This is a genomic window from Azospirillum sp. TSH20 (assembly GCF_003115935.1).
In the GTDB taxonomy this organism is placed as follows: Bacteria; Pseudomonadota; Alphaproteobacteria; order Azospirillales; family Azospirillaceae; genus Azospirillum.
Map to the genome: position 1 here is coordinate 166,420 of NZ_LGQU01000022.1, position 112,478 is coordinate 278,897.

Here is a 112,478-nt window from a genome sequence, read left to right on the forward strand (position 1 = left end):
GCTGAAGGCGTCCGAGGAGGCGTCGCGCACCAACGCCGCGGTGGAAGCCCTGGTCACTTCGGCGGAGCGCATCGGCGCCATCACCAAGCTGATCAACAGCATCGCGTCGCAGACCAACCTGCTGGCGCTCAACGCGACCATCGAGGCCGCCCGCGCCGGAGAGGCCGGCCGCGGCTTCGCCGTCGTGGCGAATGAGGTGAAGTCGCTGGCCCAGCAGAGCGGCAGTGCCGCCGACGACATCGCCGCGCAGATCGCCTCGGTCCAGCAGGAAGCGCTGCACGCCGTCGACGCCATCCGCCGCATCGGCGCCATCGTCACCGATGTCCAGCAGATCTCCACCACCATCGCCGCCGCCGTATCGCAGCAGGAATCGGCGACCAAGGAGATCGCCCATAGCGTCACCCGCGTGGTCCGCGACATCGAGGTGGTGTCGCAGAACATCGCAACCGCGTCGGAACGGCTGCGGGCGTGATGCTGACATGAAAAGGGGGCGCAGCGATGCGCCCCCCTATTCCATGGAAAATACGCGCCGGGGGATTTTTCAGGAGGCGGCGGTCAGCAGAGAGCGGACGTCACCGAGGAAATGTTCGGCGTTGGCGAGATGCTTGGCCGCACGCTCGCGCGTCACGTCCGCCGCGGGTTCCTCGTAATCGGTCAGCAGGCGGTCGCGCAATGCCGCCGCAAGCGCCTGGGCATGCTCCATCGGCATCAGACCGGGCTTCGCGACATGGTCGAAGAAAAGAGCCTGTACGCCCCGATGCGACTTCGAGCCGAATCCGTAACGGGTCAGGATCGCCAATGCCGCCAAGTCCATCGCCAGATGCGCACGATTGACGCAGTCACGCGGAAATCCACCCGAATAAAGGAGCTTTGCGGCGTTCAGAGCTTCTTCGGCCCGGCCCAACCGTGCCAGAGGATCAATGGTTCCGGTCACACCGGCACTCCCTGCTCCCGAACCGTCTTGATCAGCGGATGTTGGGACGTGCGCAACGTCCGTACCGACCAGACGAAAGGCTGGACGATCCGGCCCGCGTCCATGGTCGGCACGAAAGCAATGTCCATGACCCGATCCGCCTCCTCCAACGGATCGGCCGGCTCATCCTTCAGGATCACGGCCAGATCGAGATCGGACTCGTCGGTATAGTCGTCGCGCGACCGTGAGCCGAACAACAGGATCGAATCCAGACGGGAGCCGAAGACGGCTTCGGCCCCCTGGCGGAATGCGGCGATGGCCGCGCGGGTCTGGGGAGCGGTGTCCATACCGGGGCAAACGGCTTCAGTTGGGACCAAGTTCAAAATAGTCCCTTCGGGACTGTTTTTGTAGGTTCTTCCCTTACCCTTACCGCCCCACCGCCCGCCAGCCGATGTCGCGGCGGCAGAAGCCGTCCGGCCAGTCCAGCGCGTCCACCGCCTTGTAGGCAGCCGCCTGCGCCTCCGCCACCGTCGGGGCCAGCGCGGTGACGCCCAGCACCCGGCCGCCGACCGACAACACCCGGCCGTCCTCGGCCCGCTTGGTGCCGGCGTGGAAGACGGTCACATTCTCCACCGCGCCGGCCTTGTCCAGCCCGCGAATCTCGGTGTTCTTGGCATAGTCCCCCGGATAGCCGTTGGCCGCCATCACCACGCAAAGCGCGGTCTGGTCGTGCCAGCGCAGGTCGATGCTGTCCAGCACCCCGTCGGCCGCCGCCACCAGCGCCGCCAGCGCGTCGGACTTCAGCCGCATCATCAGCGTCTGGCATTCCGGGTCGCCGAAGCGGACGTTGAACTCCAGCGTCTTCGGCACCGGGCCGTCCGGCGTCTGCATGATCATCAGGCCGGCGAACAGCACGCCCTTGAACGGCTTGCCTTCCGCCGCCATGCCCTTGACCGTCGGCAGGATGATCTCGCGCATCACGCGATCCTGCAGGTCGGGGGTCAGCACCGGCGCGGGGGAATAGGCGCCCATGCCGCCGGTGTTGGGACCGGTGTCGCCGTCGCCGACCGCCTTGTGGTCCTGGGCGGATGCCAGCGGCAGCGCGTTCTCACCGTCGCACAGCGCGAAGAAGCTGACCTCCTCGCCGTCCAGGAACTCCTCCACCACCACTTCGGCACCGGCGGCGCCAAAACGGCCGCCGACCAGCGCGTCGTCGATCGCCTCGAAGGCTTCCTGCTCGGTTCGGGCGACGGTGACGCCCTTGCCGGCGGCGAGCCCGTCGGCCTTCACCACGATGGGCGCGCCATGCTTGCGGACATAGGCCTTGGCGGCCTCCGGGTCCTTGAAGCGCTCATAGAAGGCGGTGGGCACCCCGTATTTCGCCAGGATGTCCTTCATGAAGCCCTTGGAGCCTTCAAGCTCCGCCGCCGCGGCGCTGGGGCCGAAGGCCTTGACGCCCAGCGCGGTCAGCTTGTCCACCAGCCCCAGCACCAGCGGGCCTTCCGGACCGACGACGACGAAGTCGATGGCATTGTCCTGGACGAAGCGCACCAACCCATCAACGTCTTCCGACCCGATGGGAACCAGCGTGGCGACATCGGCGATGCCGGCGTTGCCCGGCGCGCAATAGAGCGCGTCGCACAGCGGCGAGTTGGCAATGGCCCAGCAGAGCGCGTGCTCACGACCGCCCGATCCGACGACGAGGACTTTCATGGGGTGGCGCTCCTTCCGCCTTGTTGCGATCTGCGCGCCTTGTATCATGGCGGCGCCCCAACTCAAGAGCGCCATGACGTCCGAAAACGCACCCCTCATCGCCCCCGAACCGCGCCCCGGCTCCAACCTGCCGGAATTCACCGTCGGCGACCTCGCACGCCGGCTGAAGCGCAGCATCGAAGAGGAATTCGGCTTCGTCCGCGTCCGCGGCGAGATCAGCCAACCGAAGAAGCACAGCTCCGGCCACTGCTATATGCGTCTCAAGGACGACACCGCGGTGATCGAGGCGGTGTGCTGGCGCGGCACCATGGCGAAGCTGGCGGTCCGGCCGGAGGAAGGGCTGGAGGTCATCGTCACCGGCCGCATGACCACCTACCCCGGCCGCTCGCAATACCAGCTGATCGTCGAGTCGATGGAGCTGGCCGGCGAAGGCGCGCTTCTGAAAATGCTGGAGGAGCGCAAGCGCCGGCTGGCGGCGGAGGGGCTGTTCGACCCCACCCGCAAGAAGCGCATCCCCTTCCTGCCCGACGTGATCGGCGTCGTCACCTCCCCCACCGGCGCGGTCATCCGCGACATCCTGCACCGGCTGAACGACCGTTTCCCCCGCCATGTCCTGCTGTGGCCGGTCGCCGTCCAGGGCGAGCGCGCGGCGGCCGAGGTGACGGCGGCCATCGAGGGCTTCAACCGCATCCAGCCCGGTGGACGCATTCCCCGCCCAGACCTGATCATCGTGGCGCGCGGCGGCGGCTCGTTGGAAGACCTGATGGCCTTCAACGAGGAGAACGTCGTCCGCGCCGCGGCGGCCAGCGCCATCCCGCTGATCTCCGCCGTCGGGCACGAGACCGACACCACCCTGATCGACTTCGCGTCCGACCTGCGCGCCCCCACCCCGACCGCCGCCGCCGAGATGGCGGTGCCGGTGCGCGGCGAGCTGCTCGCCCAGATCCTGGACGATGAGCGCCGCCTGCTCGCCAGCGCATCGCGCGCGGTGGAGGACCGCCGCAACCGGGTGGAGGGGCTGGCCCGTGGCCTCGGCGATCCCCGCGCTCTGCTGGAGGGCCATGCCCAGCGGCTGGACGACCGCGCCGAACGGTTGAACCTTGCCGCCTCCGCGCTGCTGGAGCGGCGGCGCACCCGCGTCGGCGAGCTGGCCGCCAAGCTGCGCCACCCGCGCGAGAAGCTGGCCCAGGCCGAACAGAGATTGTTGTCGGAGAGCCGGGCGCTCGACTCGGCCCTGCGCCATGCAGTGACCACCGCCGGCGGACGCTTCGACCGCGTGGCCGGGCGGCTGTCGCTGACCCCGGCGCGGGTGAAGCTGGCGGATGGCGAGCGCCGCGTCGCCGACCTGACGCCGCGCCTCGACCGCAGCTATGCCAAAGGGGTCGCCGACATGGCGGCGAAGCTGGCGTCGCTTGGCCAATTGCTGGAAAGTTACAGCTACAAGGGCGTACTGGCCCGCGGCTTCGCCCTGGTCGAAGACCGCGACGGCCGCCCGGTGACCCGCGCCGATCAGGCGACACCCGGTCTGGCCGTCAATATCGTCTTCGCCGACGACGCCAAAGTTGCAGCAACCATCGACGGCGGCGCCCCAAAGGCGGAGGTCAAGACCGAGGCGCCGGCGGAGGCCAAGCCGGAGAAGAAGGCGGCTCCGCGCAAGCCGCGGGTGGTGCCGGTGCAGGGGACACTTTTCTGAGGTCGGATGCCGCGCCCGCATCGGAGGGGCGCGGCATCCGAAGCGGTCACACCGTGCCGGCGAAGCTCCAGCGCAGGGTCTCGCCGCTGCGGAAGGGCAGGACGGCGTCGCCCTCGCTGACCAGGATCAGGTCGGGGGCGACCGACGGACGGCGTTCCAGCGCCACGTGCTCCTCGCTGACCGGCAGGTTGTAGAAACGCGGGCCGTTCAGGCTGGCGAAGGCTTCCAGCTTGTCGAGCGCACCGGCCTCGTCGAAGGCCTCGGCGTAGAGTTCCAGCGCGTTGGCGGCGGTGAAGCAGCCGGCGCAGCCGCAGGCCGACTCCTTGGCCGTGACCGTGTGCGGAGCGGTGTCGGTGCCCAGGAAGAACGGCCCGTCGCCGGAGATCGCCGCCTCGACCAGAGCCACCCGGTGGATTTCGCGCTTGGCGATCGGCAGGCAGTAGAGGTGCGGGCGGATGCCGCCCTGGAAAATGTGGCTGCGGTTGATCAGCAGGTGATGCGCGGTGATGGTGGCGCCGATCCGGCCGCTGGCGGCATGCGCCCGCACGAACTGCACGGCATCGGCCGTGGTCACATGCTCCAGCACCACGCGCAGGGTCTGGTGACGCTCCAACAGCGGGGCCAGGATGGTGTCGATGAACACCGCCTCGCGGTCGAAGATATCGACCGACTGGTCGGTCACCTCGCCATGGATCAGCAGCGGCATGCCGATCTCCGCCATGCGCTCCAGCACCGGAGCGATGCGGGCGATGTCGGTGACGCCATGGGCGCTGTTGGTGGTGGCATTGGCGGGATAGAGCTTGGCGGCGGCGAACACCCCGTCCTTGAAGCCCTGGGCCAGATCGTCGGCATCGGTGCCGTCGGTCAGATAGGCGGTCATCAACGGGGTGAAGTCCACGCCGTCCGGCAGGGCCGCCAGGATGCGCTCGCGATAGGCTACGGCATCAGCGGCCGTCGCCACCGGAGGCTTCAGGTTCGGCATGACGATGGCGCGGCCGAACTGGCGGGCGGTGAAGGGCAGAACCGCCTTCAGCATGGCGCCGTCGCGCAGATGGACATGCCAGTCGTCGGGACGGCGGATGACAAGACGGTCGTTCGGCATGGATCGGGTCCCGGCGCTGGTGTCGAGGAAGGTGGCGAGCTTGGACGACGTTCTATCGCCATCGCCGCCGCATCTCAACAGAACCGGGACGCCGCATCCTCGTGCCGGAGCGCCTCCCCACCCGCCGGCCGGCGTTGGCGGGTGGGCAGGCGCAGCCGGAATGCAGCTTTACTGAATGGTGGTCGAGGTCTTCACCCCCAGTATGTTGTCGATCTTCGCGGCCTGCTCCGCCGTCACCGGCTTGCCGCCAATGGTGGCGAGCTGCTGCCGGGCCTCAGCCATGGCCTTGTCGCGGGCTGCGCTGTCCTTCAGCGCATGCGCGGCCAGCATCTGCTCGTGATACTTGCCGAGCTGGACCGTCAGCTGCTCGGTCGGCTTGGCGCCCAGTTCCTTGGCGACGGCATCGGCCTGGGTCTTGGTCACCTCGGCCTTCGGCGTGGCCGCGACCTGCTCATGCTTGGTCTTGCCGGCATCGGCCTTGGTCGCGTCGGCCTTCGGCGCCTCGTGCTTCGTGGCTTCGGTCTTGGTGGTCTCGCTCTTGGTGACGGCCTTATGGTCGGTCTTCTGCTCGACCTTCGGCGCAGTCGTGGTGGAGTCGGTCGTCGCGGCGGGGGCGGACGCGGCCGGCGCGGCCGGAACGACCGTTGCGGCACCCGCGCTCAGCACGGGGGCTGCCGCCATCAGGGCGGCAAACGCAAGGGTCGAAACGGACGAGCGGATACGCGACCCAAAGATGGTGCCGGACATTTGGTTTCTCCATTTCGGTGAACGATCCGCGCTGCGGGATCGTGCTTAGATGAACGCCGCCCCGCCGCCGTTCATTCCACGCCCTTCCAAAAAATTTTCGCGGCCACTGAAAAATTTTCCGGCGCAGGTGACGGGGCCGGCGAAAGGGGCTAGAAAACGCACGCTTTTCCTATCCAAGCGCGGACCCTCTCCGATGAGCCTGATCACGCCCCGCACCCCGCCCGGAACGATGGAGCTGCTGCCGCGCCAGCAGGTGGCCTTCCAGCGCATGCTGGACACCATCCGCCGCGGCTACGAGCGGTTCGGCTTCGTCCCCGTCGAAACCCCGGTGTTCGAGACGGTGGACACGCTGCTGACCAAGTCGGGCGGCGAGACGGAGAAGCAGGTCTATTTCGTCCAGTCCACCGGAGCGATCCAGCAGGGCAACAAGCCGGAACTGGCGCTGCGCTTCGACCTGACCGTGCCGCTCGCCCGCTATGTGGCGGAGCATGAGCGCGATCTCGCCTTTCCCTTCCGCCGCTATCAGATCCAGCGGGTCTACCGCGGCGAGCGGGCGCAGCGCGGGCGCTTCCGCGAATTCTACCAGTGCGACATCGACGTGATCGGCAAGGACAGCCTGTCCGCCCATTACGACGCCGAGATCCCGGCGGTGATCCACCATGTCTTCACCGAGCTGAACTTCGGCGGCTTCACCATCAACGTGAACAACCGCAAGATCCTGCTGGGCCTGCTCGACGGTCTGGGCGTTGCCGACGCCGACACCCGCGTCCTGGTTCTGCGCGAGATCGACAAGCTGGACAAGATCGGCCGCGACAAGGTGCGCGCGAGCCTCCTGGGCCTGGGCGTGACCGAGCATGCCGCCGACACCATCCTGTCGCTGATCGACATGAAGGGCACGAACGCCGAAACGCTGGCCGCACTCGGCGCGCTCGACATCGAGAACGCCATCTTCCGCGAAGGCGTCGGCGAACTGACCACCGTCATCGAGGGGCTGAAGGCCTTCCAGGTGCCGGAGGGGACGGTGCGCATCAACCTCGCCATCGCGCGCGGCCTCGATTACTACACCGGCACCGTCTACGAGACCTTCCTGAACGACCATCCCGGCATCGGTTCGGTCTGCTCAGGCGGGCGCTACGAGAATCTCGCCAGCCACTACACCAAGTCGAAGCTGCCCGGCGTCGGCATCTCCATCGGCGCCACCCGCCTGTTCTACCAGCTGATGGAGGCCGGCATCATCAAGGACGCCGCCCCCACCGCGCAGGTGCTGGTGACCCAGATGGACCCGGCTCTGTCCGCCGACTATTTCCGCATGGCAAGCGAGCTGCGCGCCGCCGGCATCAACACGGAAATCCAGCTGGACGGCGGCAAGATCGCCAAGCAGATGAAGTATGCCGACCGCGCCGGCATCCCCGTCGTCCTGCTGATGGGCTCCGACGAGAAGGCCCGCGGCACCGCGACCCTGAAGCATCTGGTCAAGGGCGAGCAGGTCGAGGTTCCGCTGGGTGAACTGGCGGTGCGGACGAAGGCATTGCTGGAGGGGTGAGGGGTACCGCCTTAAACTCCCCGTTAACCATAAATCCCCTATCGTTCCGGCCTACACCGACCGTGTGAGTCGGGCGGCAGGGGGTTCGCTTCCGATATGGCCAAGGGGTGGATGCAGGTTGGGCGTTGGGCTCGGCGGGCGGCGATCGGCGTGACGCTGGCGACCACCATGGCCGCCGCCGGCTATGCCGGCTGGCGGGAGATGGAGACCTCGCGTCTCCAGGCCCGGCTGCTCTCCGGCGTCGCCCAGTCGATGACCGTGTCCTTGCGCGAAGGCCCCAACCCGCAGGCACGCTATCCCAAGCATGGGCCCTACAACGAGCGGCTCGGCTACACCGCCCTGCCCGGCTATCTCGACGCGCTGACCCATGACCTCTATGCGGTCGAACGGCAGGCGGTGCTGTCGCCGGTGCTCGATCGCTTCATGGCAGGCGGCGGCTTTCCGATCTATCGCGAGAAGACGCAGGCCGGGCTGACCCTGCTCGACCGCAACGGCGCCGTCATGTATTCGGCGCGCTATCCCGAACGGGTGTTCGACGGCTTCGATGATGTGCCGAAGCTGGTCGCCGACACGCTGCTGTTCATCGAGAATCGCGAGCTGCTGGACGCCGACCAGCCGCGCCGCAATCCGGCGGTGGAATGGGACCGCTTCGGTGCGGCGGTGGCGATGCTGCCCTTGCAGATGGTCCGGCCGGGTCAGCGTTCCCCCGGCGGCTCGACGCTCGCCACCCAGATCGAGAAGTACCGCCATTCGCCCGACGGACAGACCACCGGCAGTGTGGAGAAGCTGCGCCAGATGGCGTCGGCCAGCGTCCGCGCCTACAGCGACGGCGAGGACACCACGCAGGCCCGCCGCCGCATCCTGGTCGATTACCTGAATTCCACCCCGCTGACCGCGCGGGCCGGCTTCGGCGAGGTGAACGGGCTGGGCGACGGGCTGTGGGCCTGGTTCGGCACCGACCTGTCGATCGCCAAGCGCGTGCTGGTCGAGCCGGCACCGGACCTTCGCACCCTGAAGCTGAAGGCGCTGGCCTACAAGCAGGTGCTCGGCCTGCTGCTGGCGCAGCGGCGGCCCTCCCATTACCTGATCCAAGACCGCGCCGCGCTCGACCGGCTGGCCGATGCCCACCTGCGGGCGCTGGCGCAGGCCGGGGTGATCGATCCGGCGCTGCGCGACGCGGCGCTGGCCACGCCGCTGGCCTTCCGCGAGGAGGCGCCGACCGCCCCCGCCACCTCCTTCGTCGAGCAGAAGGCGACCAACGCCATCCGCGCCCGGTTGCTGGGCATGCTCGGCGTTTCCAACCTCTATGCGCTCGACCGGATCGACCTAACCGCGCAATCCACCCTGGATGCGGAGACGCAGGCCCGCGTGGTGGAGGTGCTGGGCAAGCTGAACGAACCCGATTATGCCCGCTCGCTGGGGCTGACCGGCGAACGGCTGCTCGACGCCCGCAACAACGACCTGTCCAAGCTGGTCTACTCGATCACGCTGTACGAGCGCGGACCCGAGGCCAATTACCTGCGCGTCCAGGCCGACAACCTCGACCAGCCGCTGGACATCAACGACGGCGCGAAGCTGGACCTGGGATCCACCGCAAAGCTGCGCACGCTGGCAACCTATCTGGAGATCATCGCCGAACTGCACAGCCGCTACGCTCATCTGGCGAAGGATTTGCTGGCCGATGTGGAGGACGAGGCGTCGGACAACCTGACGCGCTGGGCGACCTCATGGCTGGCGTCGGCCCCCGACCGCCGGTTGCCGGCCATGCTGGACGCGGCGATGCAGCGGCGCTATTCCGCCAGCCCCGGCGAGGTGTTCTTCACCGGCGGCGGCCAGCACAGCTTCGTGAACTTCAACAAGGACGACAACGGCCGCATCCTGACCGTGCAGGAGGCGTTGCGGAACAGCGTCAACCTGCCCTTCATCCGGCTGATGCGCGACGTCGTCCAGTTCTATATGGATGAGGGGGCCGACGACGGCGCCGACATCCTGCGCTCGCCCGACCACCCGGCCCGGCAGGCCTATCTCGCCCGCTTCGCCGACCGCGAGGGCTCGGACTTCCTCAACCGCTTCTACAACGACTACCGCAAGCGTACACCGGACGAGGCGCTGGCCCGGCTGGCGACCCGCTCGCGCCCGGTGCCGCACCGGCTGGCGGTGATCTTCCGCACCGTGCGGCCCAAGGCCGGGCTGGCCGAGTTCTCCGCCTTCCTGCGCGCCCAGCTGCCGAAGTTGGCGTTGTCCGACGGGCAGCTTTCGGCGCTCTACGCCAAATACGGGCCGGACCGCTTCCCGCTGAACGATTTGGGCTATCTCGCCCGCGTCCATCCGCTGGAACTGTGGCTCGTCGCCTATCTCCAGCAGCTTCCCGGCGCCACGCGATCCGAGGTGCTGGCCGCCAGCGCCGACGAACGCCAGGAAAGCTACCGCTGGCTGTTCAAGAAGGGCATGGCCGCCCAGAACACCCGCATCCGCATCGGGCTGGAGGAGGAGGCGTTCCAGCGCATCACCGCCCAGTGGCGCAGCGTCGGCTACCCGTTCGAAACGCTGGTGCCGTCGCTGGCGACCGCCATCGGCAGCTCGGCCGACCGCCCGGCGGCGCTGGCGGAGCTGATGGGGCTGATCCTGAACGACGGGGTGCGCCAGCCGACGGTGAAGATCCGCTCGCTGCATTTCGCCGCCGGCACGCCTTATGAGGCGAAGCTGGGGCTGGGACCACTGAAGGGCGAGCGCGTGCTGCGGCCGGAGGTCTGCGCCACCCTGCGCCGCGCGCTGATGGATGTGGCGCAGAACGGCACCGCCAAGCGCGTCTGGGGCTCCTTCAAGGACCCGTCCGGCGCGCCGATCCCGACGGGCGGCAAGACCGGCACCGGCGACCATCGGCTGGACCGCTGGGGGCCGGGCGGCGTGCTGATCGAATCGAAGGCGGTCAACCGCACCGCGACCTTTGTCTTCTACATCGGCGACCGCTTCTTCGGGACGATGACCGCCTTCGTCCATGGGCCGGAGGCCGACAACTACCGCTTCACCAGCGCCCTGCCCGCCCAGCTTCTGAAAAGCCTCGCCCCGGCGCTGCAGCCGCTGATCGACCAGGGTGCCACCCGCACCGCCGACACGCGCGCGACACCCACCGGCCTGTAAGGCGGAATGACCGGCTTCTTGCAGCCGGGCCTATTGCAACCTGGTGGCGGCGATCTTGGCGGTGTCGACCGGGGTGGCTGTGCAGCCGCCCAGCGTCGGGCCGACCGGAAGCTCGCCGAAGGCGGCAAGCGCGCCTTCCGCCTTCAGCCGGCCGACGAAACCGGGCTCCACCCCGCGGGCGACCCAGGCGAACCCCAGCCAGGTGGAGCGGACCGGCTCGCCGCCCGCCCGCACCATCGCCGTCATCGCCTCGGCATCGCTGGTGCCGGGGGAAAAGACCGCCAGCATCATTCCGTCGGTTGCATCCGGCAGCGCGGCGCGCTGCAGCGACAGCCCCATCAGCCCGGCCCAGACCAGCAGGATGCCGCCCAGCAGCGCCGCGGCGAGGCCGTGGCCGATGGGAAGTCCGGAAGAGGGTTGGGCGGGGCTGTCGCTCATGGTGGTCTACCTTACGCCTTCGCCTCGGCCGCCGCCAGCGACGGAGCCGGCTTCTCGGCGATCGGCCAGTGGACGATGGTCGCGAACATGGCCAGCGCCACGCCCAGCCACCAGACGACGTCGTAGGATCCCGTGCGCTCGTACAGCACGCCGCCGAGCCAGACGCCCAGGAAGCCGCCGACCTGATGGCTGAAGAAGGCGAAACCGTAGAGCGTGCCCATGTAGCGGGTGCCGAACATCAGCGCGACGAGCCCGGAGGTCGGCGGCACGGTGGACAGCCACAGCAGGCCCATCACCGCGGCATAGGCGATGACGGTGACCGGCGAGATCGGCACAAGGATGAAGATGGCCGTCGCGATGCCGCGCGAGAAATAGTTGGCGCACAGCAGGTAGCGCTTGCTGACCTTGCCCGCCAGCACGCCGGACGCGTAGGAGCCGATGACGTTGAACAGGCCGATCAGCGCCAGCGCCCAGGCGGCGAGCGACGCGCTGATGCCGGCCTCGGTCAGGTAGGGCGGCAGATGGGTGGTGATGAAGGCCAGCTGGAAGCCGCAGACGAAGAAGCCGGCGACCAGCAGCACATAGCTGCGGTGCTGGAAGGCCTGCCGCACCGCGGCGATGTAGCCGATGTTGGCGCCGGTCACCGCCGGGGTGCCGCTCGCCGTCATGCCCTTCGGTCCGGGGAAGACGCCGGCCAGCAACGGCACCGCGATCATCGAGGCCGCCAGCAGCAGCAGGGCGGTCTGCCAGCCGAAGCCGGCGATGAAGGCCTGCCCCATCGGGGCGAACAGGAACTGGCCCATCGATCCGGCGGCGGTGGCGATGCCAACCGACCAGCTGCGCTGTTCCGGCGGCAACAGCCGGGTGAAGCCGGCGATGATGATGCCGAAGGACGCGCCGGACAGGCCGAGCCCGATCAGCACACCGGCGGTCAGGTACAACTCCACACTGGTGGTGGCGTAGGGCATCAGCGCCAGACCGGCCGAATAGAGAATGCCGCCGCCGGCCAGCACCGGGGCCGGGCCGTAGCGGTCGGTCAGCGCCCCGGCGAAGGGGCCGCCGGCGCCCCACAGGATGTTCTGGATCGCCATCGCCAGTGCGAAGACGTCGCGGCCCCAGCCGCGGGTTTCCGAAAGCGGGCCGATGAACAGGCCCATGCTGGACCGCGGTCCGAAGGCCAGCATCGAGATCAGGCAACCGCAAACGACGACGAGTGCGGGCGTCCTCCAGGAGGGCGCCGGTGCGGGGGTGGCGGTGGTCAAGGCGTCCTCCCGGAAGGGTCCGGCATTGCGCGCCGGTGTTGTGGAACTGCTATGCCCCGACGATAGGCGGGCACCAACAGTTCGGCAAATTCATAATCGGCAACCGGGTCATTCCGCGGCGGAATGCAGGATGGGAGGTGGCGCGGTCCGGCGATCGGGCCGATGCGAGGCTGACAACTCATGCCGCAGCGACTGCTCCAGCCTGTCGAACACCGGGGCGATGCGACCGGTCGTCCGCGACTGGATCAGCCAGATCGTCACCGCCATCCGGAAATCGGGCAATTCGAGTGGCCGGACGGCGACCGCACCGGGAATCGGCGCGATCAGCCCCATCGGCGCCAGACCGAAGCCGACTCCGCGTGCCACCAGCGACACCAGCAGGCTCTGGTCATAGGCCTCCACCGTCACGTTCGGCTGCAGGCCGAGCGGCGCCAGCGCCTGATGAAGCGCCTCCCGATACCGGCAGCCGTTCGGCTGCAACACCCAGCCGCGCCGGTTCATGGCGGCCAGATCGGCGGAGCCGTCGCCGGGAGAAGCGATGATGCTGACCGGTTCGGTCCCGATCCGGCGGACCGGCAAATCGTCGGGCGGCGCCTGATCGTCGCACATCAGGATCAGCGCGCCGTCCAGGCTGCCGGCGCGAACCTGCTCGATCAGCGGGTTGCTCCAGTCCGCATGCAGCCGCAGGGTCAGGCCGGGGAAGCCGGCGCGCAACTCGTCCAGAGGCCGGCCGGCGGCCAGCGTGGTCAGCACATGCGCCGTGCCCAGCCGCAGCAGCCCGCGCGGCTCGGCCGACCCGGCGAACGCATCGGCGAAGTCGCTGGTCGCCGCCAGGATGCGCCTTGCATGGGCCAGCGCCAGTTCGCCGTCGCGGGTCAGGGCCAACGGCTTGGTCTGCCGGTCGAACAGCACGACGCCCAATTCCGCCTCCAGCCGCTGGATCAGCCGAGACACGGCCGACTGCGTCAGCCCCAGCCGGTTGCCGGCCTCCTGCACCGACTGCGCATCGGCCACGGCGATGAAGGTGCGGATCTCGTTGAGCTTCATGGGGCCTCGAACGGGTTCAGCAAAGGAATCCCAAAGGCTTGGAAGTCACGGACATTGCGAGTGGCGATCGTCAGCCCGTGGGCCTGTGCCGTGGCCGCGATCAGTGCGTCCACTGGATCGCAGTTGCGGTGAGCATTGCGAAGATGTCCCCAGACCGTCGCTACCATCAGCGAGACGGGCAGTATGCGTTCAGTCCAGGTCTCCACGCCTTTTATCCAGAGGTCGAGTTGCTCCGCCTTCGCAGCATTGGTTGGGCGGACATTGGCAATTCCGCGGTGGATTTCCCCGATGCTGATGACGCTGATGAAGGCTTCCGATGGCGGAACATGCTCCAGCCAGGCAATTGCCCGTGGATCCGGTCTCGGCCGCCTTGGCTCGGACAAGATATTGGTGTCCAGGAGGAAGCCCTTCATAAGGCGTCTTTGGCGAAGTCGACCGGCTTGCGGGTATTCGGCCCGTGGCGCTCGCCAATTGCCTCGTTCAGATCGATGTCTGCCGCATCGACGGGACGCAGAAGCGCTTCGATCACATTCGTAGGCATAGGCTTGGGAACGGCCGCGGTCCCTCCGCGCAGCCGCTCATAATCGGTGGCGGACAGCATGACCATCGACGGCTTGCCAGGCCGGACGATGGTCAAAGGCCCCTCGGCCAATGCGCGCTCGATGGCGGCATCAAGGCCGGGGTCGTCGGCTTTGGAATACAACACACCCATGGCCGCCCTCCATCATCAACCACCACATTGGTGACTCTCGGCACGGGGTGACAGGCTGTCAAGCGGTGCGCTAGGCTGCGGGTCATGACCATCGACTCCAATCATCCCGCCACCCCGCCTGACCGTTCCAGCCGCGAATATCCCGACCGCCCCTGGGTCGGTGTGGGGGCCGTCGTCTGGCGCGGCGACAAGGTTCTGCTGATCCGCCGGGGCAAGGCGCCGCGGATGGGCCAGTGGAGCCTGCCCGGCGGAGCGCAGTCGGTCGGCGAAACGGTGTTCGAGACCGCCGTGCGCGAGGTACGCGAGGAGACCGGGTTGGAGGTGGTGCCGACCGGGATCGTCACCGTGGTCGACGCCATCACCCCCGATGCCGAGGGCCGCGTCCATTACCACTATACGCTGGTCGAAGTGGCGGCGGAGAGCGCCGAGGGCGACGCGATCTGCGCCGACGATGCGCTGGAGGCCTGTTGGGCCACCGCCGAGGAGGCCGGCGAACTGACGGAATGGGACGAGACCCGGCGGGTCATCCTGATGTCTGCGGCCCAGCGGCGGCCCCCGACCCCATAGGCCGCAGGGTGCCGATGACGCTCCGCTCGGCCAGGAACTCGCTCACCCCATCGGCGCTCAGCGGGCGCGACAGCCAATAGCCCTGCAGAACGTCACAGCGATAGGCCTGCAGGTAGAGCCGCTGTTCCGGCGTCTCCACCCCTTCCGCCACCACGCCCAAATCCAGCGCATGGGCCAGCGCCACCACCGCCTGGACGATGGCGGCGGCGTCACGGTCCTCCACCATCGCCTGGACGAACTGCTTGTCGATCTTCAGCGCTTCCACCGGCACCCGTCGCAGGGTGGCCAGCGACGACCAGCCGGTGCCGAAATCGTCCAGCACCAGCCGGATTCCGGCACCGCGCAACTGCAGCAAGGCCTCGCGGGCATCGGCGCCTTGGCTGAACATGCTGGTTTCGGTCAGTTCCAGCTTCAGGTTGGCGGCCGGCAGGCCGGTCTCCGCCAGGATCGCCAGCACCTTCAGCACCAGCCCCGGATCGTCGAGCTGCCGCGCCGACAGGTTCACCGATACCGGAATGTCGGGATAGCCGGCACGCAGCCAGCCGGCGGCCACCCTGCAGGCGGTCCGCAGGGTCCATTCGCCCAGCAGATGGATCGCTTCCCCCTGCTCCGCCATCGGCACGAAGACGTCGGGCGGCAGCATGGTGCCGTCGGACAGGCGCCAACGCGACAGCGCCTCGAACCCGGTCAGGCGGTTGGTGACGACGTCCGCCTGCGGCTGGAAGACCAGGGAGAGTTCCTGACGGTCGATGGCGTCGCGCACCCGCTCGGCGAATCCGGCGTCGGATATCCCATGCGCTTCGGGTCCGTTCGACGTCGCGTGCGTGTTCGCCACCGTCCGCTCCCTCTCGACAACCATTCCCGGGTTCGACACCGGCCCGCTGGGCCTCATTGCCATAACAACCACAGGAACGATTTGTTAACCATGTCGCGAAAGAGCTTGACGAATTTTATATGGTTACGAAAGTGTTAACGTGGCTGGGCTGGTGACAAGAAAAGGTCGAAGCGGAAGCCATGCCGCACCCCCATTGGGAGCGGACGGTCACGCCCGTGCTTCCCCTCGTTTGAGACGGCTGGGCAGAAGCTCCCCCGATTGATCGAGCACCGGATAGGCGGCGGCAACCAGATGGGCATTGATCCGGCGCAGGTCGCGCAGAATGTCCAGATGGAGGGCGCTGGTCTCCACGCTTTCCTTGCGGCCGGCGCGCAGGCGGGCAAAATGCGCCTCGGTGGCGCTGGTCTCCAGATCGCGGATTACCTCCTTCTCGTGGATCAGCGCGCGGGCGGACCGGACATCGCCGGACACGAAGACGGCGGCGGCCAGACGCTGGGTTTCGCTCAGCCGTTCCAGCATGCCGGCGATCTCGGCCGCCCCCTCGGTGGAAAAGCGCAGCCTGCGCCGGATCTTCTTGGAGGCCGCCTCCATCAGATTGCGGTCGACGATGTCGCCGACATGCTCCAGATTTATGGTGAAGGTCAGCACGTCGGACACCCGGCGGGCGTCGCGTTCGTCCAGATCCTCGACATTGATCTGGGTGAGATAGCGCTTGATGGCGTCGTGCAGCCGGTCCAGTACATCGTCCATTCGCCGGATCTCCTGCACCCGCTTGCGGTCGTCGGTCTGGATCACGTCGAGCGCGCCGCGCAGCATGCTGTCCACCGTGTCCGCCATGCGCAACGCCTCGCGCGACGCGTTGGCGATGGCGAGATGGGGGACGCGGAGCGCACTGCGGTCGAGGTAGAGCGGCATCGCCGGGTCGGCGACCGCAACCCGTTCCGGGAACATCCGGGTCAGCATCCGCGCGAACCAGGGGAGCGGCCCGATGAACAGCCCGGCCATCGCCAGATTGAAGGCGAGATGGAAGTTGGCCGCCAGCCGCGCGGGATCCGGCGACACCGCCTGCAAGCCGGCGGTGATCGGCCCCAGCAGCGGCACGACGATGAGGCAGCCGACGAGCCGGTTGATGAGATTGCCCACCGGCAGCCGCCTTGCCGCCGGGTTGCGGCCGTCGCCGCCCGGTCCCTCCACCACCGGATTGACGGCGCTGCCCAGATTGGCGCCGGCGACCATGGCGACCGCCGCCTCCGGCCCGATCACCCCGCCGCCGGCCAGCGAGGCGATCAGCAGGATGGCGGCGACGCTGGAATGGGCGGCCCAGGACAGCAGCGCCGCCAGCATCACAGCCACCACCGGATCGGCGGTCAGCATCGCCAGCATCCGTCGCAGCATCGGCGCGTTCTCCGCCGGGGCGATGGTGGCCAGCAGCAGGTGCAGCGACAGCAGCATCAGGCCCAGCCCGATGGCGACCCGGCCCAGGTCGCGGCTGCGCGTCCGTGCGCCGCGACGAAAGGCGATGAAGCCGCCCAGCAGAAGGACCGGCGCCACATGCGCAACGTCGAAGGCGAGAATCTGGACGATCAGGGTGGAGCCGACATTGGCCCCCAGCATCACCGCCAGCGCCGGCATCAGCGACACCAGCCCGGTGGCGGTGAAGCCGGTCGCCATCAGACCGGTGGCGGTGCTGCTCTGCAGCAGCATGGTGATGCCCATGCCGGACAGGAAGGCGGTCCAGCGGTTGCGCAGCCCGGCCCCCAGGATGCGGCGCAGGTCGCCGCCAAGCGCGCGGGTCAGCCCGCTTTGCACCATGTGCAGCCCCCACAGGAGCAGCACGACATTCCCGGCCAGTTCCAGCAGCACCCGCGTCGCCTGCATCGCACCCCCTCTGTCGGGTCGGGGATGCGATCAAGCGGCACCCCTAACTGAAGTGTGGGGTGCGCCGATTGTTACGACAATATGACAGTTGGGTGACGGCGGAGGTGGAAAGGGAGACGATGATGCCGCCGCCTCCCCGATCCCCGCTTACTCAGACGTTGAAGCGGAAGTGGAAGATATCGCCGTCCTGGACGACATATTCCTTGCCTTCCTGGCGCATCTTGCCGGCGTCCTTCGCCCCCTGCTCGCCACCCAGCGTGACGAAACTGGTGTAGTCGATGGTCTCGGCGCGGATGAAGCCGCGTTCGAAGTCGGTGTGGATGACGCCGGCCGCCTCGGGAGCCTTGGCGTTGCGGCGCACGGTCCAGGCCCGCGTCTCCTTCGGGCCGACGGTGAAGAAGGTGATCAGGTCCAGCAGCTTGAAGCCGGCGCGGATCAGCTTGTTCAGCCCGGTTTCCTCCAGCCCCATCGACTCCAGGAATTCGGCCTTCTCGGCCGGGTCGGAGAGCTGGGCGACTTCGGATTCGATGGCGGCGGAGATGACGACGACCTCGGCATTCTCGGCCTTGGCCTTCTCGGCGACCTTGGCGGAGAAGGCGTTGCCGGTCGCGGCCGACGCCTCTTCGACGTTGCAGACGTAGAGCACCGGCTTGTCGGTCAGCAGCATGAACTGCTTGAACACCGGCTTTTCTTCGTCGGACAGCTCGACCACGCGGGCGGGCTTGCCGTCCTGCAGCACCTTCAGGGCGCGCTCCATCAGGTCGGCCTTGATCTTGCTGTCCTTGTCGCCGCCCTTGGCCTTCTTCTGAAGGCTGGTCAGCTGGCGCTCCAGGCTTTCCATGTCGGCGAGCATCAGCTCGGTCTCGACCACCTCGGCGTCGCGCAGCGGATCGACATTGCCCTCGACATGGGTGATGTCGTCGTCTTCGAAGCAGCGCAGCACATGGACGATGGCGTCCACCTCGCGGATGTTGGCGAGGAACTGGTTGCCCAGCCCTTCACCCTTCGACGCGCCGCGGATCAGGCCGGCGATGTCCACGAACTCCAGCTGGGTCGGGACGACCTTCTGCGACTTGGCGATTTCCGCCAGCTTGTCCTGCCGCGGGTCGGGCACGCCGACGCGTCCGACGTTCGGCTCCTTGGTGCAGAAGGGGAAATTCGCCGCCTCCGCCGCCTGGGTGGCGGTCAGCGCGTTGAAAAGGGTCGACTTGCCGACGTTCGGCAGGCCGACGATGCCGCAATTGAAGCCCATGGGTGGGTGCTCGCCGTCGGAAATTCTGGAATTGAGGCGCTTTATCCTACGATGGGGGACAAAGCGCAAACGCGAAGTGGGGGAAGGTCCGGCAGGCCGCGGCTTATCGCGCCTGCGTCGCCACCGTCACCTTGTTCATGAACAGCTCCGGCTGGCCTTCCACGATCAGCGGCAGATTGTCGGAGACGGCGTCGAGCAGCGGGTCGATCCAGCTCTGGTCGGCCTTGGCGAAATCGTGCAGGACGTAGCCGCTGACCAGATCCTTGTTGCCGGGATGGCCGATGCCCAGACGGATGCGCCAGTATTCCTTGCCGATATGCGCGTCGATGGAGCGCAGGCCGTTGTGCCCGCCATGGCCGCCGCCCTTCTTCACCCGGATCTTGCCGGGGGGCAGGTCCAGCTCGTCATGGATGACGACGACGTTCTCGGGCTTCAGCTTGTAGAACTGCAGGGCCGCCACCACCGACTGGCCGGACAGGTTCATGAAGGTGGCGGGCTCAAGCGCCAGAACCTTGTCGCCGACGACGGTGCCCTCGGCGGTCTGGCCCTGGAAACGCTTCTTCCACGGGGTGAAGCGATGGCGCTGGGCGATGGTCTCCACCGCCATGAATCCGATGTTGTGGCGGTTGCGGGCATACTCGTTGCCGGGGTTGCCCAGTCCGACCAGAAGCAGCATGTCCCTCACCCTTTGGAAACCACTCTCCACAAACGAAGCGGGGGGCCGAAGCCCCCCACCGTAACCATCTTCAAAGGTCGAACGCTCCTTATCAGGAAGCGGCGCCCTCTTCCGACTTCAGGCCCGACGGCGCAACGATGGTCGCGATGGTGAAATCGCGGTCGGTGATCGTCGAGGTCACACCCTCCGGCAGCTTGACCGAGGAGATGTGGATCGAATCGCCGACGTCGAAGCCTTCGCACGAGATGGTGATGTGCTCGGGGATGCTGTCGGCCGGGCAGCTCAGCTCCAGCTCGTGACGGACGATGTTCAGCACGCCGCCGCGCTTCAGGCCGGCCGACTTGTCCTGGTCGACGAACTCGACCGGAACCTGCACGTTGGTGCGGGTGTCGCCGGACACGCGCAGGAAGTCGACATGCAGCGGGAAATCAGTCACCGGGTGGAACTGCACGTCGCGCGGCAGGACGCGGTGGGCGGTGCCGTCGACGGTCACTTCGAACAGGTGCGTGAAGAAGCCCGGCTGATGCAGGACGCGGGTGAACTCGAACTTCTCGAGCGAAATGGTCAGGGGAGCCTGCTTGCCACCATAGATGACGGCCGGAATACGGCCATCACGGCGGGTCTGGCGGGCGGTCCCCTTGCCGGCCCGTTCGCGCGTCTCAGCGCCGAGCGGAATGATCTTGGTCATGACGATGCTCCAAAAACGAAAGGGCGCCGGCCTCCAGGGGTGCCGGCGCATGCGCGGGGTGCATACGGCAATCGGCCGGGCGCGTCAAGGAAAACGGGGCGTTCTCGCGGAGCGACCGCCGCCGGGGCGCTTCCGCTCCCAAAGGAGCCGAAAGCCGGCAAATTGGGCCTCACCAACGGTGGACGCGCGGCACTTGCGGTGTCATAGTGCGGCCCGCATTCGACCAGCCCCGTGTCCACGGGGCCAGACTCCGGAATTCGTGAGCGACGATGAGCGAGCCGATCTCCCTGTTCACCAAACTGGCGAACATCCACATCCGTTACGTCACGTGGCGTCGGGGCGCCAAGGTCGGCAGCGACCGCTTCGGCAACGTCTATTACCGCAACAAGGATGCCCAGCCCGGCACGCGCGAGCGCCGCTGGGTCCTGTATGCCGGTGAGCCCGATGCCTCCAAGATCCCGCCGGAATGGCATGGGTGGCTGCACCACACCACCAAGGAGCCGCTGCCCGAGGGGTCGAGCGCCTTCCACAAGCCGTGGCAGAAGGAACATCTGCCCAACATGTCGGGCTCGGTCCAGGCCTACCGTCCGCCCGGCCATGTGCTGGCCGGCGGGCAGCGCGTGCCGGCCACCGGCGATTACGAGCCCTGGACGCCGAGCTGATCCCTGCCGGGACTGACCATCACGTCGGAACGGAAAGCCCGGCCCCTTTCGGGCCGGGTTTCGATTCGGGAACTCGCAGCAGGATAGCTCTATGCGCCGGAATGTGATCGAAACCGTGCTGGGCGGCGTCGTGCTCGCCGTGGCCGCCGTGTTCCTTGCCTTCGCCTACAAAAGCGCCGACCTGCGCAAGGTGCAGGGCTATGACGTCACCGCCAACTTCAACAGCATCACCGGCCTGCAGAGCGGCGCCGATGTGCGCATCAGCGGCGTGAAGGTCGGCACGGTCACCGGACTGACGCTCGACCCCACCAGCTATCAGGCGGTCGTCCATCTTTCGGTCGACAATTCGGTGAAGCTGCCCAAGGACACCGCGGCGGTCATCGCATCGGAAAGCCTGCTGGGCGGCAAGTTCCTGTCGCTGGAGCCGGGCGGCGATCCCGACATGATCAAGCCGAACGGCAAGATCGAGTTCACGCAGAGCACCCCGGGCCTGGAACAGCTGCTGGGTCAGGTCATCTTCTCGCTGCAGAGCATGAGCAAGTCCGGCGATCAGGCCAATGGCCAGTCTTCCGGTGGCCAGCAGGGTCAGGCTCCCGGCCAGGCGCCGGCCCAGCCGCCCAAGCTGTAATTCCTTCAACCCTGGGCGTGGCCGGAACCGACGGACACGCTCAAGCGTTCCTCCTGCCATCCGGACGGCAATGCTCCCGGATCACGAGGCAGGAGGAAATGCGATGCGTCTGTCCCATTTGGCCGTGCTCGGCCTTGCCCTGGCGACCGCCGCCTGCGGCGCCGACATGGAAGAGAAATCGGCCACCGGCGGGCTTGGCGGCGCCGCGGCCGGCGCGGTGGTCGGCGGACCGGTGGGTGCCGTGGTCGGAGCCGCCGCTGGCGCCGGCGCCGGTGCGGCGACCCAGAAGATCGAAGACCGGAACGAGACTCAGAGCGGGTCCGGCGCCACCTACAGCGCCCCCGCCTCGCGCAGCACCGTCACGCGCTGAAACACCCGATCCGCACAACACACCCCAGCGCCCCCGCCACTGGACGCTGACCCCGCTTCCGGGATAGAAGGCGGAGCGCGCTCCGGCAGAGATCCCCTGATCGGCTGGATCCTGCCGCGGAGCGCCGTCCGCAATTACGGAAGCGATCCGACGTGACGAGACTTCTCCGACTTCTCCCGCTGGCGGCCGCCCTGCTGGCAACCGCGTCCGTTCAGGCCGCTCCGGTCCCGAGCCAGATGATCGAACGGCCGGCGGCCAAGCTGCAATGGCTGGACAAGGTGACCGCCCGCACCTCCACCTTCACCATGAAGGTCGGAGAGACCAAGGCGATGAGCAGCCTGCGCATCACACTGCGCGCCTGCCGCGAGAACCCGCCGATCGAAACGCCAGAATCGGCCGCTTTTCTGGAAGTGACGGAAATCAAGCCCGGCGAACAGGCGGAATCGGTCTTCAGCGGCTGGATGTTCGCCTCCAGCCCCGCCCTGTCGGCGATGGAGAACCCGATCTACGACGTGTGGGTTCTGGGCTGCGAGCAACAATAGGCACGGCGAGCCCCCATCCAACCGCCCACGCTCTCGTGGGGACGGTTGGATGGGGATGGATTTACTTACTCCGCCACCGCCGCGATGGGATTGCCCAGCGCCTTGTCCAGATAATCGTCCACCTGGATCGCCAGATCGTCAGTGCGGTTGACGAAGAAGTGACTGGCGCCGGGGACGACGCGGTGGTCGATGCGGATGTCCTTCTGGTGCGACAGCTTGGTCACCAGCTTGGTCACCGCGGCCTGGGGCACCACCTCGTCCTTGTCGCCATGGATGATCAGGCCCGAGGACGGGCACGGCGCCAGGAAGGAGAAGTCGAACAGGTTGGCCGGCGGCGAGACCGAGACGAAGCCGTCGATCTCCGGACGGCGCATCAGCAACTGCATGCCGATCCAGGCGCCGAAGGACACGCCGCCGATCCAGCAGAGCGGCGCGTTGGGGTTGTAGGTCTGCAGCCAGTCGAGCGCCGCCGCCGCATCGGCCAGTTCGCCCTCCCCCTTGTCGTAGGTGCCCTGGCTGCGCCCGACGCCGCGGAAGTTGAAGCGGAGAGCCGAATAGCCGCGCTTGGTGAAGGACTGGAACAGGGTGAAGACCACCTTGTTGTTCATCGTCCCATTGTGCTGCGGGTGCGGGTGCAACAGCAGCGCAACCGGGGCGTTCGGCTGCTTGCCGTGGGTGTAACGGCCTTCCAGGCGACCGGCGGGACCGTTGAAGAGCACTTCAGGCATGGGAACGACGTTCCTGACGCGGACAAAGGGTTGTTGGGACCGCCATGGCGACCGACCGGACCTTCATCCGGCCAACCGCCCCGGCGCACGGGCCTTTCGGGCCCGTCACGGATTTTCCCGTCTTGGAGTGGGGTTTTCCGCACACAATTCTTGACCGTTTTGCTTGGTCATCATATATGCGTCGTAACGTCCTCCGGGACAACCCGCCTGACCCGCCCGATCGGCCCCAGCGCTTGCGGGACCGATCGATAAGTCCGGGTCCCTGCCGGCCGGAACCCGAATGGGTCCGAACCGGAAAGGTCCTGAACCGCGAGGGTCCGACAGGCCGAAGCCGGGCGCGGGCGGCCGATGAGAGCGGCGGACTATACCACGGCGGGTGATGGCGTGTTCAAGCATCTTCGCGAAGAGATCGATGGGATCATGGCGCGGGACCCCGCCGCCCGCTCCCGGCTGGAGGTGGCGCTCTGCTACCCCGGCTTGCATGCCATCGTGCTCCACCGCATCGCCCGGCGCGCCCGCGACGCCGGCTGGCACACCGCTGCCCGGCTGATCTCCCAGATCGCCCGCTCGCTGACCGGCATCGAAATCCATCCCGGCGCCACCATTGGTCGCCGCTTCTTCATCGACCATGGCATGGGCGTGGTGATCGGCGAGACGGCGGAGATCGGCGACGACGTCATGCTCTATCATGGGGTGACGCTGGGCGGCACCTCGCTGAACCCCGGCAAGCGCCACCCGACGCTGGGTGACGGCGTGATCGTCGGGGCCGGCGCCAAGATCCTGGGCGCCATCACCATCGGCCGCGGCGCGCGCATCGGCGCCAACGCGGTGGTGGTGGCGGACGTGCCCGCCGACACCGCGGTGGTCGGCATCCCGGCCAAGCCGGTCATTCCGCGCGACCGCGCGGAAACCCGAAAATTCATGCCCTACGGCACCCCCTGCGGCGAGATCCCCGACCCGGTCGCCCGCGCGCTGACCGGCCTGCTCGATCAGGTGACGGCGCTGCAGGCCCGTGTCGGAGAGCTGGAAGCGGACCGCCCGTCCGCCGCTCTCCCCCGATCAACACCCACACCGCTAGAGACGGTGGCGTCCCACAATGGCGGGATGCACGAAGCGCAAGGAGAATCGCGATGAGACTCAGCACCAAGGGACGCTATGCCGTGATGGCGATGGTCGATCTGGCCGCCACCAGCCAGGGCAGCCCGGTCGCGCTGGCGGACATCGCGGAGCGGCAGGAAATCTCGCTGTCCTATCTGGAACAGCTGTTCGCCAAGCTGCGCAAGGGCGGTCTGGTCAAGAGCGTGCGCGGCCCCGGCGGCGGCTATCTGCTCGCCCATCCGGCCGACGCCACCCGTGTCTCCGACATCATCCTGGCGGTGGACGAGCCGATCCGCACCACCCGCTGCGCCAACGGCACGCCGCAGGGCTGCCGCACCAACCGCTCGCGCTGCCTGACCCACGATCTGTGGGAGGAACTGGGCAACCAGATCCATATGTACCTCAGCTCGGTCACCGTCGCCGACGTGGTGGAGCGCCGGATCATCGGCACCAGCGGCCTGAACCTGCTGCGCCCGGCCCCGGCCGCCGACAGCACCGCCGTCGCCGCCGCAGAGTGACGCCGCCGGATGAGATTGGCCTTCGCAGCTGAACGTGCCTGAAAAGTGACCACCCCGTTCGTCGCCCCCTTCCGTCGGACCGGTGTCTATCTCGACCACAACGCCACCGCTCCGCTGAAACCGGAGGTCAAGGCGGCGATGGGTCAGGCGATGGATCTGGTCGGCAACCCGTCCTCCGTTCACGCCTTCGGCCGCAGCGCCCGCCGGGCGGTGGAGGAGGCGCGCGCCGCCGTCGCGGCACTGGCCGGCGTGAAGCCGGCGCAGGTGCTGTTCACCGGCAGCGGGACGGAGGCGAACAACTTCGCGCTGCGCGGCTTCCCCGGCCGACGGCTGCTGACCTCCGCCATTGAGCATGAGTCGGTGCTGGCCGCTTGGCCCGATGCGGAGCGCTTCGGCGTAACCCGCGACGGCGTCGCCGACCTCAAGGACCTGGAACGCCGGCTGGCCGCTGCGGACGGTCCGGCGCTGGTCTCGCTGATGCTGGTCAACAACGAGACCGGGGTGATCCAGCCGGTGGCCGAGGCCGCCCGGATCGCCCATGCCCATGGCGCGCTGGTCCATTGCGACGCGGTGCAGGCCGCCGGGCGGCTGCCGCTGTCGCTGCCCGACCTCGGCGTCGACCTGATGACGCTGTCGGCCCACAAGCTGGGCGGTCCGACCGGCGTCGGCGCGCTGGTCCTGGCGGAAGGGCTGGAACCCGACGCGCTGATCCGCGGCGGCGGGCAGGAACGGCGCAAGCGGGCCGGCACTGAGAACCTGCTGGGCATCGTCGGCTTCGGCGCCGCCGCAAGGCTGGCGCGGGAGGGGCTGGCGGAGGCCGCTGACCTCGCGGCCCTGCGCGACCGGCTGGAGCGCGAGGCGCTGGCCGCCATTCCGCGCGCCCGGGTGATGGGGGCCGGTGCGGCGCGGGTCGCCAACACCAGCTGCCTGATGCTGCCCGGCCTGCCCGGCGAGACCCAGGTGATGACGCTCGATCTTGCCGGCGTGGCGGTGAGCGCCGGATCGGCCTGTTCCAGCGGCAAGGTGAAGCCGTCCCATGTGTTGGCGGCGATGGGCGAGGACGACCGGTCCGCCGCCAGCGCCATCCGTGTCAGCCTGGGCTGGACCAGCGACGACGAGGCGGTCGACCGTTTTCTGACGGCCTGGACCGCGATGGCGCGGCGAAGCGCGTCCGCGGATGGCTGAGTTCCGCTGTCGCCCGCCTGCCGCCCGCCATGCCTGCGCGACCATCTGTCCCCCGCCCGGAAAGTCCGCATTCGCGCATTGCGCCGGCTGCGGCTTATGGGTATGACCCCGCGGAAGGCCCGCCGGCTTGCAGTGGCGGCCTGATGTCGGGGTATCGATCCTATCGGCCGATCCTTTCGGCGTTTTGACGGACTGTGCGCATGACCCGTTCCAAATCCGGCCCGCCCGGCAACAGCAGCGGCGGAATTTCCGGCGCCATCGCCGGCGATCTGGAGCCCTGCGGCACCTGCGGCCGCTCGGTGGCGCCGCGCGCCCTGTTCTGCCACGCCTGCGGTGCGGCCCAACCGCCGCGGCCGCTCGACCCCTTCACCCGGTTGGGGCTGGAACGCCGCTTCGACATCGATCTGGAGCAACTGTCGAAGCAGCATGCCGGCTTCACCCGCGCCATGGACCCGGAGCGCTTCGCGGCACGCGGCCCGCGCCAGCAGGCCAACGCCAAGGCCCAGATCAACGCCCTGCGCGACGCCTATGACGTGCTGCGCGATCCAATCCGCCGCGCCCATGCGCTGCTGGCCCTGATGGGCTGCTCGCCGGCCGTCGGCGACGAGGACGGCAATGGGGACGAAGAGATCGCCGACCTCGCCACGCGGCTGTCCCGCGCCGACGATGCGCTGGAACTGGACCGCATAGGGCTGGACCTCAGCCAGCGGGTCGAGGCCTGCATCAAGTATCTCACCCCGGCCTTCCGCAAGGCGCAGACGGCCGCCGGCCCCGACAGCCCGCCGGCCTCCGACGGCGCCGCCCGCATCCTGGCCCGGCTGGAACGGCTGGAGGCGCTGGCCGCCGAGGTCCGCGACCGCCGCGCCGCCCTGACACCGCCGCGGCCCTGATCCGCTTTTACCCTACAATCACCCCCTAAATCGCCCCCCTAAACCGCTAGGCAACCTTAAAGGAACGAGGACCCCATGCCCAAGATGACCTTCATCGAGCCCGATGGCACCCGCCGCGAGGTGGACGCCCCGCTCGGCCTGTCCGTGCTGGAGATCGCGCACAAGAACAGCCTGGACCTGGAAGGCGCCTGCGAGGGCTCGCTGGCCTGCTCCACCTGCCATGTCGTGATCGAGCCGGAATGGTTCGACGTCCTGCCGGAAGCGCAGGAGGACGAGGAGGACATGCTGGACCTCGCCTTCGGCCTGACCAAGACCTCGCGCCTGGGCTGCCAGATCATCATGACGGAAGAGCTGGACGGTCTGATCGTCCGCCTGCCGGGCGGCAGCAACAACGCGATGAAGTGACGGTCCAGGGGAACCCTGTTCCGGCCGCCGGGGCCCGTGTCGCGCGATGCGGCGCCCGGCGGCCTTCTTTCCCTGCCGTTCCCCTGTCCCCGCCCTGCTTTCCTACCTTTTCCGGGCGCCTGCCCGCCCCATATAGGGCGCCATGAACTCCCTCGGTCTTTCCAAGCGCCCCCAGGACACCCGCGTCGTCGTCGCGATGTCCGGCGGGGTGGATTCCTCCGTCACCGCCGCCGTGCTGCGGGAGGAGGGCTATGATGTCGTCGGCATCACGCTGCAGCTTTACGACCACGGCCTCGCGTTGCAGAAGCCGGGCGCCTGCTGCGCCGGCCAGGACATCTACGACGCCCGTCAGGTCGCCGACCGCATCGGCATCCCGCATTACGTCCTGGATTACGAGGGCCGCTTCAGCCAGGACGTGATGGATGATTTCGCCGACAGCTATCTGCGCGGCGAGACGCCGATCCCCTGCGTGCGCTGCAACCAGCGCGTCAAGTTCCGCGATCTGCTGAACACCGCCCGCGATTTGGGCGCCGACGCGCTTGCCACCGGCCACTACGTCCGCCGCATCGCCGGCCCGCAGGGTGCCGAGTTGCACCGCGCCGTCGACCCCGCCAAGGACCAGAGCTATTTCCTGTTCGCCACCACGCGCGAGCAGTTGGAGTTCCTGCGTTTCCCGCTCGGCGGCCTGACCAAGCCGGAGACCCGCGCGCTGGCCGAGCGCCACGGGCTGGAGGTGGCGGCCAAGCCCGACAGCCAGGACATTTGCTTCGTCCCCAACGGCAACTATGCCGAGGTGGTGGCGAAGCTGCGCCCCGGCTCCGTCGAGCCCGGCGACATCGTCCATGTCGATGGCCGTGTGCTGGGTCGCCACAAGGGCGTCGTCCACTACACGGTCGGCCAGCGCAAGGGGCTGGGCATCGGCGGCATCCGCGGCCAGGAGGAGGAGGCGCTCTACGTCGTCCGCCTGGAGCCCGCCCGCCGCCGCGTCGTCGTCGGCCCGCGCCGCGACCTCGCCCGCTCGCTGGTGATGGTGCGCGACGTGAACTGGCTGGGTCCCGATCTGGCCGACGGTGCCGGGATCGAGGTGTCGGTAAAGCTGCGCTCCGCCCAGCCCGCCGCCCCTGCCCTGTGGCGCGCCGGCCCCGACGGCACCGCGCGGGTCGAACTGCTGGAGCCCCAGCACGGCATCGCGCCCGGTCAGGCCTGCGTCGTCTATCAGGGCGACCGCGTGCTGGGCGGCGGCTGGATTTCCGGCACGGCGGGAGGTGTGGCCGAGGGTGTTGAGGTTGGTGAAACGGCGGCCTGAATCAGGGGGTTATGCGGGTTTTTGCCGACCGGCCGAAAAAAATCGCACCCCCTGAAAATTCCGCGTTGACAGGCCAAGTCGCCCTATCCTATATAGCGGCTCCCGGCGGCAACGACGGGACACGATGGTAGCCAACGGCGGCGGAAACGCCAACAACGGCGCTCACGATGGCAGCGTAGCTCAGTGGTAGAGCAGGGGAATCATAATCCCTTGGTCGGGGGTTCAAATCCCTCCGCTGCTACCATCACAGGAAACCCCCTGATTTCCGGAAGGAAGTCAGGGGGTTTTTCTTTGCGCATGCCGTAATTCAGTTTCTAGGGAATTCGTAAATCCGTACTTCTCCAACTCTCTATCGTAGCAAGTGCGTAACGCCTGAAGCTTGGGGCTGTACCGGCTTCAGCGGTCGTAGGAAGTGCACCCACAACCGAACGAGCAACTTTTTCAAAACACATCTTCTAGAATGGGATGTGCATCATATCGACACTTCATCAGACATGATCCATCATCCCCCCTCAACTCAGGGGGATACGATGAGTGGATTCTTAATGATCTTGGCGGTTTTGAGTTTAATTAGTGGCATGTTAGGCGCGGTCGTCAGCCTACCAAGCTTTCTAGGATTTGTGACATATCTATCAAGTGGAGTAGTGTCCTTTGCTTTATTCGCTTGGATGGCAAGAGTTTTGGAAAATCAAACCGCCATACTGTCAGCTCTAGCCGAGATAAAAAACCAAAGCTCTCCCAATCTAAGCGCCAAGACTGGACCGCTATTTAACATCGGTGATAATGTACGCCATACTGTATTTGGAGCCGGAAACGTAGCATCGTCAGTTGGAGATGGACGCTATCTGGTAATTTTCACTGACGGGCACCAGACTCTACCCGCTTCCGAGCTTCGGCGAGAGATACCAGTCTCGACCAACGGCACACTTCTCAGCGAATCAAGCAAGACCTGCCCAAAGTGCTATGCGCTACTGCCGTTGGACGCGACGCAATGCAAACGTTGCGGCCACGATTACCTGCTAGCAGCCGGTTTCACTGAAACTCCAACGTAAATAGGCAATTAGCCACCAACGCGAGATTCGCTTTGGAGTATAATTCTCTACCCCTGTATCGACTTCGGCAGCGCGATTTGCGGTTCGACCTCCACGCGGTTGCGGCCGGCGTTCTTGGCGCGGTAGAGCGCGGCGTCGGCGCGGGCCAGCAAAGGTTCGATGCCGGCATCATTGCCGGTCAGCCAGCTCAGGCCAAGGCTGACGGTCAGGTACAGCTCGCCGCCGTCCTCCAGCTTCACCGGTTGGGCGGCGATCGCCTGGCGGAGGCGCTGGGCGGCGGCGAAGGCGTTTACCGGCGGGGTTTCCGGCATCACCACGGCGAACTCCTCGCCACCTAGGCGGCCGATGATATCGCAAGCGCGCAGAGTGTCCTTGCAGGCGCGCACCGTGCTGCGGATCGCCTCGTCGCCGGTGGCGTGGCCGTGGGTGTCGTTGACCCGCTTGAAGTGGTCGATATCCAGCATCACCACCGACAGCGGACGCTCGTATCGTCGCGAGCGGGTAAACTCTTCAGCCCCCCTTTCCAGGAAGCGGCGGCGGTTCATGGCGCCGGTCAGGGCGTCGGTGGTCGCCAACCGCTCCAGGTCGCGCTGCATCGCCACGACGCGCGAGGCCGCCAGCAGGCGCGCCGCGGTCCATTTCCAGTCGAGCGGCTTGCGCAGGAACTCATCGGCGCCGGCCTCCACCAGTTCGTGGAACTGGTCGGTCATGCTGCCGGGGATCATTAGAATCAAGTAGAGGTGGCGAAGCCCCTGGGCGGTGCGCAGGTGCCAGCACAGCTCGATGCCGGTCATGTCGGCCAAACGGATGTCGGCCATCACCACGTCGAACCGCTCATTCGCCACCGCTTCGATGGCGGCGGCCCCGCTGTGGACCACGCTGGTGGCATAGCCGAGCTTGTTCAGCTCATACACCATCATGGTCAGGTGGCGCGGTGAATCGTCGACGATCAGAATCCGCAACTCGAAAGCTCCCGGCGATCCTTGCCCGTTTATGGAGCATGAGGCCCAGGTTGTGCAAATGTCCTTAACGTCATGTCGCAGAACAATAACGAAAAGCCGGGGTCATACGCCGGTATGCCCAGGCATGGCAGCGGCCGTGGCTGGGGTCGGACGGCGGCGCGGTCTGATGCTTTTGCACATGTTGCCTATCGGGCCGGCCGGTTGGTACTGTTCCTTGTAATTATGTTCGCGGGACAAGCGGACGATGACTGCGGGAGGCACGACCATGGACAGCGCGCGCGCGGCCCACATCGATGAACTCGTCCGTGTCTCCACTGGCCGTGTCTCCGCCGGCTTGCGGTCCGCCCGCGACCCGATCATCGAAAGCTCCTGGCGCCGCTGCGTCGCCGACCACAAGCTGGACCCCACCGTCGGGCGCGAGCCGCACATCCTGCCGCAGGAACGGCTGCGCGAGCATCGCGACGCCATGGACGAGTTCCTGCGCATGGCCCGCTTCGGGCTGGAGGCGCTGTACCGGCAGGTTGCCGGCATGGGTTATGTCCTGCTGCTGACCGACAGCAACGGCGTCACGGTGGACTTCATCGGCGATCCGACCTTCGACAACCATCTGCGCCGGGCCGGGCTGTATCTGGGGGCTGACTGGAACGAGGGGCATGCCGGCACCTGCGCGGTCGGCACCTGCATCGCCACCGCCCAGGCGCTGACCGTCCACCAGACCGACCATTTCGACTCCACCCACATCCCGCTGACCTGCACCGCGGCACCCGTCTTCGACAGCGGCGGCGAACTGGCCGCCGTGCTGGACATCTCCGCCTTGCACTCGCCAGAGCCGAAGATCAGCCAATATCTGGCGCTGCAGATGGTCCGCGCCTATGTCCACAAGATCGAAACGGCCAATCTCTACAACAACTTCCGCCGCGACTGGGTGGTGAAGCTGTCCGCGTCGCAGGAGTTCGCGGAGGTCGATCCCGACTTCGTCCTGGCGCTGGACGGCAGCGGGCGGGTGGTCGGGTTCAACCACAAGGCCGGCGACCTGCTGGTGGAGGATGGGAGGTCGCCGCTCGGCCGCTCCTTCGCCGAGCTGTTCGACTGCGAAGTGGACGATCTGGTCCATTTCGTCCGCTCGCTGCCGACCGAACAGCGCACGCTGCGCCTGCGCCGCACCGGCCTGCCGCTGTTCGCCCAGGCAATGCCGCCGCCCGCTGTGTCATTGCCGCGCAGCCATGTGCCGGACCATGGCGGCGACACGCTGCCGGAGCCGTTGCGCGTGGTGTCCGGCGGCGATCCGGCGCTGAAGGCGGTGCTGACGCGGGCGGCCAAGCTGGTCAACACCCGCATGAGCCTGCTGATCCATGGCGAGACCGGCACCGGCAAGGAGCATCTGGCCAAGGCCCTGCACAAGGCCAGCATCCGCCGCAACAAGCCCTTCGTCGCCATCAACTGCGCCGCACTGCCGGAAAACCTGATCGAGAGCGAACTGTTCGGTTACGAGCCGGGCTCCTTCACCGGGGCGACGGCGCGCGGCAAGAAGGGGCTGATCCTGGAGGCCGACGGCGGCACCCTGTTCCTGGACGAGATCGGCGACATGCCGCTGTCGTCGCAGACCCGCCTGTTGCGCGTGCTGGCCGAGCGGGAGGTGACGCCGATCGGCCGGACCAAGGCGGTTTCGGTGGATGTCCGCGTCATCGGCGCCACCCACCGCGATCTGGTGGAACTGGTCAAAGCCGGCAAATTCCGCGACGACTTGTACTTTCGTCTCAACGGCGCGGTGTTCACCGTGCCGCCCTTGCGCCAGCGCGGTGACCTGGAGTGGCTGATCGAGCGGCTGCTGGCCGAGCGGACGGAACGTGACGGCATCGGCTACCGGTTGACCCCGGCGGCGCTGGCGGCTCTGCGCGGGCACGGCTGGCCGGGCAATGTGCGGGAACTGGTGAATGCGCTGGACTATGCCTGCGCGGTCAGCGACGGCGGGCTGATCGACCTCGACGACATTCCGGAGCCGGTGCAGCACAGCGGCCTGTTCCAGGCTTGGCCGGCGGAGGTGGCGCAGACGGTGGTGACGGAAGAGGACCCAGCCGCCCGGCTACGCGAGACTTTGCGGCGGCACCACTGGAACGTCTCGGCAACGGCGCGGGCGATGGGGGTCGACCGTTCGACCATCCACCGGCAGATGCACCGCTTCGGCATCGTGGCGCCGCATCGGGCAGAGTGAGGGTGCGGCTCCGTTTGCCCCCACCCTAACCCTCCCCCGCTACGCAGGGGAGGGAACTCCGCCGCCTTCCCCAACAAGCACTTACCCCCTCCCCCGCCCAGCGGGGGAGGGTTGGGGTGGGGGCATAACGCCCCTCCCCTTACCCCACCGCCCCGAACCCGCCGCCGCCCGGCGTCTCAACCACCAGGGCGTCGCCCGGCCGCATCGCCGTGCTGTCCTGGGACGCCAGTTCCTGCACGCTGCCGTCGCTGCGCTGGACCCAGGTCCGGCCGACCGCACCGTCGGCACCGCCCTTCAGGCCGAAGGGAGCGATCTTGCGGTGGTTGGCGAGGATGGCCGCCGTCATCGGCTCCAGGAAGCGCAGGCGGCGGATCACGCCATCGCCGCCGCGCCAGCGCCCTGCCCCGCCGGAGCCGCGGCGGATGCGGAAGCTCTCCACCAGCACCGGGAAGCGCCATTCCAGCACCTCCGGATCGGTCAGGCGCGAGTTGGTCATGTGGGTCTGCACCGCGTCGGTGCCGTCGAAGCCGTTGCCGGCGCCGGAGCCGCCGCAGACCGTCTCGTAATACTGGTGCCACTCGTTGCCGAATGTGGTGTTGTTCATCGTCCCCTGGGCCGATGCCATCACCCCCAGCGCGCCGAACAGCGCGTCGACGATGCACTGGCTGGTCTCCACATTGCCGGCAACCACCGCGGCCGGCGGGTTGGGCGACAGCATGGAGCCGGGCGGGATGACGATCTCGATGGGGCGCAGGCAGCCCTCGTTCATCGGGATCTCGTCGTCCACCAGACAGCGGAAGACATAGAGCACCGCCGCCCGACAGACCGCCGAGGGAGCGTTGAAGTTGTTGGTCAGCTGCGTGCTGGTTCCGGAGAAATCGACGATCGCCGAGCGCGCGGCATGGTCGATCGACACCCGCAGCTTGATGACCGCGCCATTGTCGAGCGTGACCGCGAAATCGCCATCGCTCAGAACGCCGATGGCGCGGCGGACCTGCTCCTCCGCATTGTCCTGGACGTGGCGCATATAGGCGATAACGGTGGACAGGCCGTGCAGGCGGACGACGCGGTGCAGTTCGCGGGTGCCCTGCTCGTTGGCCGCGACCTGCGCCTTCAGATCGCCGATGTTCTGCGCCGGATTGCGCGCCGGATGCGGGCCGGAGCGCAGAAGCTCCAGCATGGCCTCCTCGCGGAACTGGCCGTTCTCCACCAGCGGCACGCAATCCAGCAGAACGCCTTCGTCGGCTATGGTCTTGCTGTCCGGCGGCATGGAGCCGGGGGTGATGCCGCCGACGTCGGCGTGATGGCCGCGCGAGGCAACGAAGAACAGCAGGTCCTTGCCGGCCTCGTCGAACACTGGGGAGACGACGGTGATGTCCGGCAGATGGGTGCCGCCATGGTAGGGGTCGTTCAGCGCGAAGCTCTCGCCGGCGGTAAAGTTGCCGCCGCGCCGTTCGATAACGGCCCGGACGCTCTCGCCCATCGATCCCAGATGGACCGGCATGTGCGGGGCGTTGGCGATCAGCCCACCATCGCGGTCGAACAGGGCGCAGGAGAAGTCCAGCCGCTCCTTGATGTTCACCGAGCGGGCGGTCTTCTCCAGCGTCACGCCCATCCGCTCGGCGATCGACATGAACAGGTTGTTGAAGACCTCCAACGTCACCGGATCGACCTTCGCCCCGCCCTTGACGCCAGCGGCCTGACGCTGGGTCGCCGGTTCCAGCCGGGTCAGCACCAGATGGTTCTTGCGCGTGACCTCCGCCATCCAGCCGGGCTCGACCACGGTGGTGGAGACGGCTTCGGCCAGGATTGCCGGGCCGACGACGCGGTTGCCGGGCTGAAGCTGGCGGCGGTCGTAGAGCGGAGCCTCGCGGCGCTGGCCGCCGATATGCATAGCAACGGTGGCGAGACGGCGCGGCAGCACCGCGGTGGTGGCGGGGAGTTCCGGATCCTCCAGCACGTCGGTCAGGCCGACGGCTTCCAGCGTCACCGACTCAACCTCCAGCGCGGTGCCGGGGGTGAGGAAGCCGTAGCGGCGGCGGTGCGCCTCCTCGAAGGACTTGGTCATCGCCACTTTCGAGCCGAAAGCGACGGTCAGCGTGGTGTCGGAGCCGGCGGCCTTCAGGTGGACGCGGCGGTTGATCGCCTGCCGGTCGGCGGCGACGCCCTGGCGGGTCAGCTCCGCCCGCCCCTCGGTCTCCAGGTCGGTGAACAGCATGGTCAGCCGGTCGACCACGGCGTCGCTCAGCGGCCCTTCGACCGCGCGCTCGCGGATGGCGACGGTGTCGGCCAGACCGATGCCATAGGCGGACAGAACGCCGGCCTGCGGGTGCAGGAAGACCCGCGTCATGCCCAGAGCGTCGGCGACGGCGCAGACATGCTGACCCGCCGCCCCGCCGAAGCCGTTCAACGTGTAGCCGGTGACGTCATAACCGCGCTCCACCGAGATCTTTTTGATGGCGTTGGCCATGTTGTCGACGGCGATGCGCAGGAAGCCTTCGGCGACCTCCTGCGGCGTCATCGTCGTGCCGAGCTTGGCATTGACGGTGGTGGCCAGTTCGGTGAAGCGGGCCTTCACCACCTCGGCATCCAGCGGCTGGTCGCCGTTCGGGCCGAAGACATGCGGGAAGAAGCGCGGCTGGATCTTGCCGACCATCACGTTGCAGTCGGTGACGGTCAACGGCCCGCCGCGGCGGTAGCAGGCCGGGCCGGGATTGGCGCCCGCGCTGTCCGGCCCCACACGGAAGCGGGTGCCGTCGAAGACGCAGAGCGAACCTCCGCCGGCCGCCACGGTGTGGATGTGCATCATCGGCGCGCGCACCCGCACGCCGGCCACGACGGCATCGAAGGCGCGCTCATACTCGCCGGCATAATGCGACACATCGGTGGAGGTGCCGCCCATGTCGAAGCCGATGACCCGGTCGAAGCCGGCCATCCCGGCGGTGCGCACCGCACCCACCACGCCGCCGGCCGGACCCGAGAGGATGGCGTCCTTGCCCTGGAAGCGGCGGGCGTCGGTCAGGCCGCCGTTGGACTGCATGAACATCAGCGGCACCGGCATGCCGTCGACGCTGAGATCGTTGGCGACCCGGTCGACATAGCGGCGCAGCACGGGGGAGAGATAGGCATCGGCCACCGTGGTGTCGCCGCGGCCGACCAGCTTCATCAGCGGGCTGACCAGATGGCTGACCGAGACCTGGGTGAAGCCGACCGCGCGGGCCAGCGACGCGACCTGCCGTTCATGCTCCGGATAGCGGTAGCCGTGCATCAGCGCGATGGCGGCGGCGCGGAAGCCCTGGCGGTAGGCCTCCTCCAGCCCGCGGCGGACGGCGTGCAGGTCGACCGGCTTCAGCACCCGGCCGTCGGCCATCACCCGCTCCGGGACCTCCACCACATGGGAATAGAGCTGGTCGGGCAGATGGATGTGGCGCGCGAAGATCTTCGGCCGGGCCTGATGGCCGATGCGCAGCTGGTCGCCCAGCCCTTCGGTGATCAACAGGACGGTCGGCTCGCCCTTGCGTTCCAGCAGGGCGTTGGTGGCGACGGTGGTGCCCATCTTCACCACCTCCACCGTGTCCGGTGGGATCGGCTGGCCCGGCTTCAGGCCCAGCAGGTCGCGGATGCCCTGGACGGCGGCGTCGGCATAGCGCTCCGGATTTTCCGACAGCAGCTTGTGGGTCACGACCGACCCGTCCGGCCGGCGGCCGACGATGTCGGTGAAGGTGCCGCCGCGATCCACCCAGAACTGCCACCGGGCCGGCCTGGTCTCCGCCCCTCCGGCCACCGCCGCGTTCTCCGTCTCACCCATCGTCGCACCCGCCGAATTCCGTGCGCGGCAACCGCACCGCGCGTGGGCCGGAGTTTCGCGATCCGGCAGCGAATTTCAACCGCTTGAGTGGCCCATCTCCATCAGGAGGTTGGGAAGCGGCGGAAAGAACACAGGATCACCGATGAAGGACCCTGCCGCTCAGGCGGCCAGTCGCTCCGGCGACGGGGTGGGCAGGCGGCCAAGGATGGCGTTGCCGGACAGGATGCTGTTGAAGGCGCCGGTGCCATCCTCCAGCGCTTCCAGGGCGAGGGAGAACTGGTTGGGCGGCGGCAACTCGAAGCGCGAGGTGATCTCGCCGCTGTCCAGCGCCAGCCGGCCACCGAAGCGGCGGGCCAGCGCACGCATGCGGACATTCTGCGACAGGCACATCATGTGGACATGGCGGATGCCGCGGTTGCGGGCGACGGTCAGGATGCGGCGGACCAACGTGCTGCCGACCCCCTTGCCCTGCAGCACCGATTCGACGCTGACGCCGAACTCCGCCTGTTGCGGCCAGAGGATGCGGTCGCCGCACAGTTCGACAGCGCCGCGCAGCACGCCATCCTCGAACGCGCCGAGAATGACCGTCCGGCCCCAGTCGATGGCCGCGCAATGCCGCTCCACCGCCTCGTCCGACAGGGTGCCGGTAAAGCGGGCATAGCGGTCCGACCGGTCAAGGCGGAGAAGATGCGCCCGGTACTGGGGCAGTTCGGTCGGCAGGATCTTGCGGATGATAGGCATGGCTCTGCTCACGGTTCTCGAAAATCCGAAAACGCATTCGCGCAGAACGTTTTTCCCCAGGCTCCGGCGCCGCCACCGGCGGACACCGCTTTTGTCACTGCCGGCGCTCTCTGCGGCGCCCTTTGTTGCATTGCAACATGGCGTGGCCGATGGGAATCGCAAGCGCTTATTAGAACTTCGCGATGCGAACAATGCTGGCCTGTTGCCCGTGCGCCACAGTTGGCCCGCCCGGTTCCGGCCGCTATGCTGCCCCCGGTTGGGGAGCCTGCGGACATAAGGGCGTAGCATGAGCATTTGGGGCAAGATCCTGGGCGGCGCGGCCGGCCTGTTCACCGGCGGGCCGATTGGTGCCCTGCTGGGCGGTCTGGCTGGGCATGCGGTCGACCTGTGGTCGCCCTGCGGCCCGGACGACCAGCAGCGCCGGGGCATGAGCGACGCCGATGCCGAAGCGGCCAAGCAGACCGTCGCCTTCACCATCGGCGTGATCGCGCTGGCCGCCAAGATGGCGCGGGCCGACGGCGTGGTGAAGCGGGTGGAGGTCGACACCTTCAAGCGGCTGTTCCGCGTCCCGCCGGAGGAGTTGGGCAATGTCGGCCGCGTCTTCGACCTCGCCCGCCGCGACACCCGCGGGTTCGAGGAATATGCCCGCCAGATCGCCAAGCTGTTCGAGGACAAGCACGCGGTGCTGGAGGAGTTGCTCGACAGCCTGCTGATGATCGCCGAAGCCGACGATGAGCTGCACGAGACGGAAGTGGAGTATCTGCGCGCGGTCGCCGTGATCTTCGGCTTTGACGAGGCCGACTTCCGCCGCATCGTCGCCGGTCACCATCTGGCCGGTACCCCGATGGAGACCGACCCCTACGCCGTGCTGGGCGTGTCGCGCCATGCGGATGACGACGCGGTGAAAACCGCCCACCGGGCGCTGGTGCGCGAACACCACCCGGACCGGCTGATCGCCCAGGGCATGCCGCAGGAGTTCATCGACCTCGCCACCCAGAAACTCGCGCTGATCAATGCCGCCTACGACCGCATTCGCCGACAACGGGAGGGAGCCGCGGCCCTGTCCTGACATGTCGCGATTCGTCACAGCTTTTGATGATCTGAAATTGCTTTGTCATAGGCTTTATCTCGTTTCCTGACATATCGTTCCCGGTGGGGCGGGCGATCGGTTGCCCGCGCGCTTTGGGGGCGACATGACGATGCGACGCACGATCATCCGGACGATCTTCGCTGCGGTTTTGGGAACGACGATGGCGGCGGGCGGCGCCGCGCAGGCGCAGATGCCGACGGCAGCCGCCGACACGACAGTGGTGCTGGGACAGCCGCTGACACTGAACCTGGGGGCGCCGCCGGCCGGCACCGATTGCGCCACACAGGCCACGACGCTGAACGCGCAAGCCCTGGTCCTGGTCGCCAACGGCCAGACCATCCCCGGCGCCCGCGCCAGCTTCGGCTGCTCGGCCAAGGGCGAGCTGGTGGGCACAGCCTCCACCTCCATCTCCGGCAACGGCGACGACGCGGCCCAGCGGCGGGCGGCGTGGCAGACCGCCTTCAGCGGCTTCTTCAACCTCGCCGGCGCCAAGACCCTGCCGGTCGCCTTCGGCCCGGCCACCGGCGGCATCGCCACCGCACCGAAGATGGTCTCCATCCAGGGCGCCAGCGACCGTGACCTGGGGCTGGCCGCGATCTGGTTCGCGCTGGTGGCGGCGCTGTTCCTGTTCGCCTTCTTCCGCCATTTCGGCCGCACCGACGCCATCACGCCGATCGCCGGCGTGCCGATGCCGGCCAACTACCGGGCGCCCTACAGCCTCGCCCGCTTCCAACTCCTGTGGTGGAGCGGGATCGTCACCGCCTCCTACGTCGCCATCCTGACCATCACCGGGTCGATGGACACCATCACCACCGGCACCATGGCGCTGATGGGGATCGTCGGCGGCACCTCCGTCCTGGCCGCCTTCCAGGATCGCCGGCCGAGTGACGACGACACCCGGCGCCACCAGCATGCCGCCGCCTACCTCGCCGCCGCCGCGGCCACCCCGCCCGACCAGACGGCGATGGCCGCCAGCCTGGCCGAGGTCTATCCACCGTCCCAAGGGTTGCTGCCCGACCTGCTGAGCGACGCCGCCGGCTACAACATCCACCGCCTGCAGCTTCTGGCCTGGACCGGCGTGCTCGGCATCACCTTCCTCTACGAGGTCACCCGCACGCTGGGCATGCCGGAGCTGTCGGCCAACCTGCTGGCCCTGACCGGCATCAGCAACGGCACCTATTTCGGCTTCAAGATGCAGGAACAGCAGGTGCCGACGCCGACCGGGACCGCGTAACCGGCCGGCAATCGCAGGGGACGCAACCCGCCCAACCGTTTTTCCGGGTCGCGGCGGAGGGGGATGGCACGCTATAACCCATCCCCTCCCCTCGATTTTCCGGCGCACGAACGGTCCATGGCTCCTCCCGCACCCATCACGGCGCTCCAGGGCGTCACCGTCACCTTCGGCGGCCGGCCGCTGTTCGACGGCATCGACCTGTCCATCGGCCGCGGCGACCGCGCCTGTCTGGTCGGGCGCAACGGGTCGGGCAAGTCGACGCTGATGAAGGTGCTGGCCGGGATGATCCACCCCGATGGCGGCACCGTCTTCGTGCAGCCGGGCGCCCGCCTCGCCTACCTGCCGCAGGAGCCGGACTTCACCGGCTGCGCCACCGTCCACGACTATGTCGTGCAGGGCCTGCCCGCCGACGAGCAGGACGAGGCGCACCGCGTCGATGCGGTGCTCGACCGCTTGCAGGTGGACGGCAATCGCGATCCCCGCACCCTGTCGGGCGGCGAATCGCGCCGGACGGCGCTGGCCCGCACGCTGGTCGGCAATCCGGACGTCATGCTGCTGGACGAGCCGACCAACCACCTCGACCTCCCCACCATCGAGTGGCTGGAGGAGGAGTTGCTGGCCTTCCGCGGCGGGCTGCTGCTGATCAGCCACGACCGCGCCTTCCTGAACCGGCTGGCCAAGCGGACGCTGTGGCTCGACCGCGGCACGGTGCGCGCCACCGACCGCGGCTTCGCCGAGTTCGAGACCTGGCAGGCCGAGGTGTTCGAGGCGGAGGAGGCCGCGGCCCACAAGCTGGACCGCAAGATCGAAAGCGAGATGAAGTGGCTGCGCGAGGGCATCTCCGCCCGGCGCACCCGCAATATGGGGCGTGTCCGCAACCTGCTGGACCTGCGCGCCGGGCGCGCGGAGCAGATCAAGGGCGGCCAGCAGGCCAAGCTCGCCATCGCGGAAGCCGAGCGCGGCGGCCGGCTGGTGATCGAGGCGACCGGCATCTCCAAGGGCTTCGACACGCCCGAGGGCCGCAAGACCATCGTGAAGAACTTCTCCACCCGCATCCTGCGCGGCGACCGGGTGGGGCTGATCGGGCCGAACGGCGCCGGCAAATCGACCCTGCTGAAGATGCTGACCGGCCAGCTCGAGCCCGACGAGGGCACGGTGAAGCTGGGCACCAGCCTCGACACCGCCTATTTCGACCAGCGACGCGAGGGGCTGGACCCGGAGGACACCATCCGCAAGGTGCTGTGTCCCTTCGGCGGCGACGCGGTGATGGTCAACGGCGTGTCGCGTCATGTCGCCGGCTATATCAAGGACTTCCTGTTCGACACCCGGCAGCTGGACAGCCCGGTCAAGGCGTTGTCCGGCGGCGAGCGCAACCGGCTGCTGCTGGCCCGGCTGTTCGCCAAGCCCAGCAACATGATGATCCTCGACGAGCCGACCAACGACCTCGACATGGACACGCTGGACCTGCTGGAGGACGTGCTGGGCGACTATCAGGGTACGCTGCTGCTGGTCAGCCACGACCGTGACTTCCTCGACCGGCTGGTGACTGCCACCATCGCGCTGGAGGGCGACGGCACCGCCACCGAATATGCCGGCGGCTATTCCGACTATCTGGTGCAGCGCCCGGCCAAGGCGGCGCCCGCCGCTGCCGCCAAGCCCAAGCCGGCGGCCGTGGCCCCGGCCGCAGCAGCCAAGCCGCGCGGCAAGCTGAGCTACAAGGATCAGCGCGAACTGGACGAACTGCCCGCCCGCATGGACGGGCTGGGCACCGAGATCGCCAAGCTGGAGAAGGCGCTGACCGACCCTGACCTGTTCAGCCGCGACCCCGCCAAGTTCCAGAAGACCAGCGAACAACTGCACGCCAAGCAGGCGGCGCTCGCCGCCGCGGAGGAGCGCTGGCTGGAGTTGGAGGCGATGCGCGAGGAACTGGAAGGTGGGCGGGCATGACATTCGCCCACACGCTCCAGGCGCTGGTGGTGATGGCGCTTTGGGGGCTGAACTTCGTCGTGGCGAAATGGGCGCTGGCCGAATTTCCGCCGCTGTTCGTGATGTTCCTGCGCTTCGCCCTGGTGGCGGTGCTGATCATCCCCTTCTTCCGCGTGCCGCGTGACAAGCTGTGGAAGATCGCACTCCTGTCGGTGACGCTCGGAAGCATCCATTTCCCGATGATGTTCACCGGGCTGCAGGGGATCGACGCCGCCACCGCCTCGCTGGCGGCGCAGGCGCAGGTGCCCTTCTCCTCCCTGCTGGCCGCGCTGGTGTTCAAGGACAAGCTGGGCTGGCGCCGCGGCATCGGCATGGCCGCCGCCTTCGCCGGCGTGGCGGTAATCGCGGGCGAGCCGCGGCTGGGCGAATCGCTCTATTCGCTGCTGCTGATCCTGGCGGCAAGCTTCGCCTTCGCGGTGGCGAGCGTGCAGATGAAGCTGATCGGGTCGGTGAACGGCTTCGCCGTCAATGGCTGGATGGCGCTGTTCGCCATGCCGCAGCTTCTCGGCCTGTCGCTGCTGCTGGAGCATGGGCAGATGGAGGCGTTGGCCAACTCCACCTGGGTCGGCTGGGCGTCGATCGTCTACATGGCGGTCGCGGTCACCATCGTCGCCTATGGGCTGTGGTATCCGCTGCTCGGGCGCTATGAGGTGAACCAGACCATGCCCTATCTGCTGACGGTGCCGGTTTTCGGCGTCGCTAGCGGCGCGTTCCTGATGGGGGATCCGCTGACGGTGAACCTCGCCATCGGCGGTTTGCTGACCATCGGCGGAGTCGCGGTGATCGTCCGGCGCGGGCCGAAGGCGGTCAACCAGACGGTCACCAATCCAACCTGATCCGGTCCGACCTGATAAGATGCCGACATGAGCGCCTTCCGCCGGATCGACCGCCCCTCCCCCAACCACGGCCCGCGGGCCGATGGTTCGCGAGTGGAACTGCTGATCCTGCACTATACCGGCATGCCCACCGCCGCCCATGCGCTGGAGCGGCTGTGCGACCCGGCGGCCCAGGTCAGCGCCCATTACACGGTGGACGAGGACGGCACCATCTACACCCACGTTCCGGAGGACCGGCGCGCCTGGCATGCCGGCCGGTCGGGCTGGCGCGGCGCCGGGGACGTCAACAGCCGCTCCATCGGCGTCGAGATCGTCAATCCGGGCCACGAGTTCGGCTATCGCCCCTTTCCGCCGGCGCAGATGGCGGCGGTGGCCGAGCTATGCCAGGGCATCGTGAAGCGCCACGGGATCGCCCCCGCCGACGTGCTGGGCCACAGCGACGTGGCGCCCGCCCGCAAGGAGGATCCGGGCGAGCTGTTCGACTGGCCGGGCCTCGCCACCCAGGGAATCGGGATTTGGCCCACGCCGTCCCAGGCCGACGACGGCCCCTTCACCGATGCGGAGGTCGCCGCCCTGCTGGGACGCTATGGGTACGACCCGGCCGAACCGCGGGCTCTGCTGGCCTTCCAGCGCCATTTCCATCCCGAATGCCTGACCGGCGTCCCCGATCCCGAATCGGTGCGGCGCCTGCGCGCGCTGCTGCGGCTGACCGGACGGTGATGGCGTCTCGCCGAAGCGGGGCCGATCCCTTATATTAGGCACTCCGACCCAGTTGAGCGGGAGAGCGGCATGTCGTCCCTGGCGTACAAACGGATGAGCCTCGACGAGTTCCTGTCGTGGGACGATGGAACGCAGACCCGCTACGAACTGATCGACGGCGTGCCGGTGGCGATGGCGCCCAGCTATGGCGCCCACCAGATCGTTGCCGGGAACATCGCCCTGGAGATCGGCAGCGTTCTGCGCAAGCGCCCGCCCTGCCATGTCCGGTCCGAGGCCGGCATCCTAAAGCCCAACAGCTTCCGCAATTTCTTCCAGGCGGACCTTGCGGTCACCTGCACGCCACACCGGCACGGGCAGTACCACACGCCCGACCCGCTGGTGATCGTGGAGATCCTGTCGCGTTCAACCGAGGACCACGACCGCAGGGTGAAGCTGCCGGTCTACCGCTCCATCCCGTCGGTTCAGGAAATCCTGCTGGTGCAGAGCGAGTTCCTGTTCGTCGAGGTGCATCGCCGGTTGGACGGCAGCCGCTGGCAATGCGACCTGCTGGTGGAATCCGACGACGTGCTGCGGCTGGACAGCGTCGGCGTCGAGGTGCCGGTATCCGCGCTCTACGCCAATGTGGAATTGGGTCCGGAACCGTCGGACGTCGAACAGGCTCCCTGATCGAGCTTCCCTGATCCCCGGCTGCCATTTGGGATTTGCCCCCACGGCCGCTTCCCTATATGAACGACCGCGCCAGATGGCCGGATGGCCGCCTTCGGTTTCGACCGGGGGAGGAAAGTCCGGGCTCCACGGAAACACGGTGCCGGCTAACGGCCGGCGGGGGCGACCCTAGGGAAAGTGCCACAGAAAGCAAACCGCCGGCGTTTCGACGCAGGTAAGGGTGAAAGGGTGCGGTAAGAGCGCACCGCGGACCCGGCAACGGGGACGGCACGGTAAACCCCACCGGGAGCAAGACCGAATAGGAGCGGCCCGACCACCGTCCCCGCAACGGGATGGGCGTGGGTCAAGCGCGTTTCCGCGCCGCCGCTCGGGTTGGTCGCGCGAGGCGTCCGGGCAACCGGCGTCCCAGACGAATGGCCATCGCCTGCCCTTCGGGGCGGGATACAGAACCCGGCTTACAGGCCATCTGGCGCTTTTCCCCTACCCTTTGCCCAGTTCATCCCAATCCGGAGACCCCGGTTGGGCGCATGATCCCATGGCGCCCCATGGTGGCACCCGTTTGCCCCCGCCCCGCCCGATCGGATGGGACGGCATGGGCGACGGCATGGGCGGCTGTCCGCGTCATCCACAGGGCGGACGCCCCTTCTCCCCACGCTTCCCCCGCAGCTCTCCGGGCTTTTCCGCGGCCATCCCCAGGATGTGCACGGTCCCATCCACATTTTCCCCAGACTAATCCACAGCCGGTGGATAACTGTGGGGCGAATTCCCATGCCGTCCCATGCCGGACCTGCCTTTCCCACCCAAGGTCCTATGCCGTCCGAGGGGGTCGATTCGGCCGCATGACAAACCATGGACCGATCACATTTTCTTAAAACTTTGGAACGTTCGACGAACGCGTGTGGATAACTTTATCCACATCGCGAGAGTCCAGCGAAATACTGCGAAGATTCTGAAAATTCGTACACCAACTTGCCCGGATGCCACAGCCTGACCCAAAAGTCTTGACACCCCCGTCTGAATACTCGGGGGGCCGTTGACGCCCATGCCGTCCCATGCTATCCCAAGAATGCCCATTTAAGGGGGGCTCTTACCCATTCTGGTTAACACCGGGGGCGGGGGCTGAATGGGCCAAGCGGGGCTAGCGCGGGGCACCCGACCGCGCATGGGGGATAGCAGGGGGGACCACCGGGCCTATGGCCGTTTTCCTGTCCACATACGTCAACAAAGTTGACAGGAAAGGGCGTGTGTCCATCCCGGCACAGTTCAGGCAGTCGCTTGCCAAGACGTCGGCTCCCAGCACCGTCTACCTCTGGCCTTCGCTGAACCACCAGGCGCTGGAAGGCGCCGACCAGGACTATCTCGACGTCCTCTCCGAGAGCCTCGAATCCCCTGACCTCGATGCCGACGAGCGCGACATGATCGAGACCTTCATCTTCGGAAAGCTGATCCCCGTCTCCTCCGACGCCGAAGGCCGCATCGTCCTGCCCAAGGAACTGGCGGAGTTCGCCGGCATCACCGAGGAGGCCGCCTTCATCGGCCGCCGCAAGACCTTCCAGATCTGGGAACCCGACGCGCTGAAGGCCCACGAGGCCGCCCTTCGCGAGCAGGTCGTGCGCAAGGACATCTCCCTCAGCCAGATCGTCGCCAAGGCCTCCCGCGGCGCCGCCAGCCGGAGCGGGGAGGGCGCCTGATGACCGACACCCGCATCCATATTCCCGTACTGCTGGACGAGGTGATCGCCGCGCTGTCCCCGCGCGACGGCGGTCTCTATGTCGACGGCACCTTCGGTGCCGGCGGCTACAGCCGCGCCCTGCTGCGGTCGGCCTCCTGCCGCGTGATCGGCATCGACCGCGACCCCGCGGCGATCGAGCGCGGTCGCGCCCTGGCCCAGGAGTTCCCCGGCCGGCTCGAGGTGATCGAGGGCCGCTTCGGCGATATGGACACGCTGCTGGCGGACCATGGCGTCGACAAGGTCGACGGCGTGGCGCTCGACGTCGGCGTCTCCTCTCCCCAGATCGACGAGCCGGAGCGCGGGTTCTCCTTCCGCTTCGACGGTCCGCTCGACATGCGGATGGGACGGGATGGGCCGACCGCCGCCGACGTGGTCAACACCGCCGACGAGGCGGAACTGGCCGACATCATCTATCAGCTGGGCGAGGAACGGATGGCGCGCCGCGTCGCCCGCGCCATTGTCGCCGCCCGCCGCGAGGCGCCGATCGAGCGCACGGCGCGGCTGGCCGACATCATCCGCTCGGTGGTGCCGAAGGGGAAGGGCGACGGGATCGACCCGGCCACCCGGACCTTCCAGGCCCTGCGCATCCATGTGAACGACGAATTGGGCGAGTTGCGGCGCGGCCTGTCCGCCGCCGAGTCGCTGCTGGCGCCCGGCGGGCGTCTGGCCGTCGTCTCCTTCCATTCGCTGGAGGACCGCGAGGTCAAGGCGTTCCTGCGGGAACGCTCCTCGCCGCCGCCCTCCCCGTCCCGCCATACGCCCGTGACCGCGGTCGCGGCGCATCACCCATCCTTCCGCCTGCTCTCCCGGAAACCCGTGGACCCGAGCGAGGCCGAAGCCCGCAACAACCCCCGCGCCCGGTCCGCCCGGCTGCGCGCGGCTGAACGTACCGAGGCGCCCGCGTTCCCGGCGCCCGGCAAGGAGGCAGCATGAAAGGCAAGACCTGGCTGTTCTGGGGCGGCCTGATCGCGGCCGCCGGTGGCGTGCTGTTCCAGACCAGCTACGACGTCCAGGATCTTGAGGAGAAGCTCGCCGGGCTGAACCGCAAGATCATTCAGGAACAGGAGTCCATCCAGGTCCTGAAGGCCGAGTGGAGCTACCTGAACGACCCGACCAAGCTGGAACAGATGGCGCAGGCCTATCTGGCGCTGCAGCCGAGCGAGCCGCGCCAGTACATGGCGATGGACATGATCCCCATGCGTCCGGGCGACGCCGTCCAGCCGCCTGCCCAGATCGGTCCCGCCCAGGCCAACCCTGCCCCGCTGCCGCCGATGGTGCGCGCGCCCGGCACCGGCGCCCCGCAGGTTGCCGCCGCCCGCATCCCCGCCGCTCCCAACAACAACGGCGCCGCCGGAATCGTTCCGGTCAGCCTGCCGGCCGGTGCGGCGCTGGCGAAGCCGCTGCCGATGGACAAGGCGCTGGAACGCGCGCCGGTCGTCGTGCCCGCCTCCCTGCCCTCCACCGGCAGTCTGGCCGACCCGTCCCGCGCCGCCCGGATCAAGCCCTCCGCCCTGGTGCCCGGCTCCGCCCGGGCGCCGGCGGAGAAGGCGCCCGACCGCGCCGCCGGCAAGCTGGCGCCCAGCGCGCCGACCGCGCGCCCGACCGAACTGGCGGCCCGCCCGACTCCGCCGGCACCGGCGCCGGCTGCTGCGCCTAAGGCTGCCGCTGCTGCGGCCTACCAGCCCAAGCCGACCGACAGCCTCGGGCTGCTCGTTGCGCGCCTGGGGGCCAATCGATGAACGGTCACGACCACGGCGGCCCGGCCGGCTACGGCCAGCCCGGCGCCAGCACCGGCAGCACCTATGTGCCGCCGCCGGCGCCCTCGCCCTTTCCCCCGTCGCCCCAGCAGCAGTCCGCCAAGCCGCGGACCTCGCTGGCGGTTGCGCTGGAACAGAGCCGTTACCGCCTGATGGTGACGGCTGCCGTGGTCACGACCGTCTTCACCGCGATCAGCGTCAAGCTGGCGATGGCCACCCTGTTCGCGGGCGGCGGCGAACCGCGCCAGCATGTGGCGCTGGAACTGGACAACACCACCACCAACCGTGCCGACATCCTCGACCGCAACGGCAACCTGCTGGCGACCTCACTGGTCACCCAGTCGCTCTACGCCGACCCGAAGCTGGTGTCGCGCCCGGAAGAGGCCGCGCAGAAGCTGGTCAGCGTCCTGCCGGAGCTTGATTACAAGGACGTCCTGGGCAAGCTGGTCGGCGACCGCCGGTTCGTCTGGCTGAAGCGCAATCTGACCCCGAAGCAGCAGGCCGCCGTCCATCGGCTCGGCATTCCCGGCATCGCGTTCGAGCGGGAGGAGCGCCGCTTCTACCCCGCCGGCCCACTGACCTCGCACGTCGTCGGCTTCACCGGCATCGACAACAACGGCCTTGCCGGCATGGAGCAGGGCTTCAACAAGCGGTTGACCGAGGATCCGGGAACGCCGGTTCAGCTCTCAATCGACCTGCGGTTGCAGCACGTCCTGAAGAAGGAACTGGCCGCCACGGTGCAGGAGTTCAGCGCCATCGGCGCCGCCGGCATCGTCTTCGACGTGCGCAACGGCGAAGTGCTGGCGATGGTTTCGCTGCCCGATTTCGACCCGCAGGACCCGACCGGCCTGAACCCCGACACGCTGTTCAACCGGGCGACCCTCGGCGTCTACGAGATGGGCTCGACCTTCAAGATTTTCAACTCCGCGTTGGCCTTCGACAGCGGCAAGATCCGGGTGTCGGACATGTTCGACGCGGCCCACCCGATCAAGATCGGCCGCTTCACCATCAACGACTACCACAACCTGCACCGGGCCCTGACGGTGGCGGAAGTGTTCCAGCACTCCTCCAACCTCGGTTCCGTGCGCATGGTGCAGCAGGTGGGCGTGGCCGCGCAGAAGGCCTTCATGACCAAGATGGGCTTCACCAAGCCCACTGGTCTGGAACTGCCGGAAAGCGGCTGGCCGCTGGTGCCGAATCCGTGGCGCGAGGTCAACAGCTACACCATCTCCTTCGGCCACGGCATCTCGGTCAGCCCGATGCACACGGTGGCCGCCGCGGCGTCCGTCATCAACGGTGGTTTCTTCCATAAGCCGACGCTGCTGAAGCGCAAGCCGGGCGACGAGATTCCGACCGAACAGGTGGTGTCGCGCCAGACCTCCGACATGATGCGGCGCATGTTCCGCTTCGTGGTCACCGAGGGCACCGGCAAGTCGGCAGAAGTCAAGGGCTATGTCGTCGGTGGAAAAACCGGCACCGCCGACAAGCAAAAGGGGCGGCATTACCAGAAGAACTCGCGCATGTCGTCGTTCCTGGGCGCCTTCCCGATGAACGATCCCCGCTACATCGTCTATGTGCTGGTGGACGAGCCCAAGGCCACGGCCAAGACCTATGGCTACGCCACCGGCGGCTGGGTCGCCGCCCCGGCGGTGGGACGCATCGTCAAGCAGATCGGCCCGTTCCTGAACACGCCGATGGTGGACGAGAACGCGCCGGAAATCCTGAACTCCACCTACCTGAACGCCGCCGGTTCCACCAACTGGCAGCAGACCATGCCCTCCGTCACCGCCCCACCCCCGTCGAAGGGAAGCACCGTTGCGTCTTTCCCAACTCAGACCAAACCGCGCTGACGCCACCGCCGGCGCTGCCGACCCCGACATCGCCGGGCTGACCGCCGACAGCCGCGCGGTCAGGCCCGGCTTTGTCTTTGCCGCCCTGCCCGGCGTGAAGGCCGACGGGCGCGCCTTCATCGCCGATGCGCTCGCAAAGGGCGCCGCCGCCGTGCTGGCGCCCGAGGGCACCGAACTGCCCGCCGGCTCCACCGCCGTCCTGCTGACCGATCCACAACCCCGCCTCGCCTTCGCGCGCATGGCCGCCGCCTTCCATGGCGGGCGCCAGCCGGAGACGGTGGTGGCGGTGACCGGCACCAACGGCAAGACCTCCACCGTTCAGTTCGCCGCCCAGATCTGGACCCGGCTCGGCCTGCCCGCCGGCAGCCTGGGCACGCTGGGCCTGCTCGGCCCCGGCCTGCATGGCTATGGCGGGATGACGACTCCGGACCCGGTGTCGCTGCACCGCGACCTCGCCGCCGCCAAGGACGCCGGCATCGACCATCTGGCGATGGAGGCGTCGAGCCACGGGCTGGAGCAGTTCCGGTTGGACGGCGTGGCGATCAAGGCCGCCGGCTTCACCAACCTGACGCTGGATCATCTGGACTATCACGGCACGATGGAGGCGTACCGCGACGCCAAGGCGATGCTGTTCGACCGCGTCCTGCCGCCGGGCGCCGTCGCGGTGCTGAATGCCGACTCTCCGGAATTTCAACATTTTGCCACCATTTGTAACCACCGTGGTCACCGCGTCCTGTCCTATGGTCTGGCCGGCATCGAGCTTCGGGTGACCGGGGTGGAGCCGCTGGCCCATGGCCAGCGCCTCGCCCTGTCCGTGCTCGGCCGCGACGTGACGGTGGACCTGCCGCTGGCGGGTCGCTTCCAGGCCTGGAACGTGCTCTGCGCGCTGGGTCTGGTCATCGGTTCCGGCTGTGAGGCCGGGCGGGCGCTGGCCACGCTTTCCTCCCTGGAAGGCGTGCCGGGCCGGTTGCAGCATGTCGCGACCCACCCCAACGGGGCGACGGTCTACGTCGATTACGCCCACACGCCCGACGCGCTGGAAACGGTGCTGCGGGCGCTGAAGCCGCATGCCGCGCGCCATCTGGTGACGGTGTTCGGCTGCGGCGGCGACCGTGACCGCAGCAAGCGGCCGGTGATGGGGGCGCTGGCGGCCAGACTGGCCGACCGCGCCATCGTCACCGACGACAACCCGCGCACCGAGGATCCCGCCTTCGTGCGGAGCGAGGTGCTGGCCGGGGCCACCGGGGAACTGGCCGGCCGGCTGGAGGAGATCGGCGACCGGGCCGAGGCGATCCGCACCGCGGTGCGGCAGCTTCAGCCCGGCGACGTGCTGGTCATCGCCGGCAAGGGCCATGAACAGGGACAAACGATCGGCACCGAGGTGCGTCCGTTCGACGATGCGGACGAGGCCCGGAAAGCCGTAGCGGAGGTTGGAGCATGAGTGCGGAGAAGACGGTCCTCTGGACTGCGGCGGACGCGGCGGACGCCACCGGCGGGCGTCTGGCCGGCCCGTCCGCCTGGACCGCCACCGGCGTCACCATCGACAGCCGCAAGGTGGCGCCGGGCGACCTGTTCGTCGCCATCCGCGGACCGAATTTCGACGGGCACGCCTTCGTCGGCGCCGCGCTGGCCGCCGGGGCCGCCGCGGCGCTGGTCGACCATCTGCCGCACGGTTTGCCGGCAGACGCGCCGCTGCTGATCTCCCCGATCGACACGCTGGAGGCGATGGCGGCGCTGGGCAAGGTCGCGCGGGCACGCTGCGGCGCGCGCTTCGTCGGCGTCACCGGCTCGGTCGGCAAGACCGGCACCAAGGAGACGCTGCGCCACGTCCTGTCGGCGCAAGGCGCGACCTATGCCACCGAAGGCAGCCTGAACAACCATTGGGGCGTGCCGCTGTCGCTCGCCCGCCTGCCCGCCGACTGCGCCTATGGCGTGTTCGAGCTGGGGATGAACCACGCCGGCGAACTCGGCCCCCTGTCCCAACAGGTCAAGCCGCATGTCGCCATCATCACCACGGTGGAGGCGGCGCATCTGGAATTCTTCTCCGGCGTCGAGGCCATCGCCGACGCCAAGGCCGAGATCTTCGAAGGGCTGGACGCGGACGGCGTCGCCGTGCTGAACCGCGACAACGGGCAATATGCCCGGCTGGCCGCCGCCGCGCGCCGCCGTGGCCTGACCAAAATCTGGAGCTTCGGCGCTCATGAGGAGGCCGACGCCCGGCTGGTCGACTGTTCGCTGCACGCCACCTGCAGCGCGGTGACCGCGGTCATCCGCGGTGAGCGGCTGCAATATTGCCTGTCGCTGCCGGGCAAGCACTGGGTGATGAACAGCCTCGCGGTGCTGCTGGCGGTGAAGGCGCTGGGCGCCGACGTTGCCGCCGCCGCCCGGTCCCTGTCCAGCCTGCAGCCGGTCAAGGGCCGCGGCACCCGCAAGCGCATCCAGCTGCCGCAGGGCGCCTTCACCCTGATCGACGAAAGCTACAACGCCAGCCCGGCCGCCATGACGGCGACGCTGGAGGTGCTGGGGAAGATCGACCCCGGCGCCGGCGGCCGGCGGATCGCCGTGCTGGGCGACATGCGCGAGCTGGGCGACCGCGCCGACGCGCTGCACATCGCGCTGGCCGAGCCGCTGCGCGCCGCGCAGGTGGACGCCGTCTATGCCTGCGGGCCGCACATGAAGGCGCTGTTCGACCGCCTGCCGGCGGCGATGCGCGGCGCTTGGACCGAGACCAGCGTGGAGCTGGCCCCCATCGTGACCGGGACCGTAAAAGGCGGCGACGTTATCATGGTCAAGGGGTCTCTGGGCAGTCGTACAGGTCTGATCGTCGATGCGCTCGCGGCACTCGACAGCGGGCGCGAAAGCGAGGACAAAGCCGCCTCCCGAACCACCAACCAGCCACAGGCAGCGGCGCAGTCCGCGCAGGCGCCGCGAGGCTGACGGACCCAAATGCTCTACAACCTCCTTTTCGGTCTGGCCGACGTCTTCACGCCGTTCAACCTGTTCCGGTATCTCACCTTCCGGACCGGCGGCGCCGTGCTGACGTCGCTGGTCATGAGCTTCGTGTTCTTTCCGCGCCTGATCGCCTGGCTGAAGCGCAAGCAGGGCGAAGGCCAGCCCATCCGCGCCGACGGCCCGGAGACCCATTTCAAGAAGAAGGGCACGCCCACCATGGGCGGCCTGATGATCCTGATCGCGATGACGGTCAGCACCCTGCTGTGGGCCGACCTGACCAACGCCTACATCTGGATCGTCCTGCTGGTGACCATCGGCTACGGCCTGATCGGCTTCGGCGACGATTACCTGAAGCTGACCAAGCGCAACACCAAGGGCCTGTCCGGCCGCTTCCGCCTGGGCTGGGAGATCACCATCGGGCTGGTCGCTTCGGCGCTGATCATGTGGGTATCGGCCCCGCCGCTTTCGGGCGGCGTCGCGGTTCCCTTCGTCAAGGATTTCCTGATCCAGCTGTCCTGGTTCTTCGTGCCCTTCGGCGCCTTCATCATGGTCGGCGCCTCGAACTCGGTGAACCTGACCGATGGTCTGGACGGTTTGGCCATCGTGCCGACGATGATCGCGGCCGGCTGCTTCGCCCTGATCTCCTACCTCTCCGGCAACGCGATCTTCGCCAACTACCTGCAGATCCATCATGTGCCGGGTTCCGGCGAGCTGACGATCTTCTGCGGGGCGCTGATCGGCGCCGGCATCGGCTTCCTCTGGTACAACGCCCCGCCGGCGATGGTCTTCATGGGCGACACCGGGTCGCTGTCGCTGGGCGGCGCGCTGGGTGCGGTCAGCGTGGTGACCAAGCACGAGATCGTTCTCGCCATCATCGGCGGCCTGTTCGTGCTGGAGACGGTGTCGGTGATCGTGCAGGTCGCTTCTTTCAAGCTGACCGGCAAGCGAGTCTTTCGCATGGCTCCGCTGCACCATCACTTCGAGAAAAAAGGCTGGGCCGAACCGACGGTGGTGATCCGCTTCTGGATCATCGCCTCGATTCTGGCGCTGGTCGGCCTGTCCACGCTGAAGCTGCGCTGAGGGGGGACCGGCGATGATCGACCTGTTCTACATGCAGGAGCTGCCCGTCGCAGTGATGGGGCTGGGCAAGTCCGGCCTCGCCACCGCCCGCGCGTTGCGCGACAGCGGCGCCGAGGTGCGGGTGTGGGACGACAACCCCGCCTCCCGCGCCGCCGCGGAGGCGGAGGGCTTCGCCGTCGTCGATCTCGCCACTGCCGATCTATCGGACCTGACCACCATCGTCTGGTCGCCCGGCATCCCCCACACCTTCCCCAAGCCGCACCCGGTGGCGGAGCGCGCCCGCGCGCTGGGGATCGAACTGATCTGCGACATCGAACTGCTGGGCCGGGCGGAGCGTGACTGCGCCTTCATCGGCATCACCGGCACCAACGGCAAATCGACCACCACCACGCTGGTCGGCCACATCCTGGCCGCCGCCGGGCGCAAGGCCGCCGTCGGCGGCAACCTCGGCACGCCGGTGCTGACCTTCGACCCCATCGGGTCTGGCAACACCTGCGTGCTGGAGATGTCGAGCTACCAGCTGGAGTTGACCCACTCCATCACCTTCGACATCGCGGTCCTGCTTAACATCACGCCCGACCATCTCGCCCGCCATGGCGGGATGGAGGGCTATGTCGCCGCGAAGAAGCTGATCTTCCATCGCCAGACCTGGCCGCGCACCGCGGTGATCGGGGTGGACGACGAGCATTGCCGGAAAATCCACGCCGACCTCGTCGCCGCCGGCGACCAGCGCGTGTGGCCGATCTCGGCCCGGGGGCCGGTCGCAGGCGGCGTCTATGCCGCTGACGGCTGGCTGGTCGACGACACCGACGGCGAGGCTGTGCACGTGGCGGAGCTGTCGGCGCTGCCGACCCTGCTGGGCGCCCACAACTGGCAGAACGCCGCCGCCGCCTTTGCCACCTGCAAGGCCGCCGGCCTGCCGGTGCCGGCCATCGTCGCGGCGATGGCGACCTTCCCCGGCCTCGCCCACCGGCAGCAGCTGGTCGGCACGCTGGATGGCGTGCGCTTCGTCAACGACAGCAAGGCGACCAACGCCGACGCCACGGAAAAGGCGCTTGCGACCTTCGACCCGATCTATTGGATCCTCGGCGGACAGGCCAAGGACACCGGGCTGAACGGGCTGGAGGGCTATATGGGCCGCGTGCGCCACGCCTTCCTGATCGGCGAGGCGCAGGAACAATTCGCCGCATGGCTCGATGCGCAGGGCGTTGCCTATACACGCTGCGGAACGCTGGATGTCGCGACCGCGAAGGCGGCCGGGATGGCGCTGGCGGAGCGGCTGGCGGGCGCCTGCGTGCTGCTGTCGCCAGCTTGCGCGTCGTGGGACCAGTTCGCCAATTTCGAGAAGCGCGGCGACGCCTTCGCGGCCTATGTCGCGAACATCGTTTCCGCGCATGAGAACACCGGGACCGGTACCAGCGGAGGCGTTGCATGATCACCTTCGACCGCACCGACCAATCGATCTTCGGCCGCTGGTGGTGGACCGTCGACCGCTGGCAGCTGGGCGCCGTCGCCCTGCTGATGTTCCTCGGGACCGTCCTGATCACCGCGGCCAGCCCGCCGGTGGCCGAGCGCATCGGTATCCAGGACACCTTCTATTTCGTCGAACGCCACGTGATGATGCTGATCCCGGCGATCATCATCATGGTCGGCGTCTCGCTGCTCAGCCCTCGCGGCGTGCGGCGGGTGGCGCTGGGGGTGTTCCTGATCTCGGTGGTGCTGGTCTACGCCACCCTGGTCGTGGGCGTGGAGATCAAGGGCGCCCGCCGCTGGATCCATGTCCCCGGCCTGTCGATCCAGCCGTCGGAGTTCGTGAAGCCGGCCTTCGCCGTGGTCGCGGCCTGGCTGTTCTCGCTGTCGCGCACCAATCCGGGCTTCCCCGGCGCGCTGGTGTCGATGGTGCTGTACGGCGTCACCATGGTCGGCCTGATCCTGCAGCCCGACTTGGGCATGACCTTCGTCGTCTCCGCCGTCTGGTTCACCCAGTTCTTCCTGGCCGGGCTGAACCTCGTGCTGGTGATGGGGCTGGGCGGCTTGGGTATCGTCGGACTGGTCGGCGCCTATTACACGCTGCCGCACGTCACCAGCCGCATTGACCGCTTCCTCGACCCGCATGCCGGCGACAATTACCAGGTCAACCGTTCGCTGGAGGCCTTCGCCAACGGCGGCCTGATGGGAACCGGACCCGGTCAGGGCACGGTGAAGTTCTATCTGCCTGACAGCCACGCCGACTTCATCTTCGCGGTCGCCGGCGAAGAGCTGGGGCTGATTTTCTGCTTGGGATTGGTGGTGCTGTTCGCCTTTGTCGTGCTGCGTGGATTCGCCCGCATCTTCAACGACAACAACTACTTCGTCCTGCTGGCCGCCGCCGGTCTTCTGATCCAGTTCGGGCTTCAGGCGGCGATCAACATGGGTTCGTCCTTGCATCTTATGCCGACCAAGGGCATGACCCTGCCGTTCATCTCTTACGGCGGCTCCTCGCTGCTCGCTCTCGGGTTCGGCATGGGCATGGTTCTGGCTTTGACACGCAAACGCTTCGGCCCCCTGGAATGAGGAGGCCGACGGACTTGAGCGCGACGACCCTCGACGCGAACGCCAACAAAGTGATCGTGCTGGCCGCCGGCGGCACCGGCGGACACATGTTCCCGGCCGAAGCGCTGGCGCGCGAGCTGCTGTCCCGCGGCCGCGCGGTGACGCTGGTCACCGACAAGCGCGGCCACGCCTTCGGCGAGAATCTGCCGGAGGTGCCGGTCCACCGCATCCGCGCCGCCTCGCCCGGTGCAGGCATCGTCGGCAAGCTGAAGGCAGCCCTGCAGATGGGTCTCGGCCTGCTGGAGGCGCGGGCGCTGATGCGCCGGCTCGACCCCGCCGCGGTCGTCGGCTTCGGCGGCTACCCGTCCGTACCCACCGTCTATGCCGCCATCCAGTCCAGGGTGCCGGCCCTGCTGCACGAACAGAATGCCGTGCTGGGCCGCGCCAACCGGATGCTGATCGCCGGGGCCAGCCGCATCGCCGTCGCCTTCCCCGGCATCGAGAAGCTGGGCGAGGCGCAGCGCGCCAAGATCGTCCGCACCGGCAACCCGGTACGCCCGGCGGTCGCCGCCCGCCGCCTCTCCCCGTACGAGGCGCCCGGCGCCGCCGGCCCGATCCGCCTGCTGGTGATGGGCGGCAGCCAGGGTGCCCGCGTCTTTTCCGAGGTGATCCCCGCAGCGCTCGCCCTGCTGCCGGAGGAGATGCGCGCCCGCATCCATCTGGCGCAGCAGTGCCGTCCGGAAGACCTGGAAGCCGCCCGCGACGCGCTGGAGCCGCTGGGCCTCGCCCGGCTGGAGTTGCAGACCTTCTTCCGCGACGTGCCGGAGCGGCTGGCCGCCTGCCACCTAGCCGTGACCCGCGCCGGCGCCTCCACCATCGCCGAGCTGACCTGCGTCGGCCGTCCGGCGATCCTGGTGCCCTACCCGCACGCCACCGACGACCACCAGACCGCCAACGCCCGCCATCTCGCCGAGGCCGGCGCCGCCTGGCTCGTGCCGCAGCCCTCCTTCACCGCCCAGGCCCTGGCCGAGCGGCTGTCCTCCCTGCTGGCCGACCCGCAGGCGCTCGCAGCATCGGCGCGGGCCGCCCACGAGTGGGGCACCGCCGACGCAGCCACTGCGCTGGCCGACGCCGTGCTGGCGATGCTGGACGGCGGCCCGACCGCTCGTGCCGACGCTTACTCCGACCACGACCAATCCCACCACGCCCGGCGCTCGTCCGCCGGCGCCAGCGCCAAGGGGGCCGCGGAATGATGAAACCCATGCGGAATCTGACGCGACCGACGCCGCGGCCGCTGCAGGACTGGCCGGCGGACATGACGCGGACCGAGGGCGGCTGGTACAACCGTCCCGGCTGCCCGCTGGTGCCGCGCTTCCTCGCCGAAGGCGGCTTCCTGCGTGACCGCCTGTCGATGATCCACGGATCGCAGCCCCTCCCCGACGACCTGTCCGATGAGGCGGTCGACGCCACCCTTCGCCTGATGCTTCGCCGCGGAAAGTAAGCCTGACATGCGCGCCCTCCCCCTCTCGATCGGCACCATCCACTTCGTCGGCATCGGCGGCATCGGCATGAGCGGCATCGCCGAGGTGCTGCGGAACCTGGGCTATACCGTCCAGGGCTCCGACCTCGCCGAGAACGCCAACGTCAAGCGCCTGCGCGAGCTGGGCATCAAGGTGTTCGTCGGCCATCGCGGCGAGAACATCGCCGGCGCCGCCGTGGTCGTCGTCTCCTCCGCCGTCAAGCGCGACAATCCGGAGGTGGTGGCCGCCCGCGCCGCCCTGGTGCCGGTGGTCCGCCGCGCCGAGATGCTGGGCGAGCTGATGCGCCTGAAATGGGCCATCGCCATCGGCGGCACCCATGGCAAGACCACGACGACCTCGATGGTCGGCCATATGCTGGAGCATGCCAACCTCGACCCCACGGTCATCAACGGCGGCATCATCAACGCCTACGGCTCCAACACCCGGCTCGGCACCGGCGACTGGATGGTGGTCGAGGCGGACGAGAGCGACGGCACCTTCGTGAAGCTGCCGGCCTGCATCGCCGTCGTCACCAACATGGATCCGGAGCATCTGGACTTCTACGGCACCTTCGACAACGCGCGGGCCGCCTTCGACAGCTTCGTCCAGAACATCCCCTTCTACGGCTTCGCCGCGCTCTGCATCGACCATCCCGAGGTGCAGGCGATGATCCCCCGCGTGTCGGACCGTCGCATCGTCACCTACGGCTTCTCGCCGCAGGCCGACATCCGCGCGGTCAACGTGGAGCTGGGTCCCGACGGCGCCAAGTACGACGTGCTGATCTACGACCGCCACACCGGCGAGAGCCGCGCCATCGCCGGCGTGCGCCTGCCGATGTACGGGCCGCACAATGTCCAGAACTCGCTGGCCTGCTTCGCCGTCGGCAACGAGATGGGCCTGCCCGACGTGGTGATGCGCGACAGCATGGCCAAGTTCCAGGGCGTGAAGCGCCGCTTCACCAAGACCGGCGAGGCCAACGGCATCACCGTCATCGACGATTACGGCCACCACCCGGTGGAAATCGCCGCGGTGCTGAAGGCCGCGCGCACCGCCGGCACCGGCCGCACCATCGCCGTGGTCCAGCCGCACCGCTACTCCCGCCTCGCCGCCCTGTTCGAGGAGTTCTGCACCTGCTTCAACGACGCCGACGCCGTGATCGTCGCCGACGTCTATGCCGCCGGTGAGACGCCGATCGAGGGCGTCAGCCGCGACAGCCTGGTGGAGGGCCTGCGCATGCACGGCCACCGCCATGTCGTGGCCCTGCAGAACCAGCAGGAACTGGCGCAGGTCGTGCGCGAGATGGCGCGGCCCGGCGACTTCGTCGTCTGCCTGGGCGCCGGCAACATCACCCAGTGGGCGAACGCCCTGCCGGGCGAGCTGACCGCCCTCTATGGCGCCACGCGATGACGGCAGCGCCCCGCATGAGCCCGGCAGACGGCCACCTGCCCAACGGCCATCTGATGACACGGATGCCCGCCGTGCGCGGCCGGCTGACCGCCGACGCTGCGCTGGCGCCGGTGACGTGGTTCCGCGTCGGCGGCCCGGCCGAGGTGATGTTCCGCCCGGCCGACGCCGACGACCTCGCCGACTTCCTGGCCGCCCTGCCGGCCGAGGTGCCGGTGACGGTGATCGGCGTCGCCTCCAACCTGCTGGTGCGGGACGGCGGCGTGCCGGGCGTCACCATCCGGCTCGGCCGCGGCTTCACCGACATCGCCGCAGACGGGATGACGCTGACGGCCGGTGCGGCGGCGCTCGACCTCAATGTCGCGATGGTCGCCCGCGACGCCGGGATCGCCGGGCTGGAGTTCCTCTCCGGCATTCCCGGCACCATCGGCGGCGCGTTGCGCATGAACGGCGGGGCCTATGGCCGCGAACTGGCCGACGTGCTGGTCTCGGCCACCGCGGTGGCGCGCGACGGCCGGCGGCTGGAGTTCAGCCATGCCGGCATGGGCTTCACCTACCGCCACAGCGCCGCGCCGGAAGACTGCATCTTCACCGGCGCCGTCCTGTGCGGCGAGCCCGGCAATCCGCTGGAGATCGCGCGCCGCATGGCCGAAATCTCCGACAAGCGCGCCGACAGCCAGCCGGTCCGCTCCCGCACCGGCGGTTCGACCTTCAAGAATCCGGACGGCCACAAGGCCTGGGAGCTGATCGACAAGGCCGGCTGCCGCGGCCTGTCCATCGGCGACGCCCAGGTGTCGGAAAAGCACTGCAACTTCCTGATCAACAACGGCACGGCCACCGCCGCCCAGCTGGAAGCGCTGGGCGAGGAGGTCCGCCGCCGCGTGTTCGAGACCAGCGGCGTCACGCTGGAGTGGGAAATCAAGCGCATCGGCGTTCCCGCCGCCGAAGGAGCCGCCCAATGACCGAAGCCCTGCTCCACGCCCACAAGAAGCATGTCGCCGTCCTGATGGGCGGCTGGTCGGCCGAGCGCGAGGTGTCGCTGGTCAGCGGGGCCGGCGTCGCCAAGGCGCTGGAGGAGGAAGGCTACCGCGTCACCGCCGTCGACGTGCAGCGCGACCTGGGCGGGCTGATGAACGCCCTGAGCAACCCGCGCCCCGACGTGGTGTTCAACGCCCTGCACGGCCGCGGCGGCGAGGACGGGACCATCCAGGGCGTGCTGGAGTTCCTCGGCCTGCCCTACACCCATTCGGGCGTCCAGGCCGCGGCCATCGCCATGGACAAGGCGATGACCAAGCGGGTGCTGGACACCGTCGGCATCCGCTCCCCCAAAGGCATGGTGCTGTCCCGCGGGGAAATCACCGGCGGTACCCACCCCATGCCGGCGCCCTATATCGTCAAGCCTGTGGACGAAGGCTCGACCGTTGGCGTAACCCTGGTCCGCGAGGGGCAGAACAGCCCGGTCGGCGATGCGTGGACCTTTGGCGAGCGCGCGCTGATCGAGGAGTTCATCCCCGGTCGCGAGCTGACCGTGGGCGTCATGGGTGACCGCGCTTTGGCGGTGACCGAGATCGTCTTTCAGGCTCAGGTCTACGACTACACCGCGAAATACAGCGCCGGCCACGCCGTCCACACCATCCCCGCCGCGGTTCCCGAGGCGGTGGCGGAAGAAGCGAAGCGGCTGGCGGTGCTTGCGCACCACACCCTGGGCTGCCGGGGCGTGTCGCGTAGCGACTTCCGCTGGGATGACAGCCGGCCGGGAACGGACGGTCTGTACTTCCTGGAGATCAACAACCAGCCGGGCATGACGCCCCTGTCGCTGGTGCCCGAACAGGCCGCGCATGTGGGGATCACCTACGGCGCGCTGGTCGGCTGGCTCGTGGAGAACGCCGCATGTCAGCTCGCCTGATGGCCGACCCGGATTTTCGCGCCGCCGCCGCCGGTGCGCGCGCCCGGGACGAGATGCCGACCCCGCCGCGCGCCATGGCCGCGTCGGCGCAGAAAGGCAAGCGGCGCCGCGCCTGGCCGCGCTGGACCCGCTCCGCCGTCAAGGCGGCGCTGCTGCTGGTGCCGGTGCTGGGGCTGACCGCCGCCGCCGGCTCCGCCTGGAAGCGCGGCACCCTGGCCGACACGCTGGAGGCGGCGCAGGACAGCGTCATCCGGCTGACCGGCGACCTGGGCTTCCGCCTGTCGGAGATCCTGGTTGTCGGCCGCAGCGAGACGGAGCGCGACGCCGTGCTCGACGCGCTGGGCGTGCGCCGGGGCGAGCCGATCCTGTCGATCGATCTGGCCGACGCCAAGCAGCGGCTGGAGGAGCTGCCCTGGGTGTCTTCGGCCTCCATCGAGCGGCGGCTGCCCGGCTTCCTCTATATCCAGCTTTCCGAACGCCAGCCGATGGCGATCTGGCAGCATGACCGCCAGTTCACCGTCATCGACCGCGCCGGCCGCCCGCTGGCCGACGCGGCGGAACTGGCGCGCCGCGGCAACCAGCGGATCGAGACGCTGCCGCAGGTGATCGGCGCCAATGCTCCGCAGCAGGTCCACACCCTGCTGTCGGCGCTGGATGGTGCGCCGACCATCGCACCGATGCTGTCCTCGGCCAGCTGGATCAGCGACCGCCGCTGGAACCTGCAGCTCAGCAACGGCGTGACGGTGAAGCTGCCGGAAGGCACCGCCGACATGCGCCGCGCCCTGCGCCAGCTGGAACAGATGCAGACGGCCAGCCGGGTGCTGGACCGCGACATCGTCGCCATCGACATGCGCCTGCAGGACCGCGCCGCGATCCAGACGTCGTCCACCGCCCAGCTTCCGGGCTGGGACGACGATACGAAGAAGAAGAACGGCAAGAAATCATAAGGCCGATCGGCGGCAGGCTCTTGTGGGGAAGCGCTTATCGCCGGCAGACAAGAGTTGAAGGGAAGTCTTGGGGGGCATGTTCGGGATGGGATTCAACGGTGCCAAGAAGCCGAAGCGGCCGGCCCGTGGCGGGATCGTCACGGCGCTGGACGTCGGCTCGACGAAGGTGTGCTGCGTCATCGCGCGGATGGAGGAGCCCGGCTCCCTCCGCGTGATCGGCGTCGGCCACCAGATCGCCACGGGCATCCGCGCCGGGACCATCATCGACATGGAGGCGGCGGAGACCTCGATCGGCGCCGCCGTGCATGCCGCCGAACAGATGGCCGGCGAGACGGTGCACGACGTCGTCATCAACCTGTCGATGGGCAACCCCCGCTCCCACGCCTTCACCGCCACCGTCCCGGTTTCCGGCCAGGAGGTGACGGAGGGCGACATCCGCCGCGCCATGGCCCATGCCCGCACCCTGCAGGCCGGCCCCGATCAGGCGCTGATCCACACCATCCCGCTGAGCTTCACCCTGGACGGCATCCGCGGCATCCGTGATCCCAAGGGGATGAGCGGCCATACGCTGGGCACCCAGCTGCATGTGGTCACGGCGGCCAAGGGCGCCATTCTCACGCTGGGCGCCTGCGTCGGGCGCTGCCATCTGCATGTCGAATCCGTCGTGGTCAGCCCCTTCGCCTCCGGCCTCGCCTGTCTGGTGGAGGACGAGATGGAGATGGGCGCCGCCTGCGTCGACATCGGCGGCGGCGGCACCACCATCTCGATCTTCGCCGAGGGCAATCTGGTGTGGACCGGCTTCGTGCCGCTCGGCGGACGCCACGTCACCAACGACATCGCCCACGGTTTGACCACGCCGCTGTCCCATGCCGAACGGCTGAAAGTGCTCTACGGCAGCGCCCGGGTGAACCCGGCCGACGAGCGCGAGATGATCGAGGTGCCGCAGATCGGCGAGGACGAGCGCAGCGGCAGCGGCACCGCCAGCCACCCGCGCTCCTTCCTGGTCAGCATCATCCAGGCGCGGATGGAAGAGATTTTCGAAGAGGTGCGCAGCGCCATCGAGCAGTCGGGCCATTCCAAGCTGGTCGGCCGGCGCGTGGTGCTGACCGGCGGCGCCAGCCAGCTGCCCAACACGCGCGACATGGCCGCCCCCATCCTGGACAAACAGGTCCGCATCGCCCGTCCCACCCGGATCGCCGGCCTCAACGAGGCGCATGGCGGACCGGCCTTCTCGACGGTGGCGGGCCTTCTCCTACATGCCGTCCGCAATCCGACGGAGCTGATGGTGACCGGCCAAGAGGCGGTCGCGTCAACCGGGCTCCTCGGCCGCGTCGGCCTGTGGCTGCGGGAGAATCTGTAGATGACTCTCCCCGCCGCCGCCATTCACCGATTCCCGATCGGACAGACACCGGACACAACCGGGCGCCGGTCGCGGCATATCAAACATCAAACCCAACGAAAACAGGTTGTGGAGGCCTGAATAGAATGATCAACGTGACCATCCCCCAGATCGAGCCCGAGTTGAAGCCGCGCATCACCGTGTTCGGCGTCGGCGGCGCCGGCGGCAATGCCGTCAACAACATGATCAAGTCGAACCTGGAAGGCGTTGACTTCGTCGTCGGCAACACCGACGCGCAGGCGCTGAAGGGTTCCTTGTGCGAAAAGCGCATCCAGCTCGGCACGGGCACCACCCGCGGCCTGGGCGCCGGCTCCAAGCCGGATGTCGGCCGCGCGTCGGCCGAGGAGCAGATCGACGAGATCGTCCAGTATCTCGAAGGCTCCAACATGGTGTTCATCACCGCCGGCATGGGCGGCGGCACCGGCACCGGTGCGGCACCGGTCATCGCGCGCGCGGCCCGCGAGCGCGGCATCCTGACCGTCGGCGTCGTCACCAAGCCCTTCCATTTCGAGGGCGGCCATCGCATGCGGCTGGCGGAAGGCGGCATCGCCGAACTGCAGCAGTATGTCGACACCCTCATCATCATCCCGAACCAGAACCTGTTCCGCATCGCCAACGAGAAGACGACCTTCGCGGATGCCTTCAAGATGGCCGACGACGTTCTGCACTCGGGCGTGCGCGGCGTCACCGACCTGATGGTGATGCCCGGCCTGATCAACCTGGATTTCGCCGACATCCGGTCCGTCATGACCGAGATGGGCAAGGCGATGATGGGCACCGGCGAGGCCGGCGGCGAGCGCCGCGCCATCGAGGCCGCCGAGGCCGCCATCTCCAACCCGCTGCTGGACGACGTGTCGATGAAGGGTGCCCGCGGCGTCCTCATCAACATCACCGGCGGCTACGACATGACCCTGTTCGAGGTCGACGAGGCGGCCAACCGCGTCCGTGACGAGGTCGATCCCGACGCCAACATCATCTTCGGCTCGACCTTCGACAGCTCGCTGGACGGCGTGATGCGCGTGTCGGTCGTCGCCACCGGCATCGACGCCGCGGCGATGAGCAACCCGCGCACCCTGCATCCGGTCAACCTGTCGCTGGTCCCCGGCGACCGCGCCAAGAAGCCGGCCGCTCCCGGCAACCTGACCGGCGCCCCGGCTCCGGCCGCCGCCCAGGCCTCGGCCATCCCCAGCGCCGCAGCCGGTCTGCGCACGCCGCAGCCGGTCACCGCCGGTGCCGCCGCCATCCAGCACGACCCGGCCCAGCAGCAGCCGGCCCACCCGCAGGCCGCCCAGCAGCATGCGGAGGCGCCGAAGCCGTCGGCCGGTCCGCTGCATGGCGAGAACCAGGGCGGCCACTTCTTCGCGCCCAAGCCGGCCGATGCCGGTCCGCGCCAGCCGGTGACCGTCGGTGCCGCCCCGCTGTCGACCCCGCAGCAGCCGGCTCCCCAGCAGCACGCCCCCCAGGCGCCGCAGATGCAGGGTCACCAGCAGCCGCAGCAGCATCAGCCGCAGCAGCAGGCGCCGATGGCCGCTCCGCAGCACCACCATGCCCCGCAGGGCCATCAGCAGCACCCCGGCGGCCTGTCCGTCGGTCCGGCCCCGGCCCCCGCGCCGGAACCGGCGCCGGCCCGCAAGGGCAACTTCCTGTTCGGTCTGGTGACCGGCCTCGGCCGCAAGTCCGAACCGGCGCACCCGCCGGCGCCCCAGCCCGTGCATCAGCCGGCCCCCCAGGCTTACCAGCCGCAGCAGGCTCCGCAGGCCTATCAGCCCCAGAGCTATCCGCAGCAGCAGCCGGCCTATCCGCAGCAGCCGCAGGCTCCCCACCAGGGCTACCCGGCGGGCCAGTATCCCGCGACCCCGCAGCAGCAGCCGGTCTACCCGCCGCAGCAGAGCGCTCCGCAGCAGGCTCCGGGCTATCCGGCCGCTCCGCAGCCGCAGGCTCCCGCCCCGCGGGTGGATGCCAAGCCGGGCGAGCAGGAGGAACTGGACATTCCGGCCTTCCTGCGCCGTCAGGCGAACTGAGCGGACGGACCGCCCGGACGTGAACCCACCTTGGCCGCCGGACCCTTTCCGGCGGCCGGCCGATCCCGGCGAAAGCCGGAGATAACCGCCGTCGCCGCAGCCTCCTAATCGCGGCGCCGGCGGCTCCACAACCTGACCGAACCTTTCGGACCCCGGTGGCGCCCTCGTGCGTCTCCGGGGATTTTTTGTTGCCTCTTTTATGCATGGCTAAGCTGATTGCTTGTATTGCGCACCACTTTTGCCCTGCAACAAACGGTAACAATGAGTGATTTGCCGATTTCCAAGCTCGAGTGTTACCTATCAGCATGGTCGAAAGCGAACGCCGCCGACGTGATGATCTTCCAAGATCTTGCGGCGCGGCGTTGCTGGGAACCTCTCCTTCACGACCAAGATGGAAAAGACATCGTGGCCAACAATCGCAGCAACGCGGACGGCATGTTCCAGCAGACCCTGAAGAAGTCGGTGACCATCGCCGGCGTCGGGCTGCATTCGGGCGTCATCGTCACGCTGACGATTTCGCCGGCCGATGCGAATTCCGGGATCACCTTCCTGCGCACCGATCTGCGCGGTGCGGCCGCCGTCATTCCGGCGCGCTGGGACACTGTGGTCGACACCCGCCTGTGCACCGTGATCGGCAACGATCACGGCACCACCGTCGGCACGATCGAGCATCTGATGTCGGCGCTGGCCGGCTGCGGCATCGACAACGCCATCGTGTCGCTGGACGGCATCGAGGTGCCGATCATGGACGGCAGCGCCGCCCCCTTCGTCGCCGCCATCGAGCAGGCCGGCATCGCCGTGCAGAAGTCGCCCCGCCGCATCATCCGCATCCTGAAGCCGGTCGTCATCGGCGACGGCGTCAAGAGCGCGTCCTTCACCCCGGACGACGCCACCAGCTACAGCTTCGAGATCGACTTCGACAGCGCCGCCATCTCCCGTCAGGCCCGCGCGCTGGAGATCGACCCGGACAGCTTCAAGGACGAGATCAGCCGCGCCCGCACCTTCGGCTTCCTGCATGAGGTCGAGGGGCTGCGCAAGATGGGCCTCGCCCGCGGCGGCTCGCTGGACAACGCGGTGGTCATCTCCGGTGACACGGTGATGAACGCCGAGGGCCTGCGCTTCAAGGACGAGTTCGTCCGCCACAAGATCCTGGACGCCGTCGGCGACCTGTATCTGGCCGGCGCGCCGATCGTCGGTCATTTCCACGGCGTGCGCTCCGGCCACGCGCTGAACAACCAGCTGCTGCGCGCTCTGTTCGCCGACCGCAGCGCCTGGCGTTACGAGACGGCGGTGTCGCTGCCGGTCGCGCGCCGCGGCCTGGAGCAACTGGCGGTCGCCTGATCGCCACCGTCTTTCCTGAATGTCTGCCCCTGCCCTCCCCCACCGGGGAGGGCTTTTTCTTTGCGCGCAACTCCCCTCCCCTGCCGACATGGTGAGTCACGCAAAAGAATAGCGCCCTCCCCTCTCGGAGCGGGCGCCGCGCGCAAATTTGGATAGCTTGCAGGTTTGTGAGTTGTTTCAGTATTTTAGGTAATTTTCTTTATGCGAAACTTTAGGCGGGTGGGAGACGGACCAGCCTCCCCTACTCCGCCACCGCCATCTCCGCCTCATTGCCGGCATACTCGCCGAAGCGGATGTCTTCCTTCAGGATGTGCTTGCCGAGCCAGTCGGAGCAGAACAGGAACACCTCCTCGCCACTGATCCGGCCGCCATCGGCGCGGAAATCGTCGCGGTAGCTTTCGACCTGTTGGGTCAGCCGGTCGTGCAGGGCCTTGTGCGCGGCGAAGGTCGGATAGTTCAGCCGCTCCATCTGCGCCTCCTCCTCCGCGAAATGATGGCGGGTGTAGGCGATCAGTTCGTTGAGGATGCCTTCGATGAGGGCGGGGTCCTGGCGATTGGCCTCATCATACAGCTTGTTGACGATGGCGATCAGGACGCGGTGATCCTCGTCCAGCGCGTCGTTGCCCACGCTCATCCAGCGCGACCACTGAATTGGCTCCATGGCGTTTCCTTCGTCCCCCGTTTGCTCGGCACCGGGTGGGCGGGTGCGGGCGTTGACCGCCCGTCGGCACCGCCCTCCGCTGGAGGAGCGGGCCGCCTGCCCGGCATGGTTTCGCTTTTCCTATAAGCGTTGTCTGATTTCACTCCCCCCATCCCCGTCCGTCAATCCGACCGAACGGGGATGCGACATTTTGGCGAACGCGGGATTCGGGATCAGGTCAGCCGCCGATCCTGGCCAGCCATTCGTCCTCGGTCAGGATCTCGACGCCCAGTTCCTTGGCCTTGGCCGCCTTGCTGCCGGCATCGGCTCCGGCGACCAGATAGTCGGTCTTGCCGGAGACGGAGCCCGCCACCTTGGCGCCCAGCGACTCGGCGCGCGCCTTCGCCTCCGACCGGGTCATCCGCTCAAGCGTGCCGGTGAAGACCACCGTCTTGCCGGCGATGGGGGAGTTGCTGGCCTTCGGCACCTCGGCCTCCAGAACGGTCAGCCTCTCCATCAGGCCGTGGACGATGGCGAGGTTGCGCTCCTCGGCGAAGAAGCCGGCCAGTTCCTCCGCCGCGACCTCGCCGACATCCGGGGTGGCGACCAGATCGAGCCAGGGCTGACCCGGCGCCTGCCCGGCCGCGCGCTCCATTGCCGCCCGCCACTCGGCCAAGGTGCCATAGCGTTCGGCCAGCGCCTGGGCCGCCGGCTTCTTGACGCCCTTGATCCCGAGCGAGGCGATGATGGTCTCCAGACGAAGCGCATCGTTGCCGGCCCCATCTTTGCCAGCATAGAAATCCAGCTTCGCCCCACACTCCGGATCGGCGAACCAGCCGATGATGGCGTCGGCGGTGGCACGGCCGACACCCTTCAGCTCATGCAGGTCGCGCCAGTCCTGGCCCGGCATTGCCCGTTCCGCCGCCAGCATGCCGTCGACCCAGCCCTGCATGGTCTTGTACTGGCGGGCCAGCGACTTGGCCGTCACCTCGCCGACATGGCGGATGCCGAGCGCGTAGATCACCCGGTGCAGGTCGATGCCGCTGCGGCGCTGCTCGATCGCCTTGAACAGGTTCTGGACCGACTTCTCCTTCCAGCCCGGCCGGCCGATCAGTTCGACACGGCCCTCCAGGGTGAAGATGTCAACCGGGGACTTGATGAAGCCCTCGTCCCAGAACTCCTCGATGATCTTCTCGCCCAGCCCTTCGATGTCGAATGCGTCGCGCGAGACGAAATGGCGGAGTCGTTCCTTCGCCTGGGCCGCACAGATCAGGCCGCCGGTGCAGCGCCGCACCACCTCGCCGGCCTCGCGGATGGCGAGGCTGCCGCAGACCGGGCAGGTCTCCGGTGCAACATAGGGGATGGAGTCGGCGGGGCGCTGGGACAGCACCACCTCCACCACCTGCGGAATGACGTCGCCGGCGCGTTGGACCACCACGAGGTCGCCGACGCGGATGTCCTTGCGGGCGATCTCGTCCTCGTTGTGCAGGGTGGCGCGGCTGACGACGACGCCGCCGACGGTGATGTCCTCCAGTTCCGCCACCGGGGTCAGCGCACCGGTGCGGCCGACCTGGATGGTGATGTCTTTAAGCCGGGTCTGCGCCTGTTCGGCCGGGAATTTGTGGGCGATTGCCCAGCGCGGCGCCCGGCTGACGAAGCCAAGCCGCTGCTGGAGTTCCAGGCTGTCGACCTTGTAGACGACGCCGTCGATATCAAAGGGAAGGCCAGCACGACGCCGGCCGATGCCCTCGTAATAGGCCAGCAGCTTGTCCTTGCCGTCGCACAGCTCCGCCGGCCGGTTCAGTTGGAAGCCCCAGCCCTTCAGCCGCTCGCGGATACCCCATTGCGTCTCTGCGATCGGTTCCGACACCTCGCCCAGCGCATAGCCGAAGAAGCAGAGCGGCCGGGCGGCGGTGATGGAGGGATCGAGCTGGCGCAGGCTGCCGGCCGCCGCATTGCGCGGGTTGGCGAACAGCTGCTCGCCCTTCTCCGCACGGGCGGCGTTCATCGCCAGGAAGTCGTCGCGGTTCATATAGACCTCGCCGCGGACCTCCAGGACTTCCGGAAAGGGAGCCGGCAGGCGGTGCGGCACGTCGCGGATGGTGCGGACGTTGGCGGTGACGTTCTCGCCCTCCGCCCCGTCGCCGCGGGTGGCGGCCAGCACCAGTTCGCCCCTCTCGTAGCGCAGCGAGCAGGACAGCCCGTCGATCTTCGGTTCCGCGACAAAGGTCAGCGGCGCATCGTCGGACAGACCGAGGAAGCGGCGGACGCGGGCGTCGAACTCTGCCACATCCTCCGGCGCGAAGGCGTTTCCCAGCGACAGCATCGGGACGGCGTGACGGACCTTGCCGAAGCCGGCGGCCGGAGCGGCGCCGACCCGCAGGCTGGGCGAATCGGCACGCCGCAAGTCTGGAAAACGCGCTTCGACGGCGAGGTTGCGGCGGACCAGCGCGTCATAGTCGGCGTCGGAGATCTCCGGCTGGTCCTGCTGGTGATAGAGCCGGTCATGATGGGCGATCTCGGCGGCCAGCGCCGCCAGCTCCGCCGCGGCCTGGTCCGGCGCCAGGGCATCGACGGCGATGCTGCGGGGATCGGGCGGCGTGTCGAACAGGTCCTGCATGGCGCGTCTCATGACGAATCGGGAGCTTCCGAAGAAGGGCCGCGCAGGATAGCGCATCGGGCGACTGCGAGGGCAAGTCCCTATATACTGGCTGACACACCCTTCGGAGTCCGCTGGCCTGATGAGCAAAGCCTATCTGCCGGACCTGCGCATCGACGACCGCATGATCGTCGCCGCCGCGCTGGACCGCATCCTCTACGACGACCCCGACCATTTCGCGGCCGAGGACGCGCGCACCGTGCGCCGGCTGATCCCGCACAGCCGCTCAGCATGGCTGCGGTTGGGCTTCCGCGCCGAGCGGCAGGGGCCGTCGATGAAGGGCGAGGCCGCCGGGATCGGCGATGTGCGGATGGAGGGCGACAAGAAGGTGGTGGAGGGCAGCGTCGGCGAATCGGCGACTTGGCGCTGCGGCCAGTACAAGATCACCAACCACGGCAGCGACCTGGAAATCTGGCAGGTGATGAGCGACGAATACGCGCCCGAGCCCAAGGGCGCCCGGCTGGAGTTCGACGAGAAGGGCGAGCCGGAACGGCTGACCTTCTTCCAGCCGCGAGATATCGAACTGCGGATACCCTTCACCAGCCTCGCCGTCGGCGTGCGGCTGGGCGGCTGGCAGCCTTGGAAGCTGGTGGCAAGCTAGCCCCCCACCTATCCTCCCCCGCTGGGCGGGGGAGGGACTGCCGCTATCTTCCTAAACAAGCACTTGTCTCCTCCCCCGCCCAGCGGGGGAGGATTAAGGTGGGGGCAATCGAAGACGACTATTCACGAACGCCCCCAACCTCACGTCACCCCTGCCGGTAGTTCGGCGACTCGTTGGTGATGGTGATGTCGTGGACGTGGCTCTCGCGCAGGCCCGCGTTGGTGATGCGGACGAACTGGCACTTCTCGCGCATCTCGGCGATGGAGGCGCTGCCGGTGTAGCCCATGGCCGCGCGCAGGCCGCCGACCAGCTGGTGGATGACCGCCGACACCGGACCCTTGTAGGGAACGCGGCCTTCGACGCCTTCCGGCACCAGCTTCATGGTCGACACTTCCTGCTGGAAGTAACGATCCGCCGAGCCGCGCGCCATGGCGCCGACCGAGCCCATGCCGCGATAGCTCTTGTAGGAGCGGCCCTGGAACAGGATGACCTCGCCCGGGCTCTCGTCGGTGCCGGCGAACAGGCTGCCCAGCATGGCGACGCTGGCGCCGCCGGCAATGGCCTTGGCCAGATCGCCCGAATACTTGATGCCGCCGTCGGCGATCACCGGGATGCCGTGCTTCTCGCACTCGTCCACCACATCCATGACCGCGGTCAGCTGCGGCACGCCGACACCGGCGATGATGCGGGTGGTGCAGATGGAGCCCGGACCGATGCCGACCTTGACGGCGTCCACACCGGCGTCGATCAGCGCCTTGGCCGCTTCCGCGGTGGCGACGTTGCCGGCGATGACCTGGGTGTAGCTGGACATGGCGCGGGCGGCGCGGACCTGCTCCAGCACCTTGGCGGAGTGGCCGTGCGCGGTGTCGACCACCAGCACGTCGACGCCGGCGTCGAACAGGGCCTCCGCACGGGCCAGACCGTCATTGCCGGTCCCGGTGGCGGCGGCGACGCGCAGGCGGCCCTTGCCGTCCTTGCAGGCGTTCGGATAGGCCTGCGCTTTCTCGATGTCCTTCACGGTGACGAGGCCGATGCAGCGGTAATCCTCGTCGACGACCAGCAGCTTCTCGATGCGGTGCTGGTGGAGCAGGCGCTTGCCTTCCTCCTGGCTGACGCCCTCGCGGACGGTCACCAGCTCCTTGGTCATCAGCTCGCTGACCGGCTGCTTGGGATCGGTGGCGAAGCGGACGTCACGGTTGGTCAGCATGCCGACCAGCTTGCCGCTGCCGAGCTGATCACGGCTTTCCACCACCGGGATGCCGGAAATGCGGTAGTCGGCCATCAGCTGCAGCGCGTCGGCGAGCGTGGCGTTCGGCGTGATGGTGATCGGGTTGACGACCATGCCCGACTCGAACCGCTTGACCTTGCGGACCTCTTCGGCCTGCTGCTCGATGCTCAGGTTGCGGTGGACGACGCCGATGCCGCCGGCCTGGGCCATGGCGATGGCGAGGCGGCTCTCGGTCACCGTGTCCATCGCCGAGGACATCAGCGGGATGCCCAGCTCGATGGTCTTCGTCAATCTTGTCCGGGTGTCCACGTCGTTCGGCAGGACCGAGCTTTCGGCCGGAACCAGCAGCACGTCGTCGAAGGTCAGGGCTTCGCGGATTTTGGTGTCGCGCGCCATGTGTGAATCTCCCGGAAGATAAACGTGGCGCACTTATACACAAGACCATGGGCTTGTGAACCCGTGCGCACACAGCATCTGTCATGCAAGTGCGAAAAGAGGTCCCCTCCCGCTTCGGGAGGGTGAAATGGTTCAGTCCTCGGCCTTGCCGCCGCGGAAGCCGGTGGCGACGACATAGGTCTCGGACGACTCCGCGCGGCTGGCCGGCGGCTTGGCATGCTTGACCACGGCGAAGTCGCGCCGCAGCCGGTCGAGCAGCGAGCGCTCCGCCCCGCCCTGGAACAGCTTGGCGACGAAGGCGCCGCCGGGGGCCAGCACCTCCTCGGCGAAATCGTAAGCCGCCTCGGCCAGACCCATGATGCGCAGATGGTCGGTCTGCTGGTGCCCGGTGGTGGGGGCGGCCATGTCGCTCAACACCAGATCGGCCGGGCCGCCCAGCGCCTCCTTCAACGCCTCGGCGGCGCCTTCCTCCAGGAAGTCGGCCTGCATGGTGGTGGCGCCGGGGACCGGGTCCATCGGCAGGATGTCCAGCCCGACGACCTTCCAGCCGTCCTTGGCGGTCTGCACCTTCTCCACCGCGATCTGCGTCCAGCCGCCGGGGGCGGCGCCGAGATCGACCACGCGCTTGCCGGGGCCGAGCAGGCGGAACTTCTCGTCCAGCTGCAGCAGCTTGAAGGCGGCGCGCGAGCGGTAGCCGCGCTTGGTCGCCTCGGCCACATAGGGGTCGTTCAGGTGGCGCTCCAGCCAGCGCTTGGAGGATTCCGTGCGCTTGCCGGCGGTCTTCACACGGACCGTGGCACGGCGCCCGCCCGGGCGCGTCGACGGAGTCTTTTCGGTCATGATCGCTGCAGTTCCTCGGTCATCCGGCGCAGGCGGGGAGCCTTTCCCCTCCTGTCCGATCATCTATCCGGTCGCATCGACCGGTTTATTCGCCGGCGGCCCCGATCAGGTCCACCAGAATTCCTTCGCGCAATCCGCGGTCGGCGATGCGCAGCCGTTCCACCGGCCAGACGTCGCACAGCGCGTCCAGAACGGCGCAGCCGGCGACCACCAGATCGGCGCGGTCCTGGCCGATGCAGGGATGGCGGGCGCGGCCGTCGAAATCCTGGGCGACCAGATGGTCGATCACCGCGCGGGCATGGTCCACCCGCAGATAGCTGCCGTCCACCGCCCGCCGGTCATAACGGCAGAGCCCCAGATGCACGCCGGCCAGCGTCGTCACCGTGCCGGAAGTGCCGAGCATCTGCACCTTGCCGGCGGCGATGCGGCTCTGGATGCGGTTGCGCGCCTCGAACGGGGCGATGGCGTCGGCCACCGCCTCCACCATCTGGGTGTAGTTGGCGCGGGTGACGTCGGGGCCGCCATATTCCTCGGTCAGCCCGATGACCCCGCAGCGGATCGAGGTCTGGTCGAGCAGGCGCGGCGCCCTGCCCTTCTCCACCTGCAGCCACATCAGCTCGGTGGAGCCGCCGCCGATGTCGAAGACGATGGCATAGGGATGGGTCGGCTCCAGCAGCGCGGCGCAGCCGGCCAGCGCCAGCCGCCCTTCCTCCTGGCTGGAGATGATTTCGAGCGGGATGCCGGTCTCGCGCTCCACCGCCTCGACGAAGGCGGCGCCGTTGGCGGCGCGGCGGCAGGCCTCGGTCCCGACCGCGCGCACGGCGGTCACGCCCCGGCGCTCGATCTTTGAGCCGCAGACGCGAAGCGCCGCAATGGTGCGTTCCATCGCCGGCTCCGACAGGTGGTCGTTGCGGCTCAGCCCCTCGCCCAATCGGACGATGCGGGAAAAGGCGTCGATGACGCGGAAGCCACCCGGCGCCGATTTGGCGATCAGCAGGCGGCAATTGTTGGTGCCGAGGTCCAGCGCGGCGAAGACCGGGCGCACCAGCGCCGACGAACGCAACCGTCCGGTGTCGTTCTGCCGTTCGCTTTGCACCTGTAGATCCACGTACCGTCCCCGCCGTGCCTAAAGAGCGGAGTGTAACCCGGATCGCTGTCCGGCGGGAACCCTTCTCGACTCGGTTTCCGCCGGCGGCGACCCGCAGGTCACATCTGCGCCAATCACTTGGCTTTCACAAACCTCACTTGGCCTTCACGAAGGGACAGGTGCTGGACTCGATCGGCAGAAAGGCCTCCGATGCCGGGATGCTGCGGACCTGCTTGTAATAGTCCCACGGCGCCTTGCTCTCCGCCGGGGTCTTCACCTGATACAACTCCAGATCGTACAGCACGCGGCCGTCCTTACGGATGCTGCCGGGGGTGCCGAAATAATCGGTCGGCATCGCCTTCATCGCAGCGGTGACCGCCTCGGCATCGGTGGTGCCCGCCGCCTTGACGCCCTTCAGCCAATGCAGGGTGGCGAGGTAGGTATTGGCCTGCTCCTTGGTCGGCATCTTGCCGTGACGCTCGAAGAAGCGCTTCGCCCAGGCCCGGGTCTGGTCGTTCTTGTCCCAATAGAAGCCGCTGGTGACGTACAGCCCCTTGGCGAGGTCGAGACCCAGCGAGTGGATGTCGGTGATGAAGACGATGTAGCCGACCAGCCGCTGGCCGGACTGGGTCAGCCCGAACTCGCCCGCCTGCTTGATGGTGCCGATGGTCTCCGCGCCAACATTGGCGAGCGCCACCACCTTGGCGCCGCTGCCCTGGGCGCTGAGCAGGTAGGAGCCGAAATCGCTGGTGCCCATCGGGTGACGCACGCCGCCGACCACGGTGCCGCCGGCCTGTTTGATCGCTTCGGTCGCCGCCTTCTCCATGGCGGAGCCGAAGGCGAAATCGGCGGTGATGAAGTACCAGCTGGTGCCGCCCGACTGCACCACCGCCTTGGTGGTGCCGACCGCCAGCGACGCGGTATCGTCGGCCCAATGGATGCTGTAGGGCGAGCACTGGGCGTTGGTCAGCTCGGTCGTCGTCGCGGCGCTGATCATCAGCACCTTCTTTTTCTCGCGCGCGACCGCCTGCACCGCCAGCGCGACCGAGGAGACCGGGATGTCGGTCACCATGTCGACGCCTTCGCGGTCGAACCAGCTGCGCACGATGTTGGACGCCACGTCCGGCTTGTTCTGCATGTCGGCGGACAGCACCTCCACCGGCCGGCCGAGCACGCTGCCGCCGAAATCCTCCACCGCCATCCGGGTGGCGAGCACCGCGCCCGTCCCGCCGATGTCAGACGCGAAGCCCGCCTCATCCGCCAGCACGCCGATGCGCACCGGCTGGGTGGTCTGCGCCTGTGCCGACGATGCCGCCCCTGACAGCGCCGTTGTGGCGAGCACGGTCGCCAGCATGAAAGGCTTTAGAAAACGACCCATGCGATCCTCCCCATCCCCGTTTTTGTGTGACAGGCGCGTGCGCCGATCTGCGGCGTCCTGCCGCACCGCTCCTGTCCGTGGATAGCGGGATTTGGTTTCAGGCGCAAACAGTATCGTTTGCAACGTATTGCCCGGAGCCTTGCGAACCTCGCATCGGAAGAGTCCGCGCAAAACAAAAGCCCTCGCTCCGAACTGGGGCGAGGGCTTTCGCATCGGGCATCAACGGCCCAAATGGTGTCGCCAATCAGGCGAGATAAAACTGAGCTATATCGGCCGAACAGTTCGGCAATATCACGTAAGCGCCGGTGGAGTCATGATCTTACTCACCCTCCCTGGTATCGGTCTCTACTGTTCCGCCCAAGCCATCTGCTTGAACGGTAAGGCATTTCCGATGCTCGCTCACTTCACCTCGGTGTCGATTACTGTAAGACGAAGCCTGCTCCCCTTTCACAGAGCTGTCAAGAAAATCGCATGCTGCGGCGCAGTATCATTTTGGGAGGTTCGATCGCCCGTCCAATCGGGGGAGGGCTGGCCTTTTGCCGGGGCCGAACCCACCTTGTGGGGCATGCCGGAACACGATGAGAACACATGGGGCGGGCGGGTCGCGCGATATGCGCGGGTCGGCACCGCCGTTGGCGGGCTGGCCGCGCGGCTGGCGGGCGAGCGCGTGCTGGGAATCCGCGTGGAGCGGGAACGCCACGCGGCGGAACTGCGGGCGGCGCTCGGCGGGCTGAAAGGACCGCTGATGAAGGTGGCACAGATCCTGTCCACCATTCCCGACGCCCTGCCGAAGGAATACACCCAGGAACTGGCCCAGCTACAGGCCGACGCGCCGTCGATGGGCTGGCCCTTCGTCAAGCGGCGGATGGCGAGCGAGCTTGGTCCCAACTGGCAGTCGCGGTTCCGCAGCTTCGAGCACACGGCCGCCGCCGCCGCGTCGCTGGGGCAGGTCCACAAGGCCATCGGCCTGGATGGGCGGGAACTGGCCTGCAAGCTGCAATATCCCGACATGGCCTCGGCGGTGGAGGCCGACCTGCGGCAGCTGGGCCTGATCTTCGCGATCTTCGAGCGTACCGACAGCGCCATCTCCACCCGCCAGATCCAGAAGGAGATCGGCGCCCGCCTGCGCGAGGAGCTGGATTACGAACGCGAGGCCAAACACGCCCGACTTTATCAGTCGATGCTGGCCGGCACACAGGGCGTCCATGTGCCGGACGTGGTGCCGGAGCTGTCGAGCAAACGGCTGCTGACCATGGGCTGGGTGCATGGCCGCAAGATCCTGGAGTTCGTCGCCGAGCATCCGGAGGCCCGCGACGAGTTGGCGATGAACATGTTCCGCGCCTGGTACGTGCCCTTCTACAATTACGGCGTCATCCACGGCGACCCGCATCTGGGCAACTACACGGTCCGGCCCGACCGCTCGATCAATCTGCTGGATTTCGGCTGCATCCGCGTATTCAAGCCCAGCTTCGTCAAGGGCGTGATCGACCTCTACAACGCCCTGCGCACCGAGAACCGCGAACAGGCGGTCGAAGCCTACCGCACCTGGGGCTTCGTCAACCCGTCGAACGAACTGGTCGACGTGCTGAACATCTGGGCGCGCTTCGTCTATGCCCCGATCATGGAGGATCGCCAGCGCAAGATCGAGGAGACCAACGGCGGCCATTACGGGCGCGAGACAGCCGGCAAGGTCCATGCGGAGTTGCGCCGCGTCGGCGGCGTCGAGATCCCACGCGAGTTCGTCTTCATGGACCGCGCCGCGGTGGGGCTGGGTTCGGTCTTCCTGCATCTGAAGGCGGAGCTGAACTGGTACCAGATGTTCCAGGGACTGATCCGCGACTTCGACGTGAACGAACTGGCGGCGCGGCAGAGCGCGGCGCTGGCGGCGCAGGGGTTGCCGCAGGCGGAGTGAGGGGAGTGGGGGCAAAAAAAAGCCTGCGATCCAACAAATGACTTGCCCCCAGACCCTTCCCATCCGCCCACCGTTCAGTCTATAGCTTGCCCCTCCCATGAAGACCGCCGATTTCGACTTCGACCTGCCGCCCGACCGGATCGCCGAGCATCCCGTCCGGCCGCGTGACGCCGCCCGCCTGCTGGAGGTCGGCCCGACCTTGCGCGACCTCATCGTGCGGGACCTGCCGATGCTGCTGCAGCCGGGCGACCTGATGGTCGTCAACGACACCCGCGTGATTCCCGCCCGGCTCGACGGCCGGCGGGGCGAGGTGGCGGTGGAGATCACGCTGCACAAACGGCTGGGCGAGCGGGAATGGGCGACCTTCTCCAAGCCCGGCAAGCGGCTGAAGCCCGGCGACACCATCGTGATTGCCGAGGACTTCAGCGCCGAGGTGATCGCCAAGGACGGCATGGAGGTGCGGCTGCGCTTCTCCGCCGGCGGGGCGGAACTGATGGAGGCGCTGCACCGCCATGGCCGGATGCCGCTGCCGCCCTACATCCGTCGCAAGGCCGACGAGGGCGACAACGCCGACTACCAGACCGTCTTCGCCGCCCGCGAGGGCGCCGTCGCCGCTCCCACCGCCGGGTTGCACTTCACGCCGGAACTGCTGGCGGCGCTGGATGCGCGCGGCGTGCGGCGGGTGCCGGTGACGCTGCATGTCGGCGCCGGCACCTTCCTGCCGGTGAAGGTCGACGACATCGCCGACCACAAGATGCACAGCGAATGGGGCGAGATCTCCCCGGAGACCGCCGCGGCGGTGAACGAGACGCGCAAGGCCGGCGGCCGGATCGTGTCGGTCGGCACCACGGCGCTGCGCATCCTGGAGACGGCGGGGCAGCCGGACGGGACGCTGGTTCCCTTCAGCGGCGACACCGACATCTTCATCACCCCCGGCTACCGTTTCCGCATCGTCGATCTCTTGTGGACCAACTTCCACCTGCCGAAATCGACCCTGTTCATGCTGGTCTGCGCCTTCGCCGGCTATGACCGCATGCGGGCGGCCTATAGCCACGCCATCGACACCAACTATCGCTTCTTCAGCTACGGCGACGCCTCGCTGCTGCACAGGACGGACCCATCATGACCGGCATCGGCTTTGACCTTCTGGCGACCGACGGGCGGGCGCGGCGCGGCCGCGTGACCACCGCCCACGGCACCATCGAGACGCCGGCCTTCATGCCGGTCGGCACCGCGGCGACGGTGAAGGCGATGACCACCGACGCGGTGGCCTCGACCGGCGCGGAAATCCTGCTGGGCAACACCTATCACCTGATGCTGCGCCCGACGGCGGAGCGGGTGGCGCAGCTGGGCGGCCTGCACCGCTTCATGAACTGGAACAAGCCGATCCTCACCGACAGCGGCGGCTTCCAGGTGATGAGCCTGTCCGACCTGCGCACCATGTCGGAGGAAGGCGTCACCTTCAAATCGCACCTGGACGGCAGCCTCCACCACCTGACGCCGGAACGCTCCATCCAGATCCAGCACATGCTGGACAGCAACATCACCATGTGCCTGGACGAGTGCACGCCCTTCCCGGCGACCGAGGCGCAAGCCGAATCGTCCATGCGCCTGTCGATGCGCTGGGCGCGCCGCAGCAAGGACGCCTTTGTCGAGCGGCCCGGCTACGGCCTGTTCGGCATCGTCCAGGGCAGCGTCTATCCGGAGTTGCGGGCGGAGAGTGTCGCCGCCCTGAGCGACATCGGCTTCGACGGCTACGCCATCGGCGGGCTGGCGGTCGGCGAGGGTCAGGAGACGATGTTCCGCGTGCTCGATTTCACCGAACCGCTGATGGTCAAGGACCGCCCGCGCTATCTGATGGGTGTCGGCCGGCCGAGCGACCTGATCGGTGCGGTGCGACGCGGCGTCGACATGTTCGACTGCGTGATGCCGACCCGCTCGGGCCGCACCGGACAGGCCTTCGTCCGCCGCGGCACCATCAACATCCGCAACGCCCGCCATGCCCATGACGAGCGCCCGCTCGACGCAGACTGCACCTGCCCCGCTTGCCGCAGCTACAGCCGGGGCTATCTGCATCATCTGTTCAAGGCGGACGAGATGCTGGGGCCGATGCTGCTGACCTGGCACAACCTGCATTACTACCAGGACGTGATGCGGACGATGCGGCAGGCCATCGAGGACGGCAATTTCGAGGAAGTCGCCAGCGCGATGGAGGCCCGCATGAACGAGGGCGACATCGAGGCGACCGTGGACCCCATCGCCAAGCCCGGCAAGCCGCCGAAGCAAGGCCGCCCGCCGAAGGCGGGCAAAGACAGCGATCCGCCGAAGGCAGAGCGGGTGGCGGAGGAAAAGACCGATGACTGAGAACATCTATGCCGGCCTGACCCAGCTCGGCGGCTCCACCGTCCAGCCCAAGACCCCGGAGGAGGCGGTGCTGGAGCGGGTGCCGAACCCGAATCCAGGCACCCCCTACTGCGTGCGTTTCACCGCGCCGGAGTTCACCTCGCTCTGCCCGATCACCGGCCAGCCCGATTTCGCCCATCTGGTCATCGACTATGTGCCCGGTGACTGGCTGGTGGAATCGAAGTCGCTGAAGCTGTTCCTGACCAGCTTCCGCAACCACGGCGCCTTCCACGAGGCCTGCACCGTCGGCATCGGCAAGCGGCTGGTGGACGAGCTGTCGCCAGTGTGGCTGCGCATCGGCGGCTACTGGTATCCGCGTGGCGGCATCCCCATCGACGTGTTCTTCCAGACCGGCGAACCGCCGAAGGGCGTCTGGATCCCGTCGCAGGACGTCCAGACCTATCGTGGCCGCGGCTAAGCCCGCTCCGCTGGCGTCCGCCGACCCGGCGCGGCTGCGCGACGCCATCCGCGACCGTGCGCTGGCGGTGGGATTCGACGCGGTGGGATTCGCCCCCGCCGCGCTGGGACCGGAGGCGCGCGAGCGGCTCGCCCGCTTCGTCGCCGCGGGCCGGCATGGCGACATGGGCTGGATGGCCGAGCGCAGCGACCAGCGCAGCCATCCGCAATCCCTGTGGGACGAGGCGCGCACCGTTATCGCGCTCGGCACCAGCTACGCCCCGCACGACGACCCGCGCCGGCTGGCGGAGCATCCCGACCGCGGCGTCGTCTCCGTCTATGCCCGCAACCGCGATTACCACGACCTCGTGAAGGGGCGGCTGAAGACGCTGGCCCAATGGCTGGCCCACCAGACCAAGACGGGGGTGAAGGTGTTCGTCGATACCGCGCCGGTGATGGAAAAGCCGCTGGCGGCACAGGCCGGGCTCGGCTGGCAGGGCAAGCACACCAATCTGGTGTCGCGCGACCATGGGTCCTGGCTGTTCCTGGGCGAGATCTACACCACGCTGGAGTTGCCGCCCGACCCGCCGGCGCGCGACCGCTGCGGCTCCTGCGACCGCTGTCAGGTTGCCTGCCCGACCGCAGCCTTCCCGGCGCCCTACCAGATCGACGCCCGGCGTTGCATCAGCTACCTGACCATCGAGCACAAGGGGCCGATCCCCGACGAGCTCAAGCCGCTGATGGGCAACCGTATCTATGGCTGCGACGATTGCCTCGCCGCCTGCCCCTGGAACAAGTTCGCCCGCGCAACGGTTGAGCCCGCCTTCCTGCCGCGGGCCGAGTTGACCGCGCCGCGGCTGGCCGATCTGGCGCAGTTGGACGATGCCGGCTTCCGGCAGGTGTTCAGCGGCTCCCCCATCAAGCGCATCGGCCGCGACCGCTTCGTCCGCAACGTGCTGGTCGCCATCGGCAACAGCGGCGATCCGGCGCTGAAACCTGTGGCCGAGGCCCTGCGGGAGGACGCCAGCGACGTCGTGCGCGAAGCCGCCGGATGGGCAGCAGGACGGTTGAGCAGCGCGACAAATCCACACGTTTGAGTGATGTTTCTTCAAACAGACGGCACTCCCCGCCTACCTTGTCGGCGCCCGCGCTGTTGCGCTATCATCCCTGCGGAGGCGTGCATGTCGAACAATGCCGAAGTTCTGAACGCGATCCTGGATCTGAAGACCCACTTCGACGGGAAGTTCGAGCGGGTGGAACAGCGCCTTGACCGTGTAGAACAGCGTCTCGACAGCGTGGAACAGCGCCTCGACCGGGTGGAGCAGCGGCTTGATGGCGTCGACCAGCGCCTTGACGGCATAGACCACCGCCTCAAAGACCTGCAGGTCACCGTCCACAATCAGGGCGAACGCATCAGCCGGATGGAAGGCCGCCTGGACGAACAGTCACGCATCCTCTCCGCGCTGATTCCGACCCGCGTCGCCGCGGTCCCGCCCGCCGCTGAATGAGCGGAGGACGGCCGTCTCCCTCCCCGCTCCCCATCACGGGTATGGCCCGGCCCATCCGGACGAACTGAGCGACGTCGCTCGCCTCGCGCGGCTCGGCTTCGGGCTGTCGCGCGATCTGTTCGACCGCTATGCCGGGCTGTTCGGCATCGACAGCATCCGCGTCTTGAGAGTTCCACGAGCCACGGGCACCGTATTGGCCGCCTGTGCCGCGCACTGGATGATGGACCAGTGGTTCGGCGGACGACCTGTTCCGGTGCAGGCCATCGCCATGGTGGCGGTCGACCCCGCCCTGCGCGGCGCCGGTCATGGCAGCGCATTGATGCGGGCCCTGATGATGGAAGGGCGGAATGCGGGGGCGGCGCTTTCGGTCCTCTGCCCGGCAACCCTTCCCTTTTACCAGCGACTCGGCTTCGGCCGGGGCGGTGTCACCTGCCGCTGGAGCGCTCCACCGATGGCCTTCGCGCGAGCCGGGGCGACGGCAGCTTCGCTCCTGACCGCGGATCCGCTCGATGCCGCGCCGCTGGCGATGCTCCGCCGGCCGTTGCTGGCGGAGCAGAACGGCCTGCCGGAACGGACGGAGGCGCTGTGGACGCTCGCCCTCTGCCCCGATGGCGAACCGGCCGACCTCTATCGCAACGACGACGGCTATATCGCGGTGACGCCGCCGCAGGACCGGTGGCTTGCCGTCGCTGATGCCTGCCTGCCCTCGCCGCGGGCGCTGGAGCCCGCCATGGCCCTGCTGGCCGGTTTCCGTGCCCAGGTCGACCGGGTGACTTGGCGCGGCGGCCCCGACGACACGCTGGCGCTGATGGCCGGAGACGGCGTGACGCTGGAGATGCGCGAGGAGTGGCTGATCCGCCCGCTCGATATAGCGCTGTCGCTGGAGGCGCGCGGTTATCCGGCCGGCCTGTCGGAATCTGCCACTTTTGAGATAAAAGATCATTTAATCCCCGGTAACTGCAGGAAGTATCACCTTGAGGTTGCTCAATCCAGGGGAAACATCTCCGAAATGGAGCAAGTCATTGAACCACCGATCCGCCTGGGCGTGGCCGCCTTCGCCAGTCTGTTCACGGGGCATGCAAGCGCTCGTTCATTGTGGAGAACCGGTTTGCTTCATGGTGAAGAAAAGATGATCGACCGGTTGCACCGCATATTTTGCGGCGCACCGTCGTGGATGCCCGACCGCTTCTGAAATAAGTGGGTTTCCTGACCTGAATCAAACCGGACGTTAACCGAGCTGTGGTTCAATCGTCCCAATGATCGGGAGAAAAGGGTCGCCGCACAGGCGATGCCATCGGGGAGTCCAAAATCCATGACGATCGGAACGCGGATCGCGCTTGGCTTCGCCGCCGTGCTGCTGCTGACCGTGGGCGTGGCGTTCGTCGGCTGGAACAGCCTGAGCACCTATGCCGAGCGGGTCGATTTGGCGTCACACACCGCCGACCTCGACACCCGGCTGAAGTCGGTCCGGCTGGAGGAGGCGCGCTTCGTCACCGAACGCGATGCCAAGGCCGCGGCCAATGTTCCGGGAATGCTGGACGCCCTGCAGAGCGAAGCGCAGGAAACCCGCGCCGCCCTGACCGAGGGCGAGGGCCGGCGTCTGCTGGACGAGGTTCTGTCCGGCATCGACGGCTACCGTGGCGCCTTCGCCAATTTCGTCGCTCAGGACGGCGAGGCGCACGCCCGCACCGCCAGCATGGAAACGCGCGCCCGCGCGCTGCGTGAGATCGCCGAAAAGATCGGCAAGCAGCAGTCCGAACGCTATGATCTGAACATGGCCAGCAAGCGCGGCGCCGATACCGAGCTGCGCCACAGCATGGATACGGCCGAGCGCGCGAACCGTGTGATCGAACGGGTTCTGGAAGTCCGGCGTCAGCAGAGCGAACTCCGCCGCAACACGGACGAGGCGCTGGCCGACCGCATCGTGGCGGCGCTGGACGAGCTGGTGGAGACCACCGACACCGTTGCCAAGGACCTCGTCGGCACCAATGACGAGGAACTCGCCGCCCGGATCGCCGGCGATGCCCGCGCCTATCACGATACCGTCAAGGCCCTGCGCGGCAAGGGCGTCGCGGCGCTCACCGAGGCGGGGGTGGCCACCGGACTCGACGAGGCCGCGCGCGGCGTGCAGGAGCGCGCGGTGGAGTTGCAGCAGAATCAGGCAATGGTGACCGAGGCCCTGAGCGAGGCCTCCAAATACGCCCAGAGCGAGGTGAACGAGGCGGTGATGCTGCGCGGTCTGGCAATGCGGCTGGTGCAGGGCGCCCAATCCGCGATGCTGGGCCAGCGCGATTTTCTGCTGACCGGCACGGCCGACGCCAAGGCCATGGTCGACACCGCGGTGAAGGAGATCCTGGGGCTCGCCGAACAGGCCGGCGCCGTTCTGGTCGACCAGGAAGGGCGCGCGCTGATCGCCGCCATCACCGAGGCCGCGCGGGCCTTCGACTCGGAATTCGCCTCGCTGTCGTCCGCCGTCGCCAAGCAGCACGAGGCATCGGCGGCGATGGCCAAGGCGTCCGCGACGGTCAGCGGGCAGGTCGGCCGGCTGGTCAGCCTGCAGCGCGACGACCGCGAAGCCGGGCGCGCCAGCGCCGGGATGGTGATCGCCGTGGGGGCCGCCGTGGCGCTGATCCTTGGCATGCTGATGGCCTGGATCATCGACCGTGCCATCACCCACCCGTTGCACGCCATGACCGGCGCCATGGGCCGGCTGGCCGAAGGAGACCTGACGGTCGACGTCCCCGGCAGCGACCGCAAGGACGAACTGCGCAACATGGCCGCCGCCATGACCATCTTCAAGGACAACGCCCTGGAGATGCGGCGGATGGAACGCGAGCGGGAGGAGATGCGCATCCAGATCGACGCCGACCGTCGCCGCACGATGAACGAGTTCGCCAACGGCTTCGAACAGGCGGTGTCGGGCGTGGTCATGTCGCTGACCGAATCGGCCAACTCGCTGGGCCGGGATGCGCAGGAGATGTCGTCGGACGCGGCGCTGACCACCGCGAAGTCCACCGCCGTCGCCACGGCCTCGCAGCAGGCGACCGCCAACGTGCAGACGGTCGCGGCGGCGGCGGAGGAGTTGTCGGCTTCCATCGCCGAGATCTCCCGCCAGCTCAACGCCAGTTCCGCCACCGCCTCCGGTGCCGCCGACAAGGCGGTGCAGACCAACAGCATCGTCGAAGGGCTGTCGCTCGCCGCCGAGCGGATCGGCCAGGTCGTCGGCCTGATCGGCGAGATCGCCGAGCAGACCAACCTGCTGGCGCTCAACGCGACCATCGAAGCCGCCCGCGCCGGTGAAGCCGGCAAGGGTTTCGCCGTGGTGGCGACCGAGGTGAAGAACCTCGCCGGCCAGACCGCCAAGGCGACCGAGGAAATCTCCGCCCAGGTCGCGGAAATGCAGACCGCCACCACCAGCGCGGTGGACGCCATCCGCACCATCTCCGAAGCCGTGACCGCCATCAGCGGAACCGTCACCGACATCGCCCATGAGATGGAGCAGCAGGGCAGCGCAACCCGCGAAATCGCCCAGAATGTCCAGCAGGCGGCCGAAGGCACCCAGCAGGTGATGCGCAACATCGCCGAGGTGACCACCGCCGCCACCAAGACCGGCGGCGCCGCCGATGCGGTCCTGACCGCCAGCCGCACGCTCGCCACCCAGGCCGACCGCCTGCGCGGCGAGGTCCAGGGCTTCCTGAACAAGGTACGGACAGCCTGATTTTTCGAGCCTGCTTTTTAGGAGGGGTGCGGCAGCGGAGCCGCACGCCCGACCTCCGCGCCGTCAGGCCGCGGCGGCCGACCAGCGCCGGATCGGCGCGCGGGACAGGGCGGAGTTGCCGTAGGCGCGCAGGGTGGTGACCTCCGCACCGATCCAGTCCGGCAGCGGCACCATCTGGTCGGGAGAGTCCAACTCGACCTCCGCGATGACCAGCCCGGCATTTTCGCCGTGGAAGACGTCGATCTCCCAGCATAGCCCATCCTGACGGTGGCGGTAGCGCGTCTTTTCGATCACCCGCCCTTCGCAGCCATGGAGCAGGAGCTGGCAGGCGAAATCCAGTGCCAGCGGGTGTTCCACCTCGTCCCGGCAAGCGCCCCGCTTCAGCGATTTTATGGTCAGTGTGGCGCGGTCCTCCGCAATGCGGACGCGGACCGTGCTGGCGCCGTCGGACGGCAGGTATCCCTGGAGGATTCGGATGCCATCCCGGCAGAGATGCCGGACATCCTTGCGGACCAGAAAGCGCCGCTCGATTTCCAGTGCCATGGCTAGGCCCTTCGGACGATCTCGCCGACGACCCTAGCGGAAAGTCCCTGCCGGCTTCAACCTCGTCGCTCTGTGCGGAACGCAACCGAGACTGCATGCGCCCGTACTATGATGTGACGATCGGTCGCTACAGGTCCGGGAATGATGCTATCGTCGGTCGATGAACGCCGATCTCTCCGCCTGGATTCCTGGGGCCCTGATTCCCTGGCTGGTCCTGTTCGCCCTCTATGGGCTGCCGCTTCTGCATGTGGCGCTGTCGCGCCGTTGCGGCGGCTGGCGCCCGCCGGCCGGATCGCGCTGCCCGTTCGGGCCACGCGCCGGCTGGTTGGTGATGGTGCTGATGCTGGGGCCGGTCGGATGGCTGATGTTCGCGCTCCGCCGGCCCCGCCGCGCATCTGGCAGATAGCATCAGACAGACAGGCTGGGGATCAGATCCGGCCCATCAGCAGCAGAACGATCAGGACGATCAGCAGCACGCCGAGGATGCCGCTGGGACCATAGCCCCAGCCACGGCTGTGCGGCCAGGCCGGAACGGCACCGAGAAGCAACAGAATCAGGATGATGAGCAGAATAGTGCCGAGCATGGCCTTCTCCCTTCTGGTGGAGCATTTGTGACGGACAAGCGGAAACTGAACGGCATCCCCTGGACTTTGTTCCTGTCCGGCTCGAACGTGACCGCTTGCCACCACCAAGGGGGAAGGGCGCTCCTCCGGCGCTCCCCAAACGCGACGCGCCCAACCGTTCGGCGAGTTCACCCCTGTTGACTGTCGGCGACAGGCCGCTTAGGCTCCTCTCCATGATCGTGCATCGCTTCGACGGCATTCTGCGAATTAGCGGCCCGGTTCTCCTTTGAGAGCCGGGGATTTCGCTCGTCCATTCCGCAGAACCGTCTGAAGGTCCGATCACGCCATGTCCAAGACCATGAACACCGCTGCCGCATCCGCTTCGGATGCCCGTGTCACCGTGCCCGGTCGCCGCGTCGCCTTTTCCCTGGTCGCCGACGCCGATCCCGGCACCCTGCCCCGCATCCTCGAATATGTCGCCAAGCGCGGGCTGGTCCCGCTGACCCTGCACAGCCGGCTGACCGACGATACGCTCGCCATCTCCATGGAGGTCGGCGACCTGCCGCAGGCGGAGACCGACCATATCGGCCGCTGCCTGGGACAGATCCCGATGGTGGCGCGGGTCACCATCGCCGAACTGGCCGCCACCGGGTCTGCGGCCGAACTGGTGGCGGAACTGGCTGCGGCGGAATGAGAAGACGGGAAGCCGGTCAGACCGGCTTCCTTGGCTCACCCCCGGGGGTCGTGGCTTCGGTGGCCTGCGACTCCGGCAGTTCGGAAGACTGCGACTCGGGAACCGGCTCTTCGATCTCCGTTCGCATCAGTTCTGCGGCACGCTGCAGCTTGCGGAACTGGGCGATGGAGAATGGCAGGCTGACCATATAGACGGTGCCGACGATGGACAGCGTCCACCAGGGCTGGCTGACCATCATCGCGGCCAGCAGGCCGACACCGGCCAGCGCAGGCACCACCCAGTGGGCCGGGACCCGCGCGCCCTTGAAGGAGAAGGTCGGCAGGGTGCTGACCATCAGCCCGCCGATCAGCAGCGTCCACGGCACGATGACCGCCGGATGGCCGGGATATTGCGGCCCGATCTCGAACCCCAGGATCATCGGCAGCAGCACGAGGCCGGCACCGGCCGGCGCCGGTACGCCGGTGAAGTAGTTGTAGGCCCAGGGCGGCAGATCGACCACGCCGAGACGCGAGTTGAAGCGCGCCAGACGCAGGGCACAGCACACGGCATAGGCCATGGCGGCGATCCAGCCCAGGCTGCCCGCCCCGTTCAGCCCCCACAGATACATCATGAAGGCCGGCGCGACGCCGAAGCTGATGGCGTCGGACAGGCTGTCCAACTCCGCCCCGAACTTGCTCTGTCCGTTCAGCAGACGGGCGATTCGGCCGTCCAGCGCGTCCAGGATGGCGGCGATGACGATGGCGATGACCGCCGGCTCCCACCGCCCCTGCATGGCGAATCGGATCGCCGTCAGGCCGGAGCAGAGCGCCAGCACCGTCAGGACGTTCGGCAACAGGTGGTTGATCGACAGCCCTTTCAGCCGTGGATGCGGCCGGCCGGGACGGCGGGCCCGGTGCGGGCGGAAGATTTGCTGGCGGAAGACGGGCGGTCGTTTCATCGCCGCACGTCCCCTTGCCGTTGCGGTTCGGTGCCGTTCAGGTCGGCCAGGATCGTCTCGCCGCCGATGGCGGTCTGGCCGACGCAGACCAGCGGGGCGACGCCGTCGGGAAGATAGATGTCGGTGCGGCTGCCGAAGCGGATCAGGCCGAAGCGCTCGCCCGCCTTCACGTCCTGCCCGGCCTTCACCCACCATAGGATGCGGCGCGCCACCAGACCGGCGATCTGGACATAGGCGATCTCGCGCCCGTCCGGCAGACGGTGGCGGAAGGCCATGCGCTCATTCTCGTCGCTCGCCTTGTCCAGCGCGGCGTTGACGAAGGTGCCCTTGTGGTATTCGGCCGCCACGATGGTGCCGTCGGCCGGCACGCGGTTGACGTGGACGTTGAAGACGTTGAGGAAGACGCTGATCCGGGTCAGCGCCTTGTCGCCCATGCCCAATTCCTTCGGCGGCACCGCCTGGACGATCATGGTGACGCGCCCGTCCGCCGGACTGACCAGCAGGCCGGGCCGCGTCGGCGTCACCCGGTCGGGATCGCGGAAGAAATAGGCGCACCACAGGGTGAGCACCAGGCCGATCCAGCCGAGCGGCGCCCAGACGGCGAGACCGAGGATCAGGGAAACCACGGCGAATCCGGCGATGAAGGGCCAGCCGGCACGGTGGATGGGGACGACGACGGTATCGATGGCGGACATCGCCTGCTTTCTTCGTATTTTCAGACCACAGCGAACAGCCATTCTAGCTGTGCGTTCCGAGCCTTTACAGAATTTTAGCGGCCAGCGCCCATGCTGTCGTTTCCGTCGACCCAGAAGCCGAGCGTGCCGCCTTGTCCGTTCCCGATCTGAAGACCATTCAATCGCTGGCCGAAGTGCCGGACGGCGCCCTGCCGATCAATCCCGGTTCGATCGAGGTGACGCCGGAAGGCGTGCTGGGAATCGCCAAGCCGCCCCGCCCCTGCAAGCTGACCTTCATGGCCGACGGCCTGCCCTTCAACGTCGCCGTCCGGCATGAAAGCGCGGACGAAGGCGGCGGGTCGATCTGCCAGATTTGGGCCGATGTCGGCCATGTGCCCTACACCGCCCAGGCCCCGGAGCGCCGCCGCGCCCTGCTGGCGGTCCTGCGCGGGATCGAAGGGCTGCCACATGTCCGCTTCATCGTCCAGGGCGGGCAGAAGATCATCCTGTTCTCGGAAATCCGCCTGGAACATCACGCCTCGCCCGAGGACCTGTTCCACCAGACCACCCTGGTCCTGCAGGAAGCCCGTCCGTTCCTGCGGCTGCTGGGCGAGTATCTGTAGCGCGAGAAGGCGTCAGGAGGCGCCGCTCAGGCGTCCGGCCAGAACGACTCGTCCATCATCTCGGCGAAGCTCCACGGGCACTCCGAGGGAAAAACTCGACGCGAAATGCCGGTTTCGCGTTCGGCCGCAATCAATGAAAGCCGGTATGCATCCTCTACGGACTCCCCAAGCGATGACTTGAGGCTCGGGTTGTCGCGCAAATGGGCGGCAAGCCGATAGCGCTGCTCCTCGATGCTGAGGCGCCAGCTGTTGCCACGCAGCGGCGCCTGATAGCGCCATTTCAGCAAATGAAGGAGCAGAACGACCAAGCGGTTGACCAGTTCACGCTTCTCGCTGCGCCCCATGCTCTCGATCTCCTCGGCGATGTGCTCGATGTCCGCCGCGTCGAGCTTGCCGGCCCGCAGAAGGGCGGCCTGTTCGTTCGCCCAGGCGTAGAAATCGCGGTCGTAGAGGCTGCTTCCATCCATGGCCCACCTCCCCACATCGCCGATCCGCACGGGCGGACCGGAGGCACACTCCCCCGGTCCGCCGCGCGGAATCGCAGTGCTTACTTCGGAACCTTGCCCTGCACGCCTTCGACGTACCAGTCCATCTTCAGGATCTGCTCGTCGGTGGCATGCTTGCCTTCCGGAATGACGACCTTGCCGGACTGGTCCTTGACCGGTCCCTGGAAGGAGTGGCGCTTGCCCGACACGATGTCGGCCTTGATCTGGTCGGCCAGCGTCACGACGTCGGCCGGGATGGCCGGGTTGTAGGGAGCAAGTTCGACCATGCCGGACTTGATGCCGCCCCAGGTGTCGATCGGCTTCCAGGTGCCGTCCAGCACCGCCTTGACGCGGTCGACATAGTAGCCGTTCCAGTCCTCGACGATCGCGGTCAGGTGCGACTTCGGACCGAAGCGGGTCATGTCCGACGACTGGCCGACCGACCACAGCCCGCGCTCCTGCGCGGTCTGGATCGGGGCCGGGCTGTCGGTGTGCTGGACGATGATGTCGGCGCCCTGGTCGGCCAGAGCCTTGGCGGCCTCGGCTTCCTTGCCGGGGTCGTACCAGCTGTTGACCCAGACCACGCGGACCTCGGCCTTCGGGTTCTGCTCGCGCAGCGCGATGGTGAAGGCGTTGATGCCGCTGACCACCTCGGGAATCGGGTAGGAGCCGATATAGCCGATGATGTTCGACTTGGTCATCTTGCCGGCGATCGCGCCGACCACCGTGCGGGCCTCGTAGAAGCGGCCTGAATAGGTGGCGACGTTCTCGGCGCGCTTATAGCCGGTGGCATGCTCGAACTTCACGTCGGGGTGGCGCTTGGCCACCTTCAGCGTCGGGTTCATGAAGCCGAAGGACGTGGTGAAGATCAGCTTGTGGCCGCTGGAGGCCAGTTGCTCGATCACGCGCTCCGCGTCGGCGCCTTCCGGCACATTCTCGACGAAGGTGGTGGTGACCTTGTCGCCCAACGCCTTCTCCACGGCCAGACGGCCCTGGTCGTGCTGGTAGCTGTAGCCGTGGTCGCTGACCGGGCCGACATAGACGAACCCGACCTTCAGCTTCTCCTGCGCGAAGGCGGACCCCATGCCCACGCTCAGCGCGACCGCGGCACCGGCCAAGCCAAGCACCGCCTTGCCCATCGTCCTTCTGTTCACGTCGACGCTCCTTGTTCTTCAGGTCTTTTAGAGTTCTGCTGATCTTTAGATATGGGCTTTGTTTCGATTTCAAAACGACGCGTCAAGCATCGGGATGAAACAGTTTTCCCAGACAGGCCGGCGCGTTCAGGCGGATGCGGGCGACGTCCCGCGAAATCAGCACCAGAACCAGAACGGTAGCCAGATACGGCAGCATCGACAAGAGCTGCGACGGCACGTCAATGCCCAGCCCCTGGACGTGCAGCTGCAGGATGGTGACGCCACCGAACAGCCAGGCGCCCAGCATGGCGCGCGCCGGTTTCCAGGTGGCGAAAACCACCAGTGCCAGCGCGATCCAGCCGCGGCCCGACGTCATGTTCTCCGCCCACATCGGCGTGTAGTCCATCGACAGGAAGGCGCCGCCCAGCCCGGCCATTGCCCCGCCGAACAGCACCGCCAGAAAGCGGATGCGCAGCACCTTGTAGCCAAGCGCATGGGCTGCCGTGTGGTTCTCCCCCACCGCGCGCAGCACCAGACCGGCGCGGGTGCGGTAGAGGAACAGATGCACCAGCGGCACGGCGGCCACCGCCAGATAGACCATCACGTCCTGCCCGAACACCGCCTGCCCCACCACCGGGAGGTCGGTCAGGACCGGGATGTACAGCTTCGGCAGCCCGTCCAGCGGGATGCCGACGAAGCCCTGGCCGATCAGCGCCGACAGGCCGACGCCGAACAGGGTGAGCGCCAGCCCGGTCGCCACCTGATTGGCCAGCAGGAACAGCGTCAGCACGGCGAACAGCGAGGCGGTGGCGGCACCCGCCAGCGCGGCGACGAGGAAGCCGGCGGTGGCGCTGCCGGTCTGCACCGTCACGGCAAAGCCGCAAACGGCGCCGACCAGCATCATCCCCTCCACACCGAGGTTGAGGACGCCCGACTTCTCGACCACCAGCTCGCCGAGGGCGGCGAGCAGCAGCGGCGTCGCGGCGGCGAACATGGCGGCCAAGATCGGGCCGATCAGGGCGAGGTCGTTCATGCCACGGCCCTCCGCGCACCGAAGCGGACCCGGTAGCGGATCAGCACATCGCTCGCCAGCAGGAAGAACAAAAGCATGCCCTGGAACACTCCGGTGATGGCCTTGGGCAGGCCCATGGCGATCTGCGCCGCCTCGCCGCCGATGAAGGACAGCGCCATCAGCAGCGCCGCCAGCAGGATGCCGACCGGATGCAGCCGGCCCAGGAAGGCGACGATGATGGCGGTATAGCCGTAGCCGGGCGAGATGCTGGCGGTGATCTGGCCGATCGGGCCGGCGATCTCGCCCATGCCGGCGATGCCGGCGAGCGCGCCGGACAGCAGCAGCGTCAGCCAGACGATGCGCTTCTGGTCGAAACCGGCATAGCCGGCGGCGGCCGGGGTCAGGCCGATCACCTTGATCTGGAAGCCGATGAAGGTCCGTGCGATCAGCAGCCAGCCGCCGGCCACCGCCAGCAGCGCGAAGAGCGCCCCCAGATGGACACGCGTCCCCGCCCACAGGATCGGCAGCGTGGCATCGGCCTCGAACAGCCGCGATTCGGGGAAGGCGAAGCCGTCCGGGTCGCGGAAGGGGCCATGGACCAGATAGTTCAGCAGCAGCAGAGCCACATAGTTCAGCATCAGGCTGGTCAGGATCTCGCTGGCGTTGAAGCGCAGCCGCAGATAGGCCGGCACCGCCGCCCACACCGCCCCGCCGATCGCCCCGCCGATCACCATCAGCGGCAGCAGCCACCAGCCGCCCTCGCCATAGAAGGCCAACGCCAGCCCGCCGCCGGTGATGGCGCCCAGCGTCAATTGCCCTTCGGCGCCGATGTTCCAGACATTGGCGCGGAAGCCGATGGCGAGCCCGACGGCGCAGAGCACCAGCGGCGTCGCCTTCACCACCAGCTCGCCCAGCCCACGCACCGAGGTCAGCGGCGCGATGAAGAAGGAATAGAGCGCCTTCAACGGGTCGAAGCCCATCGCCATGAACAGGATGAAGCCGCTGAGCAGGGTCAGCACCACCGCCAGCAACGGCGTGGCATAGACCATGGTCTTCGACGCCTGCCCGCGCGGTTCCAGACGGATGAAGCTCATGCGGCGTCTCCGGCGCTCAAAAAACCATCAGACCGCACGCGTGATCTCCCCGTCTTCGTCCGGCGGCGTGCCGAACAGGCCGCCCATCAGCAGGCCGATGCGTTCCACCGTCGTCTCGTGCGTCGGCCGGCTGTCGGACAGGCGGCCGTGGAACAGCACGGAAATGCGGTCGCTCAGCACGAACAGCTCGTCCAAGTCCTGGCTGATGACCAGCACCGCCGCACCCGACCGCGCCAGATCGATCAACGCCTTGTGGATGGCGGCCGCGGCACCGGCATCGACGCCCCAGGTCGGCTGGCCGACGACCAGAAGCTTCGGCTTTTGCAGGATTTCGCGGCCGATGATGAATTTCTGCAGATTGCCGCCGGACAGCGACCGCGCTTCCGCCCGATGGCCATGGGCGACAACGTTGAATCCGCGGATGATGGTCTCGGCATAGGCACGGGCGCGGGCGAAATGGACCATGCCGCCGCGCACCAGAGGCTCGCGGGCATAGCCGGACAGCAGCGCGTTCTCCGACAGGCTCAGTTCCGGCACGGCGCCGCGGCCCAGCCGCTCCTCCGGCACGAAGGCGAGGCCGAGTTCGCGGCGGGCCCGCGGTCCCAGATGACCGGCCGACGAGCCCTCGATCACCACGGCGTCGGCGTCGGCCAGCAGCACCTCGCCGCTCAGCGCCGCCATCAGTTCCGCCTGACCGTTGCCGGCGACACCGGCGATGCCCAGGATCTCGCCCGCCCGCACTTCGAAGCTGACATCCTTCAGGTTGGTGGCGAAGGGATTGTCGGAGGTCGTCGACAGGTGGCGCACCGTCAGACGGGCGGTCCCGGCGGCGCCCTGCGGCGGCCGTTCCGGGGTGGACAGTTCCGCCCCCATCATCATCTCGGCGAGGCTGCGTGCGGTCTCCTGCCGCGGATCGGCGTCGCCCACCACCTTGCCGGCGCGCAGCACCGTCGCGCGGCTGCACAGGGCGCGGATTTCCTCCAGCTTGTGCGAGATGTAGAGGATCGTGCAGCCTTCGGCGGCCAGGACGCGCAGCGTCTCGAACAGCTTGGCGGCCTCCTGCGGCGTCAGGACCGAGGTCGGCTCATCCATGATCAGCAGCTTCGGGTCCTGCAACAGGCAGCGCACGATCTCCACCCGCTGCCGCTCGCCCACCGACAGGTGGAAGACATGGCGGCCGGGGTCGAGCGCCAGCCCATAGCGTTCGGAAACGGTGCGGATGCGGTCGGCGAGCTGGTCCATTGGCCCGGCATTGTCGAGGCCGAGCGCAATGTTCTCCGTCACCGTCAGCGTGTCGAACAGCGAGAAATGCTGGAACACCATGCCGATGCCGAGCCGGCGGGCGCCGGCCGGATCGGGCACCGTCGTCTCCACCCCCTGCCACAGCATCGTGCCGGAATCGGGGTGCAGCACCCCGTAGATCATCTTGACCAGGGTGGATTTGCCGGCCCCGTTCTCGCCCAGCAGCGCATGGATCTCGCCCGGCTGCAGCACGAGGTCGACATGGTCGTTGGCCAGGCAGCCGGGGAATCGCTTGGTGATGCCGCGCAGCTCCAAACGGGGCGGCGGAGCGTCCGGGGGTGAGGTCTCGGCGTGCGAAGGCAAGGGGGAGCAATCCGCGAAAAGGTCAAACCTGCATGGCATTGCCAAAGCCATGCCACCGCTACCAACAGAGTAATCCGGCGGCACCACCGGCCGTCAACAACCGATCCTCTGCCCAACGGTGATGCATCTGCCGCTTTGGTCATCATGCCACAGTCGGCTGCCGCAACCCAGCCTTCCGCAACGCGGCAGACTCTTGCCAGCGGGCCCGTTCGGCCCAACACTTCAGGCTATCGAGTGATGGGGAGGCTAGGATGTCGGCGGGTTACGCAGTGCTGGACCAGCGGAGCGTGGTGGCGGTTTCGGGCGAGGACCGCAAGGCCTTCCTGCAGGGGCTGGTGTCCAACGACGTGCTGCGGGTCACGCCCGACCATGCCGCCTATGCCCTGTTCCTGACCCCGCAGGGCAAGTTCCTGCATGATTTCAGCATCGTCGAGTCGGACGGCGGCGAGGACGCCGTCCTGCTGCTGGATCCGGAAACGGATCGGCGCGCCGACCTGCTGCGGCGGCTGAAGATGTACAAGCTGCGGTCGAAGATCGCCCTGGAAGACCGGGCCGACCGGCTGCGCGTGGCCGTCGCCTTCGGGGACGGCGCGCTGGAGGCGCTCGGGCTGCCTGCCGAACCGGGGGCGGCCCGGCCCTTCGCCGGCGGCGTCGCCTTCACCGATCCGCGGCTGCCGGCCTTGGGCGCCCGCCTGTTCCTGCCGGCCGATGGGGTCGTCGCACTGGCGTCGGCCGGATTGGCGCAGCGTGAGGTTGCGGGCTACGACCGGCTGCGCCTGTCGCTCGGCGTGCCCGACGGCACGCTGGACCTGATCCCGGAAAAGTCGATCCCGCTGGAAAGCCGGATGGACGCGCTGAACGCCATCTCCTGGGACAAGGGCTGCTACATGGGGCAGGAACTGACCGCCCGCACCAAATACCGCGCCCTCATCAAGAAGAAGCTGTTCCCCGTCACCTTCGACGGCGCGGCGCCGGAAGCGGGGACTCCGGTGACGCTGGACGGCAAGGATGCCGGCGAGATCCGCAGCGCCCGCGATGGCGCCGCACTCGCCCTGCTGCGGCTGGAGGATGTGCAGCGTGCGGCCGAAAATCGGCTGACCTTCCAGGCCGGTCCGGTGACGCTGAGTCCGCACGAACCGGACTGGGACCACACCTCAAAGGGGTAGTCACTCACCAAAAGAATTCCCGGAAGGTGAAATAAAACGGGCTCCGTCGCTGTTGTTCCGATGTCTCTCGACACACGAACCTCGTGTCCTCGACACAACGACAAAGGAGCCACCCCCATGCGTCGCATCCTGATCGCTACCGCCGCTTCGCTGGCTCTCATGACCGGAGCCGCCGTCGCACAGACCACTTCGCCGACCGTGGGCAACCCGTCTTCCTCCACCTCCAGCATGTCCAACACCGCGGCCCCGGACGGCACCAAGACCGGCACGACGAAGTCGGATACGATGAAGTCGGACGCCACCAAGTCTGACAGCATGACGTCCGGCAGCGCCGCCACGTCCGGCGGCCTGGGCGGCCAGCTGGCCAGTGCCGACGAGCTGATCGGCAAGAACGTCTACGGCCGGGACAACAACAAGATCGGCGAAATCGAGGACGTCATCCTCGACGCCAACGGCAAGGCCAAGCAGCTGGTCATCAGCTCGGGCGGCTTCCTCGGCATCGGCGAGAAGCAGGTCGCCGTCGATTACAGCGCCGCCAACTGGGATTCGCAGAACAACCGCCTGAACCTGGCCGGCATGAGCCGCGACGACGTGAAGTCGATGCCGGAGTTCAAGTACGACGACACCATGACGTCGCTGAACAAGAGCCGCAAGCCGGCCGAGACTGAGAAGGTCGCACCGGGCGCCGCCCCGACCGCCGGTTCGACCGGCACCACCACCACGAAGTAAGGGGTTTCTGACGGTGTGGGGGTCTGCCCCCCACACCTCACCCCCGCAGCAAATCCACGAACCGTCTGCAGGCCACGATCTCCGCGCGCACGTTCGCGCGGCGCTTCGTGGCCTCGGCGTCTTCGCCCCATTGCTCGATCTGATAGGTTTCGTCCAGCTGCGAGACCTCGAACGCCTCTTCGGCGCTGAGGCGGCCTTCCAGCAAGGCCAGCGCCACGACGATCGACCCGCAGACGCCGGTCGCGGTCTGCAGCGCCGACAGATACCAGTCGTCGGTCCGCTCCACCACCCGGCGCAGGGCGGCCAGCGCCTCCTCCGGCTGCGGCTTCGGCATCAGCCCGGCGCAGACATGCAGCGGCGCGTCATATGTCAGCGCCGCCCAATCCAGCAGCGGCTGCCAGAGCTGCGCCTGCCGTTCCACCAGCGGCTGGGGATGTTCGGCGCGGTAGCACAACAGGTCGGTGCCGGCATAGGCGCTGATGGCCTGGACGATGTCCGGCCGCTTGGCCGGGATCAGGTCAACGGCGGTGCTCGATAGCTGCATCAGCGGCATGGAATGAGCGTCGATCTGGTCGCCCTGCGCGGCCCATTCGTCAGCCACGCCCTGGGCCAGCGGCCGGCTGGAGAAGACCAGCGGCGCCTTGGCGGGGCTGCGCACCGGACGGCCGTCCAACTCGACCTGAAAGCCGCGCTCGGTCTCGCCGACGCCCGCCGCCTTGTAGAAACGCTTCATCGCTTACCCTTCCAAAAGCTCCAGCACCGCGGTGGCGACGTCACGCCCGCGGTGGACGATGCGGTCGGCCCCGGCCCGCTCCAGCTCCGGCACCGCATGGTACCCCCAGGAGACGCCGACCGACCGCACCCGCGCGTTGCGGGCCATCTGAATGTCGTAGGTCGTGTCGCCGATCACAACCGTCGCCGCCTCGTCCGCACCGGTCTCCGCCAGCGCACGCTGCACCATGTGCGGGTTCGGTTTGCCGGGACCGACATCGGCGGTCTGCAGCGTCACGAAACGACCGGTCAGCCCGTGCCCCTTCAGCACCGCGTCCAACCCGCGACGCGACTTGCCGGTGGCGACGCCCAGCAGCACACCCGCTTCCTCCAGAACCGCCAGCGTGTCGACGATCCCGGGAAAGAGCGGCTCGTCCACCTCACCGCGGCTGCGGGCGGATGAGAAGGCGCGCTTGTAACTCTCCGCCACCGCGACATGGGTCTCGGCCTCCCGCTGCGGCAGCAGAAGGGCCACCGCCTCCACCAGCGACAGGCCGACCATGCGGCGAACATCGGCCGGGTCGGGTTCCCCCAGCCCATGCTCGGCCCAGGCCTGGGTCATGGCGTCGATGATGGCGAACTGGCTGTCGACCAGGGTGCCGTCGCAATCGAACAGCGCGAGACGCAGCGGCGCTTTCCCCGCGGAGGCCATCACTCGAAATCCTCGAACGGGTCGTCGCGCAGGTTGGGGCTGAAACCGAAATACTTCCAGGTCGCCTGCATATGGTCGGGCAGCGGCGCCGTCACGTCGATGGTCTTGCCGCCGCGCGGGTGCGGCAGGATCAGCCGGCGGGCATGCAGGTGCAGCTTCTTCGCCACCTCCGCCCCGGCCAGGAAGGCGCCCTGCCCGGCATATTTGCCGTCGCCCAGGATCGGCGTGCCGACGGCGGCCATATGGACGCGCAGCTGGTGGGTGCGGCCGGTCAGCGGCCACATGGCGACGAAGGCCGCCTGCTTGCCGACATTCTCCTGCACAGAATAGACGGTGACGGCGCGCTTGCCCTCTTCCTTGTTCTCCGCCACCCGCTCGCCATGCGGGCCGCCTTCCTTGGCCAACGCGAGGTCGATCTTGCCCTGGTAGGGCGTCGGCACACCGACGGTGACGGCCCAGTAGATCTTGCGCACGGCGCTGCCGCGGAACAGCTCGGTCAGCTTGCTGGCGGCGAAGGTGGTGCGGGCCAGCAGCAGCACGCCCGAGGTGTCCTTGTCCAGCCGGTGGACCAGCTTCGGCCGCTCGTTGCCATCGAAGCGCAGGGCGTCCAGCATGGCGTCGAGGTGCTTGGAGGTGCCGGTGCCGCCCTGCACCGCCAGACCGGCCGGCTTGTTGATGGCGATGACATCGGCGTCGCGATAGAGCACCAGCGCCTGCAACTCGGCGATCTGCTTGTCCGACATGCCCTTGGGCTTGCTGGCCCCCTGACTCGGCCCCTTGACCGGTGCCGCCCAGGCGGCCAGCGGCGGAATGCGCACGCTCTGCCCGGCCACCAGCCGCGACGACGTCTCCGCCCGCTTGCCGTCGATGCGGACTTGGCCCGTACGCAGCAGCTTCTGCAGATAGCTGTGGTTCACGTCGGGGAAATGCCGCTTGAACCAGCGGTCCAGCCGCATGTCGGCCTCGTCGGCCGTGACGATGCGGGTTTCGACCTTGCTGTCGCTTTTGGCTTCAGTCGACGTGGTATCAGCGTGATCGGGAGAGTCAGTCATCAGATGGACACCGAAACAAGAGAACGCACGGCCCACAGGCCGGCAAAGAAGCCCACCACGCTGAACAGCGTCGAGGCGAGGAAGTATCCCGCCGCCGCGGCGATCTCGTCACGGGCGACGAGGACGCCGATGTCCAGCGTGAAGGAGGAGAAGGTGGTGAAGCCGCCGAGCACGCCGACCAGCAGCAGGGCGCGGATTTCCGGCGACGGCGACCATGTCAGGCTCGCCAGTTCCGACAGCACCCCCATCACCGTACAGCCGATCAGGTTGACGATGATCGTCCCCATCGGAAAACGGGTGCCGACCCACTGCGCGATCAGCAGCAGCGTCAGATAACGCGCCACCGAACCGGCGGCACCTCCGACGGCGACGGCGAGCAATGACAGGGGGGATGCGAGCACGGCGCCTCCGGACGAGCGCTTGAAACGGGAAACGAGGGTCGAGCGCCGGATTAGAGCCAGAAACCGGCGGACTTGTCACGCGATGGACTATCGCGGCAGGATCGTCGGCATGGAAACCCTCCCCGCTCCCCTGCCCACCAACACCGCTTTGCTGCTCGTCGACCTGCAAAAGGCCATCGACGACCCGCGCTGGAGCCACGTCGGCCCGCGCAACAACCCCGATGCGGAGGCCAACGTCGCGGCCTTGCTGGCGGTCTGGCGGCGGGAGGGGCTGCCCATCGTCCATATCCGCCACGATTCGACGGAGCCCGACTCCACCTACCGCCCCGGTGGCCCCGGCCACGCCTTCAAGGACGAGGCGATGCCGCTGCCGGGAGAGACGGTGATCGGCAAGCGGGTGAACAGCGCCTTCATCGGCACCGGCCTGGACGACTGGCTGCGCGCCCGCGGCATCGGCGCGCTGGTGGTGGCCGGCGTCATCACCAACAACAGCGTCGAGGCGACGGTGCGGATGGCCGGCAACCTCGGCTACGATGTGCGACTGGCGGCCGACGCCTGCTTCACCTTCGCCCGGAAAGACCGGTCGGGGAGGCTGCGCACGGCCGACGAAGTCCACGACCTGTCGCTCGCCAACATGGATGGGGAGTATGCGACGGTGGTGGACACGGCGGAGGTGTTGGGAGAGGTTTCGCGCTGATTGCCCCCACCCCCTACGCCAGCTTCGCCTTCAAAAACTCCACCGTCCGCTTCCAGGCCAGATCGGCGGCGTCCTTGTTGTAGCGCTCGGCCGAGGTGTCGTTGTGGAAGGCGTGGTTGACGCCCTCGTACACATAAATCTGATGCTCGACGCCGGCTTTCTTCAGCGCCTCGTCATAGGCGGGGATACCGGCGTTCACGCGCTGGTCCAGCCCGGCATAGTGCAGCAGCAGCGGCGACTTCACCGTACCGACCAGCGCCGGGTCGGGGGTCGGGCCGTAGAAGGCGACGCCGGCCTTCAGGTCGGGCGCCTTGACCGCCAGCCGGTTGATCATGCCGCCACCCCAGCAGAAGCCGACCGCACCGACCTTGGCCGAGGAATAGCGGTAGGCCATCAGGTAACTCATGGCCGCGACGAGATTGTTGACCGTCTTGTCGGTGTCGAGCTGACCGATCATGTCGCGGGCCTTGTCTGCATCCTGCGGCGTGCCGCCCAGCGGCGACAGCAGGTCCGGCGCCATCGCCACGAAGCCTTCGGTGGCAAGGCGGCGGGTGACATCCTCGACATAGGCGTTCAGGCCGCGATTTTCGTGGATGACCAGCACAGCCGGAGCCTTGTCGATCAGCTTCGGCCGGGCGAGATAGCCGGACACGTTGCCGGTCGCCCCCTGGAAGCTGATCTTTTCCGCAGCCAGACGGGTGTCGTCCTCACCGACGATGGCGGCGCGGGCATAGTTCGGCTCGATCGCCGCCAAGATCGCGGGGATCGCCGCCGCACCGCCAGCCATTGCTGCCAGCCGTTCCAGGAAGACCCGGCGTGGCAACGGCGCGTGGGTGTATTCGTCGTAGAGGTCGATGATCCGCTGGTCCATCCCCGATGCCCCCTGCTTTGTCTGTGCCGCAGCTCAGCCGGTGCGGTCGCGCATGAGAGTGGGGGCGCCGCGCCGGCTTGGCAACCAGGGGGAGGTTCCGCTTTCGGTCTATGACGCTTCTTATGATGCTTCCGGCGCGACCTCGCTCAGCGGCACCAGTTCCGACGGCTGATACTCCACCAGATGCCCGTCGCGCATCTCCAGAACCCGGTCCATGCGACGGGCGAGGTCGAGGTTGTGGGTCGCCACCAGGGCGCCGACCTTGGCCTGCCGGACGATGGCCGACAGCATGGCGAAGACATGCTCCGCCGTGTGGGGGTCGAGGTTGCCGGTCGGCTCGTCGGCAATCAGCAGCGAGGGAGCGTTGGCCAGCGCGCGGGCGATGGCGACGCGCTGCTGCTCGCCGCCCGACAGGCGGGCCGGCCGGTGGGTGCCGCGCTGTTCCAGCCCGACCATGCGCAGAAGCTCGTCCGCGCGCTGCCGGGCGACCGACTTCGACACGCCGGCGATCATCTGCGGCAGGACGATGTTCTCCCGCGCCGAAAACTCCGGCAGCAGGTGGTGGAACTGGTAGACGAAGCCGATGGAGCGGCGCCGCACCTCGGTCCGCTTGCCGTCGTCCAGGTTGGACACGTCGGTGCCGGCGATGCGCACCGTGCCGGCGGTCGGCCGCTCCAGCAGGCCGGCGATGTGCAGCAGCGTCGATTTACCGGCACCCGACGGGCCGACCAGCGCCACCAGTTCCCCGGCGCCGACGGTCAGATCGACCCCGCGCAGCACCTCCAGCGTCTCGCCCGCCTGTTCGAAGCGGCGGACGATGCCCTTCAGTTCCAGCATCGGCTGCATGACGGCGTTACTCATAGCGCAGGGCCTCCACGGGATCGAGCCGGGCGGCGCGCCAGGACGGATAGATAGTCGCGGCGAAGGACAGGCCCAGCGCCATCAGCGTCACCTGGATCACCTCGCTCCAGTCGATCTTGGCAGGCAGGTGGGACAGGAAATAGATCTCGGCATTGAACAGGTTGGTGCCGGTCAGCCCCTGGATGACCTGCCGGATGCTCTCGATGTTCAGCGCGAAGGAGACGCCGAGCGCGAGACCCAGCAAGGTCCCCGTCACTCCGACGCTGGCACCGGACAGGAAGAAGATGCGCATGATCATGCCGCGCGTCGCCCCCATGGTTCGCAGGATCGCGATGTCGCGCCCCTTGTCCTTCACCAGCATGATCAGGCTGGAGATGATGTTGAAGGCGGCGACCATGATGATCAGCGACAGGATCAGGAACATCACGTTGCGTTCGACCTGAAGCGCCGTGAAGAAGCTGGCGTTCGACTGCTGCCAGTCGACCACCCGGCCCTCCCCAGCCACCGCCGACTGAACGGCGGCGCGGGCGGAGGCGATCTGCATCGGGTCGCTCACGAAAACTTCCAGCGAGGTCACGGCGTCGCCGGTGCGGAAGAAGGCCTGCGCCTCCTCCAGCGGCAGGAAAATGAAGCTGTTGTCGTATTCGAACATGCCGACGTCGAAGATCGCGCCGATAGGGTAGCTGCGCATCCGCGGCACGGTGCCGAAGGCGGTGACGTTGCCCTGCGGTGCGATCAGCGTGATCTGGTCGCCGACCGAAAGGCCCAGGCGCTGGGCCATGCGCACGCCAATGGCGACGCGGTCCTCGCCGAACTCATCCACCGAACCGCGGATGATGTTGTTGGCGAGCGTTGGCCGCACCTTGAAATCTTCCGCCCGCACGCCGCGGATGACGGCACCGGAGGCGACGCCGCGCACCGACACCAGCGCCTGCCCCTCAACCGTCGGGGTGACGTTGACCACGCCCGGCGTGTTGCGCAGCTTGCCGGCCAGGATATCGAAGTCCGGCAGCGGCCCGCCTCGTGAACTGTAGACGTTGAGATGCCCGTTCAGACCGAGCACCCGGCCCAGCAGCTCCGCCCGAAAGCCGTTCATCACCGCCATCACGATGATGAGCGTCGCCACGCCGAGCGCGATGCCCAGCAACGAGAACCCCGCGATGACCGAGATGAACCCTTCCTGGCGGCGCGCCCGAAGGTAACGCATCGCGACCATGCGTTCGAAGGCGTTGAAGATCATGCGGCTGGGATCCTGTGGGGGAGGCCCTGTGGGCGGGCGGAAACGATGCCCTAGATAAGAACGTGAGCGTGGCGGGAAAAGGGCAAAGCCCGGATCGCCGACTTGGGCGATCCGGGCTTCCTCTTCGAGCTAAGCCGATCAGCTCAGCAGCTTCGCCAGCGCCGCCTCGACCGGCAGCTCTTCCTTCTCGCCGGTGGCGCGGCGCTTCAGTTCGACGACGCCGTTCTTCAGGCCGCGCGGGCCGACGACCAGCTGCCAGGGAACGCCGATCAGGTCCATGTCGGCGAACTTGGCGCCGGGACGCTCGTCGCGGTCGTCATAGGCGACCTCCAGGCCGGCCGATTCCAGCTTCGCATACAGCTCCGCGCAGACGCGGTCGGTCTCGGCGTCGCCGGACTTCAGGTTGATGAGGCCGACGTTGAAGGGCGCGACGGCGTCCGGCCAAATGATGCCGTTGTCGTCGTGGCTGGCCTCGATGATGGCGCCCATCAGGCGCGACACGCCGATGCCGTAGCTGCCCATCTCCACCGGGATCGATTCGCCGTTCGGGCCAGCGACCACCGCGTTCATCGGCTTGGAGTACTTGGTGCCGAAGTTGAAGATGTGGCCGACCTCGATGCCGCGGGCCGACACCAGATCCGACTCCGGCACCGGGCTGTTGGCCGGGTCGTGCTTCTCGTCGGTCGCCGCATAGATGCCGGTGACGCGGTCGAAGAAGGGCTGCAGGTCGTCCTCGATGCCGGGGGCGTCCTTCAGCACGTCCAGGGTCATCCAGTCCTTGTGGCAGAAGACGCCGCTCTCGCCGGTCTCGGCCAGGATGATGAACTCGTGGCTCAGGTCGCCGCCGATCGGGCCGGTGTCGGCCCGCATCGGAATCGCCTTCAGCCCGATGCGGGCGAAGGTGCGCAGATAGGCCAGGAACATCTTCTGGTAGGAACGGCGCGCGCTGTCCGCATCGATATCGAAGGAATAGGCGTCCTTCATCAGGAACTCGCGGCCGCGCATCACGCCGAAGCGCGGGCGGATCTCGTCACGGAACTTCCACTGGATGTGGTAGAGGTTCAGCGGCAACTGGCGGTAGCTCTTAACGAAGGAGCGGAAGATGTCGGTGATCATCTCCTCGTTCGTCGGGCCGAACAGCATCTCGCGGTCGTGACGGTCGGTGATGCGCAGCATCTCCTTGCCGTAATCGTCGTAGCGACCGCTCTCGCGCCACAGATCGGCCGACTGGATGGTCGGCATCAGCAGTTCCTGCGCGCCGGCGGCGTCCTGCTCCTCGCGGACGATCTGCTCGATCTTGCGCAGAACCCGATAGCCCAGCGGCAGCCAGGCATAGATGCCGGCGCTGGTCTGGCGGATCATCCCGGCCCGCAGCATCAGGCGGTGCGAGACGATCTGCGCCTCGGTCGGGGTCTCCTTGAGGGTTGGCATGAAGAAGCTGGACAGCCGCATGGCTCTGCTCTCGTGTGCGAGGTGTTCGACAAGGCCGCGCACGCATGGCTCCTGCGGACAGGAACGGACACGGCGGCGGCGGGTGAGCGACTTTAGGAAGGTCGCCCGCACTTGTCCACTGTAAGCCCCCCGCCTGGCCGCCGGCTACCGGGAGCGGCAATAGACGTAGAGGCGTTCCTCGGCACCCGGATCAATCGGCTGGCCGTTGAGATAGAGTTGGTTCCCGACGACGGTCAGCCACACCGCGGTGACGTCGTCAGGCAGAAACGGCACCGACGGCAGGGCGATTCCCATCCGCCGGGCGAGATCGACCGACAGCGGCAGGTCGATGGGGATCGGCGGCTGCGCGCCTGCACTGCCGGCCAAGTCGGCGGGGGCGACCGCGCGGCCATGCACATCCACGCCCGGCCGGTATTCCACGTCGGCGGCCGGCACATGGCGGGTCAGCCGTTGGCACAAGGACAGATCCACCACCGGCCGGTCGCGGGTGGCGTCGGGGGTCAGCGGGACCGGGCCGGGACGCGGCGGCTGGGTTTGCGCCGATGCCGGTGCGGTCGCCAGGGACAACGCCGCCGCCGTCAGCCCGGCGTACAAGATGCCGCGCGGGCTCACAGCGTGTGCCGCTCGGCCACCGGGGCCGGGTTGCGCATGGATTTCCAGTAGATCGACAGGTAGGGCATTCCTTTTTCCGCCTCCTCCTGGGTCCGCGCCGACTGGCGGATGTATTTGCCGATGAAGGGCTTGTTCACATGCTCCAGGTCCACCGCGGCCTTCAGCACCAGGAACTCGCCGATCTTGTCCGGCAGATTGTAATGCCATTTCTGCAGACACTCGGAGGTCACACCCGGCTTCGCCTGTTCGGGTTCGGGCAGGTAGAATTCCTGGTGGTGGTACTGCGAGATCTCCTTCCACGCCTGCGCCACCCGGCCGGGCTTCAGGCGCGGCAACGCCTTCAGGATGCGGACATCGTCATGGAACAGCGGCAGGAAACCCCGCTTTTCCCCCAATTCGGTCAGCATCGTATGCAGGCCGGCCATGACACCGCCCTCGCCGCCCTCGCCTCCGCCCTCGCCGCCGCCGTCCGCCTTCTGCTCGCGCTTGCGGCCGAACAGAGCGCTGAAGAAGCCCTTCTTCGGCTTGGTCTGGCTTCCGCCACCGCTGTCCTGCCCGACCTTGCGCTCGTCCCACAGCGAGTCCCAGGCATATTCCCAGGCGGTGAAGACGGCATTGGAGCGGTCGTCGAGGACCGTCAGCAGATATTCGCGCCCCTCCCGCGCCCAATCGACGTCACCGACGATCGCACGCACCGGACGGCGGCTGAGCACCACCGGCAGGATGCCGACGCGCACCAACTCCTGATAGAACTCTACGAAGGACGGTGTCTGGATGAAGGGCAGGATCGAGCATGGCTGAAGCTCCGGCGCCAGCAGCTCCATGCTTTTCTTCGTCCGCTCCAACAGTTCAATCGACAGAACCGCGGCGAACTGATCGAACCGTTCGTTTTCATTCGCGGCCATCGGCGCCTCGACTGTCGTCCTTCTTCCTGCCACCCGCCGAAGCGGGAAAAGGCTCAACCTGTAAGCGGGCAAAGCGGAATCGCCCCGGCGGACTGGCCCCGGTGGTGATGGTTCAGCCCGGCTGAATAGCCCTGATTGGGAAAAACCCGATGCGAGCTAATCCAAGCAACGCTACCAAGTAAACCGTTAACGTTTTCTGGAGCAGCGCGGAAATTTTCTGTCCGCGACCCTGCCCTGTCTCCTCCCGTCCGCCGGAAAAAGAAAGGCCGCGCGGCAAAAGCGGCGCGGCCTGTCGAGTTTAGGGAGGAATCGCCACCAGGCGTCGGAAAGGGAGGAATATCCTCCCTCATCACTCCAAAAGAGTGAACCCGAGCCTCGGCGATGGCAAGCCCAAAACGGAGGCAGAAGCGCTTTATGCACAAAGTTTTTGCATTTCTGCCCAGCTCTTCGGCGAATGCCGCCGTTCTGAGCGGGCGTTTGCCTATTCCATGGGCGTGTACCCGCGATACCCGGCCTCCACCGCAGCCTTCCAAGGCGGACTCTGGGCAAGCACGACGGCCTGGACCGGACAGTCGGGCTGATGAGCGCCCGGCAGATAGCCCAGGCTCATCAGGAACTCCCCGACGATCTCGCCACCGGTGAAACGGAAGGTCCGGCCGAACAGCTTCACCCATTCCGGCTTGGTCAGCGGATGATGGGCGCGCAGCCAGCCGTCGAAGGAGCCGTGGGTTTCCCGCAATGCGACGATGCGGCGGGCGTTCTCGATCACCGCGTCCACCTTCAGGCGGTTGCGGATGATGCCGGCGTCGGCCAGCAGCCGCGCCCGCTCCGCCTCGCCATAGGCGGCGACCCGGTCGATGTCGAACCCGTCGAAGGCGGCGCGGAAGGCGTCACGCTTTTTCAGGATGGTCAGCCAGGACAGGCCGGCCTGATTGATCTCCAGCACCAGACGCTCGAACAGCACCCGGTCATCGCTGCTGGGAAAACCGTACTCGCCATCATGGTAGGGTCCGTGATGGGGATGGCCGGGTGCGGCCGCGCAATAGGTCACGCTCACCCGCCTCGCTCCTCTCGATGGTCAGAGCAATCCGGCGTCAGAACATGTCCCGCGCCATGTCCCGGAAGGAGATGATGCCGGACCGCTCGATGCCGAAGATCACCAGCCACACCAGCAGGGCGACCAGCGACGTGATCATGAATTTCCGCAGGATGCGCGGCTCGACCGGCGCGGAGGAGGCCATGCCCGGTTCAGGGTTCTCCTGGGTCCGAACGCCCCAGGGCAGCACCGCGAACAGCACCACCCACCAGACGACGACGTAAACGAAGGCTCCAGTCACCCAGTTGTTCATCGTCCCCTCCGCGTGTCAGCCGTCTCAGGCCTGCTCCAGTTCCACCAGCGTCCCGCAGAAATCCTTCGGGTGCAGGAACAGGACCGGCTTGTCATGGGCGCCGATCTTCGGTTCACCGTCGCCCAGCACGCGGGCGCCCTGCTCCTTCAGCCGGTCGCGGGCGGCCAGGATGTCCTCCACCTCATAGCAGATATGGTGGATGCCGCCCGACGGGTTCTTCTCCAGGAAGCCGGCGATCGGCGACTTCTCGCCGAACGGATGCAGCAGTTCGATCTTGGTGTTTGGCAGGGTAACGAAGACCACGGTGACGCCGTGCGGCGGCAAGTCCACCGGCTGCGACACTGCGGCGCCCAGCGTGTCCCGATAGAGTGCGGTCGCCGCCGGTAGGTCCGGAACGACGATGGCGACGTGGTTGAGCTTCCCGATCATGCGTATCCTCTCGCTGGCTGGCCCGTTAGCGGGCTCTGATAAGCCTGTTATACATCAAATCCGTTCTTGGGTTCGGTCAGACGCGGACCAGATGGACCTCCGTCACCGGCTTCTTGCCGTGGGTCGCGTTGAAGCAGCGGCGCACGGCGATCCGCGCCGCCTCCTTCACTTGGGCGTCGTCGGCCCGCGCCGATTTGGGCAGCATCGCCACCGACTCGCGCACTGCATCCACCACGTCCAACAGCAGGTCGCGGTCGGTCGCCTCGTCGATCAGCCCCATCACCGCCAGCTGCGGAGCGGTCAGCAACTCGCCCGTTCCGGTCATCACCAGCGTCACCACGGCGGCACCGTTGTTCACCATGCGGTTGCGGGCGCGCATCATGCCGGTGTCGAGCGGCACCAGACGCTTGCCGTCCACCGCCATGCGTCCGGCGCGCACGTTGGCCACCACCCGCGCGCCCTCCGGCCCGTCGAGCCGAAGGACTTCGCCGTTGGCCGGAACGATGCTGTGGGCGACCTGACACTCCTCCGCCAAGGCGGCATGGGCCTGCTGGTGGCGCTGCTCGCCATGGACCGGGACGGCGATGCGTGGACGCACCCATTGATACATGCGCACCAGCTCGTCCCGCGCCGGGTGGCCGGAGACATGGACCGGCGCCTCGTCCGCCGTCACCAGTTCGACTCCCTGGGCGACCAGCTGATTCTGCATGCGGCCGATGGCGCGCTCGTTGCCGGGAATCTCGCGGGAGGAGAAGATCACCACGTCGCCGCGCGACAGCGTGATCTGCGGATGATCGTTGGCGGCGATACGGGCAAGCGCCGACCGCGGCTCGCCCTGACTGCCGGTGCAGATCAGCACCAGCTTCTCGCGCGGCAGATAGCTGGCGTCATGCTCCGACAGGAACTTCGGCACGTCGGCGAGATAGCCGGTGGCCCGTGCCGCCTCGTTGATGCGCCACAGCGAGCGGCCGACCAACGCCACATGGCGGTCATGGGCGGCGGCGGCGGCGGCGATGCTCTCCAGTCGCGCCACATTGGTGGCGAAGCAGCTGACGGCGATGCGGCGGTCGCGGTAACGGCCGAACAACTCCATCAGGGCATCGCGGACGGTCGCCTCCGACCCGGCGGCGCCGGGCACCAGCGCGTTGGTGCTGTCGCCGACCAGCGCCAGCACCCCGTCGTCACCAATGGTGCGCAGCCGTTCCTCATCGGCCGTCTCGCCGACCAGCGGATCGGGGTCCAGCTTCCAGTCACCGGTGTGCAGGATGGTCCCGGCCGAGGTGCGGATGGCGAGCGCGTTCGGTTCCGGGATCGAATGCGTCATGGTGACGTATTCGACGGAGAAGGGACCGGCTTCCACCGTGCCGCCCAGCGGGATTTCGTGGATCGGCACCGTGCTGCTCAGGCCCTTCTCATGCAGCTTGGCGCGCAGGAAGGCCGCGGTGAAGGGTGTGCAATAGACCGGACAGCGCAGCTCCGGCCACAGATACTGCACCGCGCCCAGATGGTCCTCATGCGCATGGGTCAGCACCAGACCGACCAGATCGTCGCGACGCTCGGCGATGAAGGTCGGGTCCGGCATGATCACGTCCAGCCCGGGCATGGTGTCGTCGGCAAACGAGATGCCGAGGTCCACCATCAACCACTTGCCCTGATGGCCGTAGAGATTGAGGTTCATCCCAATCTCGCCGGAACCGCCGAGCGGGACGAAATACAGTGCGCCATCCTCCGGAACGAAGGTGTCCGCCGGGGCTTCGGACGTTCCGGCGGCTGTCTTGGAGGATTGTGTCATTGGACCGTGTTGCGCTTGTGGATCAGGAGGAGACCGCGGAGCGTCAGCTCGTTGTCGGTGTGTTCGATCACATGGGTAGCCTTGGCGAAAAGAACAGCCAATCCGCCAGTGGCGACCACCCGCATCGGTTCGCCGTACTCCGCCCGGATGCGGGAGACCAGCCCTTCGATCAGCCCGACATACCCCCAGAAGATGCCGGACTGCATGCAGGCGATGGTGTTCTTGCCGATCACCTCGGACGGCGGCTGAATCTCGACCCGCGGCAGCTTGGACGCGGCCCTCTGCAGTGCCTCCAGCGACAGGTTCAGCCCCGGCGCGATCACGCCGCCGCAATAGTTGCCCTCGGCATCCACCACGTCGAAGGTGGTGGCCGTCCCGAAATCGATGACGATCAGCGGCGTCTTGTAGGTCGCCGCGGCAGCCACCGTGTTGACCAGACGATCGGCACCCACCTCCTCCGGCCGGTCGACCAGGGCCTTGGCACCGAGATCGACTCCGGGCTGACCGACGATCACCGGCTCGCAGCCGAAATGATCCTTGCACAGCCGCTTCAGGTTGAAGGTGGCGCCGGGCACCACGCTGGCGATGATCGCGCCATGGATGTCCACCGGCTTCAGCCCCTTCAACGCCATCAGGTGGGTCAGCCACACCATGTATTCGTCGGAGGTGCGTTTAGGATCGGTCGCCGTGCGCCAGATGCCGCGCTGGCGGTCGCCGTCATAGATGGCGAACACCACATTCGTGTTTCCGGCGTCGATGGCAAGCAGCATGGCAAGGTCCTGAAGGCGGTGGGCGTTTGAACTCGGCTGGCGAACTCAGCTTGCAGGGGGCGGCGCGAAGAACACGTCGCCGGCGGCGATCCGCTGCCGCGGCCCGCCGTCCGTTGGATCAAGCAACAGAACGCCGTCGCTGTCCAGATCGGCGAAAGTGCCGGGGATCGTCCGATCGGCCAGCCTGACCAGGATCGCCCCGCCAAGCCCCTTGGCCCGCGCCAGCCACGCCTCGCGCACGGGCGCGAAACCATGGGCGCGCCAGCGGCGGTACCAGGTCGCCAGATGCTCCGCATAGACCTCGAGAAGCGCGCCCGGCCCCATCGGCGGAGCGCCCTCGGCAATCAAGGAGGTGGCGCCATAATCGGCGGTCGCGGGAAAATGCCGCAGGTTGATGCCGACCCCCAGCACCACCCAGGCGACCTTGCCGTCGGCTGCCGGCTCCGACTCGAGCAGGATGCCCGACAGCTTGCGGTCATGCACCAGAACGTCATTGGGCCATTTGCAGCGAACGCCGCTCGGGTCAGGCAGGACCGACTCGGCAGTTTCCGCGATGGCGAGCGCCGCGACGAAGGAGATCTGCGCGGCTTCCGCCGGTGGCAGGCCGGGCCGCAGGATGGTCGTGCTGTATAGATTTCCTTCGGGGGAGGTCCAGGCCCGGCCGCGGCGGCCACGGCCGCTGTCCTGGCGGCGTGCCCAGACGATGGTGCCTTCGGGCGCCCCGGAACGCGACAAGGCCTTCGCTTCGTCGTTCGTACTGCCGACGGAGTCGAAGGCCTTGATCTGGAAGCCCGGAGGCAGGCGCAGACGCGCCGCCTCCGCTTCGAGCGATACCGTCATCGGTCGGATGTCACCCGGCGAACAGGGCCGCCGCGGCAGCCGCCGCACCGTTCAGGATCGGCGCCGGAGCGACGAAGAACAGCAGGGTGAACAGGCTGGTCAGCACCAGGACGCCGGTCATGCTGTCGTCGTCGACCTTGTCGACCACCACTGCGGGTTCATCGAAATACATGATCTTGATGATGCGCAGATAGTAGAAGGCACCCACGACGCTGGTCAGCACACCGACGACGGCCAGCGTGTATTCCTGCGCGGCGACGGCGGCCAGGAAGACATAGAGCTTGCCGAAGAAGCCCGCCATCGGCGGGATGCCGGCCATGGAGAACATGAAGATCGCCATCGTCGCGGCCAGCATCGGGTTGGTCTTGGACAGGCCGGAGAAGTCCTTGATCTCCTCCAGCATCTGGCCCTTGGCCTTCATGCTGAGGATGACCGCGAAGGCGCCGATGTTCATGGCGATGTAGAGCGCCATGTAGATCAGCACGCCGCGCACGCCGTCCTGCGTACCGGTCGTCAGGCCCACCAGCGCGTAACCGACATGGCCGATGGAGCTGTAGGCCATCAGGCGCTTGATGTTGGTCTGCATGATGGCGACGAAGGAACCGATCACCATCGACAGGATGGCGGTCGCCACCAGAACCTGATGCCACTGGGCGGCGAGGTGGCCGAACGGCTCCATCACCACGCGGGTAAGCAGGGCGATGGCCGCCACCTTCGGCGCCGCCGCGAAGAAGGCGGTCACCGGGGTCGGCGCACCCTCATAGACGTCCGGCGTCCACATGTGGAACGGAGCGGCCGAGATCTTGAAGGCCAGACCGGCCATCACGAACACCAGACCGATCACCAGACCCGGCGACACATGGGCGCCGCCGGCGAACAGCGCCGCCACCTTGTCGAACGAAGTCGTGCCGGCGAAACCATAAACCAGCGAAGCACCGTACAGCAGCATGCCCGAGGAGAGCGAGCCGAGGACGAAATACTTCAGGCCGGCTTCCGACGACTTCCCGCTGTCGCGGCGGAAGGCCGCGATGACATAGAGCGCCAGGCTCTGGGTCTCCAGGCCGACATACAGCGAGATGAAATCGTTGGCCGAGATCATCATCAGCATGCCGAGCGTGGCGAAGACCATCAGCACCGGGAACTCAAAGCGGGCCATCTGCTCCCGCTCGTTGAAGCCGAGCGAGAGGACGACCGCAAAGGCCGCGGAGACCAGCGCCAGCACCTTCATGAAGACGCCGAAGGCATCCATCACGAACATGCCGTTGAAGGTGACGACGCGGCCGCTGCCGTAGCCCATCGCCAGGATGGCGGCGAGCAGCATGCAGACGATCGCCAGGTAGGAGACGGGACGGGTGAAGCCGTCGCCGCGGAACACGCCCAGCATCAGCAGGGCGACGCCCGAGAGCGCCAGGAAGATCTCCGGCAGGGCCGGCCAGATGTCGGGAAACACTGCGGTCATGTCGAAGAACCCCT

Annotated in this window: 107 protein-coding genes, 1 tRNA gene and 1 other RNA gene (2 of these 109 only partly in view); 57 read left to right on the top strand and 52 right to left on the bottom strand. The window is 67.8% G+C overall.

Features of this window, described 5'->3' with window-relative positions; genetic code table 11:
* Nucleotides 1-472: the 3' portion of a PAS domain-containing protein gene (locus tag TSH20_RS06175; RefSeq protein WP_109073896.1), read on the top strand. It extends 1,034 nt beyond the left edge of the window; the window shows 472 of its 1,506 coding nt (coding positions 1,035-1,506); the start codon falls outside the window, past its left edge; its stop codon occupies nt 470-472.
* Nucleotides 473-541: 69 nt separating this feature from the next.
* On the opposite strand, the gene TSH20_RS06180 is transcribed toward TSH20_RS06175, so the two are convergent.
* The 3 genes from TSH20_RS06180 to purD all read right to left on the bottom strand — a co-directional run bounded on the left by TSH20_RS06180 (nt 542) and on the right by purD (nt 2,626).
* A complete protein-coding gene (locus tag TSH20_RS06180; protein WP_158281959.1) occupies nt 542-934 on the bottom strand; it encodes a HEPN domain-containing protein in 393 nt (130 codons plus the stop codon).
* Nucleotides 931-1,260: a nucleotidyltransferase domain-containing protein gene (locus tag TSH20_RS06185; protein WP_109073898.1), complete on the bottom strand. Its 330-nt coding sequence runs from the start codon at nt 1,258-1,260 to the stop codon at nt 931-933. The genes TSH20_RS06180 and TSH20_RS06185 overlap by 4 nt, the downstream gene beginning before the upstream one ends.
* A gap of 79 nt (nt 1,261-1,339) precedes the next feature.
* Nucleotides 1,340-2,626, bottom strand: a complete 1,287-nt coding sequence (gene purD / locus TSH20_RS06190) for a phosphoribosylamine--glycine ligase (protein WP_109073899.1) — start codon at nt 2,624-2,626, stop codon at nt 1,340-1,342.
* 73 nt (nt 2,627-2,699) lie between these two features.
* Between purD and xseA the strand changes: the two genes are divergently transcribed.
* Nucleotides 2,700-4,319: an exodeoxyribonuclease VII large subunit gene (gene xseA / locus TSH20_RS06195; RefSeq protein WP_109073900.1), complete on the top strand. Its 1,620-nt coding sequence runs from the start codon at nt 2,700-2,702 to the stop codon at nt 4,317-4,319.
* A gap of 46 nt (nt 4,320-4,365) precedes the next feature.
* Here xseA and pyrC read toward each other — a convergent pair whose 3' ends face one another.
* Nucleotides 4,366-5,421, bottom strand: a complete 1,056-nt coding sequence (pyrC, locus tag TSH20_RS06200; protein ID WP_109073901.1) for a dihydroorotase — start codon at nt 5,419-5,421, stop codon at nt 4,366-4,368.
* 168 nt (nt 5,422-5,589) lie between these two features.
* Complete coding sequence (locus TSH20_RS06205; RefSeq protein WP_109073902.1) at nt 5,590-6,168, bottom strand: hypothetical protein; 579 nt, start codon at nt 6,166-6,168, stop codon at nt 5,590-5,592.
* A gap of 193 nt (nt 6,169-6,361) precedes the next feature.
* Here TSH20_RS06205 and hisS point away from each other — a divergent pair, with 193 nt between their 5' ends.
* Both hisS and TSH20_RS06215 read left to right on the top strand, forming a co-directional pair.
* Nucleotides 6,362-7,711, top strand: a complete 1,350-nt coding sequence (hisS, locus tag TSH20_RS06210) for a histidine--tRNA ligase (protein ID WP_109073903.1) — start codon at nt 6,362-6,364, stop codon at nt 7,709-7,711.
* Nucleotides 7,712-7,822: 111 nt separating this feature from the next.
* Nucleotides 7,823-10,852, top strand: coding sequence for a transglycosylase domain-containing protein (locus TSH20_RS06215; protein WP_247871180.1), 3,030 nt, complete (start codon nt 7,823-7,825; stop codon nt 10,850-10,852).
* A gap of 30 nt (nt 10,853-10,882) precedes the next feature.
* Here the strand turns inward: TSH20_RS06215 and TSH20_RS06220 are convergent, their stop codons facing one another.
* From TSH20_RS06220 to TSH20_RS06240, 5 genes are all read right to left on the bottom strand, one after another.
* A complete protein-coding gene (locus TSH20_RS06220) occupies nt 10,883-11,290 on the bottom strand; it encodes a hypothetical protein (RefSeq protein WP_109073905.1) in 408 nt (135 codons plus the stop codon).
* 11 nt (nt 11,291-11,301) lie between these two features.
* Nucleotides 11,302-12,552 carry an MFS transporter gene (locus TSH20_RS06225; RefSeq protein WP_109073906.1) on the bottom strand — a complete coding sequence of 417 codons (1,251 nt, stop codon included), beginning with the start codon at nt 12,550-12,552 and terminating at the stop codon, nt 11,302-11,304.
* A 108-nt stretch (nt 12,553-12,660) separates the two neighbouring features.
* Entirely contained in the window at nt 12,661-13,599 is a 939-nt protein-coding gene (locus tag TSH20_RS06230) for a LysR family transcriptional regulator (protein WP_247871181.1), read from the bottom strand.
* Complete coding sequence (locus TSH20_RS06235) at nt 13,596-14,012, bottom strand: type II toxin-antitoxin system VapC family toxin (RefSeq protein WP_109073907.1); 417 nt, start codon at nt 14,010-14,012, stop codon at nt 13,596-13,598. Before TSH20_RS06235 ends, TSH20_RS06230 begins: the two co-directional genes overlap by 4 nt.
* Nucleotides 14,009-14,311, bottom strand: a complete 303-nt coding sequence (locus TSH20_RS06240; protein ID WP_109073908.1) for a type II toxin-antitoxin system Phd/YefM family antitoxin — start codon at nt 14,309-14,311, stop codon at nt 14,009-14,011. Before TSH20_RS06240 ends, TSH20_RS06235 begins: the two co-directional genes overlap by 4 nt.
* 84 nt (nt 14,312-14,395) lie before the next feature.
* On the opposite strand from TSH20_RS06240, the gene TSH20_RS06245 reads away from it, so the two are divergent.
* Nucleotides 14,396-14,878 carry an NUDIX hydrolase gene (locus TSH20_RS06245; RefSeq protein ID WP_109073909.1) on the top strand — a complete coding sequence of 161 codons (483 nt, stop codon included), beginning with the start codon at nt 14,396-14,398 and terminating at the stop codon, nt 14,876-14,878.
* On the opposite strand, the gene TSH20_RS06250 is transcribed toward TSH20_RS06245, so the two are convergent.
* From TSH20_RS06250 to TSH20_RS06270, 5 genes are all read right to left on the bottom strand, one after another.
* Entirely contained in the window at nt 14,835-15,713 is an 879-nt protein-coding gene (locus TSH20_RS06250) for an EAL domain-containing protein (RefSeq protein ID WP_247871182.1), read from the bottom strand. The two genes, TSH20_RS06245 and TSH20_RS06250, sit on opposite strands and share 44 nt — an antisense overlap.
* A gap of 207 nt (nt 15,714-15,920) precedes the next feature.
* Nucleotides 15,921-17,591 carry a Na/Pi cotransporter family protein gene (locus TSH20_RS06255; RefSeq protein ID WP_109073911.1) on the bottom strand — a complete coding sequence of 557 codons (1,671 nt, stop codon included), beginning with the start codon at nt 17,589-17,591 and terminating at the stop codon, nt 15,921-15,923.
* A gap of 151 nt (nt 17,592-17,742) precedes the next feature.
* Nucleotides 17,743-18,843, bottom strand: coding sequence for a redox-regulated ATPase YchF (ychF, locus tag TSH20_RS06260; RefSeq protein WP_109073912.1), 1,101 nt, complete (start codon nt 18,841-18,843; stop codon nt 17,743-17,745).
* A gap of 103 nt (nt 18,844-18,946) precedes the next feature.
* Nucleotides 18,947-19,519 carry an aminoacyl-tRNA hydrolase gene (gene pth, locus TSH20_RS06265; protein ID WP_109073913.1) on the bottom strand — a complete coding sequence of 191 codons (573 nt, stop codon included), beginning with the start codon at nt 19,517-19,519 and terminating at the stop codon, nt 18,947-18,949.
* A 91-nt stretch (nt 19,520-19,610) separates the two neighbouring features.
* Nucleotides 19,611-20,207, bottom strand: a complete 597-nt coding sequence (locus TSH20_RS06270) for a 50S ribosomal protein L25/general stress protein Ctc (protein WP_109073914.1) — start codon at nt 20,205-20,207, stop codon at nt 19,611-19,613.
* A gap of 269 nt (nt 20,208-20,476) precedes the next feature.
* Between TSH20_RS06270 and TSH20_RS06275 the strand changes: the two genes are divergently transcribed.
* The 4 genes from TSH20_RS06275 to TSH20_RS06290 all read left to right on the top strand — a co-directional run bounded on the left by TSH20_RS06275 (nt 20,477) and on the right by TSH20_RS06290 (nt 22,409).
* A complete protein-coding gene (locus TSH20_RS06275; RefSeq protein WP_109073915.1) occupies nt 20,477-20,869 on the top strand; it encodes an NADH:ubiquinone oxidoreductase subunit NDUFA12 in 393 nt (130 codons plus the stop codon).
* 91 nt (nt 20,870-20,960) lie between these two features.
* The gene (gene mlaD / locus TSH20_RS06280) at nt 20,961-21,497 is read left to right on the top strand and encodes an outer membrane lipid asymmetry maintenance protein MlaD (RefSeq protein ID WP_109073916.1); all 537 of its coding nucleotides are present in this window, start codon (nt 20,961-20,963) and stop codon (nt 21,495-21,497) included.
* A 103-nt stretch (nt 21,498-21,600) separates the two neighbouring features.
* On the top strand, nt 21,601-21,867 hold the full coding sequence (locus TSH20_RS06285; RefSeq protein ID WP_109073917.1) for a hypothetical protein: 267 nt from the start codon (nt 21,601-21,603) through the stop codon (nt 21,865-21,867).
* Between the two features lie 152 nt (nt 21,868-22,019).
* Entirely contained in the window at nt 22,020-22,409 is a 390-nt protein-coding gene (locus tag TSH20_RS06290; RefSeq protein ID WP_109073918.1) for a DUF2155 domain-containing protein, read from the top strand.
* 65 nt (nt 22,410-22,474) lie between these two features.
* Here the strand turns inward: TSH20_RS06290 and TSH20_RS06295 are convergent, their stop codons facing one another.
* The gene (locus TSH20_RS06295) at nt 22,475-23,137 is read right to left on the bottom strand and encodes an alpha/beta hydrolase (protein ID WP_109073919.1); all 663 of its coding nucleotides are present in this window, start codon (nt 23,135-23,137) and stop codon (nt 22,475-22,477) included.
* Between the two features lie 348 nt (nt 23,138-23,485).
* Here TSH20_RS06295 and cysE point away from each other — a divergent pair, with 348 nt between their 5' ends.
* The 7 genes from cysE (at nt 23,486) to TSH20_RS06330 (ending at nt 28,783) form a co-directional block, all read left to right on the top strand.
* A complete protein-coding gene (cysE, locus tag TSH20_RS06300; RefSeq protein WP_109073920.1) occupies nt 23,486-24,271 on the top strand; it encodes a serine O-acetyltransferase in 786 nt (261 codons plus the stop codon).
* On the top strand, nt 24,268-24,753 hold the full coding sequence (locus tag TSH20_RS06305) for an Rrf2 family transcriptional regulator (protein ID WP_085089868.1): 486 nt from the start codon (nt 24,268-24,270) through the stop codon (nt 24,751-24,753). The genes cysE and TSH20_RS06305 overlap by 4 nt, the downstream gene beginning before the upstream one ends.
* A gap of 45 nt (nt 24,754-24,798) precedes the next feature.
* The gene (locus tag TSH20_RS06310; protein ID WP_109073921.1) at nt 24,799-25,938 is read left to right on the top strand and encodes a cysteine desulfurase family protein; all 1,140 of its coding nucleotides are present in this window, start codon (nt 24,799-24,801) and stop codon (nt 25,936-25,938) included.
* A 200-nt stretch (nt 25,939-26,138) separates the two neighbouring features.
* Nucleotides 26,139-26,828 (top strand): molecular chaperone DnaJ, encoded by a 690-nt coding sequence (locus TSH20_RS06315; RefSeq protein WP_109073922.1) that lies wholly within the window; start codon nt 26,139-26,141, stop codon nt 26,826-26,828.
* Nucleotides 26,829-26,903: 75 nt separating this feature from the next.
* The gene (locus TSH20_RS06320) at nt 26,904-27,233 is read left to right on the top strand and encodes a ferredoxin family 2Fe-2S iron-sulfur cluster binding protein (protein ID WP_109073923.1); all 330 of its coding nucleotides are present in this window, start codon (nt 26,904-26,906) and stop codon (nt 27,231-27,233) included.
* 142 nt (nt 27,234-27,375) lie between these two features.
* A complete protein-coding gene (gene mnmA / locus TSH20_RS06325; protein WP_109073924.1) occupies nt 27,376-28,539 on the top strand; it encodes a tRNA 2-thiouridine(34) synthase MnmA in 1,164 nt (387 codons plus the stop codon).
* Nucleotides 28,540-28,708: 169 nt separating this feature from the next.
* Nucleotides 28,709-28,783, top strand: a tRNA-Met gene (locus TSH20_RS06330).
* A gap of 855 nt (nt 28,784-29,638) precedes the next feature.
* Here TSH20_RS06330 and TSH20_RS06340 read toward each other — a convergent pair.
* Nucleotides 29,639-30,553, bottom strand: a complete 915-nt coding sequence (locus TSH20_RS06340) for a diguanylate cyclase (RefSeq protein ID WP_109073926.1) — start codon at nt 30,551-30,553, stop codon at nt 29,639-29,641.
* Nucleotides 30,554-30,818: 265 nt separating this feature from the next.
* On the opposite strand from TSH20_RS06340, the gene TSH20_RS06345 reads away from it, so the two are divergent.
* Entirely contained in the window at nt 30,819-32,765 is a 1,947-nt protein-coding gene (locus TSH20_RS06345; protein ID WP_109073927.1) for a sigma-54-dependent Fis family transcriptional regulator, read from the top strand.
* A gap of 139 nt (nt 32,766-32,904) precedes the next feature.
* Here TSH20_RS06345 and TSH20_RS06350 read toward each other — a convergent pair whose 3' ends face one another.
* Together TSH20_RS06350 and TSH20_RS06355 are read right to left on the bottom strand one after the other, a co-directional pair.
* Entirely contained in the window at nt 32,905-36,573 is a 3,669-nt protein-coding gene (locus TSH20_RS06350) for a hydantoinase B/oxoprolinase family protein (RefSeq protein ID WP_109073928.1), read from the bottom strand.
* A gap of 159 nt (nt 36,574-36,732) precedes the next feature.
* Entirely contained in the window at nt 36,733-37,314 is a 582-nt protein-coding gene (locus tag TSH20_RS06355; RefSeq protein WP_109073929.1) for a GNAT family N-acetyltransferase, read from the bottom strand.
* A gap of 286 nt (nt 37,315-37,600) precedes the next feature.
* On the opposite strand from TSH20_RS06355, the gene TSH20_RS06360 reads away from it, so the two are divergent.
* The 25 genes from TSH20_RS06360 (at nt 37,601) to lpxC (ending at nt 66,287) form a co-directional block, all read left to right on the top strand.
* Nucleotides 37,601-38,383 (top strand): TerB family tellurite resistance protein, encoded by a 783-nt coding sequence (locus tag TSH20_RS06360; protein ID WP_109073930.1) that lies wholly within the window; start codon nt 37,601-37,603, stop codon nt 38,381-38,383.
* Nucleotides 38,384-38,507: 124 nt separating this feature from the next.
* Nucleotides 38,508-39,638, top strand: a complete 1,131-nt coding sequence (locus TSH20_RS06365) for a hypothetical protein (RefSeq protein WP_109073931.1) — start codon at nt 38,508-38,510, stop codon at nt 39,636-39,638.
* Nucleotides 39,639-39,755: 117 nt separating this feature from the next.
* Nucleotides 39,756-41,585: an ATP-binding cassette domain-containing protein gene (locus TSH20_RS06370; protein WP_109073932.1), complete on the top strand. Its 1,830-nt coding sequence runs from the start codon at nt 39,756-39,758 to the stop codon at nt 41,583-41,585.
* Complete coding sequence (locus TSH20_RS06375; RefSeq protein WP_109073933.1) at nt 41,582-42,460, top strand: EamA family transporter; 879 nt, start codon at nt 41,582-41,584, stop codon at nt 42,458-42,460. The genes TSH20_RS06370 and TSH20_RS06375 overlap by 4 nt, the downstream gene beginning before the upstream one ends.
* Nucleotides 42,461-42,487: 27 nt before the next feature.
* Nucleotides 42,488-43,180 carry an N-acetylmuramoyl-L-alanine amidase gene (locus TSH20_RS06380; RefSeq protein WP_109073934.1) on the top strand — a complete coding sequence of 231 codons (693 nt, stop codon included), beginning with the start codon at nt 42,488-42,490 and terminating at the stop codon, nt 43,178-43,180.
* A 69-nt stretch (nt 43,181-43,249) separates the two neighbouring features.
* Entirely contained in the window at nt 43,250-43,846 is a 597-nt protein-coding gene (locus TSH20_RS06385) for a Uma2 family endonuclease (RefSeq protein WP_109073935.1), read from the top strand.
* A 72-nt stretch (nt 43,847-43,918) separates the two neighbouring features.
* An RNA gene (gene rnpB, locus TSH20_RS06390) (RNase P RNA component class A) lies at nt 43,919-44,320 on the top strand.
* A gap of 770 nt (nt 44,321-45,090) precedes the next feature.
* Nucleotides 45,091-45,537 carry an MraZ family transcriptional regulator gene (locus TSH20_RS06395; protein WP_014248340.1) on the top strand — a complete coding sequence of 149 codons (447 nt, stop codon included), beginning with the start codon at nt 45,091-45,093 and terminating at the stop codon, nt 45,535-45,537.
* A complete protein-coding gene (rsmH, locus tag TSH20_RS06400; protein ID WP_109073936.1) occupies nt 45,537-46,511 on the top strand; it encodes a 16S rRNA (cytosine(1402)-N(4))-methyltransferase RsmH in 975 nt (324 codons plus the stop codon). The genes TSH20_RS06395 and rsmH overlap by 1 nt, the downstream gene beginning before the upstream one ends.
* Complete coding sequence (locus TSH20_RS06405; protein WP_109073937.1) at nt 46,508-47,317, top strand: hypothetical protein; 810 nt, start codon at nt 46,508-46,510, stop codon at nt 47,315-47,317. The genes rsmH and TSH20_RS06405 overlap by 4 nt, the downstream gene beginning before the upstream one ends.
* A complete protein-coding gene (locus tag TSH20_RS06410; RefSeq protein ID WP_109073938.1) occupies nt 47,314-49,185 on the top strand; it encodes a penicillin-binding protein 2 in 1,872 nt (623 codons plus the stop codon). The genes TSH20_RS06405 and TSH20_RS06410 overlap by 4 nt, the downstream gene beginning before the upstream one ends.
* Nucleotides 49,151-50,626: a UDP-N-acetylmuramoyl-L-alanyl-D-glutamate--2,6-diaminopimelate ligase gene (locus TSH20_RS06415; RefSeq protein ID WP_109073939.1), complete on the top strand. Its 1,476-nt coding sequence runs from the start codon at nt 49,151-49,153 to the stop codon at nt 50,624-50,626. Before TSH20_RS06410 ends, TSH20_RS06415 begins: the two co-directional genes overlap by 35 nt.
* On the top strand, nt 50,623-52,122 hold the full coding sequence (locus TSH20_RS06420) for a UDP-N-acetylmuramoylalanyl-D-glutamyl-2,6-diaminopimelate--D-alanyl-D-alanine ligase (RefSeq protein WP_109073940.1): 1,500 nt from the start codon (nt 50,623-50,625) through the stop codon (nt 52,120-52,122). Before TSH20_RS06415 ends, TSH20_RS06420 begins: the two co-directional genes overlap by 4 nt.
* Before the next feature lie 9 nt (nt 52,123-52,131).
* Complete coding sequence (mraY, locus tag TSH20_RS06425) at nt 52,132-53,217, top strand: phospho-N-acetylmuramoyl-pentapeptide-transferase (protein ID WP_109073941.1); 1,086 nt, start codon at nt 52,132-52,134, stop codon at nt 53,215-53,217.
* A gap of 13 nt (nt 53,218-53,230) precedes the next feature.
* The gene (gene murD, locus TSH20_RS06430; RefSeq protein ID WP_109073942.1) at nt 53,231-54,652 is read left to right on the top strand and encodes a UDP-N-acetylmuramoyl-L-alanine--D-glutamate ligase; all 1,422 of its coding nucleotides are present in this window, start codon (nt 53,231-53,233) and stop codon (nt 54,650-54,652) included.
* On the top strand, nt 54,649-55,770 hold the full coding sequence (locus TSH20_RS06435) for a putative peptidoglycan glycosyltransferase FtsW (RefSeq protein WP_109073943.1): 1,122 nt from the start codon (nt 54,649-54,651) through the stop codon (nt 55,768-55,770). Before murD ends, TSH20_RS06435 begins: the two co-directional genes overlap by 4 nt.
* Nucleotides 55,767-57,002, top strand: a complete 1,236-nt coding sequence (murG, locus tag TSH20_RS06440; protein WP_109073944.1) for an undecaprenyldiphospho-muramoylpentapeptide beta-N-acetylglucosaminyltransferase — start codon at nt 55,767-55,769, stop codon at nt 57,000-57,002. Before TSH20_RS06435 ends, murG begins: the two co-directional genes overlap by 4 nt.
* An 8-nt stretch (nt 57,003-57,010) precedes the next feature.
* Nucleotides 57,011-57,250 carry a hypothetical protein gene (locus TSH20_RS06445; protein ID WP_247871183.1) on the top strand — a complete coding sequence of 80 codons (240 nt, stop codon included), beginning with the start codon at nt 57,011-57,013 and terminating at the stop codon, nt 57,248-57,250.
* Nucleotides 57,251-57,257: 7 nt separating this feature from the next.
* A complete protein-coding gene (gene murC / locus TSH20_RS06450; RefSeq protein ID WP_109073946.1) occupies nt 57,258-58,676 on the top strand; it encodes a UDP-N-acetylmuramate--L-alanine ligase in 1,419 nt (472 codons plus the stop codon).
* Nucleotides 58,673-59,635, top strand: a complete 963-nt coding sequence (murB, locus tag TSH20_RS06455) for a UDP-N-acetylmuramate dehydrogenase (RefSeq protein ID WP_109073947.1) — start codon at nt 58,673-58,675, stop codon at nt 59,633-59,635. Before murC ends, murB begins: the two co-directional genes overlap by 4 nt.
* Nucleotides 59,632-60,579: a D-alanine--D-alanine ligase gene (locus TSH20_RS06460; RefSeq protein WP_109073948.1), complete on the top strand. Its 948-nt coding sequence runs from the start codon at nt 59,632-59,634 to the stop codon at nt 60,577-60,579. The genes murB and TSH20_RS06460 overlap by 4 nt, the downstream gene beginning before the upstream one ends.
* The gene (locus TSH20_RS06465; protein WP_109073949.1) at nt 60,564-61,526 is read left to right on the top strand and encodes a cell division protein FtsQ/DivIB; all 963 of its coding nucleotides are present in this window, start codon (nt 60,564-60,566) and stop codon (nt 61,524-61,526) included. The genes TSH20_RS06460 and TSH20_RS06465 overlap by 16 nt, the downstream gene beginning before the upstream one ends.
* 85 nt (nt 61,527-61,611) lie before the next feature.
* Entirely contained in the window at nt 61,612-62,886 is a 1,275-nt protein-coding gene (gene ftsA, locus TSH20_RS06470) for a cell division protein FtsA (protein ID WP_109074075.1), read from the top strand.
* A gap of 125 nt (nt 62,887-63,011) precedes the next feature.
* Nucleotides 63,012-64,946, top strand: coding sequence for a cell division protein FtsZ (gene ftsZ, locus TSH20_RS06475; RefSeq protein ID WP_109073950.1), 1,935 nt, complete (start codon nt 63,012-63,014; stop codon nt 64,944-64,946).
* Nucleotides 64,947-65,351: 405 nt separating this feature from the next.
* A complete protein-coding gene (gene lpxC, locus TSH20_RS06480) occupies nt 65,352-66,287 on the top strand; it encodes a UDP-3-O-acyl-N-acetylglucosamine deacetylase (protein WP_109073951.1) in 936 nt (311 codons plus the stop codon).
* 241 nt (nt 66,288-66,528) lie between these two features.
* Here the strand turns inward: lpxC and TSH20_RS06485 are convergent, their stop codons facing one another.
* Nucleotides 66,529-66,948, bottom strand: coding sequence for a bacteriohemerythrin (locus TSH20_RS06485; protein WP_109073952.1), 420 nt, complete (start codon nt 66,946-66,948; stop codon nt 66,529-66,531).
* 217 nt (nt 66,949-67,165) lie between these two features.
* Complete coding sequence (gene ligA, locus TSH20_RS06490) at nt 67,166-69,547, bottom strand: NAD-dependent DNA ligase LigA (protein ID WP_109073953.1); 2,382 nt, start codon at nt 69,545-69,547, stop codon at nt 67,166-67,168.
* Nucleotides 69,548-69,668: 121 nt separating this feature from the next.
* On the opposite strand from ligA, the gene TSH20_RS06495 reads away from it, so the two are divergent.
* Nucleotides 69,669-70,187: a hypothetical protein gene (locus TSH20_RS06495; RefSeq protein WP_109073954.1), complete on the top strand. Its 519-nt coding sequence runs from the start codon at nt 69,669-69,671 to the stop codon at nt 70,185-70,187.
* 145 nt (nt 70,188-70,332) lie between these two features.
* On the opposite strand, the gene guaB is transcribed toward TSH20_RS06495, so the two are convergent.
* From guaB to TSH20_RS06520, 4 genes are all read right to left on the bottom strand, one after another.
* On the bottom strand, nt 70,333-71,811 hold the full coding sequence (gene guaB, locus TSH20_RS06505; protein ID WP_109073955.1) for an IMP dehydrogenase: 1,479 nt from the start codon (nt 71,809-71,811) through the stop codon (nt 70,333-70,335).
* Between the two features lie 132 nt (nt 71,812-71,943).
* Nucleotides 71,944-72,651 (bottom strand): RlmE family RNA methyltransferase, encoded by a 708-nt coding sequence (locus TSH20_RS06510; protein WP_109073956.1) that lies wholly within the window; start codon nt 72,649-72,651, stop codon nt 71,944-71,946.
* Nucleotides 72,652-72,736: 85 nt separating this feature from the next.
* Nucleotides 72,737-73,747, bottom strand: a complete 1,011-nt coding sequence (locus TSH20_RS06515; protein ID WP_247871184.1) for a Ppx/GppA phosphatase family protein — start codon at nt 73,745-73,747, stop codon at nt 72,737-72,739.
* A 145-nt stretch (nt 73,748-73,892) separates the two neighbouring features.
* Nucleotides 73,893-75,116, bottom strand: coding sequence for an ABC transporter substrate-binding protein (locus TSH20_RS06520; protein WP_247871185.1), 1,224 nt, complete (start codon nt 75,114-75,116; stop codon nt 73,893-73,895).
* 565 nt (nt 75,117-75,681) lie between these two features.
* Between TSH20_RS06520 and TSH20_RS06525 the strand changes: the two genes are divergently transcribed.
* The 8 genes from TSH20_RS06525 (at nt 75,682) to TSH20_RS06560 (ending at nt 85,053) form a co-directional block, all read left to right on the top strand.
* Nucleotides 75,682-77,028, top strand: a complete 1,347-nt coding sequence (locus tag TSH20_RS06525) for an AarF/UbiB family protein (RefSeq protein ID WP_109073959.1) — start codon at nt 75,682-75,684, stop codon at nt 77,026-77,028.
* 97 nt (nt 77,029-77,125) lie between these two features.
* Nucleotides 77,126-78,154, top strand: coding sequence for a tRNA preQ1(34) S-adenosylmethionine ribosyltransferase-isomerase QueA (queA, locus tag TSH20_RS06530; protein ID WP_109073960.1), 1,029 nt, complete (start codon nt 77,126-77,128; stop codon nt 78,152-78,154).
* The gene (tgt, locus tag TSH20_RS06535; protein WP_109073961.1) at nt 78,151-79,392 is read left to right on the top strand and encodes a tRNA guanosine(34) transglycosylase Tgt; all 1,242 of its coding nucleotides are present in this window, start codon (nt 78,151-78,153) and stop codon (nt 79,390-79,392) included. The genes queA and tgt overlap by 4 nt, the downstream gene beginning before the upstream one ends.
* Nucleotides 79,385-79,849: a preQ(1) synthase gene (queF, locus tag TSH20_RS06540; protein WP_109073962.1), complete on the top strand. Its 465-nt coding sequence runs from the start codon at nt 79,385-79,387 to the stop codon at nt 79,847-79,849. The genes tgt and queF overlap by 8 nt, the downstream gene beginning before the upstream one ends.
* Nucleotides 79,836-80,924, top strand: coding sequence for a tRNA epoxyqueuosine(34) reductase QueG (gene queG / locus TSH20_RS06545; protein ID WP_247871186.1), 1,089 nt, complete (start codon nt 79,836-79,838; stop codon nt 80,922-80,924). Before queF ends, queG begins: the two co-directional genes overlap by 14 nt.
* 84 nt (nt 80,925-81,008) lie before the next feature.
* Entirely contained in the window at nt 81,009-81,335 is a 327-nt protein-coding gene (locus TSH20_RS06550) for a hypothetical protein (RefSeq protein WP_109073963.1), read from the top strand.
* Nucleotides 81,328-82,527, top strand: coding sequence for a GNAT family N-acetyltransferase (locus TSH20_RS06555; RefSeq protein WP_282183565.1), 1,200 nt, complete (start codon nt 81,328-81,330; stop codon nt 82,525-82,527). The genes TSH20_RS06550 and TSH20_RS06555 overlap by 8 nt, the downstream gene beginning before the upstream one ends.
* Before the next feature lie 120 nt (nt 82,528-82,647).
* Nucleotides 82,648-85,053: a HAMP domain-containing methyl-accepting chemotaxis protein gene (locus TSH20_RS06560; RefSeq protein WP_109073964.1), complete on the top strand. Its 2,406-nt coding sequence runs from the start codon at nt 82,648-82,650 to the stop codon at nt 85,051-85,053.
* Between the two features lie 63 nt (nt 85,054-85,116).
* Here TSH20_RS06560 and TSH20_RS06565 read toward each other — a convergent pair whose 3' ends face one another.
* The gene (locus TSH20_RS06565) at nt 85,117-85,596 is read right to left on the bottom strand and encodes a CYTH domain-containing protein (protein WP_109073965.1); all 480 of its coding nucleotides are present in this window, start codon (nt 85,594-85,596) and stop codon (nt 85,117-85,119) included.
* A gap of 160 nt (nt 85,597-85,756) precedes the next feature.
* Here TSH20_RS06565 and TSH20_RS06570 point away from each other — a divergent pair, with 160 nt between their 5' ends.
* Nucleotides 85,757-86,002, top strand: coding sequence for a hypothetical protein (locus tag TSH20_RS06570; RefSeq protein ID WP_109073966.1), 246 nt, complete (start codon nt 85,757-85,759; stop codon nt 86,000-86,002).
* 22 nt (nt 86,003-86,024) lie between these two features.
* Here TSH20_RS06570 and TSH20_RS06575 read toward each other — a convergent pair whose 3' ends face one another.
* Nucleotides 86,025-86,180: a DUF3309 family protein gene (locus tag TSH20_RS06575; protein WP_082860756.1), complete on the bottom strand. Its 156-nt coding sequence runs from the start codon at nt 86,178-86,180 to the stop codon at nt 86,025-86,027.
* Nucleotides 86,181-86,505: 325 nt separating this feature from the next.
* Here TSH20_RS06575 and TSH20_RS06580 point away from each other — a divergent pair, with 325 nt between their 5' ends.
* Complete coding sequence (locus TSH20_RS06580; RefSeq protein WP_109073967.1) at nt 86,506-86,853, top strand: hypothetical protein; 348 nt, start codon at nt 86,506-86,508, stop codon at nt 86,851-86,853.
* 16 nt (nt 86,854-86,869) lie between these two features.
* Here the strand turns inward: TSH20_RS06580 and TSH20_RS06585 are convergent, their stop codons facing one another.
* Both TSH20_RS06585 and TSH20_RS06590 read right to left on the bottom strand, forming a co-directional pair.
* Nucleotides 86,870-87,790 carry a phosphatidylcholine/phosphatidylserine synthase gene (locus tag TSH20_RS06585; RefSeq protein ID WP_109073968.1) on the bottom strand — a complete coding sequence of 307 codons (921 nt, stop codon included), beginning with the start codon at nt 87,788-87,790 and terminating at the stop codon, nt 86,870-86,872.
* Complete coding sequence (locus tag TSH20_RS06590; protein WP_247871187.1) at nt 87,787-88,485, bottom strand: phosphatidylserine decarboxylase; 699 nt, start codon at nt 88,483-88,485, stop codon at nt 87,787-87,789. Before TSH20_RS06590 ends, TSH20_RS06585 begins: the two co-directional genes overlap by 4 nt.
* A 131-nt stretch (nt 88,486-88,616) precedes the next feature.
* Between TSH20_RS06590 and TSH20_RS06595 the strand changes: the two genes are divergently transcribed.
* A complete protein-coding gene (locus tag TSH20_RS06595) occupies nt 88,617-89,087 on the top strand; it encodes a hypothetical protein (protein WP_109073970.1) in 471 nt (156 codons plus the stop codon).
* A gap of 26 nt (nt 89,088-89,113) precedes the next feature.
* On the opposite strand, the gene TSH20_RS06600 is transcribed toward TSH20_RS06595, so the two are convergent.
* The 5 genes from TSH20_RS06600 to TSH20_RS06620 form a co-directional block, all read right to left on the bottom strand.
* Entirely contained in the window at nt 89,114-89,554 is a 441-nt protein-coding gene (locus TSH20_RS06600) for a DUF29 domain-containing protein (RefSeq protein WP_109073971.1), read from the bottom strand.
* Between the two features lie 80 nt (nt 89,555-89,634).
* A complete protein-coding gene (locus TSH20_RS06605) occupies nt 89,635-90,711 on the bottom strand; it encodes a BMP family ABC transporter substrate-binding protein (RefSeq protein WP_109073972.1) in 1,077 nt (358 codons plus the stop codon).
* Nucleotides 90,712-90,808: 97 nt separating this feature from the next.
* Nucleotides 90,809-91,738 carry an ABC transporter permease gene (locus TSH20_RS06610; protein ID WP_109073973.1) on the bottom strand — a complete coding sequence of 310 codons (930 nt, stop codon included), beginning with the start codon at nt 91,736-91,738 and terminating at the stop codon, nt 90,809-90,811.
* The gene (locus TSH20_RS06615; protein ID WP_109073974.1) at nt 91,735-92,811 is read right to left on the bottom strand and encodes an ABC transporter permease; all 1,077 of its coding nucleotides are present in this window, start codon (nt 92,809-92,811) and stop codon (nt 91,735-91,737) included. Before TSH20_RS06615 ends, TSH20_RS06610 begins: the two co-directional genes overlap by 4 nt.
* Before the next feature lie 27 nt (nt 92,812-92,838).
* Nucleotides 92,839-94,416: an ABC transporter ATP-binding protein gene (locus TSH20_RS06620; RefSeq protein ID WP_109073975.1), complete on the bottom strand. Its 1,578-nt coding sequence runs from the start codon at nt 94,414-94,416 to the stop codon at nt 92,839-92,841.
* Nucleotides 94,417-94,667: 251 nt separating this feature from the next.
* Here TSH20_RS06620 and TSH20_RS06625 point away from each other — a divergent pair, with 251 nt between their 5' ends.
* Nucleotides 94,668-95,582 (top strand): folate-binding protein YgfZ, encoded by a 915-nt coding sequence (locus TSH20_RS06625; protein ID WP_109073976.1) that lies wholly within the window; start codon nt 94,668-94,670, stop codon nt 95,580-95,582.
* 117 nt (nt 95,583-95,699) lie between these two features.
* Nucleotides 95,700-96,311: a PRC-barrel domain-containing protein gene (locus TSH20_RS06630; RefSeq protein WP_109073977.1), complete on the top strand. Its 612-nt coding sequence runs from the start codon at nt 95,700-95,702 to the stop codon at nt 96,309-96,311.
* 37 nt (nt 96,312-96,348) lie between these two features.
* On the opposite strand, the gene TSH20_RS06635 is transcribed toward TSH20_RS06630, so the two are convergent.
* Genes TSH20_RS06635 through crcB form a run of 4 tightly spaced genes read right to left on the bottom strand, consistent with a single transcriptional unit; the run spans nt 96,349 to nt 99,187 of the window.
* Nucleotides 96,349-97,044 carry an ATP12 family protein gene (locus TSH20_RS06635; protein WP_109073978.1) on the bottom strand — a complete coding sequence of 232 codons (696 nt, stop codon included), beginning with the start codon at nt 97,042-97,044 and terminating at the stop codon, nt 96,349-96,351.
* Between the two features lie 3 nt (nt 97,045-97,047).
* On the bottom strand, nt 97,048-97,734 hold the full coding sequence (locus TSH20_RS06640; protein WP_109073979.1) for an HAD-IA family hydrolase: 687 nt from the start codon (nt 97,732-97,734) through the stop codon (nt 97,048-97,050).
* Nucleotides 97,734-98,786, bottom strand: coding sequence for an RluA family pseudouridine synthase (locus tag TSH20_RS06645; RefSeq protein WP_109073980.1), 1,053 nt, complete (start codon nt 98,784-98,786; stop codon nt 97,734-97,736). The genes TSH20_RS06640 and TSH20_RS06645 overlap by 1 nt, the downstream gene beginning before the upstream one ends.
* Nucleotides 98,786-99,187, bottom strand: a complete 402-nt coding sequence (gene crcB, locus TSH20_RS06650; protein ID WP_109073981.1) for a fluoride efflux transporter CrcB — start codon at nt 99,185-99,187, stop codon at nt 98,786-98,788. The genes TSH20_RS06645 and crcB overlap by 1 nt, the downstream gene beginning before the upstream one ends.
* A 109-nt stretch (nt 99,188-99,296) precedes the next feature.
* Between crcB and TSH20_RS06655 the strand changes: the two genes are divergently transcribed.
* Nucleotides 99,297-99,884 carry a cysteine hydrolase family protein gene (locus TSH20_RS06655; protein ID WP_109074077.1) on the top strand — a complete coding sequence of 196 codons (588 nt, stop codon included), beginning with the start codon at nt 99,297-99,299 and terminating at the stop codon, nt 99,882-99,884.
* A gap of 13 nt (nt 99,885-99,897) precedes the next feature.
* On the opposite strand, the gene TSH20_RS06660 is transcribed toward TSH20_RS06655, so the two are convergent.
* From TSH20_RS06660 to TSH20_RS06725, 14 genes are all read right to left on the bottom strand, one after another.
* Nucleotides 99,898-100,755 (bottom strand): dienelactone hydrolase family protein, encoded by an 858-nt coding sequence (locus TSH20_RS06660; protein WP_109073982.1) that lies wholly within the window; start codon nt 100,753-100,755, stop codon nt 99,898-99,900.
* Nucleotides 100,756-100,875: 120 nt separating this feature from the next.
* The gene (locus TSH20_RS06665; RefSeq protein ID WP_109073983.1) at nt 100,876-101,616 is read right to left on the bottom strand and encodes an ABC transporter ATP-binding protein; all 741 of its coding nucleotides are present in this window, start codon (nt 101,614-101,616) and stop codon (nt 100,876-100,878) included.
* Nucleotides 101,609-102,856 carry a lipoprotein-releasing ABC transporter permease subunit gene (locus TSH20_RS06670; protein ID WP_109073984.1) on the bottom strand — a complete coding sequence of 416 codons (1,248 nt, stop codon included), beginning with the start codon at nt 102,854-102,856 and terminating at the stop codon, nt 101,609-101,611. Before TSH20_RS06670 ends, TSH20_RS06665 begins: the two co-directional genes overlap by 8 nt.
* A gap of 138 nt (nt 102,857-102,994) precedes the next feature.
* Nucleotides 102,995-104,308 carry a proline--tRNA ligase gene (proS, locus tag TSH20_RS06675; RefSeq protein ID WP_109073985.1) on the bottom strand — a complete coding sequence of 438 codons (1,314 nt, stop codon included), beginning with the start codon at nt 104,306-104,308 and terminating at the stop codon, nt 102,995-102,997.
* Nucleotides 104,309-104,452: 144 nt separating this feature from the next.
* The gene (locus TSH20_RS06680; protein ID WP_109073986.1) at nt 104,453-104,920 is read right to left on the bottom strand and encodes a hypothetical protein; all 468 of its coding nucleotides are present in this window, start codon (nt 104,918-104,920) and stop codon (nt 104,453-104,455) included.
* Nucleotides 104,917-105,825 carry a hypothetical protein gene (locus TSH20_RS06685; RefSeq protein ID WP_109073987.1) on the bottom strand — a complete coding sequence of 303 codons (909 nt, stop codon included), beginning with the start codon at nt 105,823-105,825 and terminating at the stop codon, nt 104,917-104,919. Before TSH20_RS06685 ends, TSH20_RS06680 begins: the two co-directional genes overlap by 4 nt.
* A 481-nt stretch (nt 105,826-106,306) precedes the next feature.
* Nucleotides 106,307-106,882 (bottom strand): DNA-3-methyladenine glycosylase I, encoded by a 576-nt coding sequence (locus TSH20_RS06690; protein WP_109073988.1) that lies wholly within the window; start codon nt 106,880-106,882, stop codon nt 106,307-106,309.
* Between the two features lie 37 nt (nt 106,883-106,919).
* Nucleotides 106,920-107,174 carry a DUF1467 family protein gene (locus TSH20_RS06695; RefSeq protein WP_109073989.1) on the bottom strand — a complete coding sequence of 85 codons (255 nt, stop codon included), beginning with the start codon at nt 107,172-107,174 and terminating at the stop codon, nt 106,920-106,922.
* Between the two features lie 24 nt (nt 107,175-107,198).
* Nucleotides 107,199-107,603, bottom strand: coding sequence for a methylmalonyl-CoA epimerase (mce, locus tag TSH20_RS06700; RefSeq protein ID WP_085089939.1), 405 nt, complete (start codon nt 107,601-107,603; stop codon nt 107,199-107,201).
* Between the two features lie 76 nt (nt 107,604-107,679).
* Nucleotides 107,680-109,395 (bottom strand): ribonuclease J, encoded by a 1,716-nt coding sequence (locus tag TSH20_RS06705; protein ID WP_109073990.1) that lies wholly within the window; start codon nt 109,393-109,395, stop codon nt 107,680-107,682.
* Entirely contained in the window at nt 109,392-110,165 is a 774-nt protein-coding gene (locus TSH20_RS06710) for a type III pantothenate kinase (protein ID WP_109073991.1), read from the bottom strand. Before TSH20_RS06710 ends, TSH20_RS06705 begins: the two co-directional genes overlap by 4 nt.
* A gap of 45 nt (nt 110,166-110,210) precedes the next feature.
* A complete protein-coding gene (locus tag TSH20_RS06715; RefSeq protein WP_109074078.1) occupies nt 110,211-111,005 on the bottom strand; it encodes a biotin--[acetyl-CoA-carboxylase] ligase in 795 nt (264 codons plus the stop codon).
* Nucleotides 111,006-111,015: 10 nt separating this feature from the next.
* Nucleotides 111,016-112,464, bottom strand: coding sequence for an NADH-quinone oxidoreductase subunit NuoN (nuoN, locus tag TSH20_RS06720; RefSeq protein ID WP_109073992.1), 1,449 nt, complete (start codon nt 112,462-112,464; stop codon nt 111,016-111,018).
* Nucleotides 112,465-112,477: 13 nt separating this feature from the next.
* Nucleotide 112,478, bottom strand: partial view of an NADH-quinone oxidoreductase subunit M gene (locus tag TSH20_RS06725; RefSeq protein WP_109073993.1) — a 1-nt sliver only. Its footprint extends 1,526 nt past the window's final position; a 1-nt sliver of its 1,527-nt coding sequence is all that appears in the window; the start codon falls outside the window, past its right edge; its stop codon straddles the right edge of the window (only 1 of its three bases is visible, at nt 112,478).

What these genes read in the sequence shown, in the direction of transcription:
- TSH20_RS06270 (WP_109073914.1), bottom strand. Translation starts at nt 20,207, where the DNA reads ATGACCAAGATCATTCCGCTCGGCGCTGAGACGCGCGAACGGGCCGGC.
- TSH20_RS06230 (WP_247871181.1), bottom strand. Translation starts at nt 13,599, where the DNA reads ATGAAGCTCAACGAGATCCGCACCTTCATCGCCGTGGCCGATGCGCAG.
- TSH20_RS06645 (WP_109073980.1), bottom strand. Translation starts at nt 98,786, where the DNA reads ATGACTGACTCTCCCGATCACGCTGATACCACGTCGACTGAAGCCAAA.
- TSH20_RS06255 (WP_109073911.1), bottom strand. Translation starts at nt 17,591, where the DNA reads ATGCAGGCGACGCGGGTGCTGCTGGAACTGGCCGGGAATGTCGTGCTG.
- TSH20_RS06610 (WP_109073973.1), bottom strand. Translation starts at nt 91,738, where the DNA reads ATGAACGACCTCGCCCTGATCGGCCCGATCTTGGCCGCCATGTTCGCC.
- TSH20_RS06510 (WP_109073956.1), bottom strand. Translation starts at nt 72,651, where the DNA reads ATGACCGAAAAGACTCCGTCGACGCGCCCGGGCGGGCGCCGTGCCACG.
- murB (WP_109073947.1), top strand. Translation starts at nt 58,673, where the DNA reads ATGACGGCAGCGCCCCGCATGAGCCCGGCAGACGGCCACCTGCCCAAC.
- TSH20_RS06380 (WP_109073934.1), top strand. Translation starts at nt 42,488, where the DNA reads ATGAGCGCCTTCCGCCGGATCGACCGCCCCTCCCCCAACCACGGCCCG.
- xseA (WP_109073900.1), top strand. Translation starts at nt 2,700, where the DNA reads ATGACGTCCGAAAACGCACCCCTCATCGCCCCCGAACCGCGCCCCGGC.
- ftsA (WP_109074075.1), top strand. Translation starts at nt 61,612, where the DNA reads ATGGGATTCAACGGTGCCAAGAAGCCGAAGCGGCCGGCCCGTGGCGGG.
- TSH20_RS06670 (WP_109073984.1), bottom strand. Translation starts at nt 102,856, where the DNA reads ATGATCTTCAACGCCTTCGAACGCATGGTCGCGATGCGTTACCTTCGG.
- TSH20_RS06240 (WP_109073908.1), bottom strand. Translation starts at nt 14,311, where the DNA reads ATGGGTGTGTTGTATTCCAAAGCCGACGACCCCGGCCTTGATGCCGCC.
- guaB (WP_109073955.1), bottom strand. Translation starts at nt 71,811, where the DNA reads ATGGCGCGCGACACCAAAATCCGCGAAGCCCTGACCTTCGACGACGTG.
- TSH20_RS06525 (WP_109073959.1), top strand. Translation starts at nt 75,682, where the DNA reads ATGCCGGAACACGATGAGAACACATGGGGCGGGCGGGTCGCGCGATAT.
- hisS (WP_109073903.1), top strand. Translation starts at nt 6,362, where the DNA reads ATGAGCCTGATCACGCCCCGCACCCCGCCCGGAACGATGGAGCTGCTG.
- TSH20_RS06615 (WP_109073974.1), bottom strand. Translation starts at nt 92,811, where the DNA reads ATGAGCTTCATCCGTCTGGAACCGCGCGGGCAGGCGTCGAAGACCATG.
- TSH20_RS06465 (WP_109073949.1), top strand. Translation starts at nt 60,564, where the DNA reads ATGTCAGCTCGCCTGATGGCCGACCCGGATTTTCGCGCCGCCGCCGCC.
- TSH20_RS06365 (WP_109073931.1), top strand. Translation starts at nt 38,508, where the DNA reads ATGACGATGCGACGCACGATCATCCGGACGATCTTCGCTGCGGTTTTG.
- queA (WP_109073960.1), top strand. Translation starts at nt 77,126, where the DNA reads ATGAAGACCGCCGATTTCGACTTCGACCTGCCGCCCGACCGGATCGCC.
- cysE (WP_109073920.1), top strand. Translation starts at nt 23,486, where the DNA reads ATGAGAGCGGCGGACTATACCACGGCGGGTGATGGCGTGTTCAAGCAT.
- TSH20_RS06655 (WP_109074077.1), top strand. Translation starts at nt 99,297, where the DNA reads ATGGAAACCCTCCCCGCTCCCCTGCCCACCAACACCGCTTTGCTGCTC.
- TSH20_RS06660 (WP_109073982.1), bottom strand. Translation starts at nt 100,755, where the DNA reads ATGGACCAGCGGATCATCGACCTCTACGACGAATACACCCACGCGCCG.
- TSH20_RS06215 (WP_247871180.1), top strand. Translation starts at nt 7,823, where the DNA reads ATGCAGGTTGGGCGTTGGGCTCGGCGGGCGGCGATCGGCGTGACGCTG.
- TSH20_RS06710 (WP_109073991.1), bottom strand. Translation starts at nt 110,165, where the DNA reads ATGCTGCTTGCCATCGACGCCGGAAACACGAATGTGGTGTTCGCCATC.
- TSH20_RS06715 (WP_109074078.1), bottom strand. Translation starts at nt 111,005, where the DNA reads ATGACGGTATCGCTCGAAGCGGAGGCGGCGCGTCTGCGCCTGCCTCCG.
- TSH20_RS06570 (WP_109073966.1), top strand. Translation starts at nt 85,757, where the DNA reads ATGAACGCCGATCTCTCCGCCTGGATTCCTGGGGCCCTGATTCCCTGG.
- TSH20_RS06315 (WP_109073922.1), top strand. Translation starts at nt 26,139, where the DNA reads ATGACCCGTTCCAAATCCGGCCCGCCCGGCAACAGCAGCGGCGGAATT.
- TSH20_RS06305 (WP_085089868.1), top strand. Translation starts at nt 24,268, where the DNA reads ATGAGACTCAGCACCAAGGGACGCTATGCCGTGATGGCGATGGTCGAT.
- TSH20_RS06405 (WP_109073937.1), top strand. Translation starts at nt 46,508, where the DNA reads ATGAAAGGCAAGACCTGGCTGTTCTGGGGCGGCCTGATCGCGGCCGCC.
- TSH20_RS06220 (WP_109073905.1), bottom strand. Translation starts at nt 11,290, where the DNA reads ATGAGCGACAGCCCCGCCCAACCCTCTTCCGGACTTCCCATCGGCCAC.
- murG (WP_109073944.1), top strand. Translation starts at nt 55,767, where the DNA reads ATGAGGAGGCCGACGGACTTGAGCGCGACGACCCTCGACGCGAACGCC.
- TSH20_RS06565 (WP_109073965.1), bottom strand. Translation starts at nt 85,596, where the DNA reads ATGGCACTGGAAATCGAGCGGCGCTTTCTGGTCCGCAAGGATGTCCGG.
- TSH20_RS06360 (WP_109073930.1), top strand. Translation starts at nt 37,601, where the DNA reads ATGAGCATTTGGGGCAAGATCCTGGGCGGCGCGGCCGGCCTGTTCACC.
- TSH20_RS06285 (WP_109073917.1), top strand. Translation starts at nt 21,601, where the DNA reads ATGCGTCTGTCCCATTTGGCCGTGCTCGGCCTTGCCCTGGCGACCGCC.
- TSH20_RS06575 (WP_082860756.1), bottom strand. Translation starts at nt 86,180, where the DNA reads ATGCTCGGCACTATTCTGCTCATCATCCTGATTCTGTTGCTTCTCGGT.
- pyrC (WP_109073901.1), bottom strand. Translation starts at nt 5,421, where the DNA reads ATGCCGAACGACCGTCTTGTCATCCGCCGTCCCGACGACTGGCATGTC.
- mce (WP_085089939.1), bottom strand. Translation starts at nt 107,603, where the DNA reads ATGATCGGGAAGCTCAACCACGTCGCCATCGTCGTTCCGGACCTACCG.
- TSH20_RS06410 (WP_109073938.1), top strand. Translation starts at nt 47,314, where the DNA reads ATGAACGGTCACGACCACGGCGGCCCGGCCGGCTACGGCCAGCCCGGC.
- TSH20_RS06245 (WP_109073909.1), top strand. Translation starts at nt 14,396, where the DNA reads ATGACCATCGACTCCAATCATCCCGCCACCCCGCCTGACCGTTCCAGC.
- TSH20_RS06345 (WP_109073927.1), top strand. Translation starts at nt 30,819, where the DNA reads ATGGACAGCGCGCGCGCGGCCCACATCGATGAACTCGTCCGTGTCTCC.
- TSH20_RS06605 (WP_109073972.1), bottom strand. Translation starts at nt 90,711, where the DNA reads ATGGGCAAGGCGGTGCTTGGCTTGGCCGGTGCCGCGGTCGCGCTGAGC.
- mraY (WP_109073941.1), top strand. Translation starts at nt 52,132, where the DNA reads ATGCTCTACAACCTCCTTTTCGGTCTGGCCGACGTCTTCACGCCGTTC.
- TSH20_RS06635 (WP_109073978.1), bottom strand. Translation starts at nt 97,044, where the DNA reads ATGAAGCGTTTCTACAAGGCGGCGGGCGTCGGCGAGACCGAGCGCGGC.
- tgt (WP_109073961.1), top strand. Translation starts at nt 78,151, where the DNA reads ATGACCGGCATCGGCTTTGACCTTCTGGCGACCGACGGGCGGGCGCGG.
- TSH20_RS06185 (WP_109073898.1), bottom strand. Translation starts at nt 1,260, where the DNA reads ATGGACACCGCTCCCCAGACCCGCGCGGCCATCGCCGCATTCCGCCAG.
- TSH20_RS06600 (WP_109073971.1), bottom strand. Translation starts at nt 89,554, where the DNA reads ATGGATGGAAGCAGCCTCTACGACCGCGATTTCTACGCCTGGGCGAAC.
- ligA (WP_109073953.1), bottom strand. Translation starts at nt 69,547, where the DNA reads ATGCAGGACCTGTTCGACACGCCGCCCGATCCCCGCAGCATCGCCGTC.
- TSH20_RS06495 (WP_109073954.1), top strand. Translation starts at nt 69,669, where the DNA reads ATGAGCAAAGCCTATCTGCCGGACCTGCGCATCGACGACCGCATGATC.
- TSH20_RS06460 (WP_109073948.1), top strand. Translation starts at nt 59,632, where the DNA reads ATGACCGAAGCCCTGCTCCACGCCCACAAGAAGCATGTCGCCGTCCTG.
- TSH20_RS06420 (WP_109073940.1), top strand. Translation starts at nt 50,623, where the DNA reads ATGAGTGCGGAGAAGACGGTCCTCTGGACTGCGGCGGACGCGGCGGAC.
- TSH20_RS06685 (WP_109073987.1), bottom strand. Translation starts at nt 105,825, where the DNA reads ATGGCCGCGAATGAAAACGAACGGTTCGATCAGTTCGCCGCGGTTCTG.
- rsmH (WP_109073936.1), top strand. Translation starts at nt 45,537, where the DNA reads ATGACCGACACCCGCATCCATATTCCCGTACTGCTGGACGAGGTGATC.
- TSH20_RS06350 (WP_109073928.1), bottom strand. Translation starts at nt 36,573, where the DNA reads ATGGGTGAGACGGAGAACGCGGCGGTGGCCGGAGGGGCGGAGACCAGG.
- TSH20_RS06485 (WP_109073952.1), bottom strand. Translation starts at nt 66,948, where the DNA reads ATGGAGCCAATTCAGTGGTCGCGCTGGATGAGCGTGGGCAACGACGCG.
- TSH20_RS06385 (WP_109073935.1), top strand. Translation starts at nt 43,250, where the DNA reads ATGTCGTCCCTGGCGTACAAACGGATGAGCCTCGACGAGTTCCTGTCG.
- pth (WP_109073913.1), bottom strand. Translation starts at nt 19,519, where the DNA reads ATGCTGCTTCTGGTCGGACTGGGCAACCCCGGCAACGAGTATGCCCGC.
- TSH20_RS06665 (WP_109073983.1), bottom strand. Translation starts at nt 101,616, where the DNA reads ATGAGTAACGCCGTCATGCAGCCGATGCTGGAACTGAAGGGCATCGTC.
- TSH20_RS06235 (WP_109073907.1), bottom strand. Translation starts at nt 14,012, where the DNA reads ATGAAGGGCTTCCTCCTGGACACCAATATCTTGTCCGAGCCAAGGCGG.
- TSH20_RS06275 (WP_109073915.1), top strand. Translation starts at nt 20,477, where the DNA reads ATGAGCGAGCCGATCTCCCTGTTCACCAAACTGGCGAACATCCACATC.
- TSH20_RS06205 (WP_109073902.1), bottom strand. Translation starts at nt 6,168, where the DNA reads ATGTCCGGCACCATCTTTGGGTCGCGTATCCGCTCGTCCGTTTCGACC.
- TSH20_RS06705 (WP_109073990.1), bottom strand. Translation starts at nt 109,395, where the DNA reads ATGACACAATCCTCCAAGACAGCCGCCGGAACGTCCGAAGCCCCGGCG.
- TSH20_RS06435 (WP_109073943.1), top strand. Translation starts at nt 54,649, where the DNA reads ATGATCACCTTCGACCGCACCGACCAATCGATCTTCGGCCGCTGGTGG.
- queF (WP_109073962.1), top strand. Translation starts at nt 79,385, where the DNA reads ATGACTGAGAACATCTATGCCGGCCTGACCCAGCTCGGCGGCTCCACC.
- TSH20_RS06550 (WP_109073963.1), top strand. Translation starts at nt 81,009, where the DNA reads ATGTCGAACAATGCCGAAGTTCTGAACGCGATCCTGGATCTGAAGACC.
- TSH20_RS06520 (WP_247871185.1), bottom strand. Translation starts at nt 75,116, where the DNA reads ATGGGTCGTTTTCTAAAGCCTTTCATGCTGGCGACCGTGCTCGCCACA.
- TSH20_RS06625 (WP_109073976.1), top strand. Translation starts at nt 94,668, where the DNA reads ATGTCGGCGGGTTACGCAGTGCTGGACCAGCGGAGCGTGGTGGCGGTT.
- TSH20_RS06445 (WP_247871183.1), top strand. Translation starts at nt 57,011, where the DNA reads ATGCGGAATCTGACGCGACCGACGCCGCGGCCGCTGCAGGACTGGCCG.
- TSH20_RS06580 (WP_109073967.1), top strand. Translation starts at nt 86,506, where the DNA reads ATGTCCAAGACCATGAACACCGCTGCCGCATCCGCTTCGGATGCCCGT.
- murD (WP_109073942.1), top strand. Translation starts at nt 53,231, where the DNA reads ATGATCGACCTGTTCTACATGCAGGAGCTGCCCGTCGCAGTGATGGGG.
- mnmA (WP_109073924.1), top strand. Translation starts at nt 27,376, where the DNA reads ATGAACTCCCTCGGTCTTTCCAAGCGCCCCCAGGACACCCGCGTCGTC.
- TSH20_RS06695 (WP_109073989.1), bottom strand. Translation starts at nt 107,174, where the DNA reads ATGAACAACTGGGTGACTGGAGCCTTCGTTTACGTCGTCGTCTGGTGG.
- TSH20_RS06375 (WP_109073933.1), top strand. Translation starts at nt 41,582, where the DNA reads ATGACATTCGCCCACACGCTCCAGGCGCTGGTGGTGATGGCGCTTTGG.
- TSH20_RS06640 (WP_109073979.1), bottom strand. Translation starts at nt 97,734, where the DNA reads ATGGCCTCCGCGGGGAAAGCGCCGCTGCGTCTCGCGCTGTTCGATTGC.
- TSH20_RS06590 (WP_247871187.1), bottom strand. Translation starts at nt 88,485, where the DNA reads ATGTCCGCCATCGATACCGTCGTCGTCCCCATCCACCGTGCCGGCTGG.
- TSH20_RS06585 (WP_109073968.1), bottom strand. Translation starts at nt 87,790, where the DNA reads ATGAAACGACCGCCCGTCTTCCGCCAGCAAATCTTCCGCCCGCACCGG.
- purD (WP_109073899.1), bottom strand. Translation starts at nt 2,626, where the DNA reads ATGAAAGTCCTCGTCGTCGGATCGGGCGGTCGTGAGCACGCGCTCTGC.
- TSH20_RS06295 (WP_109073919.1), bottom strand. Translation starts at nt 23,137, where the DNA reads ATGCCTGAAGTGCTCTTCAACGGTCCCGCCGGTCGCCTGGAAGGCCGT.
- murC (WP_109073946.1), top strand. Translation starts at nt 57,258, where the DNA reads ATGCGCGCCCTCCCCCTCTCGATCGGCACCATCCACTTCGTCGGCATC.
- proS (WP_109073985.1), bottom strand. Translation starts at nt 104,308, where the DNA reads ATGCGGCTGTCCAGCTTCTTCATGCCAACCCTCAAGGAGACCCCGACC.
- nuoN (WP_109073992.1), bottom strand. Translation starts at nt 112,464, where the DNA reads ATGACCGCAGTGTTTCCCGACATCTGGCCGGCCCTGCCGGAGATCTTC.
- ftsZ (WP_109073950.1), top strand. Translation starts at nt 63,012, where the DNA reads ATGATCAACGTGACCATCCCCCAGATCGAGCCCGAGTTGAAGCCGCGC.
- TSH20_RS06560 (WP_109073964.1), top strand. Translation starts at nt 82,648, where the DNA reads ATGACGATCGGAACGCGGATCGCGCTTGGCTTCGCCGCCGTGCTGCTG.
- mlaD (WP_109073916.1), top strand. Translation starts at nt 20,961, where the DNA reads ATGCGCCGGAATGTGATCGAAACCGTGCTGGGCGGCGTCGTGCTCGCC.
- TSH20_RS06370 (WP_109073932.1), top strand. Translation starts at nt 39,756, where the DNA reads ATGGCTCCTCCCGCACCCATCACGGCGCTCCAGGGCGTCACCGTCACC.
- TSH20_RS06320 (WP_109073923.1), top strand. Translation starts at nt 26,904, where the DNA reads ATGCCCAAGATGACCTTCATCGAGCCCGATGGCACCCGCCGCGAGGTG.
- TSH20_RS06355 (WP_109073929.1), bottom strand. Translation starts at nt 37,314, where the DNA reads ATGCCTATCATCCGCAAGATCCTGCCGACCGAACTGCCCCAGTACCGG.
- TSH20_RS06630 (WP_109073977.1), top strand. Translation starts at nt 95,700, where the DNA reads ATGCGTCGCATCCTGATCGCTACCGCCGCTTCGCTGGCTCTCATGACC.
- ychF (WP_109073912.1), bottom strand. Translation starts at nt 18,843, where the DNA reads ATGGGCTTCAATTGCGGCATCGTCGGCCTGCCGAACGTCGGCAAGTCG.